This window comes from Bacteroidales bacterium (assembly GCA_023228145.1).
In the GTDB taxonomy this organism is placed as follows: Bacteria; Bacteroidota; Bacteroidia; order Bacteroidales; family CAIWKO01; genus CAIWKO01.
Genome location: JALOBU010000002.1, coordinates 115,343 through 204,606 on the forward strand (window position 1 = coordinate 115,343; position 89,264 = coordinate 204,606).

An 89,264-nucleotide genomic window follows, 5' to 3' on the forward strand; every position below is an offset into this window, starting at 1 on the left:
GTACAGCATATTTTTCAACTACATCGGAAGTGATACTGATGGTGTTTTTCCATACTTTGTTACGGCTGTATGTCAGGTATGATGTTGCCAGGAAAAATACCAGAAAAACAGAAGTAACAATTACCGGTTTTATAAACTTTTTCTCGATAAGCAGATGAGCACCCCATGCCACAATGAAAAATATTCCTATACTGGCAAGGTAAACATAACGGTCGGCCATAACAGTAGGCCTCACGGCAACAACCTGCAAGGCAAGTGAAAAGATAATATTCAATAGAAAAAACAATCCCCCGAAAATAACATATTTGTTTTTCTTTTTTATCGTCAGGGAATATAGCACTATAAGTATCATTATGGCGAAGGCAAACAATAAATACAAGAACCTGTTGTCTTTAAGAGAAAAATACGGATAATACAGCGATAGTTTAAATGGAACAAACAATTTAACAATATACATGCACAAAGCATAACAGGCATAGATAATTCTGTCGGTAATACTAAACGATGTGGTTATGATAATGTCTTTGTTGGATTTTGTAGCCGCCATGGTGACCAGTCCGAAAGCCAGCGAGATGATAAAAAATGGAAGTTTCTCCAAAAGTACTTTGCGGCTGAAAAGTTTTCTGCCGAAATAAATATCAATGGCTACTATGGCCAGAGACAACGAAACTGCCTGTTCTTTACAAAAGCATGAAATAAAAAAAAGGATGACCGAAAAAAAATAGTACTTGGTTTTTTTTGTCTTTATGTATTTGATATAGACAATTAATGAAGAAAGAAAAAAGATACTGTACAGGCAGGTTTTGTAAACGGCCGCCAGCCAGGCAACAGATTCTACCTGCAGGGTCGCGATCCCGAATAATGCGGCTGTTACAATAGCTATGCGGAAATTACTACACAATGCCCATATAAGTTTGAATACAAGTAGGGTTGTAATAAGATGCAGAAAAACGGCAACAAGGTTGTATAAAAAAGGATTGAAATCCGATATAGCATGAATTAGTCCATAAATCACCGTAGGTATCGGAGAATACTGTGCCTCATAAAAGTTACTGAAAATAACAGGCAGATTTGAAAGGCTGAAATTAGCGATAAATGGATTTTTTGTAATGTATAAGTCATCATCGTAATTAATGAAGTCTTTGTTTAGTGCAGGCAGGTAGGCAATAAAAATCAGAACTAACATTAAGAATAAAAACAGCAGTTGATTTCTGCCGATTTCCACATTTTGTTTTTTATGAGTATCAGGTCTATTTTTTTGCCTGTTATTCTGAATCTTTTTTTTATTTTTATTATTCATGCATTTATTTCATTTTGCATGACAAACATAAATAAAAAAATCAGGAAAATTTACCAACCCTGATAGGTAGAAATATTATTTTGTGTAAGCTCTTGATTTTTTAGGCCATTTTTTATTATTGTTCCTTAGTTTGTTTGAGTTTGGAGTATTCTTTTCAGGCTTTCTGAAATGTCTCCTTTGCTGAGGGTTGACTTTCACCGGATGAAACACGGCCATAGGATAAGGATGTCCTTCAACAGCCTGAATTTTTTTTCCTATAAGTTTTTCAATATTACGTAAATATGCTTTTTCATCAGCGTCACATAATGAATAAGCGGTGCCTTCTGAGCCAGCTCTTGCAGTTCGGCCGATGCGGTGGACATAGGTTTCGGCCATATTTGATATTTCAAAATTGATAACACACTCCATGTCCTGTATGTCGATGCCCCGGGAGGCAATATCTGTTGCCACCAGTACACGTGTGGTCTGTGCTTTAAAATTTTTTAATGCGTTCTGTCGTGCCAGCTGGCTTTTGTTGCTGTGGATGGCTTCGGCTGTTATTTTATTTCTTTCCAGTATCTTTGCTACTTTGTCGGCGCTGTGTTTTGTCCGTGTGAATACCAGGGCTGTCCTGATATTTTTATTTTTCAGCAAATCAAGTAATAGCGCATTTTTGTTTGGTTTGTCAACAAAATATACAAATTGTTTGACCGTCTCAACCGTAGAAGCAGATGGTGTAACTTCTATCTTAAAGGGTTTCGATAATATTGAACTGGAGAGTTTGATAATTTCTGGCGGCATGGTGGCCGAGAAAAAAAGAGATTGCCTCTTTGGCGGCAGCGCCGCGATTATTTTTCTTACATCCGGCAAAAAACCCATGTCAAGCATGCGGTCTGCTTCGTCAAGCACAAAAATTTCCACCCTGTGCAGAGAAACATAACCCTGTCCCATAAGGTCAAGGAGTCTTCCGGGGGTTGCCACCAGGATATCCGCACCCTGTCGCAATGCAATGGTCTGGGATTTTTGGTTTACGCCACCATATATTACAGTGCTGGTTAGTCCGGTAAACCGCCCGTAAGCCCGGATACTTTCGTTTATTTGTATGGCAAGTTCACGGGTAGGTGTTACAATCAGACTCCTGATATTTTTTTTTCTGTCGTTGCTTTTTGAATCAAGCAAAAGTTGAAGTATCGGAATAGCAAATGCTGCGGTTTTCCCGGTGCCTGTCTGAGCACAGCCCAGCAAATCGTTGCCGCGAAGCACCACAGGAATAGCTTCCTGTTGTATTGGTGTGGGTATGGTGTACCCTTCTTGTTTTATTGACCTTAATATAGGTTCAATAATGTTTAATGATTGAAATAACATAAATTTAATAAAGTGTACTATTTTTTCGAACCAAAACCTGTCTGTCGTAGGGAGGGAAATGTCCTGAAGTGAATTTTTTGCAAAGATACTGCTATTTTTCGGATTTGTTGATATTTACGGTTTTATTGGTTTTTTTTAAAATATTGACTGGATAAAATATCCTAAAAAAAAGTCCCGAAGTTTTCCGGGACTTTTTAAGAATAAAATAAATGCTACTTCACCTTTGTAGCTAATTCACTACCGGCTTTAAATTTAACAACATTCTTCGCTTTAATCTGAATAGGTTTCCCTGTAGCAGGATTATGGCCTTTTCTGGCTTTTCTTTTGAATACAGAAAATGATCCAAACCCTACTAAAGCTACTTTACCGCCCTTTTTAAGGGTTGTTGCCGTAACTTTCATCAAAGCATCTAATGCTTTTTTTGAATCGACTTTGGTCAATTTACTTTCTTTTGCAATAGCGTTAATTAATTCTGCTTTGTTCATGGCTGTAATTTTAATTAAACATTTAAATAGGATATTTCTGTAAAATTAATAATTAAATATTTAATTTAACAAGATTTTAAATTAAATTTTAAATTATTTTTTTTTCAATTTGTAATTTTACAAAACAAAAGTTATTGTATGCATAAAGAATTTCATTTACTCAGGCAAAATCTCGATGGGGAATTACTTACCGATGGCCCCTCGCTTACAATATATGCTACGGATGCCTCTCTTTATTTCGACCTTCCTCTTGCTGTTGCAATTCCCAAAAATGAAAACGATTTGGTCAAAATTATTGCTTTCGCTTCAAAGCATTGCATACCCATTACTCCAAGGGCAGCCGGTACTTCTCTTGCCGGGCAAGCGACAGGCAGCGGGATTATTGTGGATATATCAAAACATTTCAGGAAAATTATTAAACTTAATACCAGCGAGTGTTATGTAATTGTTCAACCCGGCGTGGTTCGTGATGAACTTAATAAATTTCTGGAGCCTTACGGACTGATGTTTTGCCCTGAGACATCCACATCGAGCCGTTGTATGATAGGAGGCATGGTAGGAAACAATTCCTGTGGCGAACATTCTCTGATATATGGCAGCACACGTGACCACATAATTTCAGCAACATGTTTGCTAAGTGACGGAAGTAAAGTTGAATTCGGGCCTAGAGATAAAAAACAGCTTGAAGAAAAATGCACAGGTGATTCGCTCGAAAACCGCATATACCGAAAATTAAAAGAAATACTGGAAACTCCTCAGTATGCTGAAGCCATTCAAACTTCATATCCCGAGCCAGCTATAAAACGGCGCAATACGGGTTATGCCCTCGATGTATTGCTCCACACCGAAATATTTGATGATGGCAGTAATGAAATATTCAATGTGGCCAAACTTATATGCGGCTCGGAAGGCACCCTGGCATTCATAACAGAAGTCAAATTAAACCTTGTTAAAATACCTACACAGGAAACAGCATTTGTTTGTGCACATTTCAATACTCTTGAACAATCATTAGAAGCCAATCTTGTGATTCTAGAACATCAACCAACAGCTGTGGAGTTAATTGACAAAAACATTGTTGTGCTGACAAAAAATAATTTGAGTCAAAAACAAAACCGTTTCTTCATCGAAGGTGAACCCGAAGCTATTCTTATAATTGAATTGGCACATGATAATGAAAAAGATTTGATACGAAAAATAAATGAAGTTATTGATGATTTAAAAAGAAATGGCATGGGATATCATTATCCTGTTATCACAGGAGATGATATGACAAAAGTTCGCAACCTCCGTAAAGCCGGTCTTGGAGTGCTTGCAAATGTAACTTCGGAACTTAAGCCCCATAGTTTTGTGGAAGATACCGCTGTAGCCCCAGAAAGATTACCATCTTACATAGCTGAATTGAAAGCTATGTTAAATAGCTATGGTATTAGTTGTGCTTTTTACGGGCACATCTCTACCGGGGAACTGCATTTCAAACCTGTTCTGAACCTTCGCACTAGGGAAGGAATTGAATTGCTGAAAACCATTGCTTACGAAACTGCCTTACTTGTAAAAAAATATCGCGGTTCTTTAAGTGGAGAACATGGTGATGGACGCCTTCGTGCAGAATTTATCCCAATGGTTTTAGGTGAAACAGTCTATCAATGCCTTAAAGACGTTAAGAATGTTTTCGACCCTCAGCATATTTTTAACCGTAACAAAATAATTGAAGCTCCATGTATAACAAATAACCTTCGGGAACAAAGGCTGGCAGATGAATCACAAATAAAAACATTTTTTGATTTTTCAGAAAGCAATGGCTTTTTGCGCACATTGGAACGATGCAGTGGTTCGGCAGATTGCAGAAAAAGCCATAATATCGGCGGACTGATGTGCCCGTCATATATGGTAAGCTGGGATGAGAAAAATACAACAAGAGCCAGAGTCAATCTTTTACGGGAGATGCTTACAAATAAAAAAACCAAGAAGCCTTTCGCTAAAAAAGAATTATATGATATTTTAGATCTTTGCCTGATGTGCAAAGGCTGTAAAACAGAATGCCCTTCGGGTATTGATATGGCCCGCTACAAATCTGAATTCCTCCAGCATTATTATGACAAGCACCATATACCCCTGCGTACGCAAATATTAGCTAATATCAGAAAATTAAACAAAATTGGGGCTTTGCTGCCTGTCGTATATAATTTCATTATAAAAAACAAGCTGACATCCATTTTGGTAAAAAAATTAATTGGCTTTGCACCTCAAAGAAGCATTCCTTTACTTGGCAAAACGACACTTAAGAAATGGGCAGGCAAATACCTAGCCCAAAATAATGGTTCAGGGAAAAGTGTTTACTTTTTTGCAGACGAATTCACAAATTACACGGATGTGGAGACTGGCAAAATAGCCGTCATGCTGCTCGTCAGACTTGGATACAATGTAAAAATAGCACCAATATCTGATAGTGGCAGGTCGTATTTTTCAAAAGGGTTGTTGCATAAAGCAAAAAAAATTGCGAATAAAAATATTGAGAAACTTACAGATTTAATTAAGCCTGAATCACCCATGATAGGAATAGAACCTTCGGCTGTTTTAAGTTTCCGGGATGAATACCCTGATATTGTGAATAGTATTTTACAGAAAGAAACTATTAAAATCGGGCAAAACATTTTAACAATTGAAGAATTTATTAGTAACGAATTTGATGGTGGCAATTTTGATAAAAGATTATTTACCAAAGACAAATTATTCATAAAATTGCATGGCCATTGCCACCAGAAATCCATTTCAACAGTATTGCCTTCAAAGCGAATGTTGGAAATACCTGAAAATTACCATGTTGAAGAAATTCCATCAGGTTGCTGTGGTATGGCAGGTTCCTTCGGATATGAAAAAGAACATTATGAATTCTCAATAAAAATTGGAGAGATGATTTTATTTCCATCAATAAAATCAAGTAATTCAGAAACTGTTATCTCTGCACCCGGTTACAGTTGCCGTCAACAAATAAGTGACGGTACTGGCAGAAGAGCATTACACCCGGTTGAAGTGCTTTTTTTATCGTTGGTCAGATAAAAATAATTTTTTTTTGACAAAATATTAACCATTTTTGCTAATTACATAGATTCAACCCATAACCTATCGCTCTTGTCATTAGTTCATTATATTCCTGATGACAAATCTGGGTCAAAACAAATTTTCCAATAAGATTTTATTAACGTCTTCGGCAGATGTTGTTCCATCAATAATTCTTTTCCCATGGAATCAATATTTTTACCTGCAAGCTCTGCTGCCCATCCTCCATATGATGTAACACATATAACTGTTTTATTTTTTTGCCAGGCGAAGGCAAGTTCCTATAAAGTACCTGCACTACCACCGGCAGTAATGATAATATCTGCAGAATTAATTATAATAATATTCCGGGTAATTCCCATTCCTGTTGGAATGCTAATATCAATATAAGGGTTTGTATAAACATCTTCTTCGCCAGGAAGTATACCAACGGTTTGTCCTGAAAAGTTTCTTTAGAAATTTAACTCCTTTACAAACGGCTTCCATAAAGCCTCCAAGGCCCCCGCAGATAAAAACTTTGTTTTTTGCAGCAATCTGTCTGCATAACCGAATGCCTAAATCATATAATTCATTTGAGCAACCCGATTGGCTGGGGCCGATAATACCTATCTTCATAAAAAGAAATCTATATGTTTTGCAAATAAAAACGAAAACCAAAATTCACAAACCTGCCCTGCAGAAGTTGTTCAGACTTGTTCCTTAAACCAGAGTTCCAAACTAATTCTTTTTCAATGGCACAGGGAGCACTCCTGCCATTTCGCCGATAACATTGATCAACTCAGAATTAGAAGGTACAACGATCTTTGCATTGTTTTGAAGTGAATTTTCTAAAGTTTCAAGTTTGCGTAACAATTGGGCATTCCCTGTAAAATATTTGTCGGCGGCTTCGTTCACTAGTTTAATAGCTTCGGCTTCGCCTTCAGCATGCAGAATTTTCGCCTGTTTAACCCCTTCAGCTTCCTTGATTTTCGAACGTTTAACCCCGTCTGCTGTTGTTTCTGCTGCAGTGGCAAAGTCAATAGCAGCAATTTTCTCGTTTTCGGCTTTTACAACTTTGTTCATGGTTTCCTGAACATCTTTTGGGGGATCGATTTGTTTCAGTTCAGTACGGACAATATCAATTCCCCAGCTTTTCGTTTCTTCACAAAGCGTTTTATGTAATTCAGAATTAATTTTTCCTCTTTCGCTGTTGGCCGATTTAAGTGTAAGAGTTCCGATAATATTCCTGAGTGTTGTACGTGCAAGGTTCACAATTTGCCATTGATAACGGTTCACATTATACTGTGAATTTTTTACGCTCAGTTCATCATCCTTTACCCTGAAATATACCTGGGCATCAACGGTGGCATTCAGGTTGTCGTTGGTAATGATTTCCTGAGGCTCAGCATCTACCATTGTTTCGGTGATGTTTACCCTGTACATTTTTTCAACGATAGGTATAATCCAGTGAAAACCCGCACCTGCAAACCGGTTATATTTTCCAAAACGTTCAATTAATCCACGGTGTGTGGGCCTTACAATCCGTATCCCCCAGAAGAATAGAATCACAACTGCAATAATGATATAAACCCAATACATAAATCCTCCTTTTTTTGTTATTTGTAATTAATGCCTAAAAGTACTAAAACTTTTGTATAAAATAAAAAATTTTTAATTTAAAAAAAAATGTTTAGCAGGCAATCCATCTTGTTAATAATCAGTGCTATACAATTTTTACGTAAGAGGTTAACAATTCTTTACAAGCACACAGAGCTAATCTTTATCTAAAAATCCTAATTTTGCGTTCAAATTAAAGCAATATTTATGAAAAAAATCATTTATTTTTTTACAATTTGCCTGAGTTTTTGTACCTTTATACCTGAAAACATTTTAGCACAATGTCCAGGTTGTATAATAAATACCGGATGCACCTCTAATCCCCCCAAGCCTACTATTTGTCCGGAAACACTTCCTGATGGCTATACCATGCAGTCTTACGATCAGGATTTGTCATTTTATCTTCCTCATGAATTTGTTGATGATGGCACCGGATATGATGTTACACTGAATCAACTTGACATACTTAGTGTTGCCGGATTGCCTTTTGGATTAAGTTTTGAAACAAGCGCATCGCCAAACAACATTTATTATATCACAAGCAATCCTACCACAGAACATGGTTGCGGAAAAATTTGCGGAACCCCGATTATGCCTGGGAACTACAGCATAACCGTTTCTGTTCTTGCACACGTTACCGTATTTGGAATTGGTCAAACCTCCCCTTCTTCTTTTATTATCCCAATTACAATTTTACCATCCCCTGCATCTAATAACGGGTTTTCTATTTCAAACCCATTTGGCTGCGCACCACTGGAAACAACTTATACAACCAACAGACCAAGCAACGGAAATCCGAATTATTCATACAACTGGGATTTTGGCAACGATACTCAAAGTACTGAAGAAAATCCTCCTGCATTAAATTATACCACACCAGGAAATTATATCGTTACATTACATACGACTATTGATACTCTTCCTTATTATCTTCAAAGCCTTACCATTAATTCTTCCAGTTGTGATGATGCTATATGGAGCGACCCTGACTATTTCTTTAATTTAAAACAAGGCTCAACGACCATATACTCGGCTCCATACATTGATAATACTGAAGCACCTGTTACTTTTTCTTTTTCACCAATAGAATTAAATAATGCAACTTATACTATCGAAATAAGAGAATATGACGAAGGCATCTTAGGTGCTGATGACGTTTGCGGTGATTATAATTTTCAGGGGCATACTGCAGGCACATTCACGCTTAGTGCAAGCGGCGGTGATGGGAATTCTAACATAACTTTTACAGTAAGCCATCCGGTGTTGAATTTTGATGATGTTGATACGATAAAAGTTTTTCAACCTCCGATCATTGGGGCATATTCTTTTGTGCCTAATGATTCCGTTTGTGATAAAGATTCTATTTTTTTATCGGTTTCCGCTGCATATGGCAGCTCTTATCAGTGGTATAATGATACCAATGTGATAAATGGTGCCACCGAATTATCATACTGGGCAAAAGCAAGCGGTGACTACTGGGTGGAAGTATCCAATGAAAATGGGTGCCGTACTAATTCGAACATGCAGACGCTTACATTTATTCCAAATCCTCCAAAACCTGGAACATGGGTGACAGGGAATACCCTTAACACCAACCTTGCGGGCTATGATATGCAATGGTACTATGAGGACTCGCCTATAAACGGGGCAACCGGCCTGACCTATGATTATACGGCTTCAGGCAATTATTTTGTAATGGCCACCAACTTTTTCGGCTGCGCTACATCGTCGGATACGGTTTACGTTACATATAGCTCAGGGCTTGCAGAAACAAATACCCTGAACGGAATACAACTTATTCCCAACCCTACTACTGGCAAATTTATAGTGAGCTTTGATGCAAATACGGCTGACGATATTCAGATTGTTGTTAGTGATATTACTGGCAGAGTGGTTTATCAAAATATTTATTCCGGCCTTAACGGGCGTTTTTTACAGGAAATTGACCTGAGCATGGTGCAGAAAGGCATTTATATTGTGGAAATTGTTTCAGGAAATTCAAGGACAAATAGTAAACTTATTAAGCAATAGTTTAAATAGGTTTATTTATAATCTCCCTGGCAGGTTTTTTATAAAAAATTCAGGGCTTTTATTGCATTAAAAAGTACGTACATCTCTGCGGCTTCTTTAAAATGATATTTTGTAAGGTTCCTGTCAAAAAACCTGACATGTATTAGTTCAAAACCCGGATTTAAAAAACATGCTAACACACTCTCATTTTCATAAATAAGTTTATCCCCGTCATAACTGAGTGTAGAAACAGTATTCTGCTCCTTTTTTATCAGAACGGTTTTTTTCTCCAGTTTGCTGAGGAAAAATCCTGAATTTGATTGACGGAATTTTTCAATGCTAATAAAGAACCTCGGTTTATCAGCAAACGGTTTTCCTGAAGTAGGACAAAATGTGGTGCAGTTGCCGCATTCGTTGCACAAATCGGCAATATTCAATACCTGATATGACTGGCTGATGTTCATCTCATCATCATCTTCAAAAACAACTTCTTTATTGTTTTTCAACACGGCTTTTTGCAGCAACAACTTTTGAATCAGGGTTGTGTAAGGGAAGATAGCTCTATTCGGGCAAACGGTAACGCAAATATTGCATAGCTCATCACAATGAAGACAGCGTGAGGCTTCAGATACTGCTTCAATTAATGTTAATCCCGGGGCAGGGGCTTGATTGATAGAAATAAAAGGTGGCTTGAAGTTTTTTGAAGGAATGTTTTTGTATTGCCTCCTTGAGCGCATTATCATCAGCTCGGTATAGGAATGTTTTTTTTCGGTTTTTTGAATAAACTGATATTTTTTTATTGCATGATTAATAATTTCCACTGCTGCCAGTCTGCCGTCAGCTATGGCTTTTATCACAGTAGATGCCCCGCGTATGGCATCGCCGCCAATAAAAATGTTCTCATACTGGGTTTTATAACTATTATCTGAAAAACGCACAGGTTTTTCTTCAAGAAACTCAACCTCAATCTCCTGCCCCAACGCCGAAATTAACGTTTCAAACTCCATAACAAAGTCCGAATTTTCAACTTTCACGGGTTTGGCTCTCCCCGACGAATCAATTTCTCCGGGTTGCATTTTAACGCACGATAAACCCACCATTTTATTTCCCTTTGACAGTATCTGTTCCGGAAGAACATTTTCAACAATTTCAATTTTCTCTGCCAGAGCAGCTTTTATCTCTTCCTCATCGGCAGGCATGTCCTTTATGGTCCTTCTGTATATGATGGCAACTTTCCCTTTTTCACCAACTATCCTTTTGGCTGTGCGGGCTACATCAAAAGCAGTATTTCCGCCTCCAACAACTGCTACTTTATTTCCATGAATAAGGGGTTTACCCTTTTTTACTGCCGATAGAAAATCAAGGGGATCTAAAACGCCTTTTGCTTCAATATCTTTCAGCGAAAGAGACTTGGCTTTTTGAGCACCAACAGCAATAAAAATAAAATTGTTTTTTTTACGTATTTGTTCAAAGGTACTTTTATCAACTTTTGAATTGAATATAATATGAACTCCTATGGATTTTATTCTTTCAATATCCTTGTTGATGGCTTCCTGCGTTATACGAAAAGCCGGAATAGCATCACCTACCATGCCACCTGCAAAAGCTTTTGTTTCATATATGGTAACCTGAAACCCTTCCAAAGCGAGGTAATAACTACATGAGAGCCCTGACGGCCCTGCTCCTATAACGGCAACTTTCAAATTGTTAGCTTTCTTTTTTGTTATAGTTATTTTTGATTGTTGTTCGGTTATAAATCTTTTAATCTCACGTATCATCAGCGGGTCGTCATAGTTGATACGGGTACATTTGCCTTGGCATTCATGATCGCAAACCAAGCCACATATGGCAGGCAGCGGGTTTGTTTTAATAATCGTTTGAAGAGCCTTATCGAATCTTTGCATGGCAGAATATTGCATATACAAAGGGATGTCCTGATGAGTAGGGCATGTATGAATACATGGGGCGTTTATGCAATCAAAATAACTCAGTTTTCTGCTTGTCTTTATATTTGGTTCCCCTATAATTTCTTTGCTGTATTTTTTATCAGCAATTACTTCTTCCGCATAAACATTGAGGTTTGTCAGATTTTCAGATATATCCTTACTTATTGATTCCTTTTTAATGTTTTGTGCGTATTGAAATAAGCGCCCGTAACCTCCTGGCTTCAAAATATCAGAGCAAACAGTAATGGGAAAAATTCCGCAAGAAAGTATTTTATTGATGTTGAAACAATCGGCACCTCCCGAAAAAGAAATATGCAAACAGCCATTGAATTCATTCTGTAGCTTTTTTGCTAAATGGATAGCTAGAGGATGTAACCCCTTACCGCTCATATACATCATTTTTTCCCCGTCACTGAAGACATTTCTGTGGTTAGAGCATTCAAGGGTATTTGTAAGTTTTACCCCAAAGAATACTTTATTTTTTTGTGCTTTTTCGCTCAATGATTTGATAATTTTAACAGCATTGGTGTATTTCAGGTCATGTTCAAAAGCAATATCAGGAATTACAGTTTTATATCCGTGCTGTATGTTTAATATTCTGCGGGCTTTGTCAGGGCCAAGCAATGTCGGGTTCAGTTTTATAAAAGTGTGCAGTTTTTTTTCTTCAATAAGATAACTCCCAATTTTTTCAATTTCTTCCCGCGGACATCCATGCATGGTTGATAAAGTGATATTATTTGAAATCATATCGGGTATTTTTATTTCCGATATTTCCGGATATAATTCATAGATTTCATTTATAATCGCTTCTTTTCTGTCCGAGCAATCGTTCATCTTTTCGAGATACCATTGTACGTTTTTTTTAAGAATTCCCTCCATATTGTAGCCAACACTCATATTAAATATAGTCCCGGGATTTGCGCCATACCCTAATTTATTCGATAACAGGTGAATAAATATCCAGGCCTTAAGATATTCGATATAAGATTGCTCGATCTTAAGTTCTTGCGACCATTCGCAGTTATAACCTTCGTCCTGCATATCAATACAAGGTTTGGAAATGTCAAGTTCATCTATGGTTTGTATGGTTTTCAGTTCTATGTACCTTGCGCCACAAAGCCAGGCAGCTATAATATTTTGAGCCATTTGAGTATGAGGCCCCGCAGCAACACCATAAGGGGTGTCAATATAATTTTGAAAAATTTCTGTTCTTAAACTCTGATTTTGACTTGGATTAAAAAATAAATTACGTGGAATTCCCAAAAGGGTTTCCTCCGAAAAATCCGAAAATATTAATTTGTATAACCTCTTGGAATCGAAAGGGGAGAATTTATCGCTCATACAATGATTTTAATGTTAACAAATTTAATTATTATTGTCTTATCTTTCAGGAAAGTTATACTTGAAAAATAAGATGGAAAAGAATTACAGAAATAAATGGGCAGTCATAGTACTGGCAGCAGGCTCTTCCAAACGTATGGGGTATGACAAAGCCTTGTTAAAATTTGACAAATATCAAACTTTCATAGAAAAAATTATTGCTGAGTATCTTGTAGCGGGATGTAGAAATATCATTATTGTGGCAAACGAAAACAATAATTTGCTGATAAACAGAGCTTTACAAAAAATGAACATTAAAGGTTTGCAAATAATTGTTAACTTACATCCTGAATATGAACGCTTTTATTCCATTAAACTTGCAGCTAAAGTATTTACCGGGGAATTCTGTTTTATCCAGGATTGCGACCGTCCTTTTATAAATTCATTGTTAATTATGAAAATGATTGGCTGTGATTTTAACGGGGATTACCTTATCCCTTTACATAAAGGCCAAAAAGGGCATCCTGTGCTTCTAAAAAAAACAATTACAGGGCAAATGATTAAATCAAAAGAAAATTGTAATCATTTAAAAAAATTTCTTGAAACATTTAGTGAGAATACTGTTGAAACAGGAAGTGATGCTGTAATAAAAAACATCAATAACCCGAAAGAATACAAAGAATTTGTTATTAATACTACGAATACTCAAAAAACAAAATCTTTGCTATAAGCTGAAAAAACATATAGAATATAATTGCTTGTCTTAACAAACAACATTGGCTTCCTAAAAACATCTTAATATGACTATCAGTGTCCATTTTTTATAGATTCATAATTTTTAATCAAGAAAAAATTTAATAAAAACCAGTTTTATTTGTTTATCAGAGTTTTAATATTGTTGTTAAAATTTTTTAAAAAAAAATATTTAATATTTGCATACAAAGAAATTATTTTATATATTTATGCAAAATTTTGAAATATGGAACATGAAAATAAGCCGGTAATATTGTTTCCTTATGATTTTACATCAGTTTCAGTCAACGCAAAAGATTTTTTAATTGAGTTGGCCCGTTTATTTAAATATTCTATTAAAATATTAAACATTTTTGATGAAGGTACAAAGGAATATTTAAGGACATCACATCTTTCCAAAACAAATCTGGAAGATAAAATAAGATTTCTGGCGCAGGAATTACACGAAAAACAAGGAATAGAGACTAGTTATTTGTTAAAAAATGTGCCTATTAAACGTATCAGGCATATTTCGGAAAAAGAGCATGTTTCATTTATGTTAATGGGGGTTAATAAACCCAAGAAAGTATCATCCGGAGTTATGAAGGTTATCACTACATCTCCGGTTCCTGTATTTGTTGTTCAATCAGATATAAAATACAAGACCTATAAAAAAATATTTTTCCCTTTAGATGATACTGATGGTAGCAGGCAAAAAGCAACATGGGCTGTCAGGTTTGCAAAAATGACGGATGCAACTATTTATATTTACACCATTAGCCCTGCTACATTGAGAAACAAAGAACGGGAATACAGACAATATCGTGTTATTGAAATGTGTGAAAGGTACTTTGTTAAGAATCGGATAAAATTTGTTACAGAAACTTCACAGGGCAGTTATAAAGATTATACTGATGAAGCACTTAAATACGCAGAAAGTATTGAATCCGACTTGTTTATTGTTATGATAAGGCCTCCTAAAATATCAAAGCCTATAAGTGAAATTGATTTTAAGCTTATTTTTAATCCTCAGAAAACCCCAATATTATGTGTTAACCAGCGTGACCTTTTTTTAGGCGGCGGTATTGCATAATCATTTCTTTTATATTGAAAAGCTGCATAAATAGTTGATAATTCAATAATTATTTATAGATTTGCTTTTTTATCCAAAAAACTATAATTATGAATAAACTTGCTGTCGTAGCTTTCGGCGGAAATGCTTTGCTTCGAGGTGAGCAAAAAGGCACCATACACGAACAGGAACAGAATGCAAGGGAAACCTGCAACAATCTGATTGAGCTGATAAAGAATAAATATGACATTGTTATCACTCATGGTAACGGACCTCAAGTCGGGAATATATTATTACAGAATATTGCAGGAGCTCGCTTGTTTGGCATACCCGAAATGCCTTTGGATATTTGTGGTGCATATTCACAGGGTTTTATTGGTTATGTTATTGAACAACAACTTCGAAATCTTTTAGAAGAAAAAGGATTAAATAAAGATGTTATTACCATTGTTACTCAGGTATTGGTTGACAAAAATGATCCGGCTTTTAACAACCCCACAAAACCTGTTGGCCCTTTTTATACCAAGGAAGAAGCCGACAAAATGGCCGACGAAAGCAAATCCGTTTTTGCCCAGGATCCCCGTGGCAGAGGATGGAGAAAAGTGGTGGCTTCGCCTGTGCCGCTTCAGATTGGGAATCGTAATACCATCGAAAATATTGCCCGTAACGGACAAATAGTCATTGCTGTTGGCGGAGGTGGCATTCCCGTTTATTATAAAAAACCCAACTTTCTTGAAGGCATTGATGCTGTTATTGATAAAGACCTCGCGTCTTCACTGCTTGCATTGCAAATACACGCCGATGAATTTTTTATCCTTACCGATGTGCCTAAAGTTTGTATCAACTTTCACAAGCCCGGTGAAAAAAAACTGGATGTGATAACAGTGGAAGAGGCAAAACAATACCTTGCCGAAGGCCATTTTGCCGAGGGGAGCATGGCTCCTAAAATAAGAGCAGCTATCAATTTCACCGAAAATGGGAAAGGTGAAGCCATAATTACCGAAGCTTCTCAACTCTCCAATTTAGATTGCGGAACCAAAATTGTTAAATCAAAATAGTTAAATTATGCATCCATTAATTTGCCCACAGTGCCAGACTCCCCTCAAGGAAGGAGCAAAATTTTGTCATGTATGCGGATATAAGATTCCTGAACAAGAACCACCTTCACAAGATACCGCTAAAGACAAGAATATTGACATAAAAGATTTTACAGATGTTAAACCTGCCGAGGTTTTCAATGCAGTTAAAAGCGGCAATATCTTTACAAGAGCCATCAACATTATGTTTAAGCCTAAAACAGAATGGGAAACTGTAGCTCTTGAAAAGCCTAAAGTTCCCATGCTTATTTTTGGGTATTCGCTGATTTTAGCAATTATTCCCATTACATCATTAATTTTAGGTTATGGACTTATCGGGAGGCGTACCCACCTGAATTTCGGCTTTATTGATGAAACTATCTGGCAAAGAAGCTTTGGCACAGGTTTTCTCGAAGCATTTGTTTTTATCCTTGCTGCTTTTACTGCAATAATTGTTGGCGCTGTTGTAATCAATGCCCTAGCACCTGCCTTTAAGACCGAAAAGAATTTTGGCCGCGCCATGCAGCTCACAACCTATTCGTTTACCCCGGTTTTTGTTGCCGGTACTTTTTTCATAGTACCTTTTCTTTCAATTATTGCACACCTTGCCGGGCTATACGGAATTTTTATCCTGTTGATGGGGCTGCCTGTAGTGATGAAAACGCCTAAGAACAATCAAATAGGATACTTCTTTGCCTCAATCGGAGCGCTCTATGGAATTTATTATTCCATAAAATGGATTTTCGGACTGATTTATTGGGCCGTATTTCGGGCAGCTGTCCATGGCATTAATTTTTAGATTTTACCAATTGTATTTTATGAGTTTGCCTGAAATTAATGAAATTGGTGAAAAGGTTAAACATTGGCAAGCTGGCGAAACAAGGTATTTCCGAAACCTGCCTTTGAAAAACTATGTTTATTTTGTACTCGCATTGTTTGGTATGTTTACCACATGGTTGCCCTGGGCAGATGTTACTGTGGGATTTTATAATAAAGCCATGGCGGTAGGACTTTATTTTTTCCCGGGTTGGCTGGTTTTTCTTTGTTTTCTAACTGTTGCAGGCGTAAGCATATTCAATAAGCATATTAAAATCAAAGAAAAATATGCTGTTAAAGTCCCAGCCTATGCGGCAATAATTTCAACAGCACTGATAACCGTTTTTCTGATATGGAAATTATTCAATGTAAGGTACGGAATATTGTTGTGCTCTGCCGCCTCATTGGCTTTATTATTTTTTGTTTGGTATTATGATAAAAAAGAAAAACAAAGGTGAAAAGAAAAGTAGCTCATCATTAAAATCAAAAAAGTAAGTATTAATAATTAAAATAAAATGGAGGATTTATGGCTTTTAACTTAAAAAACAGAAACTTTTTAAAAGAACTTGACTTCACACCCGAAGAAATGAAGTTTTTACTGAAATTGTCGGCAGATTTGAAAGCAGCCAAATACACAGGCACGGAACAGCAGAGGCTGAAAGGTAAAAACATTGCACTTTTGTTTGAAAAAGATTCCACACGCACACGCTGTGCCTTTGAAGTGGCGGCACTTGACCAGGGAGCTCATGTAACTTACCTAGGCCCCAGCGGCTCACAAATGGGTAAAAAGGAATCCATGAAAGATACGGCCCGTGTACTGGGAAGAATGTATGACGGTATTGAATACCGCGGCTACGGACAACATATTGTCGAAGAACTGGGCAAGTATGCCGGGGTGCCTGTTTGGAACGGATTGACAACCGAATTTCATCCCACACAGATTTTAGCTGATTTCCTGACCATGATGGAACACTGCGACAAACCACTCCATAAAATGTCAATAGCTTTTGTTGGGGATGCCAAAAATAATGTTGGCAATTCCCTGATGTGTGGCGCTGCAAAGATGGGAATGGATTTCAGAGCCGGAGCGCCAAAATCTTGCCAGCCGGATAAAAAACTCGTGGAAGAATGTAAAAAAATTGCCAAAGAAACAGGAGCGAAAATTACAATTACCGATGACCCAAAAGCTGCTGTAAAAGGTGTTGACTTTATTTACACCGACGTATGGGTATCTATGGGAGAGCCCGACCACGTTTGGGTGGAGCGCATTAAACTCTTGAAGCCCTACCAGGTAAATGCCCAATTGATGAAAGCCACAGGCAACCCGAATACAAAATTCCTACATTGCCTTCCGGCCTTCCACAACAGGGAAACAACTATTGGAGAAGAGATTTTCAAAAAATATGGCCTGAATGGCATGGAAGTTACCGAAGATGTATTTGAATCGAAAAACTCTGTAGTGTTTGACGAAGCCGAAAACCGCCTGCATACCATAAAAGCAGTGATGGTGGCAACACTGGCTTAAGAAATAAACTAAGTAAAAAAGCGTTTGACATAATATTGTTGAACGTTATCTATGAGGAATTTCAGAGCCTTTTTGATTCGTTTGCATGATAAATTATCAAAATGCCGGCTGAAAAAAATCTTCAGGTATTTGATACTTTGCCTTGTGGTGTTATTTGTGTTTGCAAATATTATAATTTACATCAGTTCGGGTAAATATATCCATAGCAAAATTGACAAAGTGCCTCAAAGTTATACAGCCCTGATACCGGGAGCCAGCGTTTATGCAAGCGGAGAACCATCGCCGATATTGGCTGACCGGCTTGACAAAGGACTGGAACTTTATAAATCAGGCAAAATAAAACGCTTTCTGCTCAGCGGCGACCATGGTACCCGAACCTATGACGAAGTGAATGGCATGAAAAAATATTTGGAAAAAAAGGGCGTTCCCGACAGTGTTTTATTTACAGACCATGCAGGGTTTGACACCTACAGTTCCATGGTTCGTGCCCGCGATGTGTTTGAAGTTGACAGTGTGATAATTGTTACTCAGAAATTTCACCTGCACCGGGCATTGTATATCGCCCGTAAAAAAGGCCTGGAAGCTTACGGTTATTCTTCCGACATGAGGAAATATTCAAGCATCAACTACCTGAAAATCCGCGAGACATTTGCAAATGTTAAGGCTTTTTTCGAAGTGCTTTTTAATGTCAGCCCGAAATTTGGAGGAGAAAAAATCCCTATCAGAGGTGACAGCAGCAAAAGTTTTGATTAGTTAAATTATTTCCTCATGTGTAAGCATATTGTTCTAAAATAACCCGGAGCAAACACAGTAGTTATACATTAGATTGCTTACAAAAAAAATAATTTTATCACTTAACCCCAAATTCGTTATTTATAAATTTATTTCGAATGACCGTCATTAGAAAATTAATCATATAAGCATAAGTGAATCAGCATATTGTAATGACGAATCAACTAAGAAATGAACATCCAAAGTAAAAATGACATTTTCTTAAAAGTTAGATGTTTTATTCTACTTTTTTGAAGTATTGGAATCTGGGTTTGATAATTATACTGTTACCGATGACCACCTGATGCATATTACCGGAATGGGAAAAGGAAAAAATGGAGCGAAATATTACCTGGTGAAAAATTCGTGGGGAACAGAAAAAGGGGAAAAAGGCTATTGGTTTTTATCGGAGGATTTTGTAAAACTCAATACCATTGCCATACTGGTGCATAAAAACGCCATTCCTGCCGGAATAAAAGCAAAACTTGGATTAGCTCAGTAAATTTCTTACTAAAGAGAAATTTTAGTTAATAATTCTATTTCAGGTTAGTTCCCTTGAAATTTATATAGCTCCGCTTTAAGCCCACTGATATAAATCTTAGCTTGATAAGGGTTCCAAATATATACTATTAACTTATCTTTTTTCCTGCTACGGATTTCAGGGGTTAAATATAGTTTGGTTAAAGTATTCCACTTGCCGGGGTTTAAGGTATCGGGCTTCATTGGAATAGCATAATATTTACAATTCGCTTTTTTATGAATTGTAGATATAATAAGAAATGGAGGCTTTTGAATGTTGTTTGCCGGGCAATAGAAGCAGGTTGTTACTTTTAACCAGAAAAAATCACCATCTAATTTTCTATAAGGTAAAGTGATATCGGGAGAAAATTCTTCAGCAGTATCAATAGTATAATAAAACCTGTTATGAACTGAACTATCTTTAGTGATTTTCTTTAAAGCTTTACTGCTGAATATTATTTTATCAAAAATGCAATATATTTCTTTTGGAAGCGCATTAAATTTGATTTGAACAGTATCTTCATTTATTCTTGAATCGTGTGATAAAAGGCTTAAATCTTTTTCCGAAACATTTGTTTTGCCGAATGTTTTCCAATAATATTCTTTGGTCATTCTATCTCCTTTGAGTATTCCATGATTAAATTGCCACAACTGAAATAAATTCAGCAGCAGGACAAACAGGAGTATAAAGACTGACATAATTTTTATCGCTTTACTTTTTACCGAAATCCAATCCAGTAAAAAACCAAGAGAAAGCCCAAGGATAATATATAAAGATATAACAGCTCTTTGGCTATATCCATCAGCATACCACCAACAAGACCAGCTTGAAATAATATAAACCGAAAGTACTAAGAAAGTAAGTGTCGAAAAAAATAAGCGTTTGTTTTTTTTATACATAAATGGGAATCCGAAAATTGATACAACGGCCAAAGGCGTGTATAAAAACCAACCTTTACGGTAACTAAATAAAAACTGCCGCAAATAAGGCTCATCAAAGTCAAACCCTTCACAAGGATCCTGATAACTGTAAAAAATCCATTGTCCCGATGTTATTTTCCAGTAAAGCATTTGCGGAAAAACTATTAAAAAAAATGACGGCATGAGCCATAATAAACGCTTCCAGTAAGTTTTAATATTGTCTTTTTTCCATAAAATCCATACTGCCACAAAAGTTATACATATTAATTCATTTGGCCTTGATATTGTTATTAATCCTAATAACAGCCCGGTAATTACTGCATATTTTATCTTTTTGTTCTCATCCCATTTCATCACATACCATATCAGCATTGCGTTTAACATAAACAGGACATTATGCGGCATAAGTCCTGATGATGATGAATACATAAGGTAATTGGTTCCAAAGACAAATAATAATATTACAAAAACAACAATTTTATCGCTTAAAAATTTTTTCAGAATTTTAAGAAAAAAATACAAGCCGATAAATGCATATATTGTTACACCGAAGCTTATAAAAGCCTGATAAGGCCATGTAAATCCATCTTGCGGGTATGCGAACAATCCGGCATAAATATGTGCTAAAAGAAAAAAAGGCGCATAAAATAAAGAAAGCCCCATGGGGTATTTTAACACCCAAAAACCTTCCTGCCCCGGATATGCCTGATAAAAGGACTCTGTATTTCCGTATTTCTGGATAATTGTTTCAATCCATTTGAGGTCGGTTAAGCCTAAGTCATTGTAAATAAAAGTTGCCGGCAGATACAAATAATACCCGAAAACATCCCAGCTTAACGAATCTGAATATGGCGTAAAAAGCCTAATTAACAATATTGCCAAACAAGCTATACAAAAAAACAAGTAAGGCATCCATGACTTTTTATCCCTCATAATATCATGCAATAAAACAGTACCTATTAGTGTTTTTTCATCACAAAGATTAAAAGTATCCTATAAAACCCTAATGTAATAACTGAAAGTTCAAAAGCAAAAGACATACCCGTATCTCAATAAAATCAATACATTTGCCTTACTTCTTTTTTGATATACTCAATAGCGTTGCTTACGGGCAGTTTGGCCTGCTGAGACGACATCTCAAATATCATCGAGCCGAGGTCGGCTGCTGTGGCTGTTTCGTTGAGTTTAAGCGCAGCAAGGTTCACCATCTTTGTCATCTCTTCCTTGGCGGTTCGTGTCAGTTCCCAGGCGGTGGAAGAAATATATATCTGTTGTGATAAATTGTGCTCAAATTCGTCACGAATGCTCTGCACCAGGAGGGCCTGCAGTTCTTTGGCGCTCATATCGGATTTGGCAAGGCGTATGATGAGGCTTCCCGGCGAAATGCGTTCCAGGAGAAGAATAATGCGTTCGTATGCCTGCAGGCGCAAGGGTGTAATCACACCCTGATTGTTCAGCTTGATTTCGAGCATTTTTTTGCGGGTTCCGTTTTCCAGAAAAGCTTTTAATATGTAATAAGCCGTGATAAAAACCACCACCGAAGGCAGTATATATTTCAGTATGTCGAGAAAATCTTCCATAATTAATTATTTATATGCAAAGATACTTTTAATTTTTTTTTGAACACACATCATGGACAGTTTTTTAGCCAGAACAAGGGGTTATTGAAATAAAATCGGGATATGATTTTAAACCCAATTCCAATACTTTAAAAAAAGGCAGAATAAAACATCTAAAGCGCACGAATAACGTTGGCGGTATGACCAGTAAGGGATTGCGGAGCTACGTTCCTATCAACCGAGACGAAGGAATGATGCGGGTGATGAGCTTCGCATACCACTGAAACCCTTATGGAATATACAAAATGTTACCAACTGGGCTTTGTTATTATTTCTTCATTTATCATTAATAATGCACCTTTATAAGCAGTCTTAAATTTATCAAAAGAATTTACAACTTCTGACAAATCACTTAAGTTAAGTGATATATGAGCTTTCGAAATAAGATTGTTATTTGTCTTTATATGCAAATGAGGTCCTTGCTTATATCGGCATTCATTTTCTAAAGGGTCTATATGTAATGACAATAATTCTTGATTCACATTGTCTTTATTTAACATCAATTTGAAGTAAGCTTTTTCTAATGTGAAATTTGAGCCATTATCTTTCCAAACCTCAAAATAAGAAGCATTATATCCCGTTTTCTGAGTTTTAAAAAACCAATCTTTATGATTCGTACTATGTGGATTAGAACCACCGAAAGCTCCAAAAACAATGAATCCTCTTGGAGATGTTCCAACTTTTGAAGAAACGGAGTTTCCATTTCTAGAAAGAGGTTGCATTAGTTTCCTAATTTCATTGCTTCTATGATGTATCTTCATATTTTCTAAAACAATAGGCATATTATCTTAAATGTTGAGAAAAGATTTTTCAGTTGAAGTTAAGTTATATAATTCTGCTACAGTCGAATCAATTTGTTTCTCTAAACCTAAAGACTCAAATTCATTACTAATAATTCGCTTTTTGACAAGGTTTAAAACATCTTGAACAAGTTTTCTTTTATTCGTATCCTCCTGAAAAGGAGAAGGTATTGGCAATCCTTTAATATATGTTGGCTCAAGCATAGCAAAACCATTTTGGTATTTTGGAGCATGGGATATTAGATACCATAGACAAACTGTTGAATTTAAAATGCCTGTAAAATAATATAGTAGGTCAGTGTTGTCATATTCTTTTTTTAATACTAAAAATGGAGAGCGTGAGATTGCAAATTTTCCTTCAATATCAATATTGAATTTAGGTGTAAATATTAAATGTGGCGTTAAAATCTTAGGGACTAACATAAATTTGGGCGATCTCGGTCTATTAGGCATCCACCATTTTATATTACCTTTTTTAACTTCATTTCTTTTTAATAAATCAGATTCAAATTTTTTAAGATGTCTATATGTTTTAGGGTAATTATTCAGAAGTTCTTCCTCTGAAATCTTTGAGTCATTTATAAACGGGTAGAAAAAATATTCTTCAACTTCTTTCCTTGGTGAAAAGGAATTCATTTTTCTGTCTTCTAAGTATGGAACATAGATTGACTCTTCACCTTTGGGAATTTGATTTTTTGAAAGTGTAAATGCATCAACATGACCCGAGGCAAATCCTGTTCTAACATCAAAAAAATCTTTTATATTTGGATTTTTTGATATTTTGTTTTTAAGACTTAATTCTGTTGGAGGTAATAAGAACCACTTGTTTCTATTAAAAAAATTATGATCTACCTCATAAACCGAAAAGTTATCATTTTCAACATAATCTTTTTTCAAAATATGATGTATAGCTTGTCCTGTATTATCTTGAATCTTTGAGATAATTGCATTGGATTTTATTATTGATTTTTTAAAAATCAATAATATGGGATAAACTCCAGCTTCTTCAAATATTCTCTGTCTATTGTCAGAAAGATCTACAATACATTCTATCGAGCAAGTATCAAATAACTCTTTGCGTATACTCTGACAGCTATCTGTTGTAAGAAATGTATTTGGTAGGACAAAACAACCATAGCCACCTTCTTTTAGTGTTTGTATAGCAATTTTGACAAATGCTATGTACAGATCAGTTTTACCAAAACTCAACTCGCCAAGAAATTCCTTCAATGATTTTCTTGTAATTGCATCTAGGGAGTTGTATTTAATATATGGAGGATTTGATATAATAATATCTACACTTTCTTCATATTTTGACTCCTTGAAAAATGCAAGAGAATCATCATTTACTATTTGTATTTTATCTTTTGGCAATTCGCCATATGACACTAAATGTAATAATGATAATGAAAGATTTGCAGCATTACATGCTGTTTTGTTCTTATCGACAGCAATGATATTCTTGAATATATTATTATCTAAACCTTCTTTATGGTTAGTTTCAATTTGTCTTTCAAGAAAAGTTCTAATAAAAATTCCTGAACCAACCGCAGGCTCTAAAATTGTTAAATTCTTCGAATAAATATCTTTAATGTTGAATTCAAGATATTTAGTAAAAAATCTAGCAATAAACTGTGGCGTATAATAACTCCCTGAATTTTTATTGAATTTTTCTTCAGGGATAGGAGAAAAGAAACTTAATTGTTCAGTTTCTTTTATTTCCAATATTGAAACATATTTCTCATAAAGTCTGCTTAAAGCATGTTTGGAAATAATTGAGAAATCATATTCATAATGGGAATACTTATTTTGGTAAAAGTCTTGAAATAATTGATATAGTGTTCTAGAATTAAGTTTATCGAATACTTTTAAAATATTAAAATCAATCAAATCATTTGGAATATCTTTTATTTTATATTGTTCAAGAAAATTAAGAATAAGATTTGAATATTTTTCAATTTTTTGAGATTCAAGAATCCTATTTAAATTATTTTTATTGAAAGCTCCTGGTGATAAATTATAATTGTAATCTTCAATAGCTCTGAGAAAAATAATTGAATTAAAAAAAGATGATAATTGTTCATTGTTAACAGTGTTGTCTAATTCTGACGAAATTATTCGTTTCCAAAATGAAATTGTGTCTATAATGGTATCATCAAGAGTTTTATAAATAGGTTTTATTCGTCTCTCCTGAAGTAACTCTGAATAAGTACTACTTTTTAAATTTATTTCATCTTCGTTACTTCCAAAATGTATAAGATTATTTTCTCCTAATCTGTTATGGGTTCCACAAGCATTAAGACGATCTATTGATATATGTAAATCAACAAGATTATTATAAGAGACACTAAAAAGATTTAACTTTTCTATTTCAGTCAGTTTAGTGAATAAATATTTTGATTGTATAAATGAAATTACCGCAGAATTTTCAAGACCATGTTCAACAAATAAATGTCCAGTTGTAATACTATTTTTATTTTTATCTTCAATAATATCACTCGGATACCAGCCTAAATAATTTGAAAAATTTTCAAGTTCTTTGATTAAGCCTTTATCTCCATTCCAAGGTGAAATTAGTTTTCTTAATATGTTTGTATTAAAAGAGTCCATTTAGTTTTTTTTATAAAACCCAAAGATAATCTAAATTTTATTCCTCCAATTTATCTGCGAATGCACTTTTTTTGCCTTGTTGGTAACGAACCGGTGTGGCAAGTCGGCGGCGGTGATAGAAGTACTTTCCTGTCCACCAAACCGACCGCTAAATAAAAGCACTGCACTGTCTGCAAACCCTTACCCGCCGCTGCTTGCCACACAAAGTTATATGCATGTTATAAGTTTTTATGTCATTAATCGTATCAGAGAATTAAAATAATAAACAGGGGAGATTAATAATAAGTCCCCTGTTCTATTAGTGAAAACAAAAGTCAATGTGCGACTTGTACTTTTTTCCGATTTACTTCTACTATATACTTAATGATGTAAATGAATGCACCTAAAAATGGAATAAACAGTACAAACAAAGACCACAATATTTTGTGTGCTTGTTTTTCTTCATGCTTAAATATAAACACAAAACTCAAAACAACTACTATTAATAGTGTTATTAATAGTATTATTATTATTGCTGGATGAATTAGTACCATGATTTTATTAATTTGAGTAAAAATTTGCTGTGCACATACATAAAAGTCCTTCCCAAATACAAGAAATTGTTACACCTGTACCGAACCAACCAGGATGAGCAGCTAAAATGGCTTTATAATCATGATTACACCAATACTCAGAGTCGGAATGGTTCAAATGAAAACCAACTGCTGTACCTTGATATTTATATTTAAGACCAAAATTTGGTAATAAATCGTGAACTAAACCTTGCATAACAAATTCATGAAGTAGAGTTGATAATATGATAAAATCGCTACAAATTTTTACAGGGGCATCTTCGAATTCAAATTTGTTGATATTTGTTTCCTGTCCCTCAAGAGTCACAAAAAAGTCTTTTGTTACGAAATTATATTTAACATCTGTAGAACAATCTTCGCCATATATTATATACGAATCGTTCGTCTTTATGATTTTATAAACTTTTTTATCTAAGAGATACTTGTCTGCGTTGACTATTAATTCACCATCGCCCGAAAATACCTGAAATGTAATATGATCATCCATTATTTCCAAAACATCAATTTCCTTAATGTTTAAGGGTAAAAGGTATTCTGAAAACTTTGTCAATTTGTACTTATCATAGCCTTTCAAAATAAGGTTATCAAACAAATTGTCTTGTGGAGAAATATTCTGAGAATTTGTCGTTGGTTGTGTAACTTCGGTCGATTTCTTACATGAATTAAAAGAAAATGCCACACAAATAATTAGCAATAAAACAATTAATTTTTTCATTTTCATAAATATTTGAGTTTAACAAAAGTACATTTTTTCTAATCAGTCAGCAAATTTATTGTGCTGGTTACTCTATTTTTTCATGTCGATTTTCACTTGCACATTCTCGACTTCAGGTGGTCAGCCTGCAATAACCGGTCTTTGTTTTTTTTAAATAGTTGCATATAACGCCTGTGTTAGCGCATTGCGTTTATTTTTACTTTAGCTCTTCTGTAGCTGCAATCCGTTTTTTGTGTTTTAAATTATTATTTAATAATGAATTGCTTTTTCTATTTTCCGTTTGTAATTAATTGTAAGCATTTGTAATCGTCTCAACAAATATAAAAAAAACTTATCAAATAAGTGTTTGTAATATATTTTTTTGTTTATCCTGCAATATATAGGCGGCCGGGTTTAATCAGGAGGCTGTCTCAAAAGTCAATATTTGCCAGTATCTAACCTTAGTGTGCCTTAGTGTGTACTTGGTGTCCGCCGCGGCGGACTTTGTGGTTCAACTACTTATATTTACCACGAAGTAACTCAAAGGGGTGCACAAAGGCGCACAAAGGACTTTTGAGACAGCCTCCTGACTTGCACAAAAAAATAAAAAATCTCAGGCATGAGTATTTGCACAGAATTACTAATTTTGAGCAAAAATTATTTACTATGAATTATTTATCCAACAGAATCAACAATTTATCCGAGTCGGAAACCCTTGCCATGACACAGAAAAGCCGCGAGCTCGCCGCACAGGGTTTCGATGTAATCAATCTCAGCATTGGCGAACCGGACTTCAATACGCCGGAATTTATAAAAAATTCAGCCAAAGATGCCATTGACAAAAACTTTACCCACTACCCTCCCGTACCCGGCTATCCGGAATTGCGGCAGGCAATATGCAAAAAACTAAAACGCGACAACAACCTTGAATACATCCCCGAGCAGATCGTTGTTTCCACAGGAGCCAAACATTCTATTGCCAATGTGATGCTGGCGCTGGTAAACCCCGGCGATGAAGTCATCGTGCCGGCGCCCTACTGGGTTTCCTACAAAGAAATAGTGAAACTTGCCGAAGGAAAAGCGGTTTATATCCAAGGCTCTATAGAAAGCAATTTTAAAGTCAGCCCGCAGCAAATAGAAGAAGCCATAACGGATAAAACCAAGGTGTTTATTTTCAGCAGCCCGTGCAACCCCACCGGCTCGGTTTATACCAAAGAAGAACTGCGCGCTTTTGCCTCTATATTTGCAAAGCATAAAAACATTTTTATCATCTCCGATGAAATCTATGAATATATCAATTTCCTCGGCAAGCACGAAAGCATCGCCCAGTTTCCCGAAATTAAAGACCAGGTCATCGTTGTAAACGGTGTTTCAAAAGGCTATGCCATGACGGGCTGGCGTATCGGGTACATTGCCGCTCCAAAACCCATTGCCAAGGCATGCAGCAAGCTTCAGGGGCAGGTTACTTCGGGAGCGTGCTCCATAGCGCAGAAAGCTTCTTTTACCGCTATTGACAGCGACCCGCAAAGCATACCTGAGTTCAAACTGATGCTCGATGCTTTCCGCGAAAGGCGCGACCTGCTGCTCAGCCTGCTGAAAGAAATTCCCGGCATAGGCACCAACGTACCCGACGGGGCATTTTACGTTTTTATGGACGTAAAAAATTATTTCGGAAAATCCAACGGCACAACCACCATCAAAGGCAGCGACGACCTGAGCATGCACCTTCTTAACAACGCCCATATTGCCATGGTGCCCGGCACCGCCTTCGGCGACCCAAATTGCCTGCGGTTTTCTTACGCTACTTCCAAGGAAAAAATAATTGAAGCCGTGAAGCGTTTAAAAGATGCGCTGGAAAAATTCAAATAAAATAATTGAACAATGTCTATCACTTTAACTTTTTTAATTTTTATCATTGTCACCATCAGTACTCTCAGCCTCGGATTGATACTGTTTATTCTGGGGCTCATACAGAAAAAAACCGGGCAATGGGTTGCAGGAGTTATCATGTTCATTTTGTCCATCATCATTGCTGTAATATGGTTTGTTGGAATAATCGTTAAAATACCTAAAAACTTTGAAAGCAAGGTAAAATATCATTCTGATGAGTATGAGCAATACGACAACTACAACAATGACACAGAAAGTTATAATGACGAAGACAACTATATCGTTGACGATAAAAATAATTCTGACAAAATTTCTGGTTTTATTCAGGATGTTGATAAAAGCCTTGTTTATATAAAAATAGTTCCCGAACCGGCGCTGAAAGATTACGGCATCAAACTTAACAAAATTGATACGTATTCATCAAAAGATGGCAGCAGCAAAATGATTCCTTTGAATATTTCTTTCACAGATAAATTTAAAGGGGAATTGCAGTTGATACTTTATTCCTCCGGCAGGGAAGAACTTGGGAAAAGCTTGGTTCATATCGGCCAGGAAAAAAATACTACTTTTACTGTCAGATTTATTTTCGAGGATGAAGCCAATTTCTTAAAAACCGATTATGCACTTTTAAAATCAAGTGACTGATGTTATCCCTAGACAGAAATTCTGCAGCAAAATTATTTCATGACTTTACGGGCATGAAAGCCCTGGTGATTGGAGATGTGATGCTCGATTCATACATCTGGGGCCATGTTGAACGAATTTCACCCGAAGCTCCTGTGCCTGTAGTAAGTGTCAGTAAGCGCGAAAACCGTCTGGGCGGGGCAGCCAATGTAGTGCTAAACCTGCAAGCCTTGGGGGCTGTACCCATCTTGTGTTCAGTTACAGGAAATGACTCCCGCTGTGATGATTTTTGCAAATTACTCGAACAACATGATATTTCTCATGCAGGCATACTGAAAAATGAACAGCGCAGCACAACCACAAAATTCCGTATCATTGGCAATAACTATCAGATGCTGCGAGTGGACGAAGAAACCACACAAGTGCTTAATCAGGATGAAAGCCGTAACTTCTTCAACCTGATAGAACGCATTGTTTTGGCTGAAAATCCGCAGGTTATTATTTTTGAAGATTATGACAAAGGTGTTATAAACCATGCGCTGATACAATGGGTAGTTGAACTTGCCGAGAAAAAGAAAATTCCTTTGGTAGTTGACCCTAAAAAGAAAAATTTTTTACATTATAAACGTGTGAGCCTGTTTAAACCCAATTTTACAGAGCTTTGCGAAGGATTGAAGATAGAAAACGTACAGAAAACCCCCGAAAGCCTGCTAAGGATATGTTCTGCTTTTCAGTACCAGCATGACATTCCTAACATGATGCTCACTCTATCTGAAAAAGGAATGTTCATTTCTTCTGCTGACAAAATAGGTAAATACACTGGAGAAATGATACCCGCAAGAGTTCGCAATATTGCCGATGTTTCGGGTGCCGGCGATACCGTTATCTCCATTGCAGCCTTATGCACTGCTCTAAAACTTCCTCTTTACGATACAGCTTTCATAGCGAATATCGGCGGAGGACTAGTGTGTGAACACACAGGTGTTGTTCCTGTTAACAAAGAAAAACTTAAGGAAGAAGTTTTGTCATTGATGTAACAAATGCTCTTCATTTTTTCAAAATGAATGCTTCCCGTTTCAAAACAAAAAATGATGAAATAGCCGGCCTTTTCGACAGCATTGCGGGGCATTACGACTTTCTGAACCATTTCCTTTCTTTCGGCATTGATAAACTTTGGAGAAAAAAAATCATCCGAATGATAAGCAAGGAACATCCTGACAGCATACTGGACATTGCTACCGGAACTTCGGACCTTGCCATAGCTGCAGCTACAAAAATCCAGGGTGTGCAAATTACAGGGATAGATATTTCGGAAAAAATGCTTGGCATTGCCAAAGAAAAAATTCGAGAAAAACACCTCGAAGACAGGATAACATTGCAAAAAAAATCTGCCGAAAGTATGGATTTTGCAGACAACAACTTCGACAATGTGATGGTTGCATTTGGGGTACGAAATTTTGAAGACCTAAACAAAGGCCTTCAACAGATGCTGCGTGTGGTAAAACCCGGAAGGAAAATTTTTATACTGGAGTTTTCAAAGCCACAGGGGTTCATAAAACCTTTTTTTAATTTTTACTTCCGATACCTGTTGCCTTTTATCGGGAAGTTAATATCAGGCAACAGCAATGCCTACCGATATCTTCACCGAAGTGCTATCAGTTTCCCTGACAGAAAATATTTCACGGATATACTCACTCAACAAGGGTTTACAAAGACATACTGCCACTATTTGAGCAGTGGGATTGCCACCATTTATGTCGGAATTAAGTAAAAAATAGTATAATTTTGCAATAGATTTTAATATCGCACGTTATTTTAGGTTCAGAAAGCGTTTGTATTGAAAACGATAATAAAATATTTTTCCCTCATCACATTTGTTTTTCTTCTTTGTGGTGGTTCATCTTTTGCACAGTACCGCGAGCACAGGTTTGTTGAAAACCTGCCCAAGTTCGATAAACGCCGTTATCATTTCGGCTTTTTGCTGGGGATGAACTATATGGATTTTGCTTTGAAAAGCGCCAAAGACCTATCACCTTACGATTCGCTCACAGCAATAACCACCAAGCCAGACTTTGGTTTTGACATCGGCATCGTTTCCAGTCTGACACTCACCAAGTATCTCAGCCTGCGCTTTGTGCCCACACTTTCTTTTGGGAACCGTACCGTTGAATATACTTTCCTGCACAATGACTCCATCACATATAAACAAAGCAAACGCATCGAGTCAACTTTCATGTTTTTTCCTTTATACCTTAAATACCAGTCAAAACGCATAGGGAATTTCAGAGCTTACGTTATTGGCGGAGCCAAATACGCGATAGATATGGCATCGCAGGCAAAGAAAAAGAATAAGGAAGGCGAGGCCCCTATAAAACTCAGGCGCAGCGATGTACTTATTGATGTCGGCACCGGGCTTGATTTTTTCCTGCCCTACTTTAAATTCGGCATAGAACTTAAAATGTCTTATGGTCTACCCAACCTTCTCATCCCCGAAAACACCATCTATACCAACAGCATTCGCCGCCTCGGTTCAAAACTATTCCAGCTCTCTCTTACTTTTGAAGGATAAGTTTTTTCATACTGTTATGAGCCGGAGTACGGCTTTAATCCGTACTCCGGCTCATCAGTTTTGAAGTTTCGCCTACATTGATTATTTTTGTCCTACTCATAAATACTTATTTATCATGAAACGTATTACATTTTCCATTTTGCTCACTTTTGTATTTGCCGACTTTGCTTTAAATGCTCAGAATGAAATGAGGCTGCTGCGTTTTCCTGCGATACACGCCAACACCATTGTTTTCTCCTATGCCGGAGATTTATACTCGGTGGATAAAAAGGGAGGCACCGCCCGCAAACTTACCAGCGACATAGGTTACGAGATGTTTGCACGCTTTTCGCCCGATGGCAATAACATAGCCTTTACAGCCCAATACGACGGCAACACCGAAATTTATACGATGCCCGCCGCCGGCGGACTGCCCGTTAGGCAGACATATACCGCCACACTCGGCAGGGATGACCTCTCCGACCGTATGGGCCCCAACAACATTGTCATGACATGGAAAGACAATCAAACCATTATTTTCAGATCAAGAATGAAGTCTTTCAACGATTTCAAAGGACAGCTGTTCAGCATAAATACAACAGATGGAAAAATGGAAGAATTGCCCTTGCCATGCGGAGGATTTTGCTCTTATGCTCCTGACAAAACCAAATTAGCATACAATCGTGTATTCCGCGAATTCAGAACCTGGAAATATTATAAAGGCGGCATGGCCGACGATATCTGGATATACGATTTTAAAGAAAAAACCACTGTAAATATTACCAATAACCCTGCTCAAGATATTTTCCCCATGTGGCATGGCGATATTATCTATTTCCTCTCCGACCGCGACCGTATCATGAATCTTTTTAGCTATAATATTACTAGTAAAGAAACTAAAAAACTTACGGACTTTACCGAATTCGACATGAAATTCCCGTCCCTTGGCGACAGCTCTATTGTCTTTGAAAATGGAGGTTACATTTATATTTTTGACTTCAAAACACAAAAGTCAACAAAGGTAAATATTCAAATAGCCGACGACCTGAATACAGGCCGCAATGAGATGAAAGACGCCTTCAAAAACATTACCGGCTACGACATTTCCCCTGACGGTAAACGGCTTGTTTTCAACGGGCGCGGCGATGTGTTTTCTGTGCCTGCAAAAAGCGGTATCACACGTAACCTGACACAAAGTTCCGGAATTCATGACCGCAATGCCGCCTGGTCGCCCGATGGAAAATATATTGCTTACATTTCGGATGCAAGCGGGGAAGATGAAATATATATTGTTGCACAGGACGGAACATCAGAACCTGTTAAACTCACTACGAAGTCCGATACATACAAATACCAGCCTATATGGTCGCCTGACAGTAAGAAATTACTTTGGTCTGATAACATGTTAAGACTGCAATATGTTGACATAGAGACAAAAAATGTAACGCAGGTTGACAAAGCCACTGACGGAGAATTCAGGGAATTTGACTGGTCGCCCGACAGCAAATGGATTGCTTACGCCAGACCTGACAGAAGCAGTGAGATAAAAATCTACTTATACGAGCTGGCTTCTTCAAAAAAACATGCTGTTACCGATGGATGGTACGACTGCGGCGAGCCGGTTTTCAGCTCTGACGGGAAATACCTGTTTTTTGCTTCTTCACGCGACTTTAATCCTATTTACAGCTGGACGGAATGGAACCACGCATATACAAACATGAATAAAATTTATATGCTTACCCTTGCCAAAACAACGCCCTCCCCTTTTCAGCCAACTGATGATGAAGTGAAAATAAGCAGCGAAACTAAAGAAAGTGAATCCAAAGAAAATGACAGCAAAACAGTTGAAGTAAAAATTGATATTGACGGCATCTCTGACCGGATTATTGCCTTTCCCGTAAGTGCGGGCAATTACTGGAATATCAGCAGTGCCGGCAATATGGTTTATTATTGCCGCACCACAACATCCGAGCCAAGCGCAGCACTTATAGCCTTTGACCTGAAAGAAAAAAAGGAAACCAACCTGGGGGCATACAGAAATTACATCCTATCTTATGACAAAAAGAAAATAGTAATAAGCGATAAAGGAAAGTACGCAGTAATTGACCTGCCGAAATCAAAAATTGAAATAAAAGACTATGTGGACTTGTCGAACATGAAGGTATGGATAAACCTTAAGGACGAATGGAAACAGATTTTCACAGAATCATGGCGGCAGATGCGAGATTTCTTTTACGACCCCGGTATGCATGGCTTGGACTGGAAAGCCATATACAAAAAATACGAGCCCCTTACAGTTTATGTAAACCACCGTGCCGACCTTACCTATATCATTGGGGAAATGATAGGAGAACTTAATGTGGGGCATGCTTATACAGGTGGAGGTGAAAAACCCGAGCCTGAGAAAATAAAAATTGGATTACTCGGCGCTGAAATAGTAAAAGACAATTCGGGATATTACCAGATTAATAAAATATTACACGGTGAAAACTGGAACGATAATACCCGTTCGCCACTGACCGAAGTCGGAGTGGATGTGAAGGAAGGTGATTTCATTATTGCTGTTAACGGAAAATCTGTTTTAAATTCAAAAAACATTTATGAATTGCTGATCAATACTGCCGGACAACAGGTGGAACTCACGGTAAGCACTACTGCTTCGGCACAGGGTGCCCGCAAAGTTATCGTTATCCCCGTCGAAGACGAATCGGGCCTTTACTATTACAACTGGGTGCAAAACAACATAAAAAAGGTTAACGAAGCCACAGACGGCAAAGTGGGATATATCCACATCCCCGACATGAGCGTTGGAGGGCTTAACGAATTTGTAAAACATTTTTATCCCCAGCTCAGCAAACAAGCCCTGATTATTGACGACCGTGGCAACGGTGGCGGCAATGTTTCGCCTATGATCATCGAGCGCCTGAACCGCGAATTGGTGTATATGAAAATGTCGCGCAATACCAGGCAAAACACAGCAGGCATTGCTCAGCAGTATGGGCCAAAAATATGTTTGATCGACCAGTATTCTGCTTCTGATGGTGATTTATTTCCCTATCAGTTCAAGGAATTAAAGATTGGAAAATTAGTTGGGCAGCGAACCTGGGGCGGTGTGGTTGGCATACGCGGCTCTTTACCATTGATTGACGGAGGATATCTTAACAAACCTGAATTTGCCCATTACGATGCCGAAGGTAAAAAATGGATTATCGAAGGTTATGGAGTTGACCCGGATGTATTAATAATTAATGACCCTGCTAAAGAATATTCCGGTGAAGACGAACAGTTGAACAAAGCCATAGAGTTGATATTGGAAGAATTGAAAAAAACCGATACCAAACTGCCGCCAATACCGCCATTTCCGGATAAGACGAAATAAGTGAATAAAAAAAACTTTGAAATTTCAAAACGATATGCAATAAAAAAGCCGGTCAAAAAGGCCGGCTTTTAATGAAATAACATTTACGTTTATTCTTTTTTTTCTGTTCTGCAACTTCTACATTGTGCATTTATACTAAATGGCAAAAAAAGAAGGCATAACCCTACTATATAGTAAAAGTTCATTTTTTTATAGCTTTTTGATAGCGTTCTTCAACTGCTTTCCAGTTTAAGACATTCCAGAATGCATTGATGTAATCTGCACGCTTATTTTGATATTTCAGGTAGTATGCATGCTCCCATACATCCATACCCAGGATTGGGATACCGTGTTTTTCAGTCACATCCATCAAGGGGTTATCCTGATTGGGAGTTGAACTGATAAAAAGCCCGCCATTTTCATCAACACTAAGCCAGACCCAGCCGCTGCCAAAACGTGTCATTCCGGCATTGAAAAAATCTTCTTTAAATTTTTCCATGCTTCCAAAGCGCTTTATTAAAAGGTCCTCAAAACCTTCTGACATTTTCGAGCCGCCCGGAGTCATTATGTCCCAGAAAAGTTCATGATTGAAATATCCACCTCCGTTATTTCTAACTGCTGCAGGATACTTACTTACTTCAGCAAACACATCAATCAACTCTTTATTCTCGAGAGCTGTGCCGTTTATTGCTTTTAAAAAATTATCAAAATATGCTTTGTGGTGCCTTGAATAATGAATCTCCATTGTCATTTTATCAATATAGGGCTCCAGGGCATCGTAATCATAAGGCAAAGGTTTAAATTCATGATTTATTTTTTCAGTTGTATTCATAAGGGTATTTTTTTGTTGGTTAATACTATTTTTATTTGACTGTGCATGTGCCTGTACGGAAAAAATCAACGCCAGACTTAATATAAATATACTTTTTTTCATTTAATTATTATTTAGACTTATTTCAAATAACAAATTGTATGCCAAAATAAAACCTGACATCATGTCACATGAATGTTTTTTTGAAATAAAATTCAATAGTTATTTTTAGGCAAAATCAACCCGGATGCTGTCATAAAATCCGGCTCCCAGTAATTTTTTTGCACTGCCTTTTACCACAGCAATTTCGAGCATGCCTGAAGAACCAAATAAGGCCATAAGTTCTCCACCTGTTTCTTCCGAATAATTCCTGCTTATTTTGGTTATCGTATGATTTCTGAAATAGATGGCAAAATTCCTTTTTCCCCTTACCTCTTCAAATTCATCCATACTGATATTTGTGATGGCGTTGCCGTATGAATCAATATAGGCAACAATGCCACTGATGGAATCATTCTGGATGGCAGGCTTGAATTTGTTGACAAAAAACAATTTCTTTTTTTCAACTCCCAATTTATCCACAGGAGTGCCTGAAGCTATTTCGCATGCAATACCAGCGTAAATGGTATAGGCAGGAAAAATAAATGACTTCATTTTCGGCGGGGCAGAGATTTTTATAATCTTGTCAGGATTATTGTTACATAGCAGAGTGAATATGCCATTATTAAGTCCGACAAAATAATGCTTGTTATAACATACAATGGCATGATACACTTCAATTGTTTCGGGGTCATAATCATCATCCTCTTTGATTTCAATTTGAAAGTCAACACCCACAATATGAATACTACCATCAGGAAAATTTTTATAGGAATGCTCAAGCACGTATGCAGCATGAGAGATGCTGAATTTTTCGATAGCATGTGAAATATCAACAATCATGGCTCCCGGCAAGCGGCTTATGATTAGGCCCTTAACAGCCGCTATGTAATGGTCGGAAATACCCCAGTCCGTTGTTAAGGTTATGATTGCCATAAATGCAGATATTTGCCATCAAATTTACAAATTTTAAAAAGTACAACACAATATTTGTTATTTTTGTTTGAAAAAGAATTAGCTTTTTCATGAATGAAAAAATAATACGTTTAGATTTCATAAATCCTTTGGATTTTTTTGGTATTAATGACCAAAACATTGAGTTCATACGCGGCTATTTCCCAAAATTGAAAATCATTGCCCGTGATAATTTACTGAAAGTTTTGGGAGAACCTGCTGAAATTGAATCCTTCGAAGAAACTATTTCTATTCTGATAAAACACTATAATGCTAAAGGATTTATTAATACTGAAATCATCCAGCAGGTTTTAAATGCAGATGCCAATACTGAACAACTTAGTGGTGAACCACAAAACGACATCATTATTCATGGTCAGAACGGCATTCTTATAAGAGCTAAAACACCCAACCAACGTGCTTTAATAGAAAGCTGCCGTAGCAACGACCTTATTTTTGCTGTTGGCCCTGCCGGTACAGGCAAGACGTATACCTCTGTAGCCCTTGCAGTAAGGGCATTACGCAACAAGGAAGTGAAGCGCATCATTCTGACAAGGCCTGCAGTGGAAGCTGGTGAAAATCTCGGCTTTTTACCTGGCGACCTTAAAGACAAACTCGACCCATATATGCAGCCTTTGTACGACGCACTATGGGATATGCTGCCCACACAAAAACTCAGAACATATATTGAAGAACGCATCATAGAAATAGCCCCACTGGCTTATATGCGGGGCAGAACCCTCGACAACGCATTTGTCATCCTTGATGAAGCCCAAAACTCCACCATAAACCAGATGAAAATGTTTCTGACACGCATGGGACGTACTGCAAAATTTATTGTTACAGGCGACATCACACAGATAGACCTTCCAAAAAATCAGGCTTCGGGGTTGGTGAATGCCATCGAGATACTGAAAGGAATAAAAGGCATTGATATCATTTATTTCAACAACGCCGATATCATACGTCACAAACTGATAACTGAAATAATAAACGCCTATAACAAAGAAAAATGAAGAAGCTGGCTGTACTTTTTCTTGTATCGCTTTTTTGTGTTTCATGCAGCAAATACGAAAACGGCCCTTCCCTAACACATCACTCAGCAAAAAAAAAACTGACAGCAAAATGGCAGCTGTCGAGCATTTTGTTGAATGCCAATGATACGGCTTCTGATTATTTTTCCCAGAACCTTCAAATTTACCCTTTCAATATTTATGCAGACTGGGACAAAAACTATTACATAGCCATTTCACATCCTGATGGCAATCTTATTGCAAAATCGGGTTTAATAATAAATAAGCAGGTAACACAACTGAATTTTGCGATGGAATCAATGGAATTATACGAAACCCTGGCTTCTTCCCTATTTATGCATATTCCTTTTTTACAACAGGAAAATGACTGGGTGATAAAGCACCTGACAAAGAAAGAGCTGTGGATATACACAATTTCCGGAGGAGTTAAATCTGAGTTACACTTTGATATGATTAGCGATTATGCGGATTACTAAACAAAATTTATATCCCATGAACAATGCAATTGTAAAAACATCATTTCAATTTCCCCGACAAAAAGGGTTTTATGAAGGAAAGGTAAGAGATGTTTATAATATTAACGACGAAATATTGCTGATGGTGGTCACTGACCGTATTTCGGCCTTTGACGTGGTGCTACCTAAAGGCATACCTTACAAAGGGCAGGTGCTGAATCAGATAGCAGCAAAATTTTTAGATGAAACCTTCGACATTGTCCCCAACTGGAAACTTGCCGTACCTGACCCCATGGTTACTGCCGGCATCAAATGCGAACCTTTTAAGGTTGAGATGGTCATTCGCGGATATTTATCTGGGCATGCCTGGCGTGAATACAAAGCCGGGAAACGCTCCCTGTGCGGCGAGCCCCTGCCCGAAGACATGAAAGAGAATGATAAATTTCCCCGGCCTATCATCACTCCCACCACTAAAGAAAGCATTGGGCATGATGAGGACATCTCAAAAGAAGATATAATCAGGCACGGACTGGTGTCTTCTGCTGATTATGAAATGCTGGAGAAATACACCTATGATTTATTTAAACGAGGTACAGAGATTGCAGCAAAGATGGGTTTGATACTTGTTGACACTAAATACGAATTCGGCAAAAGGGACGGAAAGATATACTTGATCGACGAAATACACACACCTGATTCTTCGAGGTATTTTTACAAAGAAGGTTATGAAGAACGCCAGCGGGCCGGGCAGCCGCAAAAGCAACTCTCGAAGGAGTTTGTGAGAGAATGGCTCATGGATAATGGGTTTCAGGGCAAAGAAGGCCAGCAGGTTCCGGAGATGACCGAAGATATCGTGAACGGAATATCGGAGCGCTATATTGAACTTTATGAAAATATCACAGGGGAAAAATTTGTGAGAGCTGAAGTGGCAGATGTTCTGAACAGGGTAGAGAAAAACCTGAAGAGTTATTTGGAAAAATTTTAGTTGCTGGATGGCCATTTGGCAGTAATAAGTTGTCAGCATTGCAATTAACTTGTTTGACGCTTGAAAAATGGCTTTAGATGACCATTTTTGCTAATTATACCTAAAATTTTAATTACAGAGAAAATAAAAGATATTTTACCACATAAATACCATGAAAAAAGCGTTAATCATTTTATTGGCAATAGTTACTTCATTTGGGCTTGGTTTTGCGTTTAATAATATAATAACTAAAAAATCAAGCACTGAGGAGAGCATTAGAAAAGTAACAGGCATAGGAGGCATTTTCTTTAAATGTAAAGACCCTGAAAAAGTTAGAAACTGGTATCAAACCCATCTGGGATTTAATACCAACCCTTACGGAGCAATTTTTGAATGGCGACAGGGCAATGATAGCACTCAGAAAGGCTATACACAATGGAGTCCGTTTTCTGAAAAAACCAGTTATTTTGACAAAGATTTCATGATAAATTACAGGGTAGAAAACTTAGAAACTCTTGTGATGGAATTAACAAAAAATGGTGTAAGCATTTTAGATACTATACAAACAGACGAGCTTGGGAAATTTGTTCACATTCTTGATATCGAAGGCAACAAAATTGAATTATGGGAACCCAATGATATTGCTTGTGAAAACTATGGAAAAGAAAATGGAATCCCGACAATAAAATGAACAAATTATTGTCTTTAACGTCATTCCGGTATCTTCAAAAAAATTCAAAAAAAATTGCGCCGATTGACAAATGAAAAATATACAAACTGATTTCATGTAATTACACTCATTATCAATGTTAAACATAAAACCAAGGCTCCTCTAAAATAAAAAACAATTACATTTATTTGAAAGAATTTGTATTTTTATATATTCATAAACTTCACAAAATTTTCAACTTAAGAAATTGAAAAACACATTACTGTTCATCGTTGTTTTGTTTTTCGGGACATTACACAGTAGTGCTCAAAGCAGCCTTCCAACCGGAAGCCTCGATTTTGCCGACCAATATAGTGGCTACGGCTGGGCTTACGACCCGGATGCTTTGATACTGCCCATTGATGTCCACATTTACATTGACGGCAGGCTGTATGATATTGTGACGGCAAATGAAAACCGTCCCGATCTGGTTACCGGAGGCGTTACCCCGGACCCTTATCACGGGTTCAGCTTTAGCATAAGTGGCTTTGACCTGACAAGGGCACATGAAATTATTGTATTTGCTATTAATTACGGTGGCGGCCCCAACCCCGCCCTGACAAATTGCCCTGCACGAGTTGGTGTTATACCTCTTGGCGAAGCTGTCATCAGCAATGTTGCCGGACCTTCCAATATTACAATAACTACCACACAGCGGCTTGCCGGTGCCATCGGCTCGCTGACATGGAACGGCAGAGAATTTATTGACAGTTATGACCATGGCAGAGAACTGCAATCCGCTACTTCATTCAACAACTGGGGCGAGTGCTTCAACCCTACGGAAGCCGGCTCAAACCAGGATGGTACCGGAAATACAAGCACCAGTTTTTTACAATATATCAGCACCACAGCTAATTACCTTGAGACACAAACCCTGCCTGCTTTCTGGACACAGCCGGGCTTAATAGCACCCGGATGCGGCGCCGCCTTGAACACCATGCAGCGTTCATCACATTATTTTCATAAAAAAGTAACTATCGGAATGCCGGGCATGGCTCATGTGATTCAATACCTTACAGAGTTTGACATTCCCTATCCCGAAAGTTATACTTCCGGCACGTTTGAAGTTGTTACTGCATATATGCCACCAGATATGTCGGTATTCTGGAATTACAATCCTGCCAATCAGCAACTCACGTCTTTGTCTGATGACCCCGTGGAACAAGAACTCCCTATAATTTTTTCTACAGTTGACCAGAACTATGCGATGGGAATATATACTCCAGACCTGCCGGACAACTCATTTCCGAATCATGGTTATGGGAGGTTCCGGTATCCTTCCTGCACAAAATGGAACTGTGTTTTCAGGGAAAGCCCTGTTACAGCCGGGACATATAAATACCGAAGTTATGTCATAGTTGGCTCCCTTCAAAATGTTCAAAACTCCATGACCCAGCTTTATAATTTTTTTACCATCACGGCAGATTTTTCTCCTGACACTGTTTGTGCAGGAGTATCTTTTACATTTACCAGCCTCAGCACCGGAGCAAACTCCGATACACGCTATCAGTGGGATATTTATGACAACGGCAGCATTGATGACAGTGCTTCAAACTTTACTTATATATTTGATTCTCCTGGGACATACCCTGTCAGACTAACAGCTATAAACGGAGTTGCAGCCGCACATCAAAGCAGCATTGTAAAAAATGTTGTAGTTATTGCCCCACCTGATGCCGGCAACATTGCAGGTAGCACAAACGTTTGCGAAGGAAGTCATCAAATATACAGTATAGCTTCAATCCCCTATGCCACTTTGTACGAATGGTCGTTACCAACGGGCTGGGAAGGAAGCTCCGATTCATCAGCTATCACCATAACTGCCGGAGCTAATGGGGGCAATATTGGGGTTACAGTTTCTAATCCCTGGTGCAGCGGAGTACCTTCTTCCATAGATATCACTGTTAAACCGGCACCCCTTACTCCAGTCATTTCTTACGACCTTATTGTCCTATCCTCTGATGCTCTTTTAGGCAATCAATGGTATTATGAAAATGAAATTATTCCGGGGGCAATATTACCAGTACACACTCCGCTTTTATCAGGGCACTATTTTGTTATCGTAACTGGCACAAACGGCTGCCCCTCGGACACATCAAATATCATATATGTCGGCTTATCGGGCATGAACGATTTTCCGACAAAAAATGACATTTACAATTTGTATCCCGTTCCCGCTGTTGAATACATTTACATTCAGAAAAACTCTGTAAACGATGATTTGAATACTGCCGTTTTAATTTATAATGCGCAAGGGCAACTGCTTTTAAAACAGCAATTGCTAAAAAACCTCACACAAATTGATATTTCTAAATTTGCTGAAGGACTGTATTTCGTAAAATTTGAAACCTCTGATGAATTTGTAATAAAAAAGTTCATCAAACAATTAAGCCCGTCACATTTTAAGAAACACTGAAACGATATTCAGTAAAAAAATCATTCAAGGTACGGATTGTTCAATTTTTCATGCCCGATGGTGCTCACATTCATGTGGCCGGGATAAACGGTGTAATCGTCGCCAAGGGTGAGCAACTTATCCTTGATGTTTTTTATGAGTAAATCATAATTGCCCGTGGGAAGGTCGGTGCGGCCTATGCTTTCACGGAACAGAACATCACCTGTGAATACCATCTTCTGCTCATGATACACCAGGCAAACACTGCCTTCGGCATGGCCCGGTGTGTAGAGCACATCAAACCTTTCCTTTCCTAAGAATATGGGTTCACCTTCGATAATAAAACCAACAGGAACCACAGGCCTTTCCAGATGAAATCCAAATACCGAAGCATAACCCACCGAAGCACGCAAAAACTCTTTACCTGCAGGATGTATCCATGCACCAACACCGTATTTGTCTTCAATATGTGCAATGCCAAGGATATGGTCAATGTGGCAGTGTGTGATAAGCTGTTTTTCGATAGTTAAGCCGGAAAAATCAATAAAGTCATCAAAGCGTTTTTGTTCAGATTTAGTATAACAACCAGGGTCAACAACAACACAATTGTTATTATCATTGATAAGCACATACGTATTTACACCAAATCCATTGAATTCAAATGATTTAACAGTAATCATAACATCTTATTGTTTATAAAAAAGCCGGGCATTCCACAGCTTTCATTTTCTTAAATTGAAGTGTTACAGTTTTTGGGTATTTTACCGTGTAACCCATTTTCACAGTTTGCAGTTTTCCTGGGTCAATATTGAAATTCCATTTTAAAAATCCTGTTGCCAGATCATGTTGCGCAGCTGAAATCTGGTCAACGGTAACTTCAATTTCCTGGTTGTTGCTTACAGGCAGCTGATCCTGAATCTCCACAGTAATAGGTGCAGTGCGGTTATTCTTCACCGAAATTTCATACACATAGGTCGCTTTGCGTTTTGTGCCGATGAGTACTTTGCTGCTGTATTCTTTCAGTTTCACTCGGTCAACCTGTATTCGACTATCACGGCCTAGAGACACCTGCAGCGTATCTGATATTTCGTTGGGGTTTAGGTAGGATTGCCCAACAAAGGTTCCATTGAGATAAATATTGGCGTTGCCTTCCACAAGGTTCAGTTCTTCCCAATCGCCGATACAAGCCAGCAGGAAAGCGCTTTTTTCTGCTGCAGGTACGCATACATAGCGGTAAGTGGCAGCAAGGGAATATTCGTCAACATCAACTATATATGGTTGCGCATCGGAAGAAAAAGTGTAGCGGTTTTTAATGGGGAAATAAAAGCTCATTTCGGGTACCTCTATCCGCTTATTTCTTACCTTCTGTTGCTGAATATTCTGGTCATCTCCTTTGGTTTGCTCAAAAACATACTGGTTTTCGTTGTTTACAGAATAATAGCCCGATTTATCTTTGTTATAAATGTTGGAGTAAGTATTCAGGTACCATGTTTTCATCTCTGGAACATTGATGCTTTGCATAGGGTCTGCGGTAGACAAGATGACAGACACATGATCCCATTTGATTCCGCAATTATTATAGGCTTTTGCCCTATAATTAAGTTTTATCGGTTTACTTATATCATCACATTTTAGGTCATAGTAAGGCATCCATCCTGCTTCTTTAACTACATAAGAAAACTCCAGAGTAGTGCTTTGAACATTCTCTGCCATAATCAGCACCAACACTTCTGATAATTGATTTTGAGATAAAACCTTAAGTTTCCCAGCTTTTATTTGAAGAGCAGTAAGTAAAGATTTTAATGACTCTTCATCTGCAGATAGGTCGGAGATTCGCTTGTTAATTTCGAAAATCTTTTGTTGATAATAATCGGCAGCCTTTTGCAGGTCTAGGAAATTCACCCCATTGTTGTCTCCGCCCAGTGAAATATTTTTCATCAGGACGTCCTTCTGAACGCTGAGGGCATTTTTTTCATCACCAATCAGGTTGATCTTCTTTAGAAGTAGTTTAACAGAATCACTTACTATACTGAACTTTAACATTTCGCTTTCCACATTTTCGAAGGTTTTTCTATGTACCACAGAAAGAACAGCCGATTTTTCGTCAGAGGTAATACGTATGCTTGAAACATCAATACCAGGTGCCAGTCCTTTGATTTCGACAAGGTTTCGGCCCGCAACAAGATTCACCGGGATTTTATATCTTAACTGGGCACCGTTAAGGTAGATGATAACATCATTAATTTCGGGTGTTGCTTTAATAACATTCTCTTTCTGGGCATACAAATCTGCCGACAAAAAGATACTAAAAAGTATCAGAACAATAAGTTTTTTCATAAGGTTTTTTTTCAAAATTAAATAATTAAGAGGATATAAAAAAAATTAAAAATATTGTCGTACAATAAAATCTCAATGACAATAATTAAAAAACTCAAGAAGTTCATTGGTAGTATATTTAAAAAAACTAATTTTGAGCGACCAATTCAAAAAACCATTTTAATAACTTATCAAACCATATGAAAAAAATACTTATTGTTGGAGCTGTGGGCCAGATAGGATCTGAGCTGACAATGGAACTCCGCAGGATTTATGGCAATGACAATGTTATTGCCAGTACACGCAAATCACCTCCCTCTGAAACGGTTGCCAAATCAGGCCCTTTCGAATATTTTGATGTACTAAACAAACAGGCGCTTGCCGATGCATGCAAAAAATACAATGTTGATTGTATAGTAAATTTAGCTGCTATCCTTTCTGCTGTTGGAGAGCAAAATCCCCTTATGGCCTGGGATATAAACATGAACGGACTTTTCAACGTCCTTGAAATTTCCCGCGAAATGAAAATGAAGCAAGTGCTCGTTCCCAGTTCTATTGCAGTTTTTGGCCCGGGAACTCCGCTTGATTGCGCCCCTCAGGAAACCGTGCTGCACCCCTCCACAATGTATGGAATAACCAAAGTGGCAGGAGAACTTGTGGCAGATTATTATGTGAAAAAATATGGTCTCGATGTTCGCGGATTACGTTATCCGGGAATTATAAGCAACGAAACCTTGCCCGGCGGAGGAACTACCGACTATGCAGTTGCCATCTATTACGATGCAGTAAAATACGGGAAATATACATGTTTTGTAAAAGAAGATACCCGCTTGCCGATGATGTATATGCCCGACTGCCTCAAAGCTACCGTCGACTTATTGCAGGCTGACTTCTCAAAACTGAAACATCACAGCGATTTTAATGTCGGCGCCATGAGCTTTTCCGTAAAAGAAATGGCAGAGAATATTAAAAAATACATGCCTGATTTCACCATAGAATATAAACCCGACTTCCGTCAGGCTATTGCCGACAGTTGGCCTGATGCAGTGGATGATACAGCAGCACGCGAGGAATGGGGGTGGAAACCAAGTTATGACCTTGATGCCATGACACAGGACATGCTTAAAGTAATCGGTGAAAAACATAAAAAAGGATTAATTTAAAAGTACTTTAAGTGCGCTAAAGTTTTAAGTGCCTAAAGCTACAGAAGTAAAACCATTTAGGCACTCCACTCACTTCAAACAAAAATAAATATTAAAGGAGATATAAAAAATGCAAACAAAAATCAAATCTTACCTGGCAGAAGAACTTCAAAAGCTTCAGGACCAGAAACTTTTTAAACACGAACGTATTATTGAAAGTCCTCAGGGCGCTGAAATTATCGTGAAAGGCAAAAAATGCCTGAACTTTTGCGCTAACAATTACCTTGGCCTTTCTTCCCACCCCGAACTAATTAAAGCTTCACACGAAGAGATTGACAGGCGTGGTTATGGTTTGTCGTCCGTACGTTTTATCTGCGGCACACAGGACATCCACAAAGAACTGGAACGCAAGGTTTCTGAATTCCTCGGCATGGAAGACACCATATTGTTTTCCTCATGTTTTGATGCTAATGGGGCTGTTTTTGAACCATTACTGGGTGAAGAAGATGCTATCATCACTGATGCTCTGAATCATGCATCCATTATTGACGGCATCCGTCTTTGCAAAGCCCAGCGCTGGATATACAAACATGGCGACATGCGGGACGTTGAAGAAATTGACCCGGCTAACGATAAAATGGCTAAAGGTCTGGAACGCTGTCTGAAAGAAGCACGCGAAAAAGGCTGCCGTTTTATCATGATAGCGACTGACGGTTCATTTTCTATGGACGGTGACATTGCCAAATTAGATGAGATTTGCAAGCTGGCAGAAAAATACGACGCCCTGGTAATGGTTGATGATAGCCACTCCACAGGGTTTCTCGGAAAAACCGGTCGCGGTACACACGAATACAGGGGTGTAATGGGCAAAGTAGATATCATCACCACCACTTTCGGAAAAGCTCTTGGAGGAGCATCCGGCGGTTGTATCTCATCAAGCAAAGAAATTATAAGCTGGATGCGCAACAAAGCACGCCCCTATCTTTTTTCCAATACCGTAGCGCCGGCTGTTGTCGGGGCAACTATAAAAGTAATGGATTTGCTGATGGGCAGTACAGCATTACGTGATAAACTGGAAAAGAATACTAAATATTTCCGCACAAAAATGACAGAAGCCGGTTTTGACATCGTCCCCGGCGACCACCCCATAGTTCCTATCATGTTCGGCAAATACCCCGACTGCTCTAAGCTGGCAGTTGACTTTGCCAATAAAATGCTGGATGAAGGTATTTACGTGATCGCTTTCTCCTTCCCTGTGGTAGCCAAAGGCAAAGACCGTATCCGTGTGCAAATCTCTGCCGGCCATGACATAGAACACCTTGATAAGGCTATATCTGCTTTCACTAAAGTGGGTAAAGAGCTTGAAATGATAAAGTAGGTTTTATAAAAAAAGAAAAGGGTGGCGAATGCCACCCTTTTTTTATTTTGTTTCGACGAAAAATAATTTATAAATAGCTATAAAAAACTATGTTCTCTGAACACATTGGAGAATTTGCCGCATTATTCACTGCCTGTTGCTGGACAGTTACCGCACTTGCCTTTGAATCTGCAAGCAACAAGGTAGGCTCTATTGCTGTGAACCTGCTTCGCCTTTTACTTGCATTGATATTTCTCAGCATATTTTCGTTTTTTATACGTGGCCAATTTTTACCCATTGATGCAAGCGCCAATACATGGTTGTGGCTTTCGCTTTCGGGATTGATAGGCTTTGTTATAGGCGATTTGTTTCTTTTTGAGTCTTATACCATCATCGGTTCAAGAATTTCCATGCTTATCATGGCGTTGGTACCACCCATGACAGCCTTGTTAAGCCTGTTGATGCTGGGCGAAACACTGACGTTATTCAACATGCTGGGCATGTTACTAACATTAAGTGGTATTTTCATAGTGATTATCAATAAAGGTAATGGTAAAAAAGTATTCTCGTTTGTACATTCATTCAAAGGAATTTTATTTGCATTTATCGGCGCTGTCGGGCAGGCAGTAGGCCTGGTATTCAGCAAATTGGGAATGGGAAACTATAATGCTTTTGCCGCTACACAAATTCGCATAATTATCGGAATTATTGGCTTTGCAATAGTAATCACTGCCTGGAAAAAATGGAAAAATGTCGGCAATGCCATTCAAAATGTATCTGCGCTGAAACGCATAGGGCTGGGCTCCATATTCGGACCATTTTTAGGGGTATCGTTTTCATTATTTGCAATACAACATACACATGCGGGAATAGCATCCACCATTATGGCTATTGTTCCTGTACTTATTATACCGGCTTCTGTCATTTTCCTGCATCAGAAAGTAAACTGGAGAGATGTTATTGGTGCTATATTAAGTGTTTGCGGAATTGCCTTATTCTTTATAAGCAAATAAACATCATTTAAACAGAAAATCGCTTAGGCAAGAGAGCTAAAACCAGATAAAAATGTTTTATGCTTGTGCTGTTGGCCCACCAAAAGTAAAAGGCAAAACATCAACGGGAGAATTGTCGTCAATTTTTCCAAAATTTTCTTCAAACTTCAAGATATTGTCCTTAAGTGCGTTCAGTAATCGTTTGGCATGTTGAGGAGTTAAAATAATACGGGATTTAACTTTAGCTTTGGGTATGCCCGGCATAATTTTAACAAAATCAACTATAAACTCTGAATGCGAATGTGTAATAACAGCGAGGTTTGAATATATGCCTTCGGCAATATCATCGGTCAATTCGATATTCAGTTTTTGTTCTTTTGGATTTTCCATAATAATATTTTATCAAAACCTCACTTCAATGAAGTTTTATTAATTATCCTTTGCAGTTATAATATCTTCCTTCTCTTTTGAAGCCATCAATTGTTCGTATTCTTCCTTGGTGCTGACCACAATTTTATCATATTCGCGCAATCCTGTTCCAGCAGGTATCAAGTGTCCGACAATTACATTTTCTTTCAGCCCATTCAAGTCATCAGATTTGCCATATACGGAAGCATCAGTGAGAACCTTTGTAGTTTCCTGAAATGATGCGGCAGAAATCCAGCTCTTTGTTTGCAGCGAAGCACGGGTAATACCCTGAAGTATTTGGCGGGCTGTAGCCGGTCGGGCATCTTTTGCGACAATCAGTTTCATATCCTTGCGTTTCAGAATGGAATTTTCATCTCTGAGTTTGCGCGCTGCAATAATCTGTCCCGGTTTATAAACACCGGCTTCATCGGCTTCTAAAATAATTTTCTTACCATAAATCCAGTCGTTTTCTTCCTGGAAATCGATTTTATTTACCAGTTCGCCTTCGAGAAAACGTGTATCCCCCGGGTCTTCAATCTCAACTTTGCGCATCATCTGGCGTACTACAACTTCAAAATGCTTGTCATTAATTTTCACTCCCTGCAGGCGGTACACTTCCTGAATTTCATTTACAATATACTCCTGAACCTTTGTAGGTCCCTTAATAGCAAGGATATCAGAGGGAGTGATAGCTCCGTCAGAAAGCGGTGTCCCGGCTTTCACATAATCGTTTTCCTGTGCCAGTATCTGTTTTGTCGTTGGGATTAGGTAACTTTTTGTTTCTCCTGTTTTTGATGTAATGATTATTTCTTTGTTGCCACGTTTAAGTTTTTTACCAAACGACACTATACCATCAATTTCAGAAACAACAGCCGGTTCGGAAGGATTACGTGCTTCAAACAATTCAGTAACACGAGGCAAGCCACCGGTGATATCACCGGCTTTTCCAATGGCCCGCGGGATTTTGCAAAGTATTTCACCTGCAATGATTTTTGCACCTTCATTAACTTTAATATGTGCACCAACAGGCATGTCGTACTGTTTTATAACTTCCTTAGTTTTTTCATGAAGAATTTTCAAGGAGGGGTTTTTCCCTTTATGACGCGTTTCGATAATTACTTTATCATGATACCCTGTTTGCTCATCAGATTCTTCTCTGTATGTGAGATTTTCAACGATATCTTCATAAATCACTTTACCGGAAACTTCGGATATGATAAGTGCATTATAAGGGTCCCAGTCACAAACAATATCTCCTTTATGTACCTTATCTCCATTTTTAAGAAACAGATAAGCGCCATAAGGTATCTGATTTGATGATAAAACTGTTTTTGTATTGGCATCAATAATTTTCATTTCAGCAGAACGGCCTATCACCACATCATAAGACTTGCCTTCATCATCTGTATATTTAACAGAACGAAGCTCGTCTATCTCAAGCACTCCATCATATTTAGCTTCAATTTTTGACAAGGAAGCAATATTAACACCTGCAACACCACCCACATGGAAGGTACGAAGTGTCAGCTGTGTTCCCGGCTCCCCGATTGATTGCGCAGCTATAACTCCAACGGCTTCCCCTTTCTGCACAAGGGTGCCTGTGGCAAGGTTACGTCCATAACATTTTGCACAAACCCCCTGGTGTGATTCACAGGTTAATACAGAACGAATTTCAACGGAATCAATTGGCGATTCATCAATAAATCTGCTGATTTCCTCTGTAAGCTCTTCTCCGGCACCTATGATAAGTTTCCCGGTTTGAGGGTGATAAATGTCGTGTAGTGTCACACGACCAAGAATGCGGTCATATAATGTTTCAACAATTTCTTCATTCTTTTTCAATGATGTAATGGTCAGACCTCTAAGGGTTCCACAATCACTTTCGGAAATAATAACATCCTGTGTAACATCCACCAACCTTCTCGTCAGATAACCGGCATCAGCTGTTTTTAGAGCAGTATCGGCAAGCCCTTTACGAGCACCGTGAGTAGAAATAAAATATTCCAATACAGACAAACCTTCGCGAAAATTAGACAGAATAGGGTTTTCAATAATTTCGCCACCGGTAGCACCTGATTTTTGGGGTTTAGCCATAAGTCCCCTCATGCCGCATAACTGTCGAATCTGTTCTTTGGAACCACGTGCACCTGAATCCAGCATCATGTAAACAGGATTGAAGCCTTGCATATGATTTGTCAATTGGCTCATTAATGTTTGAGTAAGCCGCGAATTAGTGTGAGTCCATACGTCAATAATCTGGTTGTATCTCTCATTGTTTGTAATGAACCCCATATTGTAATTTCCCTTAATTTCATCAACATCTTTTTCGGCCTTCTTTATCATGTCGGGTTTTACCTCGGGAACAACCAGATCCCCCAGATTAAAAGATAAACCGCCCTTAAATGCCATTGTAAAGCCCAATTCTTTAATATCATCAAGAAACCGGGCAGTACGTGCAGTTCCGGCAATTTTTAAAATATCACTTATAATATCACGAAGTGATTTTTTTGTAAGCAATTGGTTAATATATCCATATCCTTTTGGAACAACCTGATTGAACAATACCCTTCCAACTGTAGTTTCAATTTTTTTATTCACAATTTTACCATCTTCCTTTACATCTACTTTAACGTTAATGTAAGCATGTAAATCAACCTTTTGCTCATTATATGCAATAATAACTTCTTCCGGACCATAGAAAGTTTTTCCTTCGCCTTTTACTTTATGCTCAGGGATACTCCTACGCCCTTTTGTTGTATAATAAAGTCCAAGTACCATATCCTGTGAAGGTACTGTAACAGGAGCGCCATTGGCGGGGTTTAAAATATTATGGGAAGCCAACATAAGTATTTGTGCTTCAAGAACTGCAGCATTTCCTAAAGGTACATGGACGGCCATCTGGTCACCGTCAAAGTCAGCGTTAAATGCCGTACAAACAAGAGGATGAAGCTGTATAGCCTTACCTTCAATCATTTTTGGTTGAAAGGCCTGAATACCAAGTCGGTGCAGCGTTGGAGCACGGTTCAGCAATACAGGATGCCCTTTCATTACATTTTCTAAAATGTCCCAAACCACAGGGTCTTTTCTGTCAACTATTTTCTTTGCTGATTTTACCGTTTTAACAATACCTCTTTCGAGCATCTTACGGATAATGAATGGCTTAAACAATTCAGAAGCCATTTCCTTGGGAATTCCGCACTCATTAAGTTTAAGTTCTGGACCTACCACAATAACCGAACGACCAGAATAGTCAACACGTTTACCCAAAAGGTTTTGACGAAAACGACCCTGTTTTCCTTTCAAACTATCGCTGAGCGACTTAAGCGCTCTGTTGGATTCTGTTTTAACCGCTTTTGCCTTTCTGGAATTATCAAACAGTGAGTCAACGGCTTCCTGTAGCATACGCTTTTCATTACGAAGAATGACGTCAGGGGCTTTAATTTCAATAAGCCTTTTCAGGCGGTTGTTTCGAATAATAACCCTGCGATACAAATCATTAAGATCAGAAGTAGCAAACCTTCCGCCGTCAAGAGGGACTAAAGGACGGAGTTCGGGTGGTATAACGGGAACCACCTTGACAATCATCCATCCTGGATTATTTTCAATTCGGGTGTTTGCTTCACGAAATGCTTCAACCACCTGCAATCTTTTTAGTGCATCCTGCTTGCGCTGTTGTGAGGTTTCTTTGTTAGCTTTGTCTCTTAATGTATAGGAAAGTTCATCAAGATTAAGGCGTACAAGCAAATCGTAAACCGCCTCAGCGCCCATTTTAGCTATAAATTTATTGGGGTCATTATCGTCAAGATATTGATTTTCTTTCGGAAGATTTTCAATGATTTCAAAATACTCTTCTTCTGTCAGAAAATCAAGATAGTTCAGGTTTTCCTTAATACCCGGGTTGATAACAACGTAACGTTCGTAGTAAATTATCATCTCGAGCTTTTTCGATGGCAACCCAAGTAATGCGCCTATTTTATTTGGTAAGGAACGGAAAAACCAGATATGAGCAACGGGCACAGTAAGTTGGATATGGCCAACACGCTCTCTTCTCACTTTTTTTTCTGTAACTTCCACACCGCATCTGTCACATACTATTCCCTTATATCTTATGCGTTTATACTTGCCGCAATGGCACTCCCAATCCTTTACCGGCCCGAAAATGCGTTCACAAAACAAGCCGTCTCTTTCGGGCTTATAAGTTCTGTAATTAATAGTTTCGGGTTTCAGCACTTCTCCGCTCGAACGCTCAAGTATATGTTCAGGCGATGCCAGGCTGATAGTAATTTTAGAAAAATTTCCTTTGGTATTTAATTCTTTTCTAAAAGCCATAATATTATATTTCTGATTCCATGATAAGGAACAATTAAAAAACTATTCTTCGAAAGTTATATTTAATCCCAAACCTCTCAGTTCATGTACTAACACATTGAAAGATTCCGGCACACCGGGTTTGGACATATTCTCACCTTTTACCAGCGATTCGTAAGCTCTGGCTCTTCCTGTAACATCATCGGATTTAATAGTAAGTATTTCCTGCAAGATGTTTGCAGCACCGAATGCTTCCAGTGCCCAAACTTCCATCTCTCCAAAACGTTGGCCTCCGAATTGTGCTTTACCTCCCAGTGGTTGTTGTGTAATAAGTGAATACGGACCAATAGAACGAGCATGCATTTTATCATCTACAAGGTGGTGTAATTTCATAATGTAAATCATGCCTACTGTTGCCGGCTGATGAAAACGCTCTCCTGTGCCGCCATCATACAAATATATTTTTCCGTTTTCAGGCAGGCCAGCCTGTTTCATATACATATTAATGTCTTCCAGTGAGGCCCCATTAAATATAGGTGTTTCAAATGTCATTCCCAGCTTTTTACCGGCCCATCCAAGTACAGTTTCATAAATTTGACCAAGGTTCATACGTGAAGGTACACCAAGAGGGTTAAGAACCACATCAACAGGTGTCCCGTCATCAAGGAAAGGCATATCTTCATCACGAACGATACGTGCAACAATACCTTTGTTCCCGTGACGCCCGGCCATTTTATCACCCACTTTCAGTTTGCGTTTTTTTGCAATATATACTTTCGCCAGCTTCACAATTCCTGATGGCAGGTCATCTCCTACAGTTTCAATAAACTTATTCCTGTTATAAATACCAAGTAATTCGCGGTATTTAATGGTATAATTATGCAACAGAAGCTTCACCTGTTCGTTTGTGTCTTTATCTGAAGTCCATTTTGTTGGGTTAATAACACTATAATCAAGTGCAAGCAACGATTTCTGAGTAAACTTGCCTTTTTTAGGGATGAGTTCAACTTTCAGATTATTATAAACTCCTTGAGATGTTTTGCCATCAAGAATTTTTAAAAGTTTTTCAACCAGTTTAACTTTTAGATTGTATGAAGATTTATTATACTGTTCTTCAAAATCCTTGAGTGTTTCTTTCTCTTTTGCCTTGTCTTTTTTATCACGGATAACACGTGAAAAAAGTTTTTTATCAATTACAACGCCCTTCATTGATGGTGGAGCTTTCAGAGAAGCATCTTTAACATCACCGGCTTTATCACCGAAAATGGCTCTTAAGAGTTTCTCTTCCGGTGTAGGATCAGTTTCTCCTTTTGGGGTAATTTTGCCTATTAGAATATCGCCCTCATTAACTTCAGCCCCTATACGGATAATACCTTTTTCATCAAGATCTTTCGTAGCTTCCACACTGACATTAGGAATGTCGTTGGTAAGTTCTTCCATGCCACGTTTTGTTTCTCGAACTTCAAGAACAAACTCTTCAACATGGATGGAAGTAAAGATATCTTCACGAACAACTCTCTCTGAAATAACGATAGCATCTTCAAAATTATATCCTTTCCAGGGCATAAATGCCACTTTGAGATTACGTCCCAAGGCCAGTTCTCCTTTTTGTGTAGCATAACCTTCACAAAGGACATCTCCTTTTTTAACTTTTTGACCTTTGTGGACTATAGGTTTCAGGTTGACACAAGTATTCTGGTTTGTTTTAACAAACTTTGGCAGTGAGTAAGTTTTTACGTCTTCTTCAAAGCTTACAAGTCGTTCTTTGTCTGAACGTTCGTATTCAATGACTATCTGAGTTGCATCCACAAATTTCACCACACCGTTGCCTTCTGCATTTATCAATACACGCGAATCCTTAGCAACCTTGCCTTCAATCCCTGTTTGTACAATAGGAGCTTCAGGTACCATAAGGGGAACTGCCTGACGCATCATGTTTGAACCCATTAGAGCTCTGTTCGCGTCATCATGTTCTAGAAAGGGGATGAGGGATGCTGCAATAGATGCTATTTGATTGGGAGCAACATCAATAAGGTTGATATTTTCAGGCTCCAGAATAGGATAATCGGCCAGGTATCTTGCCTTTACCTGTTCCTGGGTAATTTTGCCTTTTTCATTGTATGGAGTGCTTGCCTGAGCAATAGTTTTATCTTCCTCTTCTTCAGCAGTAAGATATATGGGAGCTTCGTTTAATTTAACGACACCTTTTTCAACTATACTATAAGGTGTTTCAATAAAGCCCAGTTTGTTTACTTTAGCATAAATACATAAGGATGAAATAAGCCCGATATTGGGGCCTTCAGGTGTTTCAATAGTACATAAGCGGCCATAATGCGTGTAATGTACGTCACGAACTTCAAACCCTGCTCTTTCTCTTGACAAACCTCCGGGACCCAAAGCAGAAACTCTTCTTTTATGTGTAAGTTCTGACAACGGGTTAGTCTGGTCCATAAACTGTGAAAGCTGGTTCGTACCAAAAAACGTATTAATTACTGATGATAATGTTTTAGCATTAATCAGGTCAGCCGGAGTGAATACCTCATTGTCGCGAACATTCATTCTTTCACGTATCGTGCGGGCCATACGTGCCAAGCCTACACCAAACTGTCCATACAATTGTTCTCCTACAGTACGAACTCTTCGATTACTAAGATGGTCAATGTCGTCAACATCAGTTTTAAGATTCTGAAGTTCAACAAGATATTTTATTATTGAAATAATATCTTCTTTGGTAAGAACTTTTGTATCGATGTTGCTGGTAAAATTCAGTTTCTTATTAATCCTGTATCTACCAACATCACCAAGGTCATAACGCTTATCCGAAAAGAATAACTTATCAATGATTCCTCTGGCGGTATCTTCATCAGGTGGTTCGGCATTTCGTAAAAGGCGGTAAATAAATTCCACGGCTTCTTTTTCCGAATTGGCTGTATCTTTTTGAAGAGTGTTAAAAATAATAGAATAATCCGTAGTATTTTCACCCTCACTATGCAACAATATTGCTTTAACGCCTGCATTAACAATAATGTCAATATGTTCATTCTCCAGCATTGTTTCCCTGTCAATAAGCACTTCGGTACGTTCGATAGAAACCACTTCCCCTGTGTCTTCATCCACAAAATCTTCAACCCATGTTCTGACAACCCTTGCCGCAAGCTTCCGTCCGATATTTTTTTTCAGTGTGGCCTTGTTAACCTTTATTTCCTCCGCCAGTTTGAAAATTTCCAGAATATCTTTATCGGATTCAAATCCGATAGAACGTAATAAAGTAGTTACAGGCAATTTCTTTTTTCGGTCAATATAGGCATACATTACATTATTAATGTCGGTTGCAAACTCTATCCACGAGCCTTTAAAAGGAATAATACGTGCTGAATACAATGTTTGCCCGTTGGTATGCCTTGTTTTTCCAAAAAACACGCCGGGAGACCTGTGTAACTGAGATACAACGACTCTTTCTGCTCCATTGATGATGAAGGTACCTTTGGGAGTCATGTAGGGTATCATTCCGAGGTAAACATCCTGAATAATAGTTTCGAAATCTTCATGTTCCGGGTCGGTACAATACAGCTTCAGTTTTGCTTTAAGGGGCACACTAAAGGTAAGGCCTCTTTCAAGGCATTCTTCGATACCATATCTTGGAGGGTCAATAAAATAATCAATAAATTCCAGAACAAAATTATTGCGTGCATCCGATATGGGAAAGTTTTCTGCGAAAACTTTAAATAAGCCCTCGTTTTGCCTGTTTTCAGGTGTTGTTTCTAATTGAAAAAAATCCTGAAACGACTTAACCTGAATATCGAGAAAATCCGGATATTCTGCATGGACTTTTGTGGATGCGAAATTGATTCGTTCAATTTTTTTTGAAGCCAAAGTTGTAAGGTTTTAAGTTTAGAAAATATGAAATGAACGCTAAAAAATAACAATGCTCAGACACCTTAGGTTGGGTGTCTGAACAATCTTTAATCAATGTTTCCTTTACTTAATTTCAACTTCAGCGCCTGCCTCCTCTAACTGTGTTTTCAATGCGTTAGCTTCGTCTTTGCTTACACCTTCTTTTATAGCTTTTGGTGCTGCATCAACAAGTTCTTTTGCTTCTTTCAATCCCAGGCTGGTCATTTCCTTAACCAGTTTTACTACGCCTAATTTGGCCTGTCCGGCTGACTTTAAGATCACATCAAAACGTGATTTTTCTTCGGGTTCAGCGCCGCCGTCAGCAGCACTACCACCTGCTGCAGGTGCAGCCACCACTGCTGCTGCTGCGGGTTCTATTCCATATTCTTCTTTTAAAATTTTAGCTAATTCATTAACCTCTTTAACGGTAAGGTTAACTAACTGTTCTGCAAAAGCTTTTAAATCTGCCATTTTATTTAAGTTTTAAGTGTTCTACAATTAATTTTTAATGTTCTACTCAGGTTTTTCTGATAATGTTTTTACGATACCTGAAATCGTTTGTCCACCGGATTGCAATGCCCCAATAACATTTCTTACGGGTGATTGCAGTAATCCAATGATTTCTCCGATAAGCTCATTTTTAGATTTAAGGGCTACCAGCAAACTCAGCTGGTCGTTTCCTATATAGGTCGATTCCTCAATAAATGCTGCCTTTAAAACAGGTTTTTCCATTTTAAAGGTTTTTCTAAACTCGGCAATCAACTTAGCCGGCACATTAGCTGCTTCGCACACCATAATTGAAGTGCCGCCTTTAAGCACCGGATATAGTTCCTCAAAATCTCTCTCTGTTTTCTCCATCGCCTTTTTCAGCAATGTATTTTTTACAACCGTGAGCTTGATGTTGCGTTTAAAACATAAACGACGTAATTCGTTAGTTTTTTCAACATTCAAATCGGAAATATCAGTAATATAAAAGTTATTGGCAGCTTTAAGTTGCTGGCTCAAAACTTCAATAACCTGTTCTTTTTCATCTTTTTTCATATATTTCAGATTATTTCCTTATTAAATTATTATATGATAGATTTCGTATCGATTTGTATGCCGGGACTCATAGTAGAAGACATGTAAACGCTTTTAATGTAAGTCCCTTTTGCAGAGGACGGTTTCAAGCGGACAATGGTCTGGAGTATTTCCCTGGCATTGTCAGCAATTTTATTGCTCTCGAACGAAACCTTAGCAATACCTGCGTGGATAATTCCGTATTTATCAACTTTAAAATCAATTTTACCGGCTTTAATCTCTTTTACAGCCTTCCCGATATCCATAGTAACTGTGCCTGATTTTGGATTCGGCATTAGCCCCCTGGGCCCGAGTATTCGTCCCAGAGCACCAACTTTAGGCATGACACTAGGCATTGTAATGATAACATCAATATCTGTCCACCCTTCCTTTATCTTATTGATATACTCATCCAGTCCATAGTAATCCGCTCCGGCATTTTTTGCTTCTTCTTCCTTATCGGGAGTGCATAATACCAAAACACGAATAACCTTTCCTGTTCCATGAGGTAAGGTAACTATACCACGAACCATCTGGTCGGCTTTACGCGGGTCAACACCCAAACGTACGTCAATATCCACGGAGGAATCGAACTTGGTGTAACTTATTTTTCTCACCAGTTCAGCAGCTTCTTCCAATGAAACTGCTTTGTTCTTATCAACCAGCGCAAGCGATTCTTTTCTTTTCTTCGTTATTTTTGCCATTTTTCAAAAGTTAAAAAGTTTACTCTTATAAAGCAAATGGTGGGTTTCCCTGAATAGATATTCCCATGCTGCGTGCAGTACCTGCTACCATTTTCATTGCCGACTCAACCGTAAAAGCATTCATGTCAACCATTTTAGCTTCAGCAATTGACTTCACTTGTTCCCAGGTGATAGAGCTGATTTTATTCCTGTTGGGTTCGGCTGAACCTTTTTGTTTCTTCACAATTTCAAGAAGCTGTACTGCTACAGGAGGAGTTTTAATAATAAAATCAAAGGATTTGTCCTTGTAAACAGTGATGATTGCAGGAATCAGTTTCCCTGCCATATCCTGTGTACGAGCATTGAACTGTTTGCAGAACTCCATAATATTTACACCTTTAGCTCCTAATGCAGGGCCTACAGGTGGTGATGGGTTGGCTGCGCCTCCTTTGATTTGCAGTTTAATAATTCCGCTTACTTCTTTAGCCATTTTTCTTTATTTTATCAAAATAAAACAATAGTACCTCATTCTTTTTCGACCTGCATAAAACTTAATTCGAGCGGTGTTTTTCTTCCGAATATCTTCACCATAACCTTCAATTTTTTCTTTTCTTCATTTACCTCTTCTATCACGCCGCTGAAACTGTTAAAAGGGCCGTCAATCACCCGTACTGATTCTCCTACAATAAAGGGTTCGCTGATTTCCTCTCCTTTTTCCGATAGTTCATCAACTTTTCCCAATATTCTGTTTACTTCCGACATGCGCATGGGTATGGGTTCGCCTTTGGAACCCAGGAAGCCTAATACCCCGGACACATTCTTGATGACATGAACTACTTCGCCAACTAGGGCTGCTTCAATAAGCACATAACCAGGGAAAAAATTTCTTTCTTTACTGATTTTTTTTCCTTTTCTGACCTGGTATACTTTTTCGGTTGGTATCAACACCTGTGTAACATAGTCTTTAAGATTTTGATGATTGATCTCACTTTCAATCAGTTCCTTAATCTTTTTTTCCTTGCCACTTATCGCTTTGACAACATACCATTTTTTAACTTGTTCACTCATAAATCATTCGCTTCTGGGAGAATTTTCTGAATAATTGAAAGAACAACGATACTGATTAATAAAACTAAAACAAGTGGTAAAACTGTTTTAGTAAAGTGCCTATTATTAAATCCATCAGATAAACCACCAAGGCGATTATTAGGGAAGCAATGGAAACAACAATGGCACTGCTTTGTAACTCACGCCATGTAGGCCATGAGACTTTATGAACCAATTCGTCGTAACTTTCTTTAATATAATTTTTTATTTTTTTCATAATTTCAAGCTGATGTTGCACGGGTGGTAGGAGTCGAACCCACAGCCTACGGTTTTGGAGACCGCCACTCTACCAATTGAGCTACACCCGTTTAAATTCACATAACAAGCTTTGCATGACAATTCATGTTACCCTGAATTTTTCAGCATAACATATTGTTTTTTAATTTTAATCCAGAATTTCAATTACTTGCCCAGCTCCTACTGTTCTTCCTCCTTCACGAATAGCAAAGTGCAGATTGAGGTTCATGGCGATTTCCGAAATTAATTTCACTTCAATATCAAGGTTATCCCCGGGCAATACCATTTCCACACCGTTGATAAGATTAACTTCTCCGGTAACGTCAGTAGTTCTGAAATAAAACTGCGGGCGGTATTTGTTATGGAAAGGTGTATGACGCCCTCCTTCTTCCTTTTTCAGAATATAAACTTTAGCCTTGAAATGTTTATGAGGTTTCACTGAACCGGGTTTTGCAACAACCATACCGCGGCAAATCTGATCCTTATCAATACCTCTGAGCAACAGACCGGTATTGTCGCCGGCTTCACCCCTGTCAAGAATTTTGCGGAACATTTCCACACCTGTAACCACTGATTTCATCTTTTCAGCACCAAGGCCGATGATTTCAACAGGGTCGCCTGAGTTGATAACTCCTGTTTCAACTCTTCCGGTTGCAACGGTACCGCGGCCGGTAATAGAAAATACGTCTTCAACGGGCATAAGGAAATCCTTGTCTATTTCACGGGGAGGTAATGGTATATAACTGTCGCAAGCGTCCATAAGTTCCACAACTTTATCAACCCATTTAGGTTCCAGGTTTAATCCGCCTAATGCAGAGCCTCTGATAACGGGAGTATTTTCACCGTCAAATCCGTAGAATGTAAGCCTGTCTCTGATTTCCATTTCCACGATTTCCAAAAGTTCTTCGTCATCAACAAGGTCAACTTTGTTCATGAAAACAACAATCTTTGGAACACCAACCTGGCGTGCCAACAGAATATGTTCATTGGTCTGAGGCATAGGGCCATCAGTAGCAGCAACAACAAGGATTGCGCCGTCCATCTGGGCAGCACCGGTAACCATGTTTTTAATATAGTCGGCATGTCCGGGGCAGTCAACGTGAGCATAATGCCTGTTAGCTGTTGTATACTCAATATGAGAGGTATTAATGGTAATACCTCTTTCTTTTTCTTCAGGAGCATTGTCGATTGAATCAAATGATCTGAATTCTGACCAGCCTTTTTGCGACAGTACCAGAGTGATAGCTGCGGTTAAGGTAGTCTTACCATGGTCGATGTGACCTATTGTCCCAATGTTCACGTGGGGTTTGGAACGATCGTACTTTTCTTTTGCCATTTTAATTTAAGTTTGTTAGGTGATTATAATTTATTTTCTGATTGATTATTATTCTTTGTAGAGCCATTGACGAGAATTGAACTCGTGACCCCTTCCTTACCAAGGAAGTGCTCTACCCCTGAGCTACAACGGCTAGTCTGGAGCGGAAGACGGGGCTCGAACCCGTCACCTATAGCTTGGAAGGCTATCGCTCTACCAAATGAGCTACTTCCGCATGTTGAAAAACAATTTAGTATTGGTGGGGAGAGGAGGAATCGAACCTCCGAAGGCATTGCCAACAGATTTACAGTCTGCCCCATTTGACCGCTCTGGAATCTCCCCAAATACGCTTCAAAGAACGTGAGCCGAAAGAGGGATTCGAACCCCCGACCCGCTGATTACAAATCAGCTGCTCTGGCCAACTGAGCTATTCCGGCATTTTCATGCTTGTTTTCTGTTGTAAATCAATAAAATACATAAAAAAACAGACCTTTTACAAAAAAGGTCTGCAAATGTATAAACTTTTTACTTACTAACAAAGAAATATTTATATTTTTTTATTACTACATACCTCTTATTTTCTGTTTATGCTTCAACAGTTGCTTCCGAAGTGCTTCAACAGCAATATCTGTAGATTGTTCAAAGGTCTTTGATTGTTTCTTGGCAAACAAGTCATTGCCGGATATCATCAAACGAATTTCTGTGACTTTATTATCTTCCTTCTGATTTTTTTCAACCCTGAGAGTTACTTCCGACCCAATGAGTCCGTCGAATAAGCCGGACAACTTATCAACTTTCTCCTGGATGTATTGCTCCAGTTTTTTGTCTGTTTTAAATTTTATTGATGTAATGCTAACTTTCATAATGAACCTCCTTTTGTTTTATGCTTTTGGATGTGCTTGTTTATAAATAGTTTTTAATTTTTCTATGGTATTATGAGTATAAACCTGTGTGGCCGAGAGATTTGCATGACCTAAAATCTCTTTTATTGAATTCAGGTCGGCACCATGGTTGAGCATGTGGGTAGCAAAAGTATGCCTTAAAACATGCGGACTCTTTTTTTCCTGTAAAGTGATAATGCTTAAATAATGATTTACAATACGATAAATTAACTTCTGGTAAATTTTTTCTCCCTTATTGGTAACAAAAAGGAATTCTGAATTTATTTCTGCCCCGAAAGTTTTGTGTTTAATGCTGATGTATTTTTCGATGAGGGCTTTAAACCTGTTATTAAAAGGTATCAACCGCTCTTTGCTGCGTTTACCCATCACTTTCAATGTCAGGTTGTAAAGGCTCACATCCTTTTCTTTCAGGTTCACAAGTTCCGACAGGCGCATACCTGTAACATAAAACATTTCAATAATTAATAGGTTACGCACTGTGGTGAAATCGTTAGGTTTATCAGAAAAACTCTCGTCGAGCAGGGTTTTCATCTTATCTTCCTCTATAAAAGCCGGCAAGCGTTTGGATGTTTTGGGAGATAATACCTTAAGCATGGGGTTTTCTTTGAGTTCTCCCTGCTTTTTCAGAAATTTATAAAACGAATTTAGCGATGCTTTTTTACGGTTCACCGAGCGTGGCAATATATTCCCTTCCATCATCTGCACGAACCATGAACGTATCATGATATGCGTAGCCATTGATGGGTTTTCAAGTTCGTAGTTTTGCTCAAGGTATGCTGCAAACTGCTCCAAATCATTTTTATAGCTAATTACTGTATGGGGGGAGTACCTTTTCTCGTACTGCAGGTAATGTAAAAAACGCTCAACCATCAAAAAAAAAATAATTCCTGTTTTTCTTAATAACAAACGTAAAAGTAACGAAATTATTTTGAAAAAGCAAGAATTATTCTTTCTTTTTGCAAAGGTAAACCGGCGCTGGGCTATTTATTCTTTTCCTCGTTGAGTTTCTGAATATATCTGGCCTTTATCAGCTCTTCCCTGCGCTTTATCGAAGGTTTTGTAAATTTCTGGCGTTCGCGTAATTCTTTTACCACGCCCGTTTTTTCAAATTTCCTTTTGTATTTTTTCAGGGCTTTGTCGATGTTTTCGCCTTCTTTTACCGGTACAATAATCATAAAAAATCTCTCTCTTTCTTTAGATGGTTTTTAAATATTTTAATTCCCCATATTTGGGAGTGCAAAAATAGTAAATATTTTATTATAAAAGAGTTTCGTGGATTTTTTTTTGATAAATAACACCACCTTTTGAATTTTTTGTCACATAGAACCGTCCCGGCTTTAACGTTGGGGCGTGTCGAAAAGGAACAGAACAGGTCCGTCTTCGACAAGTTGTTATAAAAATCATAGAAATAAATTTTTTTCTTAAAGAACAGCTGACTGGCTCAGGGTTTCATTATCATACAGAGAATTAAAATTAATAATTGGAATCAATCCATTAAAACCTTACTTAAATCTTCACTTATTCAATTATTTCTAAATAGAATTAGTAATTTTGCAATAATGCACACCATCGAGCCATATTATAACTGGAGGCACCTGTACATCGCTTCGGAAGATGTGCGCTCACCATTTTATGGCAATACGTATAGCGAATTTGAATTTCCTTATGCTGTGTACAATTACTTAATTCATCCGCAGTGGGATTGTTTTGGTTCCGCCACTTTATACATTAAATTATTATATACAGACTACCAGAAAAATTTTGTCATCCTTGAATTAATTGGCGAATGGAACGATTGCCTCTACAATGACATTAAATTCCTCAAAGAAAACGTGATTGATATTTTGCTTGGCAATGGTATCAACAAATTCATCCTGATAGGTGAAAACATTCTTAATTTTCATTTTTCTGATGATTTATATTACCAGGAATGGTTTGACGAACTGGAAGATGGGTGGATTGCCTGTGTGAATTTCAGGGAACACGTGGTGAAAGAATTTGAACACGGACACATTGATTATTATCTTGCTTTCGGAAAAAAACTCAACCAGATACTTTGGCGCAAATCAAACCCATGCCAGTTTTTCGAGCTTGTTTCAGAAATGATGACGAAACGATTGAATCCTTAAATATAATGGTACACGTTAACATTGAAGTTTTTGGGCTAGTTCAAAGAATCGGGTTTCGCTACAGTGCAATGGAGGCAGCATCCCAAATGAATATTACCGGTTTTGTAAAAAACATGACGGATGGTTCCGTTTACATTGAAGCCGAAGGTGAAGAAAAAAATATTGAATCATTTATTTCCTGGTGCCATCATGGCCCGCCATGGGCAAGGGTTGACAACATTATCGTGAAAAAAACAACCATGCAAGGGTTTAAGAGTTTTGAAATCAAACGATAATTTTTCTTTTACTTTCTTCCGGAATTCTTCTATTTTTTTGCTCTTAGAAATTCTCTTTTCCCAAGTGGACCGGGCAATTTTTCAATTGTAAATCCGGCACTCTTCAATGCTCTTTTAACGTCACCTTTACAGGAATATGTTACCAAAATGCCACCATCTTTCATTGCAATATATAACTTATTAAAAATCTCCGGTGTCCACATTTCAGGCTGAACATCGGGTGCAAATGCATCAAAATACACAAGGTCGTAACCATTATCCTGAAGCTGTGTTTCTTCAATTTTTCTTTCAATTAATACAATTTCAAAATTACCTGAAAGTTGATTAATAACACCTGAAACCGATTGATGCAATTCTGCAAACATCTTATGATGACCGGAACCGGTAATATCGGGGTAATTTAATTTCGACAAAATTTTCTCCTCAATTCTGTATGGCTCAACAGCAACGTAATTTACTTTTTTCTCATCTTTTTCACATTCAATCAATGTGAGAAAAGCATTCAATCCTGTTCCATAACCTACTTCCAGAATGTTCAGGTGTTCCTTATTCCATGATAAAAAACGATAACCTGCATCAATAAAAATATGCTTTGATTCGGCAATGGCTCCATTACGGGAATGATAACACTCATTCAGTTCAGGGATATGCAGTGTGTGCGACCCATCAGCTGTTATGATGATTTGACTTTTCATCGTCAGTCTTTATTAAATACCGGCAATATCTTATACACAGTGTCCGAAAACATAAAACTTGTTTGCAGTATGGTTGATTGAAGATTCTTTTTTATCACATTGAAATAATCTCTTGAAAAATAAGCAAAACCCTGTGTGCCATCATAAGCCATGCATGTCGAATTAGGTGCTGCTACCCACTGGTCACAGATTCCCGAAGAATAGTCGTAGGTATAAACATTATTGCCATCACAAAAAATATACTGCCCCGGTTCAGTAATTGCAACATCTGTAAAGATGCCTTCATTATGTGTATAAATATCCCAAAAAGTTTCTGTAGATGGAGAAACTAACCTAATTTTCCCTTGTCCGGAATTATTAGTAAATAGCAGATAATAATCTGTGTCTGCCCTGAAAATCTTTTTTATTTCGTATGATAATAAAATACGTTTATAAACAACAAAAGAAGGCACATAATACATCACGAAATGTTTTTCCATTCCGGTATAACTCCTTTCATAGGTTAATAAGAAATCTCCGTCAGGGAAAAATGTTACCGGATACTCAACATCATCGGTAACTCTTGAAGCAATTATACTTCCGTACCTGTTGTATATTTGAAATTTTCCTTCATAAAACGAAACATACAATAAATCTTTATAAGTTTCTATAGTAACAAAATAAGGGAAAGGAGGGTTATTAATACATGGAACGTTCCAGTTCAATTGCCATTCATTCATTTCATACACATTCACATCGCCGAAAAATTTACCTGCAATATAAAACTGCTGTGCATCAGAACTAATGCAGGAATTCGTATAGTCAGAGATGAAAGCTGCCATCTGGCTTACATGATTCGCAGAATCAATTTTATGAACCCTAATGTTCTGATTGTTTTTTGTAACAACAAGAACATATTGCAATTCCTTTTCTGCTTCATGAATATATATTTTTAGAAATCTTTTTGTTTCATTTGTTCCGTCATAAGCTTTGAGGAGCAGGTAATAAACACCGGAAGGCAACATGATGTCATCAATTTCAATACAAGTATTTAATGAATAACAGCTATTATCAGGATAGAAAGCGCCTCCACTCAGTACCGTAACAAAATTAACATCCGTTACTGTAACACTTACATATTCCAGAGTTCTGTCATCACAAATTGCTGCCATTACATGAATGTCATCAAACACATGAAAGCTTTGATTTTCATAAGGTATTGTTATAGTAATCTGCGGACTTATTGTATCGTTGTTCTTTTTGCAGGAATACAAAATGAAAATCACTAAAAAAAATGTATATTTAATTAAGTACATGTTTTATGAAACAAAAAACTGCCAAAGAGTGTCAATCTTATGGCAGTTTTAATATTATATCCTTTACAAATTATTTATAGTTAAGATTATGCGCCTGCATTTTTCATTTCATATTTCTGGGAGCATACCTTAGCTTTCATAAACTGCCTGTTCATAAGTGCAATATTGGTTACTTTTATTTCCTTAGGGCATTCAGCCTCACAGGCATAAGTGTTGCTACAGTTACCAAAACCCAGCTTGTCCATTTCGGCAACCATTTTCTGTACACGTTCAGAAGCTTCAATTTTTCCCTGAGGTAAAAGTGCAAACTGCGAAACTTTAGCACCAACAAACAGCATCGCTGATGCATTGGCACAAGCTGCGATACAGGCGCCACAACCTATGCATGCAGCAGCATCCATAGCCAACTCCGCTTTTGATTTGGGTATTGGGATAGCATTAGCATCAGGAATACCTCCTGTATTCAAAGAAATATACCCCCCTGCCTGTATTATCAGGTCAAGAGCTGAGCGGTCAACCACAAGGTCTTTAACAATAGGAAATGGTTTGGCACGCCATGGTTCAATCACGATGGTGTCGCCGTCATTAAATGAACGCATGTGAAGCTGGCAGGTAGTGATACCGCGTTTGGGCCCATGAGGACGGCCATTAATATATAAGCTGCAGGTTCCACAAATACCTTCGCGACAGTCGTGGTCGAATGCCACGGGGTCGTTACCTTGTTCGATGATCTGCTGGTTAAGGGTGTCAAGCATTTCAAAAAACGAACTGTCGGGGGAAACATTTGAAACTTTATAAACTTCAAATTTCCCTTTTGCTTTGGCATTTTTCTGACGCCAGATTTTTAAGGTTAGGTCCATATTATAATTATTTTTCCAGCCAATGGCCAATGGCCATAAGCCACAATTATTAATTTATTTATTTTCCAGTGATTTTATTAATGAATTAATCATTTTTGACAACGAACTTATTTTTGCAAAAAGTTCTTCAGAATTCTCTTTAAAGTAGCCAATTTTATTTGAAATAATCAGCTCCGTTTCTAGTTCATATAATGACCCTCTTGCCTGTTTCAAGAATAACACATAAGATTTTGTGGATTTCCTACCCCATCCTTCTGCAATATTAACAGGGACTGATGCTGAAGCTCTCCTTATCTGTGATACAAGCCCAAATCTTTCCTCTTCAGGAAATATCAATGATAGCCTATAGATATCAACCGTCAGCTCAATGCCCATTTTCCAAATTTCCAAATCCTTATATGAATTTATCATTCCCATCATTAATCATATAATGGCCAATGGCTATTTATAACTCCTCTGCGATGGCTTTGCTACCTCAAAAGTAAGCTCTTCTTTGTGCATTTCAGGATCCACGCTTTCGCCTTTATATTCCCAAGCAGAAACAAATGCAAAGTTCTCATCATCACGTTTTGCTTCGCCTTCTTCGGTCTGCATTTCTTCGCGGAAATGGCCCCCGCATGATTCTCTGCGTTGCAGTGCATCTCTCATAATCAGTTCGCCAAGTTCAATAAAATCAGCTACCCTGCTCGCCTTTTCGAACTCAGGATTAAACTCGTTCAACTCACCCGGGATAAACAGATCATTCCAAAACTCTTTTTTTATGTCAGGGATCATTGACAAACCTTTTTTTAGTCTTTCTTCGTTCCTGCCCATGCCACAATGCTCCCACATCATCTTCCCGAATTTTTTATGAATAGAATCGACAGATTGCTTGCCTTTAATATTTTTCAGTTTATCAAGCTGCTCTTTTATATCATTTTCAGCCTGAACAAATTCCGGGGCATCGGTAGGGATTCGTTTTGTATGAATCTCTGCAGACAAATAGTTACCAATGGTATAAGGCAAAATAAAATACCCGTCGGCAAGGCCCTGCATAAGCGCTGAAGCTCCGAGCCTGTTAGCACCGTGGTCCGAAAAATTACATTCACCTATAGCATAAAGGCCGGGGATAGTAGTCATTAATTCATAATCAACCCACAAGCCACCCATAGTATAGTGAACAGCGGGGTAAATCATCATCGGTGTTTCGTAAGGGTTTTCGTTAATAATCTGTTCATACATCTGGAACAGGTTCCCATAACGCTCCTCAATTACGTTTTTACCAAGCCTGGCAATAGAATCCTTAAAATCGAGATAAACCGCCAATCCTGAATGACTAACCCCAAACCCCGCATCGCAACGTTCTTTGGCTGCTCGAGAAGCAACGTCACGTGGCACTAAATTTCCAAAGGCAGGGTACCTTCTTTCAAGATAATAATCGCGGTCTTCTTCAGAAATATCTCCAGGTTTTAGCTCTTTTTTACGAAGCTTTTCCACATCTTCTTTCTTCTTAGGCACCCAGATTCTTCCATCATTACGCAGACTTTCGCTCATCAGTGTTAGTTTCGACTGAAAATCGCCGTGGACGGGAATACAAGTTGGATGTATCTGGGTAAAACAGGCGTTGCTGAAAAAAGCGCCTTTTTTGTATGCACGCCATACCGGAGTAGCATTTGATCCCATAGCATTTGTGGAGAGGAAGTAAGCATTTCCATAACCCCCGGTAGCCAAAACCACGGCATGGCCGAAATATTTTTCGATTTCTCCGGTAACCAAATTCCTGACAATGATTCCTCGTGCTTTTCCTTCAACGAGCACCACGTCAAGCATATCACGGCGGTTAAAGAGTTCAACTTTACCTTTTTTTATCTGGCGGCTCAGAGCGCTGTATGCTCCCAAGAGTAATTGCTGGCCTGTCTGTCCCCGGGCATAAAATGTCCGCGACACTTGTGCTCCGCCAAACGAACGGTTATCCAGCAATCCACCATAGTCACGTGCAAAAGGAACCCCTTGGGCCACGCACTGATCGATAATGGCATTGCTTACTTCAGCCAGGCGATACACATTGGCTTCACGAGCCCTGTAATCTCCACCCTTTAAAGTATCGTAAAATAAACGGTACACACTATCTCCATCGTTCTGATAGTTTTTTGCGGCATTGATACCCCCCTGGGCAGCAATGCTGTGTGCCCGGCGAGGGCTGTCCTGATAACAAAATGCTTTCACATTGTAGCCAAGCTCACCCAGAGAAGCTGCAGCTGAAGCCCCGGCAAGGCCGGTACCCACTACAATTATATCCAGCTTACGCTTGTTTGATGGGTTGACAAGCTTACAGGTGGATTTGTAATTAGTCCATTTTTCGGCTAATGACCCTTCAGGTATTTTTGAATTTAATTTCATGGATGCGTGGTGGTTTTATTTTTATTTTATTGTTTACAATTTTTTATGTGTTTTAATAGTGCTTGAAACTCAATTATAAATAAACATAAAGTAAATCGGAATAATAGAAAACCCAACGGAAATAATCAATGCATAAGCAGTACTCACAACCTTAATGACTTTGTTATATTTATTATGGTTGAGGCCGAGAGTCTGAAAACCAGATAATATAGCATGGTTCAGGTGAAAACCGAGAAATATAAAAAAGGCTATATAAATAAACGAATATACTTTATTCTGAAATAGCAGGATTGCCATTTGATAAAAATCGTGTGTATCAACTCCTGCCGGAGGTTGTACCCAGCCCATCTTAATAAAAAAGAAATGCATGAAATGTAGAATCAGAAATATTAAAATGATGATTCCGGTATATATCATATATTTTGAAAAAAACTCTGTATGAGATTTGTTCACAACATGATAACGCACCGGGCGTGATGCCCAGTTTTTCAGGGTTACTATTACTCCTATCAAAATGTGTATAGCAAAGCCGCTAAAAAGTACATACTCAAAAATTTTAATTGCAATATTTGTTGTCATAAAATTAGATGCAACCTTAAACATCTCTCCGTTATCTCCGGCGATAAGAAGGAGGTTTATAGTAAGATGTACCAGCAGGAATAACGCCAAAAAAAGCCCGAAGGCTCCCATCACGATTTTTTTTGTAATCGAAGAATACGATAATAATTTGCTCATAATTTTCAGCTTTGAAAAAAATTAAAAAAAACTGTACCTTTATAAAAAATATTTTTCTTTGTATTTATATTTCACAAAGATAATTTTTGATATTACTTTTAGCAAATAAAATCTATCTTTTTTTTAACAACCGGTTAACAATATTTCAAAATGCGTTATAAACCTATAAAACAGGATTTTTTTATCAGCAACCGTCAAAAACTGCTGAAGAAATTAAAGCCCAATTCATTGGCAATAATACTCTCTAATGATGAGTATCATAGAAACGGAGACCAATTCCATCCCTACCGACAGAATTCCGATTTATTTTACCTCACAGGACTTGATCAGGAAAAGTGTATCCTCTGCCTCTGCCCCGGACATCCGGTGGAAGCGATGCGTGAAATTGTTTTTACCTTGCAAACCAACGAAACCATGGTAACCTGGTACGGGCATAAATATAATCTGGAACAAGCCAGAGAAGTTTCCGGGGTCAAAACAGTCAAATGGCTTGATAGTTTTGAAGATACACTCAAAGACCTCGTGCTTCGCTCTGAAAATATTTACATCAATGTTTATGAGAACGCCCGCTTCTCCACGGAAGTTATCTCTAACGAACTGCGCTTTGCAAAGCGAATGAAAAAAGAATATCCCCTGCATAATTTTGAACGGCTCAACCCTCTTATTACTAAGTTGCGTTTATGTAAGGAGCCTGAAGAGGTTAAAATGATGCAACATGCATGTAATATTACCGAAAAAGCTTTCCGAAGAATTCTCGAAAGAATTCGTCCCGGTATGATGGAATATGAAGTGGAAGCTGAAATCGTCCATGAATTTATTCGCAATGGCGCCGACGGGCATTCTTTTTATCCTATTGTTGCCTCGGGTGTGAATGCTTGTGTATTGCACTATATTAAAAATGATGAGAAAATTAAAGACGGTGATTTGGTGCTTATTGATTACGGCGCTGAATATGGAAATTATGCCGCAGATGTAACACGTACAATACCTGTAAACGGAAAATTTTCCAAAAGACAAAAAGACTGTTATAACGCGGTGCTGAGAGTGCACAAAAAAGCTGCTCAACTGATAGTTCCGGGTACCACCATCGAAAAAATAAATAAAGCCGTCACTCAACTTTTTGAAGCCGAGATGATTAAGCTTGGACTTTTTTCAGCCAAAGACGTAAAAAATCAGGACCCTGCCAACCCCCTGTATTTCAAATACTATATGCACGGAAATTCACATTTTATAGGACTGGATGTACATGATGTGGGGACGCGGCAGGTTATTCTAAAACCTGGCATGGTTCTCAGTTGTGAACCAGGGCTCTATATCAAAGAGGAAAGCATCGGTATCCGAATTGAAAATGATATCATGGTTGGCAGCAAAGGGCCAATAGACCTGACAAAAAATATTCCGATAGAAGCAGATGAAATTGAAACTTTAATGAAAAAAAATAAAACTTTAAAAAAATAACAACTTTATATCCATTAAATTAAAAAGCAACATTAACTAATATTTAAAACTATGTTTCCAGTAAGCACTTATGTTGAAAGAAGACAAAAATTAAAAGCCATCCTGAAAAACGGCTTATATATTTTTACAGGGAATTCTGAACTGCCTATGAATTATCCCGCCAATGCTTATCACTTCAGGCAGGACAGCACGTTTCTGTATTTTTTCGGCATTGACGAACCTGGGCTGGCGGCTGTCATTGACATTGACAACGATAAGGAAATCATTTTCGGCAACGATGTGGACATCGAAGATGTGATATGGACAGGCCCCCTGCCACTGTTAAAAGACAAAGCACAAAAAGTAGGTATCAACGACACCAGGCCTTTTTCTGCATACACAGATTATATCAATGATGCAAAAAAGCAAAATCGTAGGATACATTTTTTACCGCCATACAACCCCAACACTAAAATACATATTAGTACCCTGCTGGGTATTCCAGTAGAAAAACTGAAAGAAAATGCTTCAATGGAGTTGACACATGCCGTTATTACACTTCGTTCAATTAAAAGCGCTGAGGAAATAGCGGAAATTGAAAAAGGGATGGAGGTGGCTTATGATATGTTCCTGATGGGAATGAAACTGGCAAAGGAGGGCAGGTATGAATACGAAATTTCGGGCACCATGGAAGGCATTGCAATGGCTAATAACGGCAGCGTTTCCTTCCCTATCATACTTTCTGTACGCGGAGAAGTGTTGCATGGCCATGCTCATGGCAATATGATGAAAAATGGCGACCTGCTTCTCATAGACGCAGGCTTTGAAACCCCGTTACATTATGCTACTGACCACACCCGTACCATTCCTGTCAGCGGAAAATTCACAAAAAAGCAAAAAGAAATTTATCAGATCGTGCTCAATGCACAACTTTCCGCTATAGAAGCTATAAAACCCGGAGTAAAATATCAGGACATACATCTTTTATCATGCAAAGTAATAGCTGATGGACTGAAAAAAACCGGCCTGATGAAAGGCGACACAGAAGAAGCGGTAAAACAAGGAGCACATGCTTTGTTTCTTCCTCATGGCCTCGGTCACATGATGGGGCTGGATGTACACGACATGGAAGATATCGGCCAGATTTATGTAGGGTATGATGATGAACTTCGCCCGATAGACCAGTTCGGTACGGCATATCTGCGTTTAGGCAGAAGGCTGCAGCCAGGCTTTGTACTGACAGTAGAACCGGGAATTTATTTTATTCCGGAATTATATAATCTCTGGAAATCTGAAAATAAATTCACAGAATTTATAAATTATGATAAGGTTAAAGAATATCTTGATTTTGGAGGTATTCGTATTGAAGACGATGTCCTAGTTACTGAAGCAGGTTATAAAATTCTGGGGAAACCCATACCGAAAAAAATTGCAGATATTGAAGAACTAATGAAAGATTAACTTTCTTATTCTTCATCACTTAGCATTGACTTTATGTTGCCCAAGTGAATAGCTTCGAATATTTTCTCTATCAACTCTTCATCAAGCATTTTTTCTTTTCCTGATCGTTTTCTGGATCTAAGAATTTCATTCCAGCGCTGGGGGTCAAAAATCGGCAGATTTTTTTGCTTTTTAATTTGGGACATCTGCTCCACTAATTTTTTACGCTCTGATAAGATTTCAATTACTTTTTCATCCAGATGGTCTGCTTTTCCCCTGAGCTTTTCAAGCTGAAGAACCGTACTGACGTCAGGAATAGCATTATTATTTTGAAAAAGAAATTGCAGAGAATCCGTTTTTAGCTTGTCAGCACATTCATCATATGGCGTTATGAAATGTCTCAAGCCTATTTTATTCATCAATCCTAAAAATCCGATTAAGTCCTCAATTAAAGATAAATCCGTGAATACTGCACAAGTATATTGCGGGTATTTAACTGTAAACTGAAAATAGTTTTTTAATTGATCAATCAATGAGGGGGTATACTGACCTGGATTTTGTATTTCAAAACTGACAACAATTTTTTTATTAGGTATTTTTATATCTATAAACCTATCAAAATCCGTGTTCGAAACAATAATAAAGTCAAAATTGTTTTCAGAAAGTATTGTTTCTTTGGGGTTAAATATATTCCCTGTTATACACGAGTTTTTTGATATTATTGAAGAAATCAATTCAGAAGAATGATTAGATATAAACTCAGGTGAGAAAACGATGGCCAGATTGGAATGATTCTTTTTAATAAAAGAATCGGCTTTGTTCCATTCGAACGAATCATCAAACTGGAAAAAAAAATGAGGAAACAAATGTAATCTGTATGAATTAATAATAGTAAAAACTATTTATTCTCAACCTTCAGCAATCTTTCTTCTAATTCTGCATTCTTTTTCTTCAGTTCATCAATATAATTTTGTTGTTCTTTGACGGCTTCAATAAGCACAGGGATAAGCTCGATATAATCCATTGTTTTAATTTTCATGGATTGCTGAGGTTCTTTATTATCTCTCGTACAATTTGTAGAAAATATCTCCCTTTCTCTTACCATATCAGGAAAAACCAATTCAACCTCTTGTGAAATTACACCAAATTTATGTTGTTTATCAAAAGCATAAGCGGGGAATTCATCAACACGCATATCATATTCAACCCCTCTTATTTGTTTTAATTTCTCTATCGGATTGGATATTATTTTAATATTTTTTTTCAGTTTTAAATCAGAAGGTGCCGGCATATATCCCCAACTAGAATATACCGCGCCATCAAAATATCCTGCCCAGCCAGAAATGTTAGTCTGAATGCCATGAACACCCCTTCCTGCAAAGTTTGAATTTGCCACACCTCTCACTCCTGCACCATTTGATTGATTTCCATTATACTCGCCCTGTATGCAGTAAATGGCATTTGCCCCACTTGAATTTGATGACGCAAACACACCTCCTGAGTTACCGGTTATCGTATTTGGCACATAAACACTTAAAGCCCAGGGGAAAGATGTGTTAGCCACAGCCGAAGTCAAATCTCCGGTCATAGTTGTTGTAGTAGCACCCCATGTCCACTCTCCGGCAGCAGATGCCCTGCCCCTTAAAACATTACCTGTATAAAAATCAATAGGGATTGCATCAGTAGTTCCTAACTTATTGCTCACGTCAGTAGTTAAACCTGTGTTCAAACTTGTAAGCCATGCTCCTTTTGTTGTAGTTATTGTACTTGCACAACCTGTAACATAAGAGGTACCATTATTGTTAAACTCATGAGCCGTTACATTACATGTCGGGCCTGTAGGGCCTATGGGACCAACAGAACCTTGTGAACCGTTTGCCCCTGTTGCGCCTGTCGGGCCTATGGGGCCGACTGGGCCTTGCGGGCCGGTAGCTCCGGTAGGGCCAGTTGCTCCATCAGGACCAGCGGGGCCTTGAGGACCAGTAGTTCCGTCAGGGCCGGTTGCTCCTGTTGGACCTATTGGGCCGGCAGGACCTTGCTGGCCAGTGGCTCCTGCAGGACCAGTTGCTCCAGTGGGACCAGCGGGGCCTTGAGGGCCGGTTGCTCCGTCAGAGCCAGTTGCCCCTGTTGGGCCTATTGGACCTGCAGAACCTTGTGGACCAGTAGCTCCAGCGGGGCCGGCAGGGCCTTGTGTCCCAGTTGCGCCTGTAGGACCAGCAGGGCCTTGTGGACCCGTTGCTCCGGCGGGACCAGCAGGACCTTGTGCACCAGTTGCTCCAGCGGGACCGGCAGGACCTTGTGGGCCAGTAGCTCCAGCGGGGCCGGCAGGACCTTGTGCCCCAGTTGCACCTGCAGGGCCAGCAGGACCTTGTAAACCCTGTGGACCAGGAGGGCCAGTAGGACCAGTAACCCCTGTAACTCCATGAGAGTCACACAATGAAAACCAACTTGCTGCAAATAAATCATAATAAAAAACACATCTTAAATCCGTATCATAAACTAACAACCCATTAGCAGGATTTGGAATAGCTAACCTCATGGCTGTTGTAAGCCGGGGAATAAGAACCCCTTTATCCAAAGCGTCCACATCAAGGGCTGCCGACGGATGAGGATTGGCCCCAGTGGCATTTATTCCAACATTATTTTGAGCAATTGCATATTTAACAAAAAAAATCAGAATAAATACTGCTAAAATAAGTTTATTATTTAATCTCATAACCTGTTAATTTACTGTATTAATGTTACTACTCCTTTATAATTATACTCCATCCCTTCTTTATCGGTTAAAAATAATATCCATGCATAAACTCCTTCCGGACATATTTTATCTGAATTCCCGGTTCTTCCATCCCATGGTTTGTTTATATCATCCATTATATATACAAGATTCCCCCATCGGTTATATATAAACATATTTAATTTAAGTTTATCAAGATTCATACCTATGGGGACAAAAAATTCATTCAACCCATCACCATTAGGTGTAAAAGCGCTAGGAAAATAAATTTCCCAATTAACAACTTCCTCAACCAGACACCAGGGAGCGTAAAAATCGTCCGCTGAAATACTGTCAATATAAACTTTATGCTCATCTGTATTTATATTACCGCGCGGGGACATATCGCTCCATGTATGTTGCAGTGTGTTGTGCCTGATTGCTTTCATTTCTATTTCAACAATACCTGCGTTACAACTCTCATTAATGTCCTGTGGAGTGTATTTTAAAATTATTCCCACATCAGGTTTTGTTTGATAATAAACAGGGTTAATATACCAAAACCTGTCGGCAATATATTCATAACTCCTGTCCAATTCATTCACTCCCGGAGGGAACGGCACATTCTGACATGGTGTTGGATATGTTCCAAAACGTATCATTCCATTATCGGGAGAGGCTGCAGTTTTTGTAACCACAGTAACTTCCAGGTCGGCAGTATTATCAAAGCCACTACCAAAAGGCACTGTATAGCCATTTACTTCAGAACCAATATACCAATCCACAAGCCCGAGTCCTTCATTTGTATTAGTTTCACTAATAATGCATCCGCTTTTATACTGTATAGCTGAAGGAAACCGATTTAAAATCCTTATGTTGTTTGCATTCAGCAATAATTGAGCATTAACGGTAAGTGTGTCGTTGATTTTACAATCAGCAACTTTTAATATTTTCTTATAATTATCCAAAATAAGATTTTCAAAGATAGTAGGATTTGTTCCCTCAATATATTGCTTGGAAGTTCCATTCAGAATAACATGACCAACTGTCCCAGCACCAATAGAAACCAGAACCTCATTGTTGGCAAGATTAACCCAATTTCGTTTTAAAATAATATTACCATCAAGATTTATTTTCCCGTCGATGGCGCCATAACTTTTATTAATGTAATCTCCTCCAATAACAAGGTACGCACCTTCTCTTATCACAATGTTGCCACCGTTGTTAACCAAGGTCTGGGAAAAAGTTGTATTATATAAACAGAAATAACACACAAACATGCAAAATAACCATATAAAAATGTGTTTTTTCATCACTTAAATCTGACTATATAAATACATACGCAAATTTACCTAAAATATTTGTTGTTTATAAAAAAATTCATAATTTTTCTAACAGCAATTCTGAATGTACTAAATATTAACATTCTTAAGTTGTTCAACAGCCTTGGTGATATCATCACTTTTGAAAATTGCATTTCCAGCTACAACAATATCAGCGCCGGCTTTTACAACATTTTTTATATTATTTATATCGATGCCTCCGTCAACCTGTATTTTACAATCAGATTTCATATCTGTAATCAGTTTTTTTGCTTTTTCAATCTTTGCTAAAGTTTGCATAATAAACTTCTGCCCGCCAAAACCGGGGTTAACAGACATTATAAGCAGTAAATCAAGTTTTTGAATGATTTCAGCAAGCATGTTAACTGTAGTATGGGGATTAATGGCAAGGCCTGCTTTAATATTAAATGATTGGATATAATCAATGGAACGGTGAAGATGAACGGCTGATTCGAAATGTATAGTCAAATATGCTGGTTTATATTCCGCAAAACGGGCAATGTACCTATCGGGGTCCATAATCATTAGATGAATATCAAAGGGCTTACCAATGTAACCTTTTAAAGAATCAAGGACAGTAAATCCAAACGAAATATTAGGCACAAAAACACCATCCATAACATCTATATGGATAAAATCGGCTTCACTTCCGTTAATGATTTCAATTTGTTCTCTAAGATAGCCAAAATCAGCAGAAAGTATTGAAGGGGAAATTAAATGGCTCATATTTTATGCAAATTATTTTGCACAAATATAATAAAGGTTTGACTAGCCAAGGTAAAATTTCAGGTTTTTACTTCGCGATGTAATTTTCAACCTGCGTATCGCCTTTTCTCGTATTTGTCTGACGCGTTCTCGTGTGAGGTCAAATTTAACTGCTATTTCATCCAGAGTTAAAGGTAAAGAATCGTTCAGTCCATAAGTAAATCGAAGAATATCCGCTTCCCTTGGTGTTAATGTTGTAAATGCTCTTTCAATTTCTTTTCGTAATGAATCAAGCAACAATTTTGTTTCCGGGTCAAACATTTCATCGCTTTTAAGCATATCTGTCAAAGTAGTATCTTCATCCGGGGCAATTGGAGCATCCATTGACAAATGTTTTCCGGCATTCTTTAAAGAATCTTTTATTTCTGTTTCAGAAAGATTCAGTATCTCAGCAATCTCATCCGCATTAGGCTCCCGCTGGTGCAACTGTTCAAAAGCATTGTATGTTTTATTTATCCTGTTCAAGGTTCCAATCTTGTTCAAGGGCAAACGTACTATCCTTGATTGTTCTGCAATAGCCTGAAGTATAGCTTGTCGAATCCACCATACCGCATAAGATATAAATTTAAACCCTTTTGTTTCGTCAAAACGCTGTGCTGCTTTTATCAACCCAACATTGCCTTCGTTAATAAGGTCAGGAAGACCCAACCCCTGATTTTGGTATTGTTTTGCCACAGAAACAACAAAACGAAGATTTGCTTTTGTTAATTTATGTAAAGCTTTTTGATCACCCAGCCTGATACGCTGTGCCAACACTACTTCTTCTTCGGCGGTAATCAAATCCACCTTACTTATTTCCTGAAGATACCTATCGAGAGAAGCTTCTTCGCGGTTGGTAACCTGTTTTGCTATTTTAAGTTGTCTCATTTTACACGCTTATAGTAATTATTACTTAAAGCTTTTAAACATCTACTAATAACGAACTGTTGATAGAAACAATTTGTTTTAGTATAAAAAATTCATCAAGAATTTTTAATAAGACAGCTATTATTTTTGAAAGGTTGCTTAGGTTACTTATTTCGTTTTGCCGTCGGGTTTAGGCAATAACACCTTTCTTGACAATTTCAGCTTCCCTGTTTTTTTATCAACATCGATTAGTTTTACCTGAACTTCATCGCCAATTTTCAATACTTTTTCCACATCATCTGTTCTTGCCCAGTCAATTTCCGAAATATGCAACAATCCGTCTTTCCCCGGCAGAATTTCAATAAATGCGCCAAAAGGCTGGATGTTTCTCACTTTCCCTGTATAAATTTCTCCTATTTCCGGAACTGCAACTATCTTTTTAATCCAGTTCACAGCTTTTTCTGAAGAATCTTTGCTCGTGGATACGATATCCACAATGCCAAATTCTCCTTCTTCTTCAATTACGATGGTTGTGCCTGTAACACTTTGAATTTCCTGTATCACTTTTCCTCCGGGGCCTATTACGGCTCCGATAAATTCCTTAGGAATAGTCATTTTAACTATCCGCGGAACATGAGGCTTATAGTCTTCCCTGGGTGTTGAAATAGCCTTCTCCATTTCACCAAGAATATGAATCCGGCCTTTGCGTGCCTGAGCCAATGCTTCTTTTAAAATTTCATAAGAAAGCCCTTCAATTTTAATATCCATCTGGCATGCAGTTATTCCATCACGTGTTCCTGTAACTTTAAAATCCATATCTCCCAAATGGTCTTCATCGCCAAGTATATCCGAAAGTACAGCATACCTTCCATCTGATTCGCTAATCAATCCCATGGCAATACCCGAAACTGGTTTACGTATTTTTACCCCGGCATCCATCAAAGCCATAGTTCCGGCACAAACAGTAGCCATAGAAGACGAGCCATTTGATTCAAGAATATCCGAAACAATACGCAGCGTATAAGGATTTTCTTCTCCCCACGGGATCATGTTTTTTAATGCTCTGTGAGCAAGATTCCCATGGCCTATTTCTCTACGTCCTGTGCCTCTCAACATTTTAACTTCTCCTGTTGAAAATGGAGGAAAGTTATAATGCAACATGAACTTATTTTTCCCATCGAATATTACTCCGTCAATAATCTGTTCATCGAGCTTAGTTCCCAGAGTTACTGTTGTAAGCGACTGTGTTTCCCCGCGTGTAAAGATTGAGGAACCGTGTGCGGCAGGCAAGTAATCTACTTCACACCATATAGGCCTTATTTCATCAAGGTTTCGGCCGTCAAGACGTTTTCTGTCATTTAATATCATATTTCTTACTGCTTCTTTTTCCACCTGGAAGAAATACCTTTCAACCATAGGAATTAATTCATCACGCTGTTCTTCAGGAAGCGTAGCAATATAATCTTCTTTAATTTTCTGAAAAGCTTCAGAACGTTCATGCTTTGCAGAAGCTTTGGATGCCACTTCATAAACCTTATTATATGCAAATTGTGCGAGGCCGTTTTTTATATTGTCATCATTTTTCTCATGGCAATATTCGCGTTTTATCTTTGATTTTTCGACCATTTCTGCCAGCTCGAGCTGTGCTTTGCATTGTATTTTAATAGTTTCGTGAGCAAATTTCAGCGCTTCTACCAGATCGTCTTCAGATACTTCTTTCATTTCCCCTTCAACCATAACAATATTGTCCATAGAGGCCGCTACCATGATATCAATATCTGAATCTGCCATCTGGCTGGTGCTGGGGTTTATTACCATTTGTCCGTTTATTCTTCCAACCCTGACCTCAGAGATAGGCCCGTTGAAGGGAATATCAGAAATAGTAAGTGCTGATGATGCTGCCAGACATGCCAGCGCATCGGGCATACATTCCTTATCGCCCGAAATCAGAGTTACCAGCACCTGGGTTTCTGCATGATAATCATCGGGGAATAAAGGCCGTAAAGCCCTGTCGATGAGTCTGGAAACAAGAATTTCATATTCTGAAGGACGAGCTTCACGTTTAAAAAAACCTCCCGGAAAACGCCCTGTGGCTGCATATTTTTCCTGGTAATCTACTGATAGAGGTAAAAAATCGGTATTCTCTGCGGCTTCTTTTTTTGAAACAACTGTTGCCAGCAACATAGTGTCACCCATTTTTACAACAACAGAGCCGTCAGATTGCTTGGCAAGCTTACCGGTTTCAATGTTTATTTTTCTGCCTTCCCCAATATCAAAAGATTTATTTATACAATTCATAAAAAAAATTTATTATATTTAACAATAATGTCCTTTATTAATAAAAAAAGGCAATTCGCATTGCCTTTTTTTACAGGTAGATTAAATTTACTTCCTGATTTTTAATTCTTTGATGATGTTTCTGTATCTGCTGATATCTTTTTCTTTCAGATAATCAAGCAGGCGCCTTCTTTTCCCGACAAGCAATACCAATGACCTGCGGGTAAAATCATCTTTCTTATTTGTTTTTAAATGTTCTGTAAGGTGCTGTATTCTTTTTGTAAAAAGTGCTATCTGCCCTTCAGACGTACCGGTATCAAACTCCGATTTGCCGTGTTTCTTAAAAATATTTTTCTTTGTTTCGCTTGTAAGATACATTTCGATATGCTATTTATTAAAAATGGAGTGCAAAGTTACAAATAATATTTTAACAAAAAACAATTTTATAAAATTTTATATTTTAATCACTGAAAATTCAGTTGGCTGGTGTAAGGCCCGTTTATAAGTTCGTATCTTGTTAAATGATGTAGATTATAAGAAATTGTTTTAATATAACGGCAGGAAAAAATTCCCAAGCCATTAGAAATATTTGTATAAACCGGACGTTCCTGAATTATGGATGTGGAAGGTTTATTCAAATCCATGTAAATACTCAGATCATCTCCTCCCACTGAAATAATAAAGTCCATTTTACCAATAAAACGCGTTATATCATTATCAACGGGGATAACAGATTGAAGTTTACTGAAAAAATCAACTCCTCTGTAAGTTGTACTAAGGTCTTCACCACCTGTCAGCTTTTCCGATTTAACAGAACTTAGCCTCAAGTCAATATATTTATATACAGTATCTGTCGGGGTATTATTATTCACTTCTTTAAAATGAAACCTAATTAAGGGTTCAAAAATTCGCCCGTTTTTTGCAGATTTCCACTTGGCTTCATATTCTCCATAACTACCGTCTGTGGTAACTAAACCAATCAGGGGGTTAACGGGGTTATATGCCGGTTGACTAACAGAAAAATCAGAAATCAGGTTGGTAGCAGAAGTAACCACATTCCCTGATATGTTATTTTGAATATGCAGGCGGAATGAATCCTGTGAGTTCATGGCAGGATTGGGAACAAATTTATAAACTTCCTGTGTTGGATAATAAAAAATACCAGTATCTTTGTTTTGTATCCATGTGCGCTCAAGAAAATACGCTCTGATGACATTACCGTTTGACACTTGTTCAACCTTTACGGTTAAATCATCGCCATAGGAACTAAGTGTCGGATCCTGAGCCATAAGTATTGCACTTTCTTCTCCAAGAAATGCTTTTGTAATTTTAATATATTGTGCTGTATCTGCCTGATTTAACAATCCATAAACAATGGTAATTTCTTTGGGTTCGGCATTTATATCAAAATCTGTTTTGCACGAATAACAAAAAAATAATGATAAACTTATAATCAATAAAAATGCTTTGCGCATATTTGAATATTAATTTTCCGCAAATGTAAGTAATAAATTAAAATAATTACTGTGTCAGCTCAATTATTAATGAAATAAAAACTGATAATTCCACAAATTATTATATGAATTTATACCTTTGTCCTGAAAAAACAATATTATGATTACCGAACCAAATAAAATAAATAAAATCACCACACATGTGCTTCGGGAGATGAAACTCCTGGGAAGAAAAATTGCCATGCTCACAGCTTATGATTACTCATTTGCCAAAATACTTGATGCAGCAGGTATTGATATTATCCTTGTGGGCGATTCGGCTTCAAATGTGATGGCAGGTCATACTTCAACCCTTCCTATCACTCTCGACCAAATGATTTATCATGCCACATCGGTTATGCGCGGCGTAAACCGTGCATTAGTGGTTGTTGACCTGCCCTTCGGTACTTATCAGGGGAATTCAAAAAATGCCCTTTCCACCGCCATTCGCATTATGAAGGAATCAGGGGCCGATGCTGTAAAACTTGAAGGAGGAAAAGAAGTACTTGAATCGGTTGAACGCATTCTGTCTGCCGGCATACCCGTAATGGGGCATTTAGGACTCACACCTCAATCCATACATAAATTTGGGACTTATGTTGTACGTGCCACCGAGGAAAAAGAAGCACAAAAACTTATTGAAGACGCTCATATTCTCGATAATGCAGGTTGTTTCGGAATCGTACTCGAAAAAATTCCTGCTAATCTTGCTGCAAAGGTTACAGCCGAAGTAAAAACTCCTGTTATAGGTATTGGCGCAGGCAGTGAAGTTGACGGACAGGTGTTGGTGTTACACGATATGCTTGGCATTAACATTGATTTTTCACCACGTTTTTTACGCAGGTACCACAACCTGAATGAAGAAATCAGAGGCGCTGTAACCGCTTATATTAACGATGTCAAATCACAGAAATTTCCCAACGAAAAAGAACAATACTAAGCATGGTTTCCGACATCCCTTCACAGATACTTTTCGAGGATAACCATCTTATTATCGTAAACAAAAAACCAGGGCAGCTTGTCCAACCTGACAATTCGGGAGATGCCTCATTAGAAATAAATATTAAATATTACTTAAAACAAAAATACGTCAAGCCCGGAGAAGCGTTCCTCGGAGTGGCGCACCGGCTGGACCGCCCGGTCAGCGGCGTTGTGATATTTACCAAGACCAGCAAAGCATTGGTGCGCATCAATGAGATGTTAAAAAAACATGAAATAAAAAAAACCTACTGGGCTGTTGTTAAAAACAAGCCACCACAGGATGAAGCCTTGCTATCACAGTACATTATTAGAAACCAAAAAATTAACAAAAGCATAGTGTATAATATCTCTGTTGATGGCGCACAAAAAGCAGAACTATCCTATCAATTAATTGCGTCGAGCCAAAAGTATTATTTACTGGAAGTTAACCTTATGACCGGCCGCCATCATCAGATAAGAGCCCAACTGTCAGCTTTGGGCTGCCCTGTGAAAGGAGATATTAAATATGGTTTTGCAAGAACTAACCCCGATGGTTCGATATGCCTCCATGCCCGAGAAGTTGAATTTACTCATCCTATAAATAAAAAATCTCTTGTCGTTACTGCGCCAGCTCCCGATTCAGACGTTTGGAAATTTTTTTAAATGTTCTTCGTATAGAGAATGTGTTAAAAATTCACAAAAGTATAATCAACATTATTATTGGTAACAGACAGTTGCAAATAACCTGCCTGGTTATATCCGTCTAACAGCGCGTCCAGTGTGATATAAGCAGTATTTCCAAATATTTCAACGTCTTTTTGATGGTCATGTCCTGTTATCAGCATATTTACGTTGTTTTTCACAAAGAGGTCCATTAATATATATAACTCTTCAACAACAGGGTTTGTGCTTGATGTATGCCGGTAACGGAAAAAATCAACATGGGTAAAAATTATGCAATGGCGGTATTTAGGGCGTTCGTTTTCCAAAATGTTTTTCAGCCATTCCAATTGCTTGCTGCCAAGTGTACCGCTTCCGGAGTCTAAAGATATATATAAGTCAGCTGCTTCCGGGGTCCTGACTGAAAAATAATATACAGAAGCACCAAACCTTGGAAAAAACTCATTCCATCCGTTAAAATACAAATCATGGTTCCCAACGGTCAGAAAAGATGCAATGGTATCGCTCTTCGGAATATTTTGTTGCAAGGTGTTATAATCATAATCTCTGCCGGTTGTTATATCTCCATCCATAATAAGTGCACAAGCATTCGCATTCAAGGCATCATTAACAAACAAATTAAAATTAATGACCCCACCAATATGGCTATCACTCATAGCGAAAACTTTATAACTATTTTCCGAAACCGCAATTTCTTTATATGGATGTATGGTATTCCATTCCATGGATTGCTCAAAACGTTCATTCACGTATTCATAAGAAACAAACATGCCTTTCAAATCTATCTTTTCACAAGCACTCATACAAATGAGGCAAAATACAGATAGAAATTTTAATATTTTATGCTCCATATGAATCCTGTTCTGATAAAAAAGCCAAATGGGTTTACGCTTAAATTAAATGCCCCGGCACTTTTGTACCATGCTTCTGAATAAATTGTAAAAAGCTGATTAATTTGATACTTTCCATGCAAATAAAACACAGGGTTTGTTTCCTGATTTATAAGAAAATTATCAATGTTTGTTAATGTTATTCCAATATTCCATTTGTGTTCAGGAAGCTTAACAAAATAGCTTGCTGAATACATTATGTTAAAATTTTCATGAATATTTTCATGGTTCGTAATATCATACTTCTTTATTGCATTTTTTGGAATTCCGTAAGTTCTGAAATTTGTCCCTAATTTTAAATAAAAGTGTCTGAAACCCGCTCCTAATGTAACACCCCAGTTTGTCTCAAACAATACTTCAGAAAAATGATTATACATAAAAAAACATTGCGGTTCAAGAGATAGTTTTTTCAGTGGAAACTCTCTTGTATAATTCACTAATAGTGCCTGGCTCCTGTTATTGTTTGGGCTGATAACATCAAACTGCCCTCCCAGCTCTATACGGTTTTTTGCAAGCCAGATTGTTCCTATAGCTGCAGTTTTCATATAAAAACCCTCGCTCACATTATTTTTGCCCGCTTCTGTGTAAATGTTAAAATGAACTTGAGCGCAGACATTCAAACCTGAAAGGAACCCGACTAATAAAATAATGCTGTATGAAATTTTTTTCATAAACTTATTCGAAGCCTAAAAAATTTGCATTACGATATTATCTTTTTACACATCAAATATAGAGCTATTCTTAAATATCGCAAACTTTCAGGGAATATTTAGTGAAAGGATTTAAAAATATCAAACAGCATCTTCTTTCGGAAATGGCATTTGTTCTTTTTCACATACTTTTTTAAGTTCATTAAGCGCCCAGGGGGATTTATAATCATATAAGTTTCCGAAAGGCTGCATTAAAAAATTAATTAATGCAAAAGTTTCCGGGTCAAAATCATTATTTGCTTTTTTTTGCAACAAATCCCAATCTTTAAAAACAAGTTTTAGTGTAATGAATACTTTCGGGTCTATATACGAAAGGTTTATACTGCTTATGCCGTCTTTAAGTATTTTTTTTCTCGCCTTGTTGATATTTCTCTCTCCAAGGTCATTAAGCACCTGAATATATTTCTCAAACAATATGTATTCATTTAGCAGAAAAATGATTTCGTCTTCATTCATTTTTTTCCAGAAATCAACCGGGTGCTGTAAGCAAATAAAGCGACCCAGCATGAATGAACCTGCTGTGTATCCGCTGATATTCCGGGCTATGCATATCTCTATTATTGTTTTAAAAAAATCAATTTTCCTCCCGGTTGTCAAAAGGCTGTATATCAAATTCTGGTCGTGGTGTGTCCCCAATTCACTTTTCAGTATCTGCTCACAATAAAGTTCTTTGTTGGTATCAAACCATTTGCAAACCAGTGCCGATGCTTTTTTCGTATCATCACGCAGGTCATTACGGATAATTTTTATCAGGTCAGTTAAAGATGTTATTTCTGCAGAGTCTAGTTTAATAATTATTGATTTATAAACATCATAAGCCGCTTTCATTTTTTTAAAAACAGGTTCCTCTTTAGGCAATAATTCAATATTTTTCCCCTCAAGATAACTTCTGAACCTTGCAACAGCATACCTGGCCTGCCCGAGCAATATCATTTTGTGTTTGCTCGACAATGTTATCCAATCACCTTCCTTAACCACAACACCATCTTTATTGATTAATGTATTATTTTTTATTTCAACGCCATATTTATTCAGGCTGATAAAAGCAGGTATGCCGTAGCCAAGACATGAAGTTACCACATGTACTGCCATAGGTGTGAAGCTTATAATCGCATCGAGTTCGCTTAAAATGATGGTGTCGGAAGGAATGTATGTTTCCTTGCAGAGGCATACTTTTTCTCCTTTTCTTTTGGCTTCCATGGCTGACGTAGCTGAAAAAAAAATTCTCGCCGTAACCGCCGAGCGCGGCAATACCGAAATGCCCCTGCAAAAAAAAGTAAGCTCTCGAAATGATTTGTCATCAATACGTTCTGAAAAAATCTGTTTCAGGTGGTAGGGCTGAACAAGCTTTAACACCCTTTCTCCTGTAATAACGCCCTTTTTATACATATCCACTGAAGATAAAAGAATGGAGCGCCCTGTAAGTTCGGCAGTGTTTAACTGTAAAACTGCAAAATGATAAACATCATTATAGGATTCAGCAGCAAACTCAATGGTTACGGGCGATTCAAGCAATGATTCCTGTTTCGAAAGGCAGGGAACAAAATGATATACAGCAGGAAATGTTTCTCTTATTTCTTCTCTATCGAAAAATTCCGTATCGGTTCTGTCCACATTTCCGGTCATGATATCATCTCCAAACATATTGCGAACGCTTTCAATTTGAATACCCATGCCCGTGCGTGAATGGCGGCTGTACAACACTCCCGGATAACATTCATCATTGCAGATAGTCCAAACCATTTTCTGCATTATGATTGAAGGATAAGAAACCTCGCCTTTTCTTAGAGTATATGCCAAATCCTGATTTTTAAGGAAAAACTCATTTGTTTTTTCTGTAAAAAACATCACCTGGCGGAAAGGGTCGGTAAGTATATCTTTTTCATGAGCCTGTATGGCTTCTTTCAGCTCGTATACTTTATTCTCAATTTCATTAATCGGAAAATATGGAGAAACAGGCCTGCAGAGTTCATCTCCTGCTTTTTCGGGGAAAAGGGCCTTGTAAATAGTTTGCAGGTTATTGACATATATTTTCCCTGCAACAGCAAGTCCATACTTATTTTTGAGTGCATCGTACACAGCATCATTAATACCCACATTCAAATAGGTAGGCAAAAAACCGGGGATGTAAAATGATGTTGCAGAGCGCATGGCAAACACCAAGGGGTTGGTTTTATCTCCCAGGCGGGCTCCTGTCATCTTTTCAAGGTTGTTTATGGCATTTTGGAGGTGAATACTTTTTTCTTTATCATCCGAAAAAAATGCGTTTGAGGTTAAAACACAAAAATCAGGGACAGGGAATAACCTTTGTATCAAATCAAGCAAAATGGAACCTTTGTGACTTATGTATTCTTCTGTGTATTTATTGGTTGTTGACGATGGCACAACATATTCATTTTCAACAAAAGAAACATTGCCATATTGCTTAATAAATTCATTTTTATTACGCAATCTTAGCTGCTCAATATATTGTTCTGACTCTTTGTTACCCTGCTCTGATTTAATTAAATGTGCTAAGTATTCTTTAGCTTTTTCCGTATTATCCCGGCTTAAAAAAGGTAAGTCAAAAAAATGAGCTATAATTAGTTTAGGCTTTGAAGTCCTTTCTTCAAGATACTCAACCTCAGGTGGTAGATAATTATCCTTATTTATGAAGTCTTTGCTGGTATCATTTTGCAGAAAATACCTTATGGTATTAAAATTAGGGTAACTAACCCTGACCTTAAAATCATATATTGAGAAATCGTTCATTGAAAAAGTTTAGAATTTTAAGAATTGTACTTGAGCTTGCTCAAAACGTTCCGCGTATATGATTAGGTGCGGATTGCGAGGCACTTTCCTGTCGAAAAGCACCGAAGCCGAAGTGTAAGCTTCCCTTTTTTTCGGGCCATTCAATCTTAGAGTTTCAAAAATACATTTTTTTCATTTAATACCATCATCGGTGTTTTATATCCCAAAGACTTGTGAGGTCTTTTGTAATTGTAGTCAT

Annotated in this window: 76 protein-coding genes, 5 tRNA genes and 1 pseudogene (1 of these 82 cut by a window edge); 31 read left to right on the forward strand and 51 right to left on the reverse strand. The window is 37.9% G+C overall.

The features are described from left to right. From M0R16_01425 to M0R16_01435, 3 genes are all read right to left on the reverse strand, one after another. A protein-coding gene (locus M0R16_01425) for a tetratricopeptide repeat protein (protein MCK9611546.1) crosses the window boundary here: on the reverse strand, window positions 1-1,300 show its 5' portion. It extends 641 nt beyond the left edge of the window; only the first 1,300 of its 1,941 coding nucleotides appear in the window; the start codon lies at window positions 1,298-1,300; the stop codon falls past the left edge of the window. A gap of 75 nt (window positions 1,301-1,375) precedes the next feature. Continuing rightward, the gene (locus M0R16_01430) at window positions 1,376-2,644 is read right to left on the reverse strand and encodes a DEAD/DEAH box helicase (protein MCK9611547.1); all 1,269 of its coding nucleotides are present in this window, start codon (window positions 2,642-2,644) and stop codon (window positions 1,376-1,378) included. Window positions 2,645-2,856: 212 nt separating this feature from the next. Further along, window positions 2,857-3,129 carry an HU family DNA-binding protein gene (locus tag M0R16_01435; protein ID MCK9611548.1) on the reverse strand — a complete coding sequence of 91 codons (273 nt, stop codon included), beginning with the start codon at window positions 3,127-3,129 and terminating at the stop codon, window positions 2,857-2,859. Window positions 3,130-3,267: 138 nt separating this feature from the next. Here M0R16_01435 and M0R16_01440 point away from each other — a divergent pair, with 138 nt between their 5' ends. Continuing rightward, the gene (locus M0R16_01440; protein MCK9611549.1) at window positions 3,268-6,189 is read left to right on the forward strand and encodes an FAD-binding protein; all 2,922 of its coding nucleotides are present in this window, start codon (window positions 3,268-3,270) and stop codon (window positions 6,187-6,189) included. A 183-nt stretch (window positions 6,190-6,372) separates the two neighbouring features. Beyond that, window positions 6,373-6,579, forward strand: coding sequence for a hypothetical protein (locus M0R16_01445; GenBank protein MCK9611550.1), 207 nt, complete (start codon window positions 6,373-6,375; stop codon window positions 6,577-6,579). Here M0R16_01445 and M0R16_01450 read toward each other — a convergent pair. Together M0R16_01450 and M0R16_01455 are read right to left on the reverse strand one after the other, a co-directional pair. After that, window positions 6,571-6,804: a hypothetical protein gene (locus M0R16_01450; protein ID MCK9611551.1), complete on the reverse strand. Its 234-nt coding sequence runs from the start codon at window positions 6,802-6,804 to the stop codon at window positions 6,571-6,573. The two genes, M0R16_01445 and M0R16_01450, sit on opposite strands and share 9 nt — an antisense overlap. Before the next feature lie 102 nt (window positions 6,805-6,906). Then, the gene (locus tag M0R16_01455; protein MCK9611552.1) at window positions 6,907-7,767 is read right to left on the reverse strand and encodes an SPFH/Band 7/PHB domain protein; all 861 of its coding nucleotides are present in this window, start codon (window positions 7,765-7,767) and stop codon (window positions 6,907-6,909) included. A 225-nt stretch (window positions 7,768-7,992) separates the two neighbouring features. On the opposite strand from M0R16_01455, the gene M0R16_01460 reads away from it, so the two are divergent. Next, the gene (locus M0R16_01460; protein MCK9611553.1) at window positions 7,993-9,816 is read left to right on the forward strand and encodes a T9SS type A sorting domain-containing protein; all 1,824 of its coding nucleotides are present in this window, start codon (window positions 7,993-7,995) and stop codon (window positions 9,814-9,816) included. 38 nt (window positions 9,817-9,854) lie between these two features. Here the strand turns inward: M0R16_01460 and ygfK are convergent, their stop codons facing one another. Next, on the reverse strand, window positions 9,855-13,082 hold the full coding sequence (gene ygfK, locus M0R16_01465; protein ID MCK9611554.1) for a putative selenate reductase subunit YgfK: 3,228 nt from the start codon (window positions 13,080-13,082) through the stop codon (window positions 9,855-9,857). Between the two features lie 73 nt (window positions 13,083-13,155). Between ygfK and M0R16_01470 the strand changes: the two genes are divergently transcribed. From M0R16_01470 to M0R16_01505, 8 genes are all read left to right on the forward strand, one after another. Then, a complete protein-coding gene (locus M0R16_01470) occupies window positions 13,156-13,791 on the forward strand; it encodes an NTP transferase domain-containing protein (GenBank protein ID MCK9611555.1) in 636 nt (211 codons plus the stop codon). A 249-nt stretch (window positions 13,792-14,040) separates the two neighbouring features. Next, window positions 14,041-14,886 (forward strand): universal stress protein, encoded by an 846-nt coding sequence (locus M0R16_01475; GenBank protein MCK9611556.1) that lies wholly within the window; start codon window positions 14,041-14,043, stop codon window positions 14,884-14,886. An 89-nt stretch (window positions 14,887-14,975) separates the two neighbouring features. Further along, the gene (gene arcC / locus M0R16_01480; protein ID MCK9611557.1) at window positions 14,976-15,923 is read left to right on the forward strand and encodes a carbamate kinase; all 948 of its coding nucleotides are present in this window, start codon (window positions 14,976-14,978) and stop codon (window positions 15,921-15,923) included. A 7-nt stretch (window positions 15,924-15,930) separates the two neighbouring features. Continuing rightward, entirely contained in the window at window positions 15,931-16,740 is an 810-nt protein-coding gene (locus M0R16_01485) for a YIP1 family protein (GenBank protein ID MCK9611558.1), read from the forward strand. 19 nt (window positions 16,741-16,759) lie between these two features. Continuing rightward, window positions 16,760-17,215: a hypothetical protein gene (locus tag M0R16_01490; GenBank protein ID MCK9611559.1), complete on the forward strand. Its 456-nt coding sequence runs from the start codon at window positions 16,760-16,762 to the stop codon at window positions 17,213-17,215. Window positions 17,216-17,283: 68 nt separating this feature from the next. Then, complete coding sequence (argF, locus tag M0R16_01495; protein MCK9611560.1) at window positions 17,284-18,282, forward strand: ornithine carbamoyltransferase; 999 nt, start codon at window positions 17,284-17,286, stop codon at window positions 18,280-18,282. Between the two features lie 51 nt (window positions 18,283-18,333). Then, window positions 18,334-19,035, forward strand: a complete 702-nt coding sequence (locus M0R16_01500) for a YdcF family protein (GenBank protein ID MCK9611561.1) — start codon at window positions 18,334-18,336, stop codon at window positions 19,033-19,035. Window positions 19,036-19,312: 277 nt separating this feature from the next. Next, a complete protein-coding gene (locus M0R16_01505; GenBank protein ID MCK9611562.1) occupies window positions 19,313-19,555 on the forward strand; it encodes a hypothetical protein in 243 nt (80 codons plus the stop codon). A gap of 44 nt (window positions 19,556-19,599) precedes the next feature. On the opposite strand, the gene M0R16_01510 is transcribed toward M0R16_01505, so the two are convergent. The 5 genes from M0R16_01510 to M0R16_01530 all read right to left on the reverse strand — a co-directional run bounded on the left by M0R16_01510 (window position 19,600) and on the right by M0R16_01530 (window position 26,809). Further along, window positions 19,600-21,426, reverse strand: coding sequence for a hypothetical protein (locus tag M0R16_01510; GenBank protein MCK9611563.1), 1,827 nt, complete (start codon window positions 21,424-21,426; stop codon window positions 19,600-19,602). A 125-nt stretch (window positions 21,427-21,551) separates the two neighbouring features. After that, window positions 21,552-22,073: a hypothetical protein gene (locus M0R16_01515; protein MCK9611564.1), complete on the reverse strand. Its 522-nt coding sequence runs from the start codon at window positions 22,071-22,073 to the stop codon at window positions 21,552-21,554. A 287-nt stretch (window positions 22,074-22,360) separates the two neighbouring features. Next, entirely contained in the window at window positions 22,361-22,873 is a 513-nt protein-coding gene (locus tag M0R16_01520; GenBank protein ID MCK9611565.1) for a hypothetical protein, read from the reverse strand. A gap of 27 nt (window positions 22,874-22,900) precedes the next feature. After that, entirely contained in the window at window positions 22,901-25,522 is a 2,622-nt protein-coding gene (locus M0R16_01525; protein MCK9611566.1) for an N-6 DNA methylase, read from the reverse strand. A 540-nt stretch (window positions 25,523-26,062) separates the two neighbouring features. Then, window positions 26,063-26,809, reverse strand: coding sequence for a hypothetical protein (locus tag M0R16_01530; protein MCK9611567.1), 747 nt, complete (start codon window positions 26,807-26,809; stop codon window positions 26,063-26,065). Between the two features lie 645 nt (window positions 26,810-27,454). Here M0R16_01530 and M0R16_01535 point away from each other — a divergent pair. The 6 genes from M0R16_01535 (at window position 27,455) to M0R16_01560 (ending at window position 35,229) form a co-directional block, all read left to right on the forward strand. Further along, window positions 27,455-28,657, forward strand: coding sequence for a pyridoxal phosphate-dependent aminotransferase (locus M0R16_01535; GenBank protein ID MCK9611568.1), 1,203 nt, complete (start codon window positions 27,455-27,457; stop codon window positions 28,655-28,657). 12 nt (window positions 28,658-28,669) lie between these two features. Next, a complete protein-coding gene (locus M0R16_01540; GenBank protein MCK9611569.1) occupies window positions 28,670-29,323 on the forward strand; it encodes a hypothetical protein in 654 nt (217 codons plus the stop codon). Beyond that, the gene (locus M0R16_01545) at window positions 29,323-30,339 is read left to right on the forward strand and encodes a bifunctional ADP-heptose synthase (GenBank protein MCK9611570.1); all 1,017 of its coding nucleotides are present in this window, start codon (window positions 29,323-29,325) and stop codon (window positions 30,337-30,339) included. Before M0R16_01540 ends, M0R16_01545 begins: the two co-directional genes overlap by 1 nt. Before the next feature lie 23 nt (window positions 30,340-30,362). Next, a complete protein-coding gene (gene ubiE / locus M0R16_01550; protein MCK9611571.1) occupies window positions 30,363-31,073 on the forward strand; it encodes a bifunctional demethylmenaquinone methyltransferase/2-methoxy-6-polyprenyl-1,4-benzoquinol methylase UbiE in 711 nt (236 codons plus the stop codon). A 66-nt stretch (window positions 31,074-31,139) separates the two neighbouring features. Continuing rightward, entirely contained in the window at window positions 31,140-31,871 is a 732-nt protein-coding gene (locus M0R16_01555) for a PorT family protein (GenBank protein MCK9611572.1), read from the forward strand. A gap of 115 nt (window positions 31,872-31,986) precedes the next feature. After that, the gene (locus tag M0R16_01560) at window positions 31,987-35,229 is read left to right on the forward strand and encodes a PDZ domain-containing protein (protein MCK9611573.1); all 3,243 of its coding nucleotides are present in this window, start codon (window positions 31,987-31,989) and stop codon (window positions 35,227-35,229) included. Window positions 35,230-35,410: 181 nt separating this feature from the next. On the opposite strand, the gene M0R16_01565 is transcribed toward M0R16_01560, so the two are convergent. Together M0R16_01565 and M0R16_01570 are read right to left on the reverse strand one after the other, a co-directional pair. Continuing rightward, entirely contained in the window at window positions 35,411-36,040 is a 630-nt protein-coding gene (locus M0R16_01565) for a superoxide dismutase (protein MCK9611574.1), read from the reverse strand. A gap of 207 nt (window positions 36,041-36,247) precedes the next feature. After that, entirely contained in the window at window positions 36,248-37,054 is an 807-nt protein-coding gene (locus M0R16_01570) for an SAM-dependent chlorinase/fluorinase (GenBank protein ID MCK9611575.1), read from the reverse strand. An 89-nt stretch (window positions 37,055-37,143) separates the two neighbouring features. On the opposite strand from M0R16_01570, the gene M0R16_01575 reads away from it, so the two are divergent. The 5 genes from M0R16_01575 to M0R16_01595 all read left to right on the forward strand — a co-directional run bounded on the left by M0R16_01575 (window position 37,144) and on the right by M0R16_01595 (window position 42,650). After that, window positions 37,144-38,088 carry a PhoH family protein gene (locus M0R16_01575; GenBank protein ID MCK9611576.1) on the forward strand — a complete coding sequence of 315 codons (945 nt, stop codon included), beginning with the start codon at window positions 37,144-37,146 and terminating at the stop codon, window positions 38,086-38,088. Beyond that, entirely contained in the window at window positions 38,085-38,582 is a 498-nt protein-coding gene (locus M0R16_01580; GenBank protein ID MCK9611577.1) for a hypothetical protein, read from the forward strand. Before M0R16_01575 ends, M0R16_01580 begins: the two co-directional genes overlap by 4 nt. Window positions 38,583-38,598: 16 nt before the next feature. After that, window positions 38,599-39,546, forward strand: coding sequence for a phosphoribosylaminoimidazolesuccinocarboxamide synthase (locus tag M0R16_01585; protein ID MCK9611578.1), 948 nt, complete (start codon window positions 38,599-38,601; stop codon window positions 39,544-39,546). A gap of 151 nt (window positions 39,547-39,697) precedes the next feature. Continuing rightward, window positions 39,698-40,216 (forward strand): VOC family protein, encoded by a 519-nt coding sequence (locus M0R16_01590; GenBank protein MCK9611579.1) that lies wholly within the window; start codon window positions 39,698-39,700, stop codon window positions 40,214-40,216. Between the two features lie 226 nt (window positions 40,217-40,442). Continuing rightward, window positions 40,443-42,650: a T9SS type A sorting domain-containing protein gene (locus M0R16_01595; GenBank protein ID MCK9611580.1), complete on the forward strand. Its 2,208-nt coding sequence runs from the start codon at window positions 40,443-40,445 to the stop codon at window positions 42,648-42,650. Window positions 42,651-42,670: 20 nt separating this feature from the next. On the opposite strand, the gene M0R16_01600 is transcribed toward M0R16_01595, so the two are convergent. Continuing rightward, complete coding sequence (locus M0R16_01600; protein ID MCK9611581.1) at window positions 42,671-43,309, reverse strand: MBL fold metallo-hydrolase; 639 nt, start codon at window positions 43,307-43,309, stop codon at window positions 42,671-42,673. A gap of 13 nt (window positions 43,310-43,322) precedes the next feature. Then, on the reverse strand, window positions 43,323-44,966 hold the full coding sequence (locus tag M0R16_01605; GenBank protein MCK9611582.1) for a DUF4139 domain-containing protein: 1,644 nt from the start codon (window positions 44,964-44,966) through the stop codon (window positions 43,323-43,325). 179 nt (window positions 44,967-45,145) lie between these two features. Here M0R16_01605 and M0R16_01610 point away from each other — a divergent pair, with 179 nt between their 5' ends. From M0R16_01610 to M0R16_01620, 3 genes are all read left to right on the forward strand, one after another. Next, window positions 45,146-46,108, forward strand: a complete 963-nt coding sequence (locus M0R16_01610; protein ID MCK9611583.1) for an NAD-dependent epimerase/dehydratase family protein — start codon at window positions 45,146-45,148, stop codon at window positions 46,106-46,108. Between the two features lie 109 nt (window positions 46,109-46,217). Next, entirely contained in the window at window positions 46,218-47,465 is a 1,248-nt protein-coding gene (gene kbl / locus M0R16_01615) for a glycine C-acetyltransferase (protein ID MCK9611584.1), read from the forward strand. An 89-nt stretch (window positions 47,466-47,554) separates the two neighbouring features. After that, window positions 47,555-48,457 carry a DMT family transporter gene (locus tag M0R16_01620; GenBank protein ID MCK9611585.1) on the forward strand — a complete coding sequence of 301 codons (903 nt, stop codon included), beginning with the start codon at window positions 47,555-47,557 and terminating at the stop codon, window positions 48,455-48,457. A 57-nt stretch (window positions 48,458-48,514) separates the two neighbouring features. Here the strand turns inward: M0R16_01620 and M0R16_01625 are convergent, their stop codons facing one another. From M0R16_01625 to rpsU, 18 genes are all read right to left on the reverse strand, one after another. Then, on the reverse strand, window positions 48,515-48,826 hold the full coding sequence (locus M0R16_01625) for a DUF3467 domain-containing protein (protein ID MCK9611586.1): 312 nt from the start codon (window positions 48,824-48,826) through the stop codon (window positions 48,515-48,517). Between the two features lie 39 nt (window positions 48,827-48,865). Next, window positions 48,866-53,173 carry a DNA-directed RNA polymerase subunit beta' gene (gene rpoC, locus M0R16_01630; GenBank protein ID MCK9611587.1) on the reverse strand — a complete coding sequence of 1,436 codons (4,308 nt, stop codon included), beginning with the start codon at window positions 53,171-53,173 and terminating at the stop codon, window positions 48,866-48,868. A gap of 42 nt (window positions 53,174-53,215) precedes the next feature. Continuing rightward, on the reverse strand, window positions 53,216-57,025 hold the full coding sequence (rpoB, locus tag M0R16_01635) for a DNA-directed RNA polymerase subunit beta (protein MCK9611588.1): 3,810 nt from the start codon (window positions 57,023-57,025) through the stop codon (window positions 53,216-53,218). A 105-nt stretch (window positions 57,026-57,130) separates the two neighbouring features. Then, on the reverse strand, window positions 57,131-57,517 hold the full coding sequence (rplL, locus tag M0R16_01640; GenBank protein MCK9611589.1) for a 50S ribosomal protein L7/L12: 387 nt from the start codon (window positions 57,515-57,517) through the stop codon (window positions 57,131-57,133). A 42-nt stretch (window positions 57,518-57,559) separates the two neighbouring features. Beyond that, window positions 57,560-58,087: a 50S ribosomal protein L10 gene (gene rplJ / locus M0R16_01645; GenBank protein MCK9611590.1), complete on the reverse strand. Its 528-nt coding sequence runs from the start codon at window positions 58,085-58,087 to the stop codon at window positions 57,560-57,562. A gap of 29 nt (window positions 58,088-58,116) precedes the next feature. Beyond that, window positions 58,117-58,809 carry a 50S ribosomal protein L1 gene (gene rplA, locus M0R16_01650; protein ID MCK9611591.1) on the reverse strand — a complete coding sequence of 231 codons (693 nt, stop codon included), beginning with the start codon at window positions 58,807-58,809 and terminating at the stop codon, window positions 58,117-58,119. Window positions 58,810-58,834: 25 nt separating this feature from the next. Next, window positions 58,835-59,278 (reverse strand): 50S ribosomal protein L11, encoded by a 444-nt coding sequence (gene rplK, locus M0R16_01655; GenBank protein MCK9611592.1) that lies wholly within the window; start codon window positions 59,276-59,278, stop codon window positions 58,835-58,837. A gap of 35 nt (window positions 59,279-59,313) precedes the next feature. Beyond that, window positions 59,314-59,856 carry a transcription termination/antitermination protein NusG gene (nusG, locus tag M0R16_01660; GenBank protein ID MCK9611593.1) on the reverse strand — a complete coding sequence of 181 codons (543 nt, stop codon included), beginning with the start codon at window positions 59,854-59,856 and terminating at the stop codon, window positions 59,314-59,316. A gap of 64 nt (window positions 59,857-59,920) precedes the next feature. After that, the gene (secE, locus tag M0R16_01665; GenBank protein MCK9611594.1) at window positions 59,921-60,112 is read right to left on the reverse strand and encodes a preprotein translocase subunit SecE; all 192 of its coding nucleotides are present in this window, start codon (window positions 60,110-60,112) and stop codon (window positions 59,921-59,923) included. 18 nt (window positions 60,113-60,130) lie between these two features. Next, window positions 60,131-60,203: transfer RNA gene (locus tag M0R16_01670), tRNA-Trp, on the reverse strand. Window positions 60,204-60,280: 77 nt separating this feature from the next. Continuing rightward, on the reverse strand, window positions 60,281-61,468 hold the full coding sequence (tuf, locus tag M0R16_01675; GenBank protein ID MCK9611595.1) for an elongation factor Tu: 1,188 nt from the start codon (window positions 61,466-61,468) through the stop codon (window positions 60,281-60,283). Between the two features lie 61 nt (window positions 61,469-61,529). Next, a tRNA-Thr gene (locus M0R16_01680) sits at window positions 61,530-61,601 on the reverse strand. Between the two features lie 5 nt (window positions 61,602-61,606). Then, window positions 61,607-61,682: transfer RNA gene (locus tag M0R16_01685), tRNA-Gly, on the reverse strand. Window positions 61,683-61,704: 22 nt separating this feature from the next. Beyond that, window positions 61,705-61,789: transfer RNA gene (locus M0R16_01690), tRNA-Tyr, on the reverse strand. A 21-nt stretch (window positions 61,790-61,810) separates the two neighbouring features. Next, a tRNA-Thr gene (locus M0R16_01695) sits at window positions 61,811-61,884 on the reverse strand. A gap of 126 nt (window positions 61,885-62,010) precedes the next feature. Further along, complete coding sequence (locus M0R16_01700; protein ID MCK9611596.1) at window positions 62,011-62,310, reverse strand: HPF/RaiA family ribosome-associated protein; 300 nt, start codon at window positions 62,308-62,310, stop codon at window positions 62,011-62,013. Between the two features lie 18 nt (window positions 62,311-62,328). Next, a complete protein-coding gene (locus tag M0R16_01705; protein MCK9611597.1) occupies window positions 62,329-63,219 on the reverse strand; it encodes a tyrosine-type recombinase/integrase in 891 nt (296 codons plus the stop codon). A gap of 110 nt (window positions 63,220-63,329) precedes the next feature. Continuing rightward, window positions 63,330-63,524 (reverse strand): 30S ribosomal protein S21, encoded by a 195-nt coding sequence (gene rpsU, locus M0R16_01710; protein MCK9611598.1) that lies wholly within the window; start codon window positions 63,522-63,524, stop codon window positions 63,330-63,332. A 384-nt stretch (window positions 63,525-63,908) separates the two neighbouring features. Here rpsU and M0R16_01715 point away from each other — a divergent pair, with 384 nt between their 5' ends. Both M0R16_01715 and M0R16_01720 read left to right on the forward strand, forming a co-directional pair. Further along, window positions 63,909-64,478 carry a hypothetical protein gene (locus tag M0R16_01715; GenBank protein MCK9611599.1) on the forward strand — a complete coding sequence of 190 codons (570 nt, stop codon included), beginning with the start codon at window positions 63,909-63,911 and terminating at the stop codon, window positions 64,476-64,478. Window positions 64,479-64,483: 5 nt separating this feature from the next. Further along, window positions 64,484-64,753, forward strand: coding sequence for an acylphosphatase (locus M0R16_01720; GenBank protein ID MCK9611600.1), 270 nt, complete (start codon window positions 64,484-64,486; stop codon window positions 64,751-64,753). 29 nt (window positions 64,754-64,782) lie between these two features. Here M0R16_01720 and mnmD read toward each other — a convergent pair whose 3' ends face one another. The 6 genes from mnmD to M0R16_01750 all read right to left on the reverse strand — a co-directional run bounded on the left by mnmD (window position 64,783) and on the right by M0R16_01750 (window position 70,717). Further along, a complete protein-coding gene (gene mnmD, locus M0R16_01725) occupies window positions 64,783-65,448 on the reverse strand; it encodes a tRNA (5-methylaminomethyl-2-thiouridine)(34)-methyltransferase MnmD (protein ID MCK9611601.1) in 666 nt (221 codons plus the stop codon). A 2-nt stretch (window positions 65,449-65,450) separates the two neighbouring features. Then, a complete protein-coding gene (locus tag M0R16_01730) occupies window positions 65,451-66,743 on the reverse strand; it encodes a hypothetical protein (GenBank protein ID MCK9611602.1) in 1,293 nt (430 codons plus the stop codon). 86 nt (window positions 66,744-66,829) lie between these two features. After that, window positions 66,830-67,603, reverse strand: a complete 774-nt coding sequence (locus tag M0R16_01735) for a succinate dehydrogenase/fumarate reductase iron-sulfur subunit (protein MCK9611603.1) — start codon at window positions 67,601-67,603, stop codon at window positions 66,830-66,832. A 54-nt stretch (window positions 67,604-67,657) separates the two neighbouring features. Continuing rightward, on the reverse strand, window positions 67,658-68,023 hold the full coding sequence (locus M0R16_01740) for a four helix bundle protein (protein MCK9611604.1): 366 nt from the start codon (window positions 68,021-68,023) through the stop codon (window positions 67,658-67,660). Between the two features lie 21 nt (window positions 68,024-68,044). Continuing rightward, the gene (locus M0R16_01745; protein MCK9611605.1) at window positions 68,045-69,982 is read right to left on the reverse strand and encodes a fumarate reductase/succinate dehydrogenase flavoprotein subunit; all 1,938 of its coding nucleotides are present in this window, start codon (window positions 69,980-69,982) and stop codon (window positions 68,045-68,047) included. 69 nt (window positions 69,983-70,051) lie between these two features. Next, entirely contained in the window at window positions 70,052-70,717 is a 666-nt protein-coding gene (locus tag M0R16_01750) for a succinate dehydrogenase cytochrome b subunit (GenBank protein MCK9611606.1), read from the reverse strand. A gap of 150 nt (window positions 70,718-70,867) precedes the next feature. Between M0R16_01750 and M0R16_01755 the strand changes: the two genes are divergently transcribed. Both M0R16_01755 and M0R16_01760 read left to right on the forward strand, forming a co-directional pair. Beyond that, window positions 70,868-72,175: an aminopeptidase P N-terminal domain-containing protein gene (locus M0R16_01755; protein ID MCK9611607.1), complete on the forward strand. Its 1,308-nt coding sequence runs from the start codon at window positions 70,868-70,870 to the stop codon at window positions 72,173-72,175. A gap of 51 nt (window positions 72,176-72,226) precedes the next feature. Then, the gene (locus M0R16_01760) at window positions 72,227-73,615 is read left to right on the forward strand and encodes an aminopeptidase P family protein (protein ID MCK9611608.1); all 1,389 of its coding nucleotides are present in this window, start codon (window positions 72,227-72,229) and stop codon (window positions 73,613-73,615) included. A 5-nt stretch (window positions 73,616-73,620) separates the two neighbouring features. Here the strand turns inward: M0R16_01760 and M0R16_01765 are convergent, their stop codons facing one another. The 9 genes and pseudogenes from M0R16_01765 to M0R16_01805 all read right to left on the reverse strand — a co-directional run bounded on the left by M0R16_01765 (window position 73,621) and on the right by M0R16_01805 (window position 83,016). Beyond that, window positions 73,621-74,328, reverse strand: coding sequence for a chorismate mutase (locus M0R16_01765; GenBank protein MCK9611609.1), 708 nt, complete (start codon window positions 74,326-74,328; stop codon window positions 73,621-73,623). A 164-nt stretch (window positions 74,329-74,492) separates the two neighbouring features. Further along, the gene (locus M0R16_01770) at window positions 74,493-74,885 is read right to left on the reverse strand and encodes a tail fiber domain-containing protein (protein ID MCK9611610.1); all 393 of its coding nucleotides are present in this window, start codon (window positions 74,883-74,885) and stop codon (window positions 74,493-74,495) included. A 537-nt stretch (window positions 74,886-75,422) separates the two neighbouring features. After that, window positions 75,423-75,989, reverse strand: a pseudogene (locus M0R16_01775) (hypothetical protein). Window positions 75,990-76,321: 332 nt separating this feature from the next. Next, window positions 76,322-77,623, reverse strand: coding sequence for a gliding motility-associated C-terminal domain-containing protein (locus M0R16_01780; GenBank protein ID MCK9611611.1), 1,302 nt, complete (start codon window positions 77,621-77,623; stop codon window positions 76,322-76,324). 99 nt (window positions 77,624-77,722) lie between these two features. Next, window positions 77,723-78,379, reverse strand: a complete 657-nt coding sequence (gene rpe / locus M0R16_01785; protein ID MCK9611612.1) for a ribulose-phosphate 3-epimerase — start codon at window positions 78,377-78,379, stop codon at window positions 77,723-77,725. Between the two features lie 42 nt (window positions 78,380-78,421). Beyond that, window positions 78,422-79,285: an RNA polymerase sigma factor RpoD/SigA gene (locus tag M0R16_01790; protein ID MCK9611613.1), complete on the reverse strand. Its 864-nt coding sequence runs from the start codon at window positions 79,283-79,285 to the stop codon at window positions 78,422-78,424. Between the two features lie 147 nt (window positions 79,286-79,432). Then, window positions 79,433-81,562: a polyribonucleotide nucleotidyltransferase gene (locus tag M0R16_01795; GenBank protein MCK9611614.1), complete on the reverse strand. Its 2,130-nt coding sequence runs from the start codon at window positions 81,560-81,562 to the stop codon at window positions 79,433-79,435. An 87-nt stretch (window positions 81,563-81,649) separates the two neighbouring features. Beyond that, on the reverse strand, window positions 81,650-81,919 hold the full coding sequence (gene rpsO, locus M0R16_01800) for a 30S ribosomal protein S15 (protein MCK9611615.1): 270 nt from the start codon (window positions 81,917-81,919) through the stop codon (window positions 81,650-81,652). Between the two features lie 86 nt (window positions 81,920-82,005). Then, entirely contained in the window at window positions 82,006-83,016 is a 1,011-nt protein-coding gene (locus tag M0R16_01805) for a hypothetical protein (GenBank protein ID MCK9611616.1), read from the reverse strand. Between the two features lie 139 nt (window positions 83,017-83,155). Here M0R16_01805 and panB point away from each other — a divergent pair, with 139 nt between their 5' ends. Together panB and M0R16_01815 are read left to right on the forward strand one after the other, a co-directional pair. Next, complete coding sequence (gene panB / locus M0R16_01810; protein MCK9611617.1) at window positions 83,156-83,974, forward strand: 3-methyl-2-oxobutanoate hydroxymethyltransferase; 819 nt, start codon at window positions 83,156-83,158, stop codon at window positions 83,972-83,974. Between the two features lie 2 nt (window positions 83,975-83,976). Then, entirely contained in the window at window positions 83,977-84,657 is a 681-nt protein-coding gene (locus M0R16_01815) for an RNA pseudouridine synthase (GenBank protein MCK9611618.1), read from the forward strand. A gap of 23 nt (window positions 84,658-84,680) precedes the next feature. Here M0R16_01815 and M0R16_01820 read toward each other — a convergent pair whose 3' ends face one another. The 3 genes from M0R16_01820 to M0R16_01830 all read right to left on the reverse strand — a co-directional run bounded on the left by M0R16_01820 (window position 84,681) and on the right by M0R16_01830 (window position 89,026). Next, window positions 84,681-85,478 carry a metallophosphoesterase gene (locus tag M0R16_01820; protein MCK9611619.1) on the reverse strand — a complete coding sequence of 266 codons (798 nt, stop codon included), beginning with the start codon at window positions 85,476-85,478 and terminating at the stop codon, window positions 84,681-84,683. Between the two features lie 29 nt (window positions 85,479-85,507). Further along, window positions 85,508-86,236, reverse strand: a complete 729-nt coding sequence (locus M0R16_01825) for a hypothetical protein (protein MCK9611620.1) — start codon at window positions 86,234-86,236, stop codon at window positions 85,508-85,510. 120 nt (window positions 86,237-86,356) lie between these two features. Further along, on the reverse strand, window positions 86,357-89,026 hold the full coding sequence (locus tag M0R16_01830; protein ID MCK9611621.1) for a hypothetical protein: 2,670 nt from the start codon (window positions 89,024-89,026) through the stop codon (window positions 86,357-86,359). Window positions 89,027-89,264: the final 238 nt, after the last annotated feature.

Bases quoted from the DNA above. Each gene is read 5' to 3' on its own strand.
- M0R16_01430 (MCK9611547.1), bottom strand. From the start codon at position 2,644: ATGTTATTTCAATCATTAAACATTATTGAACCTATATTAAGGTCAATA.
- M0R16_01435 (MCK9611548.1), bottom strand. From the start codon at position 3,129: ATGAACAAAGCAGAATTAATTAACGCTATTGCAAAAGAAAGTAAATTG.
- M0R16_01440 (MCK9611549.1), top strand. From the start codon at position 3,268: ATGCATAAAGAATTTCATTTACTCAGGCAAAATCTCGATGGGGAATTA.
- M0R16_01445 (MCK9611550.1), top strand. From the start codon at position 6,373: ATGGAATCAATATTTTTACCTGCAAGCTCTGCTGCCCATCCTCCATAT.
- M0R16_01450 (MCK9611551.1), bottom strand. From the start codon at position 6,804: ATGAAGATAGGTATTATCGGCCCCAGCCAATCGGGTTGCTCAAATGAA.
- M0R16_01455 (MCK9611552.1), bottom strand. From the start codon at position 7,767: ATGTATTGGGTTTATATCATTATTGCAGTTGTGATTCTATTCTTCTGG.
- M0R16_01460 (MCK9611553.1), top strand. From the start codon at position 7,993: ATGAAAAAAATCATTTATTTTTTTACAATTTGCCTGAGTTTTTGTACC.
- ygfK (MCK9611554.1), bottom strand. From the start codon at position 13,082: ATGAGCGATAAATTCTCCCCTTTCGATTCCAAGAGGTTATACAAATTA.
- M0R16_01470 (MCK9611555.1), top strand. From the start codon at position 13,156: ATGGAAAAGAATTACAGAAATAAATGGGCAGTCATAGTACTGGCAGCA.
- M0R16_01475 (MCK9611556.1), top strand. From the start codon at position 14,041: ATGGAACATGAAAATAAGCCGGTAATATTGTTTCCTTATGATTTTACA.
- arcC (MCK9611557.1), top strand. From the start codon at position 14,976: ATGAATAAACTTGCTGTCGTAGCTTTCGGCGGAAATGCTTTGCTTCGA.
- M0R16_01485 (MCK9611558.1), top strand. From the start codon at position 15,931: ATGCATCCATTAATTTGCCCACAGTGCCAGACTCCCCTCAAGGAAGGA.
- M0R16_01490 (MCK9611559.1), top strand. From the start codon at position 16,760: ATGAGTTTGCCTGAAATTAATGAAATTGGTGAAAAGGTTAAACATTGG.
- argF (MCK9611560.1), top strand. From the start codon at position 17,284: ATGGCTTTTAACTTAAAAAACAGAAACTTTTTAAAAGAACTTGACTTC.
- M0R16_01500 (MCK9611561.1), top strand. From the start codon at position 18,334: ATGAGGAATTTCAGAGCCTTTTTGATTCGTTTGCATGATAAATTATCA.
- M0R16_01510 (MCK9611563.1), bottom strand. From the start codon at position 21,426: ATGAGGGATAAAAAGTCATGGATGCCTTACTTGTTTTTTTGTATAGCT.
- M0R16_01515 (MCK9611564.1), bottom strand. From the start codon at position 22,073: ATGGAAGATTTTCTCGACATACTGAAATATATACTGCCTTCGGTGGTG.
- M0R16_01520 (MCK9611565.1), bottom strand. From the start codon at position 22,873: ATGAAGATACATCATAGAAGCAATGAAATTAGGAAACTAATGCAACCT.
- M0R16_01525 (MCK9611566.1), bottom strand. From the start codon at position 25,522: ATGGACTCTTTTAATACAAACATATTAAGAAAACTAATTTCACCTTGG.
- M0R16_01530 (MCK9611567.1), bottom strand. From the start codon at position 26,809: ATGAAAAAATTAATTGTTTTATTGCTAATTATTTGTGTGGCATTTTCT.
- M0R16_01535 (MCK9611568.1), top strand. From the start codon at position 27,455: ATGAATTATTTATCCAACAGAATCAACAATTTATCCGAGTCGGAAACC.
- M0R16_01540 (MCK9611569.1), top strand. From the start codon at position 28,670: ATGTCTATCACTTTAACTTTTTTAATTTTTATCATTGTCACCATCAGT.
- M0R16_01545 (MCK9611570.1), top strand. From the start codon at position 29,323: ATGTTATCCCTAGACAGAAATTCTGCAGCAAAATTATTTCATGACTTT.
- ubiE (MCK9611571.1), top strand. From the start codon at position 30,363: ATGAATGCTTCCCGTTTCAAAACAAAAAATGATGAAATAGCCGGCCTT.
- M0R16_01560 (MCK9611573.1), top strand. From the start codon at position 31,987: ATGAAACGTATTACATTTTCCATTTTGCTCACTTTTGTATTTGCCGAC.
- M0R16_01565 (MCK9611574.1), bottom strand. From the start codon at position 36,040: ATGAATACAACTGAAAAAATAAATCATGAATTTAAACCTTTGCCTTAT.
- M0R16_01570 (MCK9611575.1), bottom strand. From the start codon at position 37,054: ATGGCAATCATAACCTTAACAACGGACTGGGGTATTTCCGACCATTAC.
- M0R16_01575 (MCK9611576.1), top strand. From the start codon at position 37,144: ATGAATGAAAAAATAATACGTTTAGATTTCATAAATCCTTTGGATTTT.
- M0R16_01580 (MCK9611577.1), top strand. From the start codon at position 38,085: ATGAAGAAGCTGGCTGTACTTTTTCTTGTATCGCTTTTTTGTGTTTCA.
- M0R16_01585 (MCK9611578.1), top strand. From the start codon at position 38,599: ATGAACAATGCAATTGTAAAAACATCATTTCAATTTCCCCGACAAAAA.
- M0R16_01590 (MCK9611579.1), top strand. From the start codon at position 39,698: ATGAAAAAAGCGTTAATCATTTTATTGGCAATAGTTACTTCATTTGGG.
- M0R16_01600 (MCK9611581.1), bottom strand. From the start codon at position 43,309: ATGATTACTGTTAAATCATTTGAATTCAATGGATTTGGTGTAAATACG.
- M0R16_01605 (MCK9611582.1), bottom strand. From the start codon at position 44,966: ATGAAAAAACTTATTGTTCTGATACTTTTTAGTATCTTTTTGTCGGCA.
- M0R16_01610 (MCK9611583.1), top strand. From the start codon at position 45,146: ATGAAAAAAATACTTATTGTTGGAGCTGTGGGCCAGATAGGATCTGAG.
- kbl (MCK9611584.1), top strand. From the start codon at position 46,218: ATGCAAACAAAAATCAAATCTTACCTGGCAGAAGAACTTCAAAAGCTT.
- M0R16_01620 (MCK9611585.1), top strand. From the start codon at position 47,555: ATGTTCTCTGAACACATTGGAGAATTTGCCGCATTATTCACTGCCTGT.
- M0R16_01625 (MCK9611586.1), bottom strand. From the start codon at position 48,826: ATGGAAAATCCAAAAGAACAAAAACTGAATATCGAATTGACCGATGAT.
- rpoC (MCK9611587.1), bottom strand. From the start codon at position 53,173: ATGGCTTTTAGAAAAGAATTAAATACCAAAGGAAATTTTTCTAAAATT.
- rplL (MCK9611589.1), bottom strand. From the start codon at position 57,517: ATGGCAGATTTAAAAGCTTTTGCAGAACAGTTAGTTAACCTTACCGTT.
- rplJ (MCK9611590.1), bottom strand. From the start codon at position 58,087: ATGAAAAAAGATGAAAAAGAACAGGTTATTGAAGTTTTGAGCCAGCAA.
- rplA (MCK9611591.1), bottom strand. From the start codon at position 58,809: ATGGCAAAAATAACGAAGAAAAGAAAAGAATCGCTTGCGCTGGTTGAT.
- rplK (MCK9611592.1), bottom strand. From the start codon at position 59,278: ATGGCTAAAGAAGTAAGCGGAATTATTAAACTGCAAATCAAAGGAGGC.
- nusG (MCK9611593.1), bottom strand. From the start codon at position 59,856: ATGAGTGAACAAGTTAAAAAATGGTATGTTGTCAAAGCGATAAGTGGC.
- secE (MCK9611594.1), bottom strand. From the start codon at position 60,112: ATGAAAAAAATAAAAAATTATATTAAAGAAAGTTACGACGAATTGGTT.
- tuf (MCK9611595.1), bottom strand. From the start codon at position 61,468: ATGGCAAAAGAAAAGTACGATCGTTCCAAACCCCACGTGAACATTGGG.
- M0R16_01700 (MCK9611596.1), bottom strand. From the start codon at position 62,310: ATGAAAGTTAGCATTACATCAATAAAATTTAAAACAGACAAAAAACTG.
- M0R16_01705 (MCK9611597.1), bottom strand. From the start codon at position 63,219: ATGGTTGAGCGTTTTTTACATTACCTGCAGTACGAGAAAAGGTACTCC.
- rpsU (MCK9611598.1), bottom strand. From the start codon at position 63,524: ATGATTATTGTACCGGTAAAAGAAGGCGAAAACATCGACAAAGCCCTG.
- M0R16_01715 (MCK9611599.1), top strand. From the start codon at position 63,909: ATGCACACCATCGAGCCATATTATAACTGGAGGCACCTGTACATCGCT.
- M0R16_01720 (MCK9611600.1), top strand. From the start codon at position 64,484: ATGGTACACGTTAACATTGAAGTTTTTGGGCTAGTTCAAAGAATCGGG.
- mnmD (MCK9611601.1), bottom strand. From the start codon at position 65,448: ATGAAAAGTCAAATCATCATAACAGCTGATGGGTCGCACACACTGCAT.
- M0R16_01730 (MCK9611602.1), bottom strand. From the start codon at position 66,743: ATGTACTTAATTAAATATACATTTTTTTTAGTGATTTTCATTTTGTAT.
- M0R16_01735 (MCK9611603.1), bottom strand. From the start codon at position 67,603: ATGGACCTAACCTTAAAAATCTGGCGTCAGAAAAATGCCAAAGCAAAA.
- M0R16_01740 (MCK9611604.1), bottom strand. From the start codon at position 68,023: ATGATGGGAATGATAAATTCATATAAGGATTTGGAAATTTGGAAAATG.
- M0R16_01745 (MCK9611605.1), bottom strand. From the start codon at position 69,982: ATGAAATTAAATTCAAAAATACCTGAAGGGTCATTAGCCGAAAAATGG.
- M0R16_01750 (MCK9611606.1), bottom strand. From the start codon at position 70,717: ATGAGCAAATTATTATCGTATTCTTCGATTACAAAAAAAATCGTGATG.
- M0R16_01755 (MCK9611607.1), top strand. From the start codon at position 70,868: ATGCGTTATAAACCTATAAAACAGGATTTTTTTATCAGCAACCGTCAA.
- M0R16_01760 (MCK9611608.1), top strand. From the start codon at position 72,227: ATGTTTCCAGTAAGCACTTATGTTGAAAGAAGACAAAAATTAAAAGCC.
- M0R16_01770 (MCK9611610.1), bottom strand. From the start codon at position 74,885: ATGCCGGCACCTTCTGATTTAAAACTGAAAAAAAATATTAAAATAATA.
- M0R16_01780 (MCK9611611.1), bottom strand. From the start codon at position 77,623: ATGAAAAAACACATTTTTATATGGTTATTTTGCATGTTTGTGTGTTAT.
- rpe (MCK9611612.1), bottom strand. From the start codon at position 78,379: ATGAGCCATTTAATTTCCCCTTCAATACTTTCTGCTGATTTTGGCTAT.
- M0R16_01790 (MCK9611613.1), bottom strand. From the start codon at position 79,285: ATGAGACAACTTAAAATAGCAAAACAGGTTACCAACCGCGAAGAAGCT.
- M0R16_01795 (MCK9611614.1), bottom strand. From the start codon at position 81,562: ATGAATTGTATAAATAAATCTTTTGATATTGGGGAAGGCAGAAAAATA.
- rpsO (MCK9611615.1), bottom strand. From the start codon at position 81,919: ATGTATCTTACAAGCGAAACAAAGAAAAATATTTTTAAGAAACACGGC.
- M0R16_01805 (MCK9611616.1), bottom strand. From the start codon at position 83,016: ATGCGCAAAGCATTTTTATTGATTATAAGTTTATCATTATTTTTTTGT.
- panB (MCK9611617.1), top strand. From the start codon at position 83,156: ATGATTACCGAACCAAATAAAATAAATAAAATCACCACACATGTGCTT.
- M0R16_01815 (MCK9611618.1), top strand. From the start codon at position 83,977: ATGGTTTCCGACATCCCTTCACAGATACTTTTCGAGGATAACCATCTT.
- M0R16_01820 (MCK9611619.1), bottom strand. From the start codon at position 85,478: ATGAGTGCTTGTGAAAAGATAGATTTGAAAGGCATGTTTGTTTCTTAT.
- M0R16_01825 (MCK9611620.1), bottom strand. From the start codon at position 86,236: ATGAAAAAAATTTCATACAGCATTATTTTATTAGTCGGGTTCCTTTCA.
- M0R16_01830 (MCK9611621.1), bottom strand. From the start codon at position 89,026: ATGAACGATTTCTCAATATATGATTTTAAGGTCAGGGTTAGTTACCCT.